Consider the following 110,817-nt stretch of genomic DNA (forward strand, 5'->3'; position numbering starts at 1 on the left):
ACTCACATGCTTGATCAGGCCGCCGACCGTCAGCTCGCTGATGGTGCTGCGGGTCGCGGCCTGCTCGTCTGTCAGCCCCTGAGCGGTGTGCCGCAGGAAGCCCCGGTGCTTGCCGAGGAACTCCAGGATGTCGGCCCGCTCACCGGTCAAGCCCTGCTCGTTTGTCGTCATGCTCCGACTCTAAGCGCCATAGCGGCCAGCTTCTGTCCTATAGAAATTCACGTCCGGCGACTAGCTTGACCTAGGGGCGGCGACTGGGCCGAGCCCATCGGACAAGGGGGTTGACGTGGGAACGATCACGACCAGCGACGGTACGGAGATCTTCTACAAGGACTGGGGTACGGGCCAGCCGATCGTCTTCAGCCACGGATGGCCGCTGTCGGCCGACGACTGGGACAACCAGCTGCTGTTCTTCCTGTCGAAGGGGTACCGCGTCGTCGCGCACGACCGCCGCGGACACGGCCGGTCGACGCAGACCGGCGACGGACACGACATGGACCACTACGCAGACGACCTGAAGGCGGTCGTCGACCACCTCGACCTGCGCGACTGCATCCACGTCGGCCACTCGACCGGCGGCGGCGAGGTCGCGCACTACCTGGCCCGGCACGGCGAGGACCGGGCCGCCAAGGCCGCGCTGCTCTGCGCGGTCCCGCCGTTGATGGTGCAGACCGACGCGAACCCGGAGGGCCTGCCGAAGGCGGTCTTCGACGACCTCCAGGCGCAGCTCGCGGCGAACCGGTCGGCCTTCTACCGCGCCCTCCCGGAAGGGCCGTTCTACGGTTTCAACCGGCCGGGCGTCGAGTCCAACGAAGCGATCATCGCGAACTGGTGGCGCCAGGGCATGATGGGCGGCGCGAAGGCGCACTACGACGGCATCGTCGCGTTCTCCCAGACCGACTTCACCGAGGACCTGCGGTCGATCACCATCCCGGTCCTGGTCGTGCACAGCGAGGACGACCAGATCGTCCCGTACGCCGACTCCGGCCCGAAGTCGGCCGCGCTACTCAAGAACGGGGTCCTGAAGACCTACAAGGACCTCCCGCACGGCCTGCCCACAACGCACGCCGACGTGGTCAACGCCGACCTCCTCGAGTTCTTCCGGTCCTAGCTCACAGCCCGGCTTCGTCACGCACCAGCGCGCCCTCCCGGCGACAGTCGCCTGACGAAAGGCATCATCGATGCACCACCGCAGAACACGCTTTCTGGCAGCCCTCGGCGCCGTACTCGGCGTCCTGATCGCGGCCGTGACACCCGCCGCCGCGTCGTACCCGAGCGGACCGCGGCCCACCGTCGTGCTGGTTCACGGCGCGTGGGCCGACGGATCCAGTTGGGCGAAGGTCACCAGCCGGCTGCTCGACGACGGCTACCAGGTCCGCGTACCGCCCAACCCGTTGCGCAGCCTCTCCACCGACGCCGCGACCATCCGCAACTTCCTCGCCACCCTGTCCGGGCCGATCGTCCTGGTCGGGCATCCGTACGGCGGCGCGGTGATCACCAATGCCGCCACCGGGAACCCGAATGTGAAGGCGCTCGTGTACGTCGGCGCGTTCGCGCCCGCGGAAGGCGAGGCCGTCTTCCCGTTGGCAGGTGCGGACTCCGCTCTCGCCGTCCCGCCGGAAACCGTTTTCGACTTCGTTCCGTACCCGAACGCACCAACCGGTGACGTCGACCTCTACCTCAAGCACGACACCTTCGTGAATTCGTTCGCCTCCGGGGTACGGCACTCGCAGACCGAGAAGCTGTACCCGGCGCAACGACCGCTCGCCCTGGGCGCCGGCTTCAACCCGTCCGGACCGCCCGCCTGGAAGACGATCCCGTCCTGGTACGTCCTTGGGACGAAGGACCTGATCATCACCCCGAAGGCCCAGAACGACATGGCCACCCGGGCCCACTCCACCATCACCCGCATCCCGACCGGTCACCTCGGCCTCATCACGGCCCCCGATCCGATCACCTCGGTGATCGAGAAAGCGATCCGCGCCACCCGATGACACTCCGCCGCAGGTCGTCCGGAAATCCGGGCGACCTGCGGTGGTGACGGGGCTACGCTGCGCGGATGGACGAAGCGTTGGAGATCCGGCCGTTGCGGGTCGAGGATCCACCGGTGATCGCGGCGGCGTTCGACGAGATCGGGTGGAACAAGCCGGAGAGCCAGTACCGGCGGTACCTGGACGAGCAGGAGGCCGGGACGCGCGACGTCCTGATCGCCACGGCCGGCGGCGAGTTCGCCGGCTATGTCACCGCGCGCTGGGTGTCGCCGTACGGGCCGTTCGACGGGATTCCGGAGATCCAGGACTTCAATGTGCTGCCGAAGTTCCGGCGGCGCGGGATCGGGAGCGCGTTGATGGACGCGGCCGAGGCGCTGGTGGGGGAACGCTCGCCGGTCGTAGGGATCGGGGTTGGGTTGTACGCCGACTACGGCACCGCGCAACGGATGTACGTTCGCCGTGGATATATTCCGGATGGCCGTGGCCTGCTCTACAAGCTCAAGCAGGTTCCGCCGGGCGAGATGGTTCGGAACGACGACGACGCTCTCCTCATGTTCACCAAGCAACTGAGGTAGCGTCGACAGTGTGCGTGCCATCCAGTATTCCGTGACCGGTGAGCCCGACGTCCTGACCCTCGTGGACAGGCCTGTGACCGAGGTCGGACCCGGAGAGGTGCGGGTGCGGATCCACCGGTCGGGCGTCAATCCGACCGACTGGAAGTCGCGCCGCGGCAGTGAGGCCGGTACGCCGGTGCACCCGGCGCAGGTGCCGAACCAGGACGGGTCCGGTGTCGTCGTTGCCGTCGGTCAGGGCGTCGACGCGGCCCTCACCGGTCGCCGGGTCTGGCTCTGGGAGGCCGCGTACCAACGGCCGTCGGGCGGTACGGCGCAGGAGTACGCCGTGGTCCCGGTGCGCCATGTGGTGCCGCTGCCCGACGACGCGTCGTACGACCTCGGCGCCGCGCTCGGCGTACCGTTCCTGACCGCTCATCGATGCCTGACCGTGACCGAGGACGGCCCTGATCGCCTCGGTCCAGGCAAGCTCTCCGGCCGCACCGTGCTGGTGGCCGGCGGCGCAGGAGCGGTCGGTAACGCGGCGATCCAGCTGGCCCGGTGGTCCGACGCGACCGTGATCACCACCGTGAGTAGCCCGGAGAAGGGCAAGCTGGCCGCGCTGGCGGGCGCCGATCACGTCATCGACTACAAGCAGCAGGACGTCGTCGCGGAGGTACGAGCGATCGCGCCTCACGGCGTGCACACGATCGTCGAGGTGTCGCCGGCGGCGAACGCAGCCATCGACGCCGCGGTGATCGCGCCGCACGGCTCGGTGTCGGTCTACGCGACCGACGGAGGCGCGACGATGGAACTCCCGGTGCGCGCGTCGATGGTGCCCAACGCCCGCTGGCAGTTCGTTCTGCTCTACACGGCCCCGGAGTCCTGGCGCCCACGCGGCCTGGCCGACGTCTCGGCCGCGGTCGAGGCCGGCGCCGTCCGCATCGGCCCCGACGCCGGCCTCCCGCTGCACCACTACCCGCTAGACCGGGCCGCAGACGCCCACGCCGCCGTAGAGGAAGCCGTCGTCGGCAAGGTCCTCATCGACGTCATCCCAGACTGAGAAGTTCCTCGAAGGACACGGGTCTGGTCACCCGGCAGAGCATGCCCTACCCGGCGAGGGCGGCCAAGCGCTGTTGGAGGGCTGCGGCGCAGCGGCAGGTTGGGTCGTCTGTGCAGAGGAGGGCGGCGGGGTCGGCTTCGATGAGCTGACGGGTTGCTGCCAGTACTGCCTGCTTGGGGATTCGGCGGATGCGGGCGTTTCCGATCTGGATTTCCTTGGTCGCTGAGCGCAGTACCGGCTCGATGGTGTCGAATTCGCGGCTGTCGCCGGGGATGTTGGGGAGCTCGACCCACAGGCCGTCGGCGGATTTCGCGTAGCGGTAGAAGCGCGAGCGGCCGAGGTGTTGCTCGGCGAGGTGGATCGTGGTGTTCGAGGTATGGGTGACGCCGAGCAGCAGGACATCGCCGTCGAGGGCCTCGATCGGACCGAGCGGCCAGTCAGGGCGCTGCGCTTCCAGCAGGCGTTCGGCCGCGGGTCCGGCGGCCTGGTAGGCAAACAGCGGATGCTCGGTGCGGAACGGCGAGCAGGTCAGGCGGAAAGTTTCCGGAATCGTTCCGAGCCAGCGGTCGATCGGAAGGTCGGCGCGGAAACTGGTTGCCTGCGACAACCGAGTGTCGAAGTCCGGCCAGTCGTCCGCGTTCCAGTAGGCGTTGTGCGGCCGCACGAGTCCGGGTGGCGCCGGGATCCCGGTGAGATCCCAGCTGCCGGCAGGCATCAGCACAGTCCCGCACACCTCGGTCAGCGCCGAACAAACCGCCTCCGCGCCACCGTCGACGTACCCGAACGAACTCAGCGAGGAGTGCACGATCACCTCGGACGCCCGGTCGAGCCCGAGCTTCCGCAGTCCGTCGGCGATATCGGCTCCGGTCACGACCTCCGTTGCGCGCATCCCGGCAATATCTCATTTGCGGACCGGCGCCGCGTGGCATTTTCGCGTCCTCTTGCGCCGACTGACGTCTGGGAGCACCGTCAGTGGTGGGGGGTGGGTGCGATGCTGCTGGTAGTCGGCGGGACCGGGGATCTAGGTGGACGCGTGGTTCGCTTGCTGACTGCCCGGCGGAACGACGTGCGGTGTCTGACGCGCACCGGTACGCACATGACCGACGCGGACGTGGTCCGGGGCGATCTGACGGATCCCGCGAGTCTGCGCGCAGCCTGCCGCGGCGTGGACACCGTGGTCGCATCCGCTACCGCGATTGGACGGCGCCTGGCCCGCCTGCCCGGACCCTCGATCCGCGCGGTGGACGAAGCGGGGATGCTGTCGTTGGTCGACGCGGCCGAGGAAGCCGGCGTACGGCGGTTCGTTTACGTCTCGTACGCCGGGGTCGACGCAGGTCTCGGGACGCCGCTCGAACGGGCCAAGGTCGCCGTCGAGGAGCGGCTCCGGCGGACGGAGCTCGAGCGGGTGATCGTCCGGCCGGACGCGTTCCAGGAGATTCATCTCGGCCCCGTCGGACGGTTCGACCTTGCCCGGGGCAAGGTTTCGGTGATCGGCAAGGGCGACGCCCGGCTGCGCTGGGTTGCCACGGACGACGCCGCCGCGCTGATCGGGGCGGTTGCCACCGAACCCGACCCGCCCGCGCTGATCGAGTTCGGCGGCCCCGAGGCGCTCAGCCGGATCGAGGCAGTCGCCGTCGCGGAGGAGTTCCTCCACCGGCGGATCAAGGTCCAACGGATGCCCGCTCCTGCCGCGCGCCTGGCGAGCCGTCTGCTTGCCCGAGCCAACGACGGCCTGGCCTCGGTCCTGGGCGGCGGCCTCCTTCAGTCCCTGCACGACGCGACCTGGACCGACGAACCGCTCCGCACCCGAGGCATCGTCCCGCGCTCCGCCACCGACTTTCTCCGCGCCCAGGCGAAGCAGTACGCCTAGCAGGCCTGGAAGAGGCCTGTCTGTTGGTAGGCCGTGTGGAGGCGCAGGACCAGCTCCGTCGGGGGATGGAGTGGGGTCGGCGGTGCGGGGAAGAAGGCGGCTTCCAGTACTTCGTTTTCGGCTGGGCGGAGCGTGCCGGTCCAGTGGCGGGTTTCGAAGCAGAGCGCGAAGCACTGGACGACGTCGCCGTTCGGGTAGGTCAGCGTGTGTACGTCGGCGCGCGAAACGCTGGCGAACGGGATCAGGTCCTCCTCCGCGACGATCAGCCCGGTCTCCTCGGCGAACTCGCGGGCCGCCGTACGACGGAAGCTGTCGCCCGGTTCCGCACCGCCCGCGGGCAGCTCCCACAGACCGGAGTCGAGACTCCTCTGGAACAGGATGCGATCCTCCGCATCGATGGCGAGGACCTGCGCACCGGGCAGCAACAGCAGGCGGGAGCCGACGTCGCGGCGGAGCTGGGCAAGGTAGGAGTCCACGGATGAGAGGGTAGGGCCGTGGAGTGGGTGAGGCGGCGCGCGGGATCCCTGCTGGGGTTGGGTTTGGTCGGCGGGCTGGTGTGGACGACGGTCGTCACATTGTCGATGCCCGGCTGGTACGACCCGAGTGCGGACTGCGCGCGCAAGGTCGGCGCGGACGATGCGTTCGCGCGCACCAGTTGGTTCCCGCCGTCGGCGAACTGCGTGTCCGGCGACGAGGTCCGCCAGTACATGTCGACCACTCGCTCCGTGGTCCTGTCCGTCGTCGGCGTACTGCTGCTGATCCTGATCGCGACCGGCCTGATCCTGACCTTACGACGACTGACCGGCGAGCCCGGCCCGATCCGGACCGGCGACGACCTCAAGCGCCGGCGCCGGTCGCACCTGACGTTCGGGGCGCTGGACATGGGCGTCGCGTTCGCGTTCGTCACGTTCCTGAACGCGTTCGCGATCGTGTTCGGCGGACTCCCCGGGACGATCTTGTTCCTCGTCACCGCACTCGTCGGCCTGAGCGCGTTCGGCACGATGCTCGACCGGCACATGGGCCCGCTCCCGAGCAGCGCACTCGACTCCCGCCGCCGCGGCACGCTCGCCGGCCTCGCAACCTTCGGCATCGTCTTCGCCGCAACCACCGTCTCAGGCCAACTCCCCTTCTTCCGCTTCTGGGCGGTCCCCCTCAGCGCCATCGCCTACGCCGCCATCACCGCCACCCAATGGTCCCGCGCCACCCACCCCGCCACTCTGGCTACGGACTGATCACCCCGACAACACAGACCGCGTCCATTACTGTGTAGTTCAACGTTGACAGGGATCTTTCCGCCGGAGATCGTGAGCAAAAAAGGGACTGGTCGTCATGGCGGGATCTGTTGCGTATCCGGTGCATGTGAACGCTGAGCTGGATCCAGGGACTTCCAGGTGGTTGTGGTTGGTGAAGTGGATCCTGGCGATCCCGCACTTCTTCGTCCTGCTGTTCCTGTGGATCGGCTTCCTGGTCGCCTCGGTGATCGCGTTCTTCGCGATCCTCTTCACCGAGCGCTACCCGCGCGGGCTCTTCGACTTCAACGTCGGCGTGATGCGGTGGTCGTGGCGCGTGAACTACTACGCCTACAGCGTGCTCGGCACCGACCAGTACCCGCCGTTCACGCTCGCCGAGGTCGAGAGCTACCCGGCGCGGCTGACGGTGGACTATCCCGAGCGCCTGTCCCGTGGCCTGGTCCTGGTGAAGTGGTGGCTGTTGGCGATCCCGCACTACATCATCGTCGGCATCTTCGTCGGCGGCGGCAGCTGGGCCGCGAACGGTTCCGACGACTGGGCGTGGAGCCTCGGCGGAGGCCTGGTCGGTGTGCTCGTCATCTTCGCGGCCATCGCTCTCCTCTTCACCGGCACCTACCCGCGCTCGCTCTACGACCTGATCCTCGGCCTGAATCGCTGGGCCTTGAGGGTCTCCGGGTACGCCTCCTTGATGACCGATGTCTATCCGCCGTTCCGCCTCGATCAAGGCGGCAGCGATCCCACCCCACCTGCTGAAGACGTCTGACTAACAGGGCCAGCCGGGCTCGATGTTCTGGTTCAGGTGGAAGGTGTTCTCCGGGTCGTACTGGCACTTGACCCGCGCCAGCCGCTGGTAGTTCTCCTCGCCGAACCCCGCGATCACCCGGTTCTGGCCCTCGTTGCCGATGAAGTTCAGGTACACGTACCCGGTCGCCCACTCGGCCAGGTCCGAGCACACGTCCCGCGCCCACCGGATGCCGCGCGCATCGTCGGCCGGATCGGACCACAGCCCGAACGGGTGCACCACCCACGCCGCCTGACGATGCGGCTGCGGCCACTTGTCCGCACCGCGTTGTACGGCGCCACCCCACGGCACGATCGCCTGTTGCGACGGTGACGGCGAGATCATGTCCGCCGACCGGCCGGCGAACGCCTCGACCGCGGGATCGGGGAACGACGCCAGATGCTCCGCGGACCAGTAGTTCCGGAACCCCGGCGGATCGTCGAGCGCCGATTGAATGTCGGCGTACGGCATCTCCGCGACCAGCTCGGCCTCCGGCGCCAGCGCGAACAGCGGCGCGAACACGTCACGCATCTCCGCCTCGCTGCCGGCGTACACCGCCGCCGCACCCACGATCAGCTGCCCCTGCAGGTGCGCGGGCACGAACTCCTCCGGCGGCCCGGTCAGATAGATGACACCGCCACCGAGCTCCTCGGGCGCACCCGACTCGATCAGGTCCCGGTACGCGCGCAAAACCGTGGGACCCGCCGACGCCGGCCACATCAGCAACGCCAACGTTGTCGACGGCAACTGCTGGAGGTGGAAGGTCAGCGACGTCGCGACGCCAAAGTTCCCGCCGCCGCCGTGGAGCGCCCAGAACAGCTCGGTGTTCTTCGTCTCGTCCGCGATCAGCAGCCGCCCGTCCGCAGTGACGAGCTCCACCGAGATCAGCGCGTCACACGCGAGCCCGAACTTCCGTTCCAGCCAGCCGGACCCGCCACCGAGCGTCAGGCCCGCGACCCCGGTCGTGGATGCCCGCCCGCCGGTCGTCGCCAGCAGGTACTTCTGGCAGGCCCTATCGAAATCACCCCAGGTCGCGCCCCCGCCGACCCGCGCGATCTTGGCGAACGGATCGACCTGAACGCTGTTCATCCGCCGCAGGTCGACCACCAGACCGCCGTCGGTGACCGCGGTTCCGGCCACCCCGTGACCGCCGCCGCGAACCGCGATCTCCAGCTCCTGGTCGGCGCCGTACCGCACCGCTGCCTGGACGTCACCCACCGATTCGCACTGGGCGATCATCGCGGGCCGCTTGTCGATCATCCCGTTGAAGACCGTGCGCGCGTCGTCGTACGCCGCGTCGGTGTCGCGCAGCAGCAGGCCTCCGAAGCCCGGTGGGCGCAGCTGTTCGGTGGTTTCGGACATGGTGGATCTCCCCCTTGCTCACTCCCCCAGGCGATTCACCGATCGTCCATCGCACCCCGCCCGCGGTCAACGCCCGGCCGATTACCGCGTCCTCACACGATTCAGCTGTCCACCAAGGGTTTCCGCCACGTCACAGCCGGGAGCCGCCCGTCGCGTCGACCGTCTGACCGGTGACCCACCGCGCGTCGCCCGAAGCGACGAACGCGACCACGTCCGCAACCTCGGCCGGCTGCCCGACCCGATCGAACACCGAGTACGCCGCAGCCGTCCGCGCTGCGGCGGGATCAGCCAGCCAGCCGTTCATCTCGGTCTCGACGATGCCCGGGGCAACGGTGTTCACCGTGATCCCGCGAGGCCCGAGCTCCTTCGCCAGCGCCAGCGTCAGCGTGCTCAACGCCCCCTTGGTCATCGAGTACGCCGCGTCCTCCGGGAACGCGATCCGGGTCACGCCGGACCCGATGTTGACGATCCGGCCGCCGTCGCGCAGCCGCGGGATCGCCTGCTGGACCAGGAAGAACGGCGCCTTCGCGTTCACCGCGAACAACCGGTCGAACCATTCCGGCGTCACCTCGGCGAGCGGCAGCTGCCGGCCGATGCCCGCGTTGTTGACCAGGATGTCCAGCCCGTCGGCGTACCGGTCGAACTCCGTCCAGACCGCATCCACCGGCTCCTCGAGCTCCGCCTTCACCAGGAACCCCTGCCCACCAGCCGCCTCGATCTCCCCGAGCGTCCGCTCGGCGGCCGCGTCGTCGCGCCCGTAGTGCACCCCGATCCGCACGCCGTCCCGCGCCAGCCGCAGCGCGATCGCCCTTCCGATCCCGCGACTGCCACCGGTCACCAACGCTGTCCGCATCCCACGACCCTTTCTCTAATGATCACTACAGAAAGGACGGTAACACATTCTCTAGCGATCGCTATAGAATGTCCGCATGACCGAGACCCGGCGTGGGCGACCACGCTCGTTCGACCGTGAGGCAGCGCTCGAGCAGGCGCTGCTGACCTTCTGGGAGCGCGGGTACGACGCGACGTCGGTGGCGGATCTGACGACGTCTCTCGGCATCGGCGCGCCGAGCCTGTACGCCGCGTTCGGCGACAAGCGGAAGCTCTTCGAAGAGGTCGTGCAGCGCTACCAGGACACGCACGGCGCCTTCACCGCCCGGGCACTCGCCGAGGAATCGACGGCCCGTGCGGCGATCGAGCGGATCCTCCGCGAGGCAGCCACGCAGTACACCGAGCCTGAGCACGCCCGCGGCTGCCTGATCATCAGTGCGGCCCAGAACACGATCCCCGCCTCGGCGGACGTGGCCGACCGACTCCGCAGGATCCGCCGGACCGGCCGCGACGTACTGCGGGACCGCATCCAGGGGGACGTGGACGCCGGACTCCTGCCCGACGACACGGATGCGGCGGCGCTCGCAACCTTCTTCGCGGCGACAATCCAGGGGATGTCACAGCAGGCGCGGGACGGGGCGAGCCGGGACGATCTCATGGCCGTCGCGACCACTGCCATGAGTGTCTGGAGGTAGGTAGGGTCTAGAGGTGACTGATGCGGCGGTGATCGGCGGTGTGGGTCAGGTCCTGACCGAGGACGAGGTGACGGCGTTCGTCGGCGGTGTCCTGGCCGGCGCGGGCCTGGAGGGACGCAGCGTCTGCGTGATCGTCCCGGACGCGACCCGCAGCTGCCCGCTGCCCTTGCTGCTGAAGGCGGTCACCGAGGCTCTGAAGGACAGCCAGGTCACGATCCTGGTTGCCCTGGGCACGCATGCGGAGATGACGCCGGACCAGCTCCGCGAGCACCTGGGCGGCGACTACCCGAACGTGATCAACCACGAGTGGTGGAAACCCGATACGTTCGCGGACCTGGGCACGATCGGCCCCGACCGGGTCGGGGAGATCTCGGACGAGATGCTCCGCGACGAGGTTCCGGTCCGGCTCAACCGCGCCGTCGTCGAGCACGACGTGGCCCTGGTCGTCGGGCCGGTCTTCCCGCACGAGGTGGTTGGTTTCTCCGGCGGCAACAAGTACTTCTTCCCGGGGGTCGCGGGCCAGGAGGTCATCGACTTCTCGCACTGGCTCGGCGCCCTGATCACCAGCGCGAACATCATCGGTACGCCGGGACTCACCCCGGTCCGCGCCCTGATCGACGAGGCCGCCGCGCTCATCCCGGCCGAGAAGCTCGCGCTGTCCGTGGTCGCCCAGTCCGGGACGGACGCGTTGCACGCGGTCGCGTTCGGCGACACGATCTCGTCCTGGCGCGCGGCCGCCGAGATCTCCGCGCAGACCCACGTCCGCTACCTGGAGCATCCCGTCCGGCGGATCGTCTCGGTGATGCCGCCGAAGTACGCCGATATCTGGACCGCGGCCAAGGGCTTCTACAAGGTCGAGCCGATCGTCGCGGACGGCGGCGAGGTGATCCTGTACGCGCCGCACGTCACCCAATTGGCCGCGATGCACCCCGAGATCGAGGAGATCGGGTACCACTGCCGCGACTACTTCGTCGGCCAATGGGACAAGTTCCGCGACGTACACTGGGGCGTCCTCGCGCACTCCACGCACCTGCGCGGCGCGGGCACCTGGGACCCGGTCAACGGCGAGCACCTCCGCGTCCGGGTCACGCTCGCGACGGGCATCCCCGAGGACGTCGTACGGCGGGCCAACCTCGGGTATCTCGACCCGGCGACGGTCGACCTGGCCGCGTACGAGGCCGACCCGGAGACCTTCGTCGTACCGAATGCCGGCGAGACCCTCTACCGGCTTCAGTGACCCGCCGGTAACCTCAGGCGGTATGGCTGAGGTCGTCATCATCGGGTCCGGGTTCGCCGGGCTGTGCATGGGAATCAAGCTCAAGCAGGCCGGGTGTGAGGACTTCGTCATCCTCGAGAAGGCGGACGACCTCGGCGGCACCTGGCGGGACAACACGTATCCCGGCTGCGCCTGCGACATCCCGTCGTACCTGTACTCGTTCTCGTTCGAGCAGAACCCGCGCTGGACGCGGATGTTCGCGCCCTGGGACGAGATCCTCGCGTACCTGCGGCACTGCGCGGACAAGTACGGCATCGCGGACAAGATCCGGTACGGCGCCGAGGTCACCGAAGCCGTCTTCGACGAGGCGACCGGCCGCTGGACCGTCACGGTCAACGGCGACGAGACGATCGAGACCCAGTCCCTCGTAGCCGGCGTCGGCAGCCTGCACCGGCCGAAGCTCCCGGACATCCCGGGCCTCGACTCTTTCGCCGGTACGACGTTCCACTCGGCCGTCTGGGATCACTCGGCGGACCTGCGCGGCCGGAACGTCGCCGTGATCGGGACCGGCGCGTCGGCGATCCAGTTCGTGCCGGAGATCGCCCCGCAGGTCGCGCAACTGGACGTGTACCAGCGGACGCCACCGTGGGTGACGCCGAAGCCCGACCGCGCGATCGGCGGCTGGGAGCGCAAGCTGCACGCACGGTTCCCGGCCGGCCAGCGGACGATCCGCAACGTCATCTACTGGGGCCTCGAGGGTCGTGGCGCAGGCTTCGCCGGGAACCCGAAGTTGATGAAAGGCCTGGAAATCCAGGCGAAACGGCACCTGCACAAGCAGGTCACCGACCCTGAGCTACGGGCGAAACTGATGCCGGACTACCAGATCGGCTGCAAGCGGATCCTGATCTCGAACGACTACTACCCCGCGCTCGGCCGGCCGAACGTCGACGTCGTCACCACCCCGATCACGCGGGTCACCCCGACCGGCGTGATCACCGCCGACGGGACCGAACGGGCCTGCGACACGATCGTGCTCGGCACCGGGTTCGACGTCTCGGCGAACCTGACCCGGATGCCGATCCTCGGCAAGGACGGCGTCGACCTCGCCGACCACTGGAAGCGCAACGGCATCGGTGCACACCTCGGCATCACGGTCTCCGGCTACCCGAACCTGTTCCTGCTGGTCGGCCCGAACACGCTCCTCGGCCACTCCTCGATGATCTTCATGATCGAGGCCCAGGTCCGGTACGTCATGCAGGCCCTGCACCTGCTCCGGCGGCGCAACGCGTCGTACGTCGAGGTCCGCGAGGAGGTCCAGGAGCGGTTCGTCGACATCGTCCAGGGCGAGCTCGGCTCCACCGTCTGGCAGTCGGGTTGCACGAGCTGGTACCTGGACGCAGCCGGGCGGAACTCCACGATCTGGCCGGAGTGGACGATGTCGTACTGGCGCCGCACCCGCCGGCTCGATCCGTCCGACTTCGCGGTAGTCCACTAGGTAGCAGACGATGACGGCGGAAGGCTCAGGGTATCGGCGCTGAGGAACCGATCCCGTCGCATGGCCATGACGGCGTCGCCCGGGCCGGTTTCGTCAGGTTTGCGCGGGCGCGCTGCCTCTGTTCGGACTGTCGCGCCCGGTCTCCGGCCTGAGCACCGCTAGCCTGAGCGCAGGTGTCGATGAGGATGGTGATCCGATGCGCCGACGCGACCTGCTAGCGACGACCGCCGCGGTCGTGACCGGCGCAGCAGTGCTGCCTCTGGGCCAGGCGGCCGCCGCCTACGGAATGGCCGACACCATCGAGGACGTGCTGTTCGGGCGGCTGACCGCCGCGCCCATTCCTGATCACCAACTGGGGGCGCAGATCGCGGCGGCGCGTGCCGACTTCCGCGCCACCCGTTACAGCCAGCTCGCCCGCCGCCTTCCCAGGCTGCTCGCGCAAGCAGTCGCCGGCCGCGACGCAGCCTCGACCAGCGAGGTCGGACCGGCGTCCACTCGGCTGGCGCAGGCCTATTGCCTGGCTACGGAATTGCTGGTCAAGCTGCATGATGACGGGATGGCCTGGGCCACAGCAGACCGCGCGGTCCAGGCCGCTCGCGCCGGCGACGACCCACTGACGTTGGCCGAGTCCCGCCGCTGGGCGGCCACCGTGATGCGGCGAACCCACCACCGCGAAGGCGCCCAGCGGCTCATGCTCGACGCGGCAAGCCAACTACAGACCGATACCGGCCTGACCGACACCAGCACCGCCGCTACGTACAGGCAATTACTTGCCACCGCCTCCTACACTGCCGCGCTACGCGACGACCGCGACAGCGCCTGGACATTGCTCGGCGAAGCCGAGGCCGCCGCACGCCGTACGCGCCTCACCAAGAACGACCGCTTCAACATGCTCGACCTGGCCGTCTACAAAATCAGCGTCTCGCGGGTTCTCGGCGACTTCGGCACAGCCGTCGACTACGCCCGCCTGGTCGACCCCGCCGGCATTACCGCCCCCGAACGTCGCGCCCGTTACTGGGAAGACACCGCCCTCGCCCTTCACGGACGTGGCAACAGGCAAGCCGCGTTCCAAGCCCTCGTCACCGCCGAGCGAGACACCCCACAGGAAGTCCGCTTCCGTCCCTGGGCACAGCAACTGACCCGCGACCTGCTCTCCGGCGACCGCAGCAACAGCTTGCACGGCGTACGGGACTTCGCCGGTCGCATCGGCACGCTCTGAACATCGAGGGTCCGCATCGCTGGAGAGCCAGCGCGAAGTGGTGACCTCTTCCTCCGCGGGAACAGCTACCCACCGCGGACACGCTCCACTCGGCGGCGGCAGCACGCCGCCGAAGGCGGCCAAAAGGCAGCCGCCGCGCAGCGGTGTCCTTTGCGGGCGGTGGCCTTCCATTAGGTGATCACCCGGACTCCTTCAGTAGGAGTCCGGGCGGCCCGGCGTACGACCTTGGGATGAAGGAAAGACCGATCCGGAGGCCGATGTTTCGCGGGCGGTGCTGAAGGACTCTTGAGATATGGAAATCCTTCAGATCGCCGGAGCGGCAGCCATCGTGATCGGCATCGTGATCACGGCGCTGATCGCCATCATCCCGTCAGTTGTAGACCGCTAATCTCAGTCGGCGGACAGGTGGACCAGTAGGTCCTGCCGGGTCAGTACGCCCACCGGCTTGCCGTCGTCCAGAACCATCAGGGCGTCCCGATCCTCGAGCAGCTCGACCGCCTTGGTGACCGGTTCGCCGGCGCCCAGGGACGGCAGTGCCGGGTCCATGTGCAGCTCGACCATGTCGGCCAGTCGCGCCTTGCCGGAGTACAGCGCGTCCATCAACGTCCGCTCCGACACCGCGCCGGCCACCTCGGCCGCCATCACCGGCGGCTCCGCACGGACGACGGGCATCTGCGAGACGCCGTACTCACGGAGGATCGCGACCGCCTCGGCGATCGTCTCGTGCGGGTGGGTGTGCACCAGCGGCGGCAGGCTGCCGTCCTTGCGGGCCAGGATGTCGCCCAGCGTCGCGCCCTGGCGCGTGTGCGCGAGGAAGCCGTACTGCGCCAGCCAGTCGTCGTTGAACACCTTGGTCAGGTAGCCGCGGCCGCCGTCCGGCAGCAGGACCACGATGACGGCTTCGGGGTCATCGAGCTCGTGCGCCAACCGGATCGCGGCCGCGGCGGCCATCCCGGCCGAGCCGCCGACCAGCATCGCCTCCTCGCGGGCGAGCCGCCGGGTGAGCGCGAACGAGTCCGCGTCCGACACCTCGATGATCCGGTCGCAGATGTTGCGGTCGTACGTCTCCGGCCAGAAGTCCTCGCCGACACCCTCGACCAGGTACGGCCGGCCGGTGCCGCCGGAGTACACCGAGCCCTCGGGGTCGGCGCCGACGATCTGCACCTTCCCGCCGGAGACCTCCTTCAGGTACCTGCCGGTGCCGGTGATCGTGCCGCCGGTGCCTACGCCCGCGACGAAGTGCGTGATCTTGCCCTCGGTCTGCTCCCAGAGCTCCGGGCCGGTGGTCTCGTAGTGCGAGCGCGGGTTGTTCTGGTTCGCGTACTGGTTCGGCTTCCAGGCGCCCTCGATCTCGCGGACCAGGCGGTCGGAGACGTTGTAGTACGAGTCCGGGTGCTCAGGGGCGACCGCGGTCGGGCAGACCACGACGTCGGCGCCGTACGCCTTGAGCACGTTGCGCTTGTCCTCGCTGACCTTGTCCGGGCAGACGAAGACGCACTTGTAGCCCTTCTGCTGGGCGACCATCGCGAGCCCGACACCGGTGTTGCCGGAGGTCGGCTCGACGATCGTGCCGCCGGGCTTGAGCTCGCCGGAGGCCTCCGCGGCCTCGATCATCCGGACCGCGATCCGGTCCTTCACCGAGCCGCCCGGGTTGAAGTACTCGACCTTGGCGAGCACAAGGGGCTTGGCACCGTCCGTGGTCTTGCCCAGCTTCACGAGCGGGGTGTTGCCGACGAGGTCCAGGAGAGAGTCTGCATAGCGCACGATCCTTACTGTAGTGATCTGCGTGTCTATCCCCTATTTTCACTTGCGTCGTCGTAACACCGTGTAATCCTTGTCAGTATGAGCAGAGCCAGGGCAGCCAAGAAGCTGGCCCAGGCCGCAGCCTTCGGGGGCGGGGGACTCGGACTCATCGGTGCCACGTTGTACGGCGTACTGACCGCTGAGGCCGAGTATGCGAAGCGCGTGATCGGACCGACGAGGTACTACCCCACTCCGGGCGACGGCCTGTACGGCCGGTATCCAGGACATCCGATCACCTTCGCCATGATCGGCGACTCGAGCGCGGCCGGTTACGGCACGGACTCGCCCGACGAGACTCCCGGGGTGCTGCTCGCCTCCGGGCTCGCCGAGCTGGCCGAGCGTCCCGTGCGCCTGGTCGACGTGTCGAAGACCGGGGCGAAGTCGACCGACCTGGCCGGCCAGGTGGACGCCGCGCTGCAGGCCGGCCCCCATGTGGCCGTCATCCTGATCGGCGTGAACGACGTGAAGGCGAAGATGCCCCCGTCGACGTCGGTCCGCTTGCTGTCCACCGCCGTACGCCGGTTGCGCGCCGCGAACTGTGAAGTGGTGGTGGGGACCTGCCCCGACCTGGGGGTGGTCCGGACGATCCAGCCGCCGTTGCGATGGGTCGCCCGGTCCTGGAGCCACCGGCTGGCCGCCGCTCAGACCATCGCAGTCGTCGAAGCAGGCGGCCGTTCCGTGTCACTCGGCACACTGCTTGGCGAGGTGTTCCGGACCAACCCGTCGATGTGGGGCCGAGACAACTTCCACCCGTCGGCCACCGGCTACGCCGCCGCGTCGGCCGCGCTGCTGCCGTCCATGGCGGCCGCGATGGGCGTGGGGACCGAGTCGTTCGTGCACCCGGAGCAGTTCCGCGGCGAGGCGATCCTCCCGATCGCGGAGGCCGCCGTACTCGCTGCTCGCCGGGCGGGCACCGAGGTCGCGGCCACCGAGGTCGGCGGGCGGGAACGCGGCCCGCGGGGTCGTTGGGCGGAACTGCGCCACCGGCGCCGGCACCCCAAGGCCGAGGTCGACCGCGTCGAGGAACCCACGGACAGCGTGCCCGTCGGTCAGTAGTTGTTCGACTTGTGCGTCCGCTGAGCGGGGACTTTCATGTCGGGAGTCTTGCCTCCGGGCGGCCACGTGGTGCACAGTCGATAACTACGCGGTACCCCGATAACGGGAGGCGAAGATGGGCTTGAACCACTCCGAGGAGACGCATCAGCGTTTGGTGGAGGCCGTGCCCAGATGCACCGGACGCGCAATGACCGAGTGGTTCCAGCTGATGAACGACGGACCGTCGTTCCTGCGCTTCGACGACAGAGTGAGATGGCTAGCCGGCGAGTACGCACTCGCGCACGGGCACGCTACCGCCATCGTCCATGAGTTCGATCTAGTCAAGGCGCATCGGCGAATGGGCTGAGCCGCAAAGGAGACGACTCGAAGACCTGCCCTTTCAGGTGGAGGGGCAGGTCTTCTACGTTCCGATGACCACCTCGTTGCCCTCCGGATCGGCAACCAGGTAAGGCTTCTCGGACAGAAGCTGCCCACCGGCTGACAACGCCGCCTGCACCCGTTGCGCCACCGCGTCCTCCGGTACGGCGAGCTCGAAGCGGATCCGGTTCCGCTGCTGCCTCGGCTCCTCCAGCTGCTGGAAGAACAGCACCGGGTTCAAGCGCCGCGGGTCGTAGATGTCCGAGAGATGCGGCCGGCTGTCCTCCGCGTAGCCGAGCAGCTCCGTCCAGAACGCCCGGACCATCTGTACGTCGACCGCATCGATCCCGAACTGCACGAACCGCAACGGCGCCGGGTCCGCGCGCAACCCGAGATCCTTGGCCGCGGCCTCGATCTGTGTGGCCAGCGCGACGAACTTCGGGTCCGCGCCGTCGGCGTCCTCCCACTGGTCCTTCCCGCTGTCGATCACGACACCTTCCGCCCGTACGTCGATCATCAGCGGAATGCCCGCGGCGTCGGCCAGCTCGGCCACTGTGGTTACCAGCTGCGCGGGTGCGGAGGTCGGGTAGAACGTCATCGCGGCGAACAGCGCCAGCCAGTCGGTCGTCCCCGGCAGCGGGTCGCCCGGCACCAGGTCGACCTCGTTCCCCTCGTCGTCGGGCAGCATCACACCGTATGCCCCGGACGGCTCCCTACCCGTTACAGCGCGCGCCTCATCCACCGCCGCCGACGGGCGGACCACGTCGACGTGGATCCGGTTCCGCAGCGGTCGCGGCTCCGCGAGGCGCCGTACCGTGAAGGTCGGGTCCCGCCGCAGCGGATCCTCGAGGCCGTCTGCTCCGGCCCGGTCGTAGCCCAGTGCGGTCTGCCAGAACGTCCGCACCGTCGCCGGATCGGCCGCCTCGATCACGACGTCGAGGTTCTGGACGGCCTGCGGATCTGCTGGGAGACCGAGTTGTCGCGCGGCGGCCGCGACCTCGTCGGCTTCAGCAGTTCGGACCCGGACGCCGGAGGACCGGACGTCGACATCCGGCATCCCGGACGGGAGTTGCGCGAGGCGCTCGACCAGTGCGGCGCCGGCGGCGTGCGAGGGCGCGTCGTACCAGGTTGTGGTCATGGGAACCACCGTAGAGCCGGAACCGGACAGCCTGCGTCCGGAAAGCCGGAAGGGCCGGCCCACCTGGACCGGCCCTTCCGTTGTCGTGCGGTGCTAGATCAGTCGCCGCCGCGGAGGATGGCGAGGATCCGCAGGATGTTCCAGTACAGCCAGACCAGGGTGACGGTCAGGCCGAACGCGGCCCGCCAGGCCTCGTTCTGCGGGGCGCCCTGGCGGACACCCTGCTCGATCATGTCGAAGTCGAGGATCAGGTTGAACACCGCGAGACCGGCGCCGATCGCGGCGAACAGCAGACCCATCGGGCCCATCCCGCTGATGCCGGTGCTGATCCCGAAGAAGCTCAGCAGCAGGTTGACCAGCAGCACGCCGGCGAAGCCCGCCGTACCGATGACCACCATCTTGGTGAACTTCGGCGTCACCTTGATCGCGAAGTACTTGTACGTCGCCAGCGTCAGGCCGGCCGTCACCATCGTGGCCAGCACGGCCTGCACGATGACGTCGTTGCCGACCCAGCTGCCGATGAACTTGCTGCCGATCCCGAGGAACACGCCCTCGGCAGCGGCGTACAGCATCACCAGGACCGGGTTCACCTTGCGGGAGAACGACAGCACCATGGCCAGCGCGAAACCGACCAGCGCGCCGGCCAGGAACGCCGGCCCGACGAACGTCGTCGGGATCGCGTACCACGCGACCGCGGCGGATGCCACGACCACGCCCAGGGTGATCGCGGTCTTGACGATCACGTCGTCCAACGTCATGGGGCGGCTCGAGGCCGGAGCCCCCTGGTACTGCTGCTGCGGCGGCATACCCGATCCGCCGTAGCCGTAGGGGCTCTGCTGCTGACCGTACGGAGCGGCCCCCGGATAGGCCTGGCCGTGGCCAGGCGCGAACGCACTCGACCGGTTCAGCACCGGGTTACTGCTCTGCATCTCTTCCTCCTGATGACCCACATCCGGGGCCGTATCGAGATACTACGGTCCCACCCTTAACAACATCTGAGAATCCATCAACCATTCCGCACCGAAAATGGGCGAATATCCATCGCTTCCCGATGTATTTGCCTTCGATACAAAGGTCAGACGTGGGGATGGACGGGGTCCTGAGTGGTGAGGGCGGCGCCTACCTGTTCGGCGAGGGCTACGGCTACCAGGCGTTGTTCCAGGTCGGGGCGGGCGATGCGGGTGGCGGCGGTGAGGAGGAAGCGGCCGCGGGGTTCGCCGGCGTGCTGGACGACGAGTTCGATCTCGGCGTTCGTCGGGAGGCCGTCGCGTTCGACCTTCAGGACGTGCGATCCGCGGGTCACGGAGCCGTCCGGGTTCAGCCGCGGGGCCTGGGTCTGTTTGCTGCCGGCAACGAACTTGGCGCCATCGATCCCCAGTACGGCGGTCAGTTCGGCACGCACCTGCTCGATGAGGTCGTCCGTCGACCCGCCGGCCGCGACCGCCTGCGAGGTGGTGATCACGCCGTCCAGGTACCCGGCGCGCCGGGACGCCTTGGCTTGTTGCCCTCGGCCCCAGATCGCGATCTGCGTGACCGCGATCCCGATCACCAGCAGCAGTACCGCCTGCTCGATGTCGTTGCTGCTGTTGATGGTGAAGCTGTCGTACGGCACGGTCAGGAAGAAGTCGAACCACACCGCGCTCGACACCGCCGCGATCACCCCGGCGAGCCGGATCCCGAACACGGCGACCGCCACGATCACGACCACCAGCAGCAACGCCGCGTTCGCGTTGTCGAAGTGCTCCCGAAACGGCGTCAGCAACGCACAGACCGCCGGCGGCGCCAGCACCGAGGCCGTCAGGACCGGAGTCCGATAGTTCTCCACCTCTCTATTGACGCGCACCGCCCGCACCGGATCAACAGTTCTCACAAAGGTCTGTCATCCGTACCGTGGTCGCATGCCCGAACGCAGCCTCGCGCAGGAGGGGAGAACCCCTCGTGTTGGGGGTTCTCCCCTCGCATACCAGCGGAGAACCCTCAACGCGCGGGGTTATCCGTTCGTGTGACCTGGCTCCGGATAATCCGTCGCCTGTGGGCATCCGTCTGCGTAGGTTGCCTCGTATGCACCGAATCCGACTGGCTACGGACGCGGACGTCACGTTCCTGGCCGATGTGACGCTGGCTGCTACCGGCGCGCAGGGCCGGCTGCCTGGCGACTTCGACGAGACTGCCTGGCGGGCCCGATTCGCCGAGTGGACTCGCGAATCGATAGAGGATCCCACCACAGAGCTGTACGTCGTCGAGGTCGACGACGTACCCGCCGGCCGGCTGCGGGTCAGCCGTACGCCGGAAGTCGTCGAAGTGAACGGCATCCAGCTCCACCCCAACGTCCAGAACCGCGGCGTCGGTACGGCGATCTTGACCGCGTTGCAGTCCGAGGCCGCGAGGTACGGCGTACCGCTGAAGCTGAACGTCGAGCGCGACAATCCGAACGCGCGCCGCCTGTACGAGCGACTCGGGTTCACCAAGACCGGTGAGGACGGAGGCGAGGACGTCATGGAATGGTCGAAGGCCGCGGAGCAGAACCGGTTGTGGAACGCGGACGTCGCGGCGCGATACGACACGCCCGGCGACGGGATGTTCGCGGCGGACGTTCTCGGGCCGACCGTGGAACGGCTCGCCGGACTCGCCGACGGTGGGCGCGCGCTCGAGTTCGCGATCGGTACCGGGCGGGTCGCCGTACCGCTGTCGGAGTACGGCGTGCCGGTGAGCGGGATCGAGTTGTCGGACGCGATGCTCGAACAGCTGCGGACGAAGGCCGACGCGGACACGATCCCGGTCGTCGCCGGCGACATGGCGACGGCGCGCGTACCGGGCGAGTTCACCCTGGTCTACCTGGTCTTCAACACGATCTCGAACCTGCTCACCCAGGAGGAGCAGGTCGCCTGCTTCCGGAACGCCGCCCGCCACCTCTCCCCCGGCGGCCGGTTCGTGATCGAACTCTGGGTCCCCGAACTGCGCCGCCTCCCGCCGGGCATCCCCGCCACCGTCGGCATCGTCGATCCCGGCTACATCCTGCTGGACACGTACGACGTATTGAAACAGCACGTCGTCTCGCACCACTTCCACTTCGGCAAAGGCACCGAGGCGCGGCTCGGCCGCAGCCCGCACCGCTACATCTGGCCCGCCGAACTCGACCTGATGGCCCAACTGGCCGGCTTCACCCTCGAATCCCGCCACGCCGACTGGACCACCACCGAATTCACCGCCGACTCCCCCTCCCACGTCTCCGTCTACCGCCTGACCTCCTGACCGCGACACTGTTCTCATGGCCACAGACCCGCTGTTCACCCGCCTGGCGCCGGTCCTGAACGTCGTCGACCTTGCCGCGGAGCGGACCTTCTACGAGAAACTCGGCCTCCCGGTGATCTACGAAGGTCCGGAGTACCCCGACTTCATCGCCTTCGGCACCGACACCGTCCACTTCGGCATCCAGCAGGCCCCTGCGCCGAACGACCCGCCGAGCGTGCTCACCTGGCAGATCGCCGTCTCCGACGTCGACGCGGCGGCGGACCGCTGCCGAGCGGCCGGGCTCGACTTCGAGCTGGAGCAGAACGCGCCCGCCGCCGACTGGATCTACCGCCGGCTGCTTCTCAGAACCCCCAGCGGCTACCGCCTCGCTCTCGAGGGTCCTACCGAGTAGCGGTTGTGTTTCGGGGGTGGTGGGTACCGCGTCGGGGACTCACCATGAGGGGATGAGGGGTCCCTCGGGCGGGGGATGTTCGGTGGGTGAGATCACTCCGGGGAGGGTTTGTGAAATCTTTCACGAGCCCTTAGCGTTGAAGTGAACGTGAAGTCTGAGAACCCACTCAGGGAGAGTGAACGCATGACAGCCCAGGTGCCGCACATCCTCGTCGTCGGAGGCGGTTACGTCGGGATGTACACCGCGTACGGCCTGCGCCGCGCCGCCCGTAAGGGCCGGATCCGGGTGACCGTGGTCGACCCGCGGTCGGTGATGACCTACCAGCCGTTCCTGCCGGAAGCCGCGGCCGGTTCGGTGGAGCCGCGGCACGTCGTGGTGCCGCTGCGCAAGACTCTCAAGGGCTGCCGGGTGGTGACCGGCCGCGTGACGGGGATCGATCACGCGCACAAGGTCGCCAAGGTGATGCCCGAGGAGGGCCCGGAGTACGAGCTCGCCTACGACCAGGTCGTGGTCGCGCTCGGCTCGATCGCCCGCACGCTGCCGATCCCCGGCCTGGCCGAGGAAGCGACCGGCTTCAAGAACGTCGAAGAGGCGATCGCACTGCGCAACAAGGTCCTGGACCGGCTCGACGTCGCGTCGTCGCAGCCCGACCCGGCACTGCGCAAGTCCGCGCTCACCTTCGTCTTCGTCGGCGGCGGGTACGCCGGTGTGGAGGCGTTCGCCGAACTCGAGGACATGGCCCGGTACGCCACCCGCTACTACGACAACATCAAGCCCGAGGACATGCACTGGGTCCTGGTCGAGGCCACAAACCGGATCCTGCCCGAGGTCGGCACGGATCTCGGCAAGTACACCGTGGACCAGCTCCGCAAGCGGAACATGGACATCCGGCTGGAGACCCGGCTGGAGTCCTGCGAGAAGGGCCACGTGATCCTCAGTGACGGCGACGAGTTCGACGCCGACACGATCGTCTGGACGGCCGGCGTGAAGGCGAACCCGGCGCTCGCCGCGACCGACTTCCCGCTGGACGAGAAGGGCCGGGTCAAGACGCTGCCGAACCTGCGGATCGAGGGTGTCGACGACGCCTGGACCGCCGGCGACAACGCCGCCGTACCGGACCTGACCAGCGAAACCGGTGCGTTCTGCGCCCCGAACGCGCAGCACGCCGTACGGCAGGCCAACCGGCTGGCCTCGAACATCCTGCGGGTCGTCGACGGGCAGCCGCCGCAGGACTACAAGCACAAGTACGTCGGCTCGGTCGCGAGCCTCGGCCTGCACAAGGGCGTCGCCCAGCTGTACGGCGTGAAGGTGAAGGGCTGGCCGGCTTGGTTCCTGCACCGGACGTACCACGTGTCCCGCGTTCCCACCTTCAACCGCAAGGCCCGCGTCATCCTCGACTGGACCCTCGCGCTGTTCTTCCGCCGCGAGGTCACCAGCCTCGGCAGTCTCCAGATGCCGAACGAGGAGTTCCGCCGGGCGACCCAGTCGTAGCCCGTCACTTGATCGGCCGGGCCTCCAACTCGCCGGGGGCCCGGCCTTTTCTTCGCAGTCCCGCTCTGCCACGCTGTGCACGAATGTCTGGAGGGGGACATGAGCAAAGCGAGGCTGCCACCGCGCTGGTTCATCCGCGCGGCCTGGAGAATCCACCGGGCGATCTACAACACCAGCGGGAGAGGGCTGTCACGACCGCGGGACAAGCGGTACGGCATGCTGCGGCTCACGGTGATGGGCCGGAAGACCGGGGAACCGCGGAGCGTGATTCTCGGGTACTTCGAGGACGGGCCGAACCTGGTCACCCTCGCGATGAACGGCTGGGGTGCACCGGAGCCCGCCTGGTGGCTGAATCTGCTGGCCAACCCGGACGCCGACGCGGTGCTCAAGGATGGGCAACTGCCGGTTCGCGGACGTGCCGCCGAGGGCGCGGAACGCCAGCGGCTCTGGGCCCGCTGGCAGGAGATCGACAAGAACCTCGACGAGTACGCCGACCGCCGCCCCAGAACAACCGCGGTGGTGGTGCTCGAACCGCGCTAGTCGTGCAGGAGCCCCGCGTCGTGGACTAGGAGGGCGATCTGGACGCGGTTGTTCAGGTCGAGTTTCGTGAGGATGCGGGAGACGTGGGTCTTCACGGTCGGGACGCTGAGGTAGAGAGTCGCGCTGATCTCTGCGTTCGACTTCCCCTCACCGACCGCGACGGCGATCTCGCGTTCGCGGTCGTTCAGGTCCGCGAGGCGGGCGACAGCCTTGGTCTTGCGGTCGTTCTGGCCGGAGTCGGCGACGCGGGTGATGAGGCGTTTGGTGACGGCCGGCGAGAGGACGGGCTGCCCGGCGGCGATCCGGCGTACGGACTCGACGATCTCGGCGGGCGGGGTGTCCTTCAGGATGAACCCGGCGGCGCCGGCGCGGAGGGCGCGCAGGACGTGCTCGTCGGCGTCGAAGGTGGTGAGGATGACGACCTCAGGCGCGCCGGAACGACGTCGTACCGCCTCCGTCGCGGTGAGTCCGTCGGTGCCGGGCATCCGGATGTCCATCAGGATCACGTCCGGCGCGAGCCGGTCGATCAGCCCCTGTACGCCGGTCCCGTCACCGGCCTCTCCGACCACGCGGATGTCCTCGGCGCCGCCCAGCATCAACTTCAGCCCGGCCCGCAACAGAGGATCGTCATCGACGATCAGCACCCGAATGGTCATGCGGGCCACGGTAACCAGGCGAACAGGCGGAAGTCGCCGTCGGGGGTGCGGCCGTGTTCGACGCGGCCTTCGACCAGGGCGGCGCGTTCGCTGAGACCCTTCAAACCTTGGCCGTCGCCGCGTCGGCGGTTCGGTGCCGGGTTGCGCAGCTCGACGGACAGTCCGTTGCCTGGGGCACCGGTCACGCTGATCGTCACCGGCTCGCCTGGCGCATGCTTGACCGCGTTCGTGAGTCCTTCCTGCACGATCCGGTACGCCGTACGCCCGACGTGCTCCGGCATCGCACCCGGCGCATCGAGCGTCAACTCGACCGGAATGCCCGCCTCACGCGAACCGTCCACGAGCGCGGGCAGGTCGGCGAACGCGGGCTGCGGGAGTTCGCCGACGGGCGCCCGCAGTACGCCGATCACCTCGCGGAGATCCTGCAGCGCCTGGTGTGCGCTCGCGCGGATGATCTCGGCGGCGCCGGCCACCTGGGCGGTGGACGCGTCCGGGCGGTACGCCAACGCGCCCGCGTGGACGCTGAGCAACGACAACCGATGCCCGAGTACGTCGTGCATCTCGCGGGCGATCTCCTCGCGTGCCCGGAGCTGCGCCTGCTCGGCCTGCAGCGTCGCCACGGTCTCGGCCCGATCCGCCCGGTCCCGCAGCGTCTGCAGGAGCTGTCGGCGGGACCGGATGTAGAACCCCCAGCCTGCCATTGCGGCGTACAGGGTGATGCCGATGATGAGCTGCGTCTTCCAGTCCTCCTTGTGCCGCACCTGGAGATAGCTGAGCGTGGCCACGCAGTTCGCCGCGAAGACCCAGATCGAGGTCCGCCACGGCTTGTGGACGGCGACGGTCATGGTCAGCACCAGCACCGGCCCAGCCGCGGCGTCGGAGTACACCGAGACCGCGGCCGCGAGAAGCGCCAACGGGACGGTCCAACGGCGCCGGAACCATAGGGTCAGGCACAGCACCATCCCCGACCAGAAGTCGATCGCGAGCAGCGTCGGCGACACCGGGTCGGACTCACCCTCGCTGTAGGCGAGCAGCGCGATCAGAACCGCCAGCACGAACGACACGCTGTCGACGACCCAGTTCATGGCCGTACGACGCGGACGCTTGCGCTCACTCATGTCTTGAATGTAGCGGTGTGTAAGCGGTCTCCGGGGCGGGTGCGGGTGTCCGGATACCGAAGTCGGTGCGATCGGGTACTTAGGTCGGAGGTAGGTTGCCGGGCATGAGTCAGCTCGCTGTCACCGTCATCGGCCCGGACCGCCCGGGGATCATCGCCGACGTCACCGAGGCCCTGGTCGGTACCGGGGTCAACCTCGAGGACTCGACCATGACGCTGCTGCGCGGCCACTTCGCGATGATGATCGTCTGCGCCGGACCGTTCGACCAGGTGAAGTCGGCGCTCGAACCGCTGCGCGGCGAACTGGTCATCACCGTCCGCAAGATGGGCCCCGAGCACGAGCACGCGCCGATCGGGGCGCCGTACATGCTGAGCGTCCACGGCGCGGACCGGCCGGGGATCGTGGCGGCCGTGACACGGATGATCGCGGCCGCCGGAGGCACGATCACGGACCTGGCGACGCGACTGAGCGGCGGGCTGTACGTGCTGACCGCCGAGGTCGAGCTGCCGCCGTCGGCGGAGCTCGAGATGCTCGACCGGGCGCTCGAGATCACCGCGGAGGAGCTCGGGGTGGGCGTCACACTGCGCCCGGCCGAGAGCGACGAACTGTGATCACTGACTGGTCCCCTGCACGTCTGGATGTCCAGGGTGCTGTTCTGGAGGTCGTCCGTGCGCCGCACCCGGTGCTCGCGACGGAGAGCGCACAGGTCGACCCGCTCGACCCGGAGATGATCCAGCTCGCCGCCGACCTCGTGGCGACCATGCGGGTCTCCCCTGGATGCGTCGGTCTCGCGGCGCCGCAGGTAGGCGTGGCGGCGCAGATGTTCTCGCTCGACGTGACCGATCACCCGAAAACGCGTGCCTGTCACGGCGTCTTCGTACTGTGCAACGCGGTCGTCGTCGAGGCCTCGCGCAACGAGAAGGCTCGCGAAGGGTGCATGTCGGTGCCGGACTTCACCGGCGACGTCAAACGCGCGACCCGGCTGACAGTCACCGGCGTCCTCCCCGGTACGACGGACGAGGTCACGATCACCACCGACGCGTTCGAAGCCCGCGCCCTCCAGCACGAGATCGACCACTGCAACGGCAAGCTGTTCCTGGACCGGGTAGCCGGTGCCCACGCCGTGTACCCCCGAAAGACCTACCAGTAACGAGTACCCTCGTCACCGAGCCCGGGTGGCGGAACGGCAGACGCAGCGAGCTTAAACCTCGCGGCCCTAACAGGCATACGGGTTCGAATCCCGTCCCGGGCACAGCTGGTCGTTGCGGGTCAGTGTTGTGGGGTCAGTTGGTTGTCGCCGGCGCGGTAGATGATCGGGACGTGGCAGGGGACTCCGCAGATGCGGTTCTGTACCGGAGCGGAGACGGGATGGCCGCAGGCGAGGCCGTCGGCGTTGGCGTCTATGGCGTGCCAGAAATCAGGGTCGTACCCCTGGTCGATGAGGTCACTCACAGACAGCAGGAGAGAGCCGGAGGGACACCCTGTCTCTGTGGGTGTGCCGGCAACCGCTGAAGTAGCGCTGAGCGCCACAAGTCCAGTGGCCATGAGGGTGCCCGCAGCACCAAGGGCTGCGATGCGGTGTAGTCGTCGGAGCATGATGAACCCCCCTGGGTCATGGCCGCCACATACTGGCGCGGCCTCTCTGTACGCGTTACTCGGGGCATGGGCACCTGTCAAGAGTGAGGCCCCTGCAGGATCAGAGCGTGCCGGTCGAAGCTACGAGTTCGCCAATGGTTGTAGGACGTCGGCCAAGGACTTGGCGAGGACGTGGGCCGTCGTGCCGTCCGGTTCGCCGTGGTCGGGGTTGAACTCGGCGAACGTCATACCGGCGAAGCCTGGGTACCGCTCCGGGCTCAGCAGCGGCTGCCGGGGCCCGAAGTCTCCCAGCTCAGGAGCGACAGATCCTGCCCGCCGTCGAAGTACAGCAACGCCACGTCATCGTCGTGGGAAACCGCGGCACTGTAGAGCGCGATCGCAAGTGTGCACTCCCCGCTAGGTACGGCCACCGGCATCGAACGGTCCGACCGGTCCGCATCCCGGCCCGGGCGCCGGTCAGCCGGTGGCGGAGCGGATGCCGCCGATGACGGCGAACACGACGAAGACGACGTTGCCGAGGAGTGCGAGCCAGGCGACCGTCTTGCCGCGCTGGCCGGTCACCTGGATGGTCCGGAGTGCTGTGACCGCCAGATAGATCGAGAGCGGCGCGCAGAACGCCGCGGTGAGGAGCGCGGCGACCGCCTGCCCGTTCACGCCGCCGCGGCGCTGCGTCTGGTAGGTCGGGGCTGTGTAGGAGTCGCGGTAGGGCGGTGCGGTGTACGAATCGCGGTAGGGCGGATCGGCGTACGGCGACTCGGTGTACGGGTCCTGATATGGCTGCTCGTACGGCGGCGCCTTGTACCTGTCCTGGCGCGGTGGGGTCGAGGTGGGGGCGGGGCCGGAAGACCAGGCGAAGGGGTCCGCTGCCGGCTCGTCGGGTTCGGGATCGGCTTGGGGCGTGGGGCGGACGAAGTCCTGGGGGCGTTCCTTGCGGTGCAGCAGGAGGGCGTAGTCGGCGCGGCGGATCGGGTCGGTCAGGATCTCGTAGGCGCGGTTGAGCTTGACCTGCTGTGTGGAGTCGCCGCCGACGTCGGTGTGGTGGCTCCGCGACAGGCGGCGGTAGCTGCGCTTGATCTCGTCGGCGCCGGCCTCCCGGCCGACCCCGAGCAGCTTCCAGGGATCGGCTCCGTCCAGGTCCCGGAAGTCCCGGCTGGAACTCATCGAGCGACGTCCGCCTGGTAGCAGGTCAGACGCCAGGAGGCGTACTGCGGATCCACACCGTTGGGCAATGTGCGGTGCCCGGTTGCGAACGTGACGGTCCTGTCGCCCGCGAGGTAGCACCACAGGTCGAGCTCTTCGTCGTTCCCGTAGTAGTACGACCGGTAGTGCGTGATGGCTTGCGACCCGAGGAACGGTGTCTGCAGGCGTTGCTGCGCCTCCAGCGGCAGGTTGCCGAGGACACCGCGCATCTCCTGCGTGAGGTTCAGTTGCGGCGGGACCGACGGCTGCGACTGCTCGTCTCGGCCGCGCGACACGAGCGAACGCAGACCGCCGCGCGGCTTCGTCGCCTGTTGCTGTACGACGGCGTGCTTGATGCTCGACGGTACGAACGGATCGATCCGCACGCTCTGCGTCTTCTGACCCTGCTTGTTGACCCGCGGTGTCGTCACCGCGAGCCCGTTCGGCCCCAGTACGACGGCGTACGGCCGGTCGCGCTCACGCTCGTGCAGGTCGGCCCACCACTCGATGGCCGGTCCTACCTTGCGCTCGAGGTACGCCTTCACGTCGTCGTGGAGCTCGCCCCACCAGTGGAACCGGTCGGGGCTGGGGACGAACCCCAACGGCGCGGCCTCGTGTGCGGCAGGCATCGACGGCGCGGCAGGTGCACGCTCCACGCCACCACTTGCGGGCCGCTGCGCGGCCGGACGTCCCCGAGACTGCTCGGGCAGGTTGTCACGAGTCATATGGGCAGCGGCGTGGGGCGGCATGCATGTCGGCAGCTTCCATCAGGTCGCCCGCCCAGGTCAACTCTCGTTTCACGGGCCTGTGGACAAGTTCTTCGCGCGGGTGAGTACGGCGTCGAGCATCTGCTCGGTGAGCTTGCCGGTGAACGTGTTCTGCTGGCTGGGGTGGAAACAGCCGAGGACGGTGACCTCGCCGTACGGCGTCGGGATCCGGTACTCGACCGCGTGGCCGAACTTTGGGCGCGGCCGGGGTACGTCGGCTCCGAGCGCGATCAGCGCTGCGAACAGAGCGTCGTACGCGAACTTGCCGAGGCAGACGATCGACCTGGTGCTGGGGAGGGTGAGTTCGAGCTCGCGGCGGTACCAAGGAGCGCAGGTGTCGCGCTCCTCCGGGGTCGGTTTGTTGGCGGGCGGGGCGCAGCGGACGGCGGCGATCATCCGCGTGTCGACCAGGTGCAGACCGTCGCCGGCGTGCTCGCTGGTGGGCTGGTTGGCGAGGCCGACGCGGTGCAGGCTCGCGAACAGCCAGTCGCCGGAGCGGTCGCCGGTGAACACGCGCCCGGTCCGGTTCCCGCCGTTCGCCGCCGGCGCCAGCCCGACGATCAGGATCCGCGGCTCGGCGGCACCCCAGCCCGGGATCGGCCGTCCCCAGTACGGCTGATCCGCGAAGGACTTTCGCTTGCCGACAGCAACGTCTTCCCGCCATTCGACGAGCCGCGGACAGGCCTTGCAGACGGATACCCGCGCTTCCAGCTCCCCCAGCGCACCGGTCGCCGCAAGTTCGACCACCTCGCCCGCATCCCGCGCCACCGGAGTACGCCGTACCGCCGGATCCTCCGGCCACCCGGCCCCGGGCGGCACCGGACTCTCGAACATCTCCCCGGTCAACGGATGCGGAAGCTTCACCCACCCAGCCTAAACGGGAGGTTGGGGAGGATTTGCTGCCCGATTCGGCACAAGATCCTCCCCAACCCCGACGGGTCAGGCGGCGAGCTGCTCCTCGGACGGTTGGGTGATGGGAGATGCCGACGTACGGCGTGCGCTCGGGATGGCCAGCGCGAGTACGACGGCTGCGGCGGCGAAGGCGGACAGGAGGAGGAAGGTGTCCGTGAAGCCGGCCTCCGCGGGGAGTCCTGAGGGCTGGATGTGGCCCGTGATGATCGAACTCGCGAGGGCGGTGCCGATGGAGCCGCCGATGGTGCGGATGTTGGCGTTCATGCCGGTGGCCGCGCCGGTCTGTTCGCGCGGAACGTTCTGCACGATCAGGCTGGTCATGGCCGCGTAGGCGAGGCCGAGCCCGACACCGAACAGGGCCGTCGAGAGCGCCACCTGCCACTGCGCGTCGTGGAACTCGGCGAACATCAGCCCCGCGACCAGGCTCAACGCCGACCCGGAAACGACCTGCGCCTTGGCGCCGAACCGCGGCGCGAGCGGGCCGCTCAACGACCCGACGACCGCCATCGTCACCAGCATCGGCAGCATCAGCAGCCCGGCCTTCGTGACGCTCGCACCGAAGCCGAACCCGGCAGCCGTCGGGATCTGCAGGAACTGCGGGACGAACGCGTACACCGCGAACATCGCCGCCCCGAACAGCAGCGCTACGAGGTTCGTCGTCCACACCGCCGGGCGGCGCATCATCCGCATGTCGATCAGCGGGTTCCGCGACCGCAGTTCGACCGTGATCCAGCCCGCGAACAGTACGACGGCCAGCCCGAAGAGTCCCGTCGTACGCAACGAGCCCCAGCCCCAGGACCGGCCCGTGCTCAGCGGGAGCAGCAGCGCGATCAGCCAGCCGGACAGGAACGCGGCGGCCAGCCAGTCGATCCGGCCGGGGACACGGTTCGGGGACTCCGGGACGTAGCGCCGTACCATCACCGTCGACACCGCGACGACCGCCATCGGGATCCAGAACAGCCAACGCCAGCCGAGCCACTCCACGATCGGGCCGGCCAGCACGATCCCCAGGCCGCCGCCGGCCGCGATGATGGCCGACACCACGCCGACCACGGACGGCACGCGCTCGGCCGGGAACTCGTCCCGGATGATCCCGAACGCCAACGGGAACACGGCTCCGCCGACACCCTGGAAGATGCGGGCGGCGATCAGTACGCCGATGTTCGGCGCGATCGCGGCGATCAGGCAGCCGACGGCCAGGGCGGCCAGCGCGATGAACAGCGTGCGCTCCTTGCCGACCATGTCGCCGATCCGGCCGAGCAGCGGGGTCGCGACGGACACGGAGAGCAGGAGTGCGGTGAACACCCAGGTGACCGTGCCGGGGGTGGTGTGCAGGTCGTGCTGGATGACGGGCAGCGCCGGGGTGACCAGCGACTGCAACATAGAGAAGGAGGCGACGACCGTGGCGAGGACCGCCAGGGTCACGCGGGGGTTTCCAGACCTGATGACAGGCATGCAGAAGTCCTTCGAAAGGAGTGTGAACGCGCCAGAACGTGGGGCGCGGGATTCTCGGCCTGGTAAAGTCGAGGTATGCCTCCACTATAGCGGAGGATGGCCTCCGCTATCAACTGGCTAAGGTGAGCGAATGGTGACCGGTGAGAGCAGGCCCGCGTTGCGGGTCGACGTACGGCGGCCGCAGCGGGCGGACGCGCGGCGGAACTTCGACGCCCTGCTCGGCGCCGCCCGGGATGCGTTCGCGAGCAAGGGGGTCGACGCGTCGCTGGAGGACATCGCGCGCCAGGCCGGCGTCGGGATCGGCACGCTGTACCGAAACTTCCCGCACCGTCAGGACCTGCTCAACGCGGTCTACTTCGGCGAGATCGAGGAGCTCTGCATCGCGGCGGAGGAGGCGGCCGGCCTGCCGCCGTGGGAGGCACTGACCACGTGGCTGCACCGCTTCGTCGGGTACGCCGCGACGAAGCGCGCGATCTGGGAGTCGCTGAACCGGGAGACCGAGAGCTTCAAGGCGGCCCGTGCGGCGATGTACGCCGCCGGTACGCCGCTGTTCGAACGCGCCCAGGCCGCGGGCGAGGCACGCAAGGACGTCTCCTTCGACGACCTGCTCCGCATGGTCAGCGGCCTCACCGCCGCCGGCTTCGTCGACCAGGCCCAACGCGACCGAGTCCTCACCATCGCCCTCGACGGCGTCCGCGCGCACTAGCCGAGGGAGAGTGCGACCCCGTCGAGGATGTCGTGTTCGGAGACTGTCAGTTCGGTGACGGGTAGGCGGTCGTAGAGGCGTTGGAGGATGAGGGCGCCGGCTCCGATCACGTCTACTCGGCCGGGGTGGATCGACGGTACGGCGGAGCGTTCTGCGCGGGTGGTGGTTGTCAGCCAGGTCGTGGCGGAGCGCAGCTGGTCGGTGGTGAGGCGGGCGTGGTGGACGGCGGTGCGGTCGTACTCGGCGAGGTTCAGCGCCACCGCGGCGACGGTGGTGCAAGTGCCGGCGACTCCGATGAACGCGCGGGCCTCTGTGAGCGGGACCGTGGTGGCGTCCAGTAGGGCGTCGATGTCCTTGGCGATCGCCGCTAGTTCTGTTGCGGACGTGGGGTCGGTGGTGACGTGGCGTTCGGTGAGGCGGACGGAGCCGATGTCGAGGGATTCGGCCGCGACGACACCGGTTGCGTCGCCGAGGACCAGCTCGGTGGAGCCGCCGCCGATGTCGGCCACGAGGTACGGCGCCGGCAGGTCGAGCGAGGTGGTGGCGCCGCGGAAGCTCAGCTCGGCTTCCTCGGCGCCGGAGATGATTTCCGGACGTACGCCGAGGCGCTGCTCGATACCCGCCGCGAACGCGTCGCGGTTGCTGACATCGCGGGCGGCTGAGGTCGCGACGAAGCGGATCCTGCGAGTGCCCCTGGAATGGATGGCAGTTGCGTAGTCCTCGGCAGCTGCGAATACGCGATCCAGAGCCTCCGGGGCGAACGCGCCGGTGGCATCCACGCCCTGCCCCAGGCGGACGATCGTCATCCGGCGATCGACCTCGACGAGCCGACCGTCGACAAGATCCGCGATCAGCAGCCGAATCGAGTTGGTTCCGCAGTCGACCGCGGCAACCCGCGTCGTACCCTCAGGCACCCGGCCTTCAGACACACGGACCTCTGCGGCCCCAGTCTTCCAGGGCTTCCAGCGTCTCGTCGCCTAGTGGGTTGACGCCGGGGCCTGCTGCCAGTGAGTGGCCTGCCAGGACGTGGAGGCACTTGACACGGTTCGGCATGCCGCCGGCGGTGATGCCGGCGATCTCCTCGACGTGTTCGATGGACTCGCGGTGCTCGAGGTACGACTCGTGCGCGGCGCGATACCGGGCAGCCAGGTCCTCGTCATCCGCCAGGCGGTCGGTCATTTCCTTCATCAGACCAGAGGCCTCGAGCGTGCCGATCGCGGACGCGAGCCGCGGACACGTCACGTAGTACGTCGTGGGAAACGGCGTACCGTCCGGCAGTCGCGGCTCGGTCTCGACCACGTCGGGGAGGCCGCAGCTGCAGCGGTGCGCGATCGACCGGATGCCGCGGGCCGTCCGGCCGAGCTGCTTGCTGACTGCTTCTTGGTCCGAAGGGCTGACGCTCACCCGGTCACCTTAGGTGACGGCGTGAGGATCGTCTTCGGGGCGGGTTTGGCGGGGGTCGGCGTCGCGGCCGGCGCCGGCGGCGTACCCGCGCCTTCGACACTCCCCCACAGCTTCGTGTACCAGGTCGGTTTCTGCGTGTCCGTCGTACCGTCCGCCGGCGCCGACGGCTCCGGCGGGGCGCCCAGTGGCTTCCCGTCCGCGCCGATCACGCGGTACCCGACCTCACCGGGCATCACCCAGCCGAGCCGCTGCCGCGCCTGCGCCTTCACGTACGCGTCGTCGTCCCAGCGGGTGATCTCGTCGTTCAGCTCCGCGACCCGCTTCTCCCGGTCGCGGATCTCCTGCTGCAGCGCGCTGACCTGCTGGTGCTGGTCGAACCAGACCCGCAGGCTCTGCGCGTAGGACACGATCAGCGCGCCCAGCACCAGCAGTACGACGGCCGCCCGCCCGGTCAGGTTGCGGGACCCGCGGGTCCGCGCCGGGTCCGTCTGGGTTCCCGTCGTACGCCGTTTCGGCTGGTCGCCCCGCCGGGCCGGTGGACGCGACTGGGTCCGGCTCGACGGACGCGAGCCAGGGCGTGCACCGGAATCCCGACGGGACGGCATACCTGAACCTCCGAAAACGTCAGCCCTGGAAGCGCGGGAAGGCCGAGCGACCGGCGTACGTCGCCGCGTCGTCGAGCTCCTCCTCGATCCGGAGCAACTGGTTGTACTTGGCGGTGCGGTCGGACCGGGCCGGGGCGCCGGACTTGATCTGGCCGCAGTTGGTCGCCACCGCGAGGTCGGCGATCGTGGTGTCCTCGGTCTCGCCGGAACGGTGGCTCATCATGCAGGTGAAGCCGCTGCGGTGCGCCAGGTCGACGGCGTCCAGGGTCTCGGTCAGCGAGCCGATCTGGTTCACCTTCACCAGCAGGCTGTTCGCCGACTTCTCGTCGATACCGCGCTGCAGCCGCTCGACGTTGGTGACGAACAGGTCGTCGCCGACCAGCTGGATCTTGCCGCCGAGCTCGCCGGTGATGGCCTTCCAGCCGTCCCAGTCCTCCTCGTTCAGCGGGTCCTCGATCGACACGATCGGGTACGACGCCACCAGGTCGGCGTAGTAGGCGATCATCTCGTCGGCCGACTTCTTGCCGCCCTCGAACGCGTACACGCCGTCGGTGAAGAACTCGCTCGCGGCCACGTCCATCGCCAGCGCGATGTCCTTGCCGAGCTGCAGGCCGGCCTTCTCGACCGCGACCGCGATCAGGTCCAGGGCGGCCCGGTTGCTGTCCAGGTTCGGCGCGAAGCCGCCCTCGTCACCGAGACCGGTGGACAGGCCGCGCTCCTTCAGCACCGCCTTCAGCGCGTGGTAGACGCCCGCGCCCTGCATGACGGCCTCGGCGTACGTCGCCGCGCCGATCGGGGCGATCATGAACTCCTGGACGTCGACGTTGCTGTCCGCGTGCGCGCCGCCGTTGAGGATGTTCATCATCGGCACCGGCAGGACGTGCGCGTTCGGGCCGCCGACGTACCGGAACAGCGGCAGGCCGGAGCTCTCCGCCGCCGCCTTCGCGACCGCGAGGCTGACGCCGAGGATCGCGTTCGCGCCCAGCTTGGCCTTGTTCGGAGTGCCGTCCAGGTCGAGGAGCGCGTGGTCGATCAGGCGCTGCTCGTGGACGTCGTACCCGACGATCTCCTTGTCGATGTCCTCGAGGATCGCGGTGACGGCCTTCTGCACGCCCTTGCCGCCGTACCGGTCCTTGTCGCCGTCACGCAGCTCCACGGCCTCGAACTGGCCGGTGGAGGCACCAGACGGGACGGCCGCGCGGGCGATGGTGTCGTCGTCGAGCAGAACCTCGACCTCGACAGTGGGGTTGCCGCGCGAGTCGAGGATCTCGCGCGCGCCGACGGCCTCGATGGTGGCCACATTGACTCCCAAGTTCTCGATGACGAATCGCTGCTGAGCCTAGTCCCCAGACCACCGAGCTCAGTGGACCGCGTCGACCCTAACGATCGCATCAGCGGGTACCTCGCGCGTCAGTAACACTCCGTTGGGCGCCCGATAGACCGCCAAATCCGCGCAATCCACACCCAGCAAGACTTCTACGGCGGTCCGGCGCCCCACGTGACTGTCCTTCGCCGGCGCCAGATGGACGTGCGTACGCCGTCCCGCGTGCAAACCTTCCCGTTGAATCGCGAGCAGCGCCACCCGATTCGTCCCGTGCCACAGCAGATCCTCGGGGTAGAAGCGTTCCCAACTGTTCTCCAACGCTTCACGCGTCACGGGCATCCCCTGGAGGGAATGCCCCTGACACGCCCGGATCCGCTCTCCGTCGACCTGCAGCCGCTGCTTGTCGTTCTCCCGCACCGCGACGTCCAACCGCTCGCGGGTCAGCCCGAGAACCCGCAGTACGTCGGTGATCGGCGCCCACCCGTCCGCACTCATCGTGAGGCCGCGTTCACCCGCCGTATGGCGCAGCAGTCTGGAGACCGCCCTGCTGTCGCGGCTCATGTCAGCGCCCTCCTCAGCCCGTCCACCCGGTCGTCGCGGCCCGGTCGCTTGACGACGTAGTACCGCACCGGCGGCAGATCCTTGACCGGGATCTTCCGTACGGCGCTCGTCGTCCGGACCGAACCGTTGACGACCGCCGGCCCAATACCGAGACGCACGAAGTGGACCAGCAGTTCCCACCCTTCCGCCTCCACCGCGACGGACCACCGCAGGCCCTGGTCGAGCATGCTCCGCTCCAACTGCTGCCGGTGCGGACGATCCTTCGGCGGTACGACGAGCGCCTCGTCCTGCAGATCCTTCAATCGGACGGTACGACGCCCCGCCAGGCGGTGATCGCTGCGCACGATGAGTGTTTGCGGGAACTGCGCGAGGAGTTCGCAGTCGAGGTCGTCGGGTGGGATGCCCAGTGCGGTCACGCCGACGTCCGCCGTACCTCCACGGACGGCTGTCAGGGTCTCGGTGGCGTCGCCGGTGAGCAGGCGGAGTTCGCGACCGCGGGTCAGGTAGCGGCGGAGTGGGTCGGCCAGCAGGTACAGGTACGAACCGGAGCCGGCGATCAGCACGAGCGGTCGCGGCGGGGCGGCAGCCAGCGTGCGGAGGAAGTCGGACGTGCGGTCGCGGGTGTCGTTGGCGAACGCAGCCAGGCGCTCGCCCGCGTCGGTCAGGTGCAGCTGTCGTCCGTGCTTGACGTAAAGCTGCGTGCCGAGGCGGGCTTCCAGCTTGCGGATCCGGGTATGGAGAGCGGGCTGACTGACATGCAGCTGCTCGGCCGCACGCGTGAAGTTGCGATGCCCCGCGAACACCGCGAACGCCTGCAGATCCTCCGCCACCAGCTCCATCACCAGAAACTATAGCTATGTCGATAAGAACTAGTTCTGATGGATTGCCGGTCGTGTCGACGATGGAGGTATGAACAGATTGGGAATCGATATCGGACGCGTGATCATCGCCGGAGGGTCCGGTGCGGGCGACACGTCGTTCTTCTCCGGCGACACCGCGGCCATGCTGCGAACTCCCGCCGTACCGGGCGCTTTCGAGGCGATCGCGCGGTTGATGCCGTTGTTCGGGGAGGCGTGGCTGGTGTCGAAGTGCGGGCCGCGGGTGCAGGAGCGGTCGCTGGAATGGTTGCGTCATCACCGCTTCTTCGAGCGGACCGGGATTCCAGCGGGGAACGTGCGCTTCTGCCTTCGGCGGCCGGAGAAGGCGATCCACTGCGCGGACCTCGGCATCACGCACTTCGTCGACGACAAGGCAGATGTGATCACCGCGATCACGCCGGTGGTGCCGTATCGCTACCTCTTCAAGGACTGGGATACGACCGAGGTCGCCGTACGGCGTGATCTACAGGCCGAACGAATTGCGAGCGTCGGTTAGGCCCTTGAGGTTTTCGGCTGGGGTGGTGATGCCGGTCAGGATGTTGTTGGTGATTCGCCAGGCGAAGTAGCCGGCCTGGACGGCGTAGCGCACTCGCTGGAAGGTGGGTAGGCCGCGCTGGAGTTCGTCGGTCAGGTCGGGTCGTTGGCGCAGGTACGCCTGGACCACCGGGGCGCCGTTGTACATGACGGCGGATGCGACGTCGTACAGGATCGGGCCCTGCATCGCGCTGCCCCAATCGATGAGGGCGACCTCGCCGTCAGCCTGCCGTCGGAACGCTTCCGCGGCTGGATCTCCATGCAACCAGGCCCAGGACACCGGCCCGAGCGCGACCGCGTCGGCGACTGCACCTTCGACCGCCGGGCGGATCCACGGCTCGAGGTCCAGAGAATCCTCGAACGGCAGCAGGAACTGCAGCCACTCGGTCAGCTCACCGGCCTCGAGCGCAGCGGCCGAGTGCACGCGTCCCAACAGATCCCCGATCGCCGCCTGATCCGCGGGCCCCAACTCAACGCCGTCGACGTACTCGAGCACGGCAACCTGCCGCCCGTCGACGCGCTCGACGACGCGACCGTGCTTACCGACCCGCGGACGACCGGTGCAGATGCCGGCGTCGTCGAGCCGGGCCGCCAACTCCAGACCGGGCTCGAACGCCGTGTCACCCGACCCCACCGCCTTGACGACAACCCGCCACTCCCCCGCGGAGGCCAGCCAAGCCGCCGAGTTCATCCCGCCGGTCAGCACTTCCAGCTCCAACGGCTTCAGATCCCAGCGCTCCCGCAGTACCTCGGCAACATCCACCCACCCACCTTCTCAGCCACCCATCACCCCAAGCAGCCGATTTTCTGGCGTACTTAAGAACAGGTAGTGCACCACCGAGACACCGTACGCGGAGCGACACCTACGCTCAGGTGCACTACCCAACCACCCGACACCTCCTGTCTTTAGGTACACCGACGTCTACTTGCCGAAGTGGAAAGTTATCTGTTAGCTTTCCGGTATGGAAAGTGATGCGGAAGAGCAGCTGCGGATCATCGAGCGGGCCGAGGCGGCGCCGTATGTGAGTTATCCGGCGACCCCGTGGTGGTATCCGCCGGTCGTCGGGCTCTGGGCGGCTGCGTTGGTCGGGGCGTTCGGCTGGTGGCGGGACAACAGCGCGCTGTTCTTCACGGCGCTGGCGGTGCTGATCGGGCTGGAGGTCGCGTTCATCACCTGGATGCAGCGGCGGCACGGAGCGATGCCGTTTCCGGGGCGCGGGCGGCCGCCGCGGGAGATCGGGCGGCTCTGGAAGTGGTACTTCGTGGCCGTCGGGGTGTTCGTGGTGATCGTCGCGGTGGTCTGGTGGCTGGTCGGCGTACCGGCGGCCGCGCCGACCGCGTTCGTCCTGGTGACCGTAGGCCTCTGGTACTACGAGCGCCGGTACGCGGTCATCGCGGCGCAGGTACGGGAACGTCTCGCATGATCGACGGACTCGATCCGGTCATCCACGCACCGAAACGCCTGGCCGCGATGGCAGTACTGGCGAACGCCACCACGGTGACGTTCCGCTTCCTGAAGGACTACCTGGAGGTCACCGACTCCGACCTCTCGAAGCACATGTCCGCCCTGGAGAACGCCGGCTACGTCACCACCACAAAGACCGGCCACGGCCGAGGCGCCACCACCACCTACCGAATGACCAAAGCCGGCGAACACGCCTACACCACCCACCGCGACGCCCTCCGCACCCTCCTGGACGGCCCGAAGTAGTCGCCTGCGAAACCCATTCCGTCGCGAATCCCACCAGCGGTAGGATTGGCCTATGGGTGAGCCCGCACATACGGACAAGCTGAGTGTGACCATCCCGACCGACCTGGCCGATGAGCTGCGGTCGCGGGCCGGGCGCGGGAATGTGTCTGCCTATGTGACCCAGGCCTTGGTCCGGCAACTGGAGCACGACCGGCTCGGTGATCTCCTGGCCGAGCTGGCCGAGGTGCACGGGCCGGTGACCGACGATGAACTCGCTCGCGCCCGCGCTGAGTGGCCCGAGCGGTGAGCCCGCGGAAGCGCGTCCCTTCGGCGCCCCAGGGATCGCTCGTCCTCGACAACGAAGGTCTGTCCCGGGCCGCGACCGACCGGGCGATGTACGTCAGGCTGTGTGCCGCGCACGCCGACGGCCGCCGCGTCGTCACGTCGGCGGCGATCCTGGCCGAGGCCCTTCGCGGCGGCCGTCGCGATGCAGCCGTCTACCGGGTGCTCAGCGGGATCGTCGTCGAGCCCGTCAGCCGAGCTCTCGGCGAACGCGCAGGTCAGTTGATCGGAGCAGCCCGGCTCGGTTCCGGGCAGGCTGTTGACGCCATCTTGGTGGCCACCGCCTTGGGCGAGGCGGGACCTGTAGTGATCGCGACGTCGGACGCAGGCGATCTGAAGGCACTGGTCGGCGACGAGCACCGCGTCGCAGCGGTAGCGGCAGACCGTTTCTGATCTAGCTGTTGGTTTCGGCGTCGCGGATTTCGGTGCTGAGTTGCCGGATGGCGGTGCGGAGGGCTTGTTCGGCGTCGATGCCTAGGGTGCGGGACTCGCGGACGATGGCCAGGAGTTGGTGGCCGATTCGGTCGAGGTCCGTGTCGCCGGCGGGCGGGAGTTCGGCGGGGAGTACCTTCGCGGCCCGGCTCAGGACCTTGTCGGCCAGGGCGAGGGCGGGCAGGGCGAGCGGGATGCCTTCGAGGACCGAGGAGCGCCGCTTCTCGGTGGCCTTGATGGCTTCCCAATTGGCCTCGACGGCCGCTACATCAGTGGCGTCGACGGTGCCGAAGACGTGCGGATGGCGGCGAATCAGCTTCTCGACGATGCCGCCGGCCACGTCGTCGATCGTGAAGCCTTCGTCCGGGTCCTCCTCGGCGATCCGCGAGTTCAGCGCGACCTGAAGGAGAAGGTCGCCCAGCTCCTCACGGAGATGGCTGCGATCGCCGGTGTCGAGCGCCTCGAGGGTCTCGTACGTCTCTTCAAGCAGGTACTTCGCCAGGCTCTCGTGCGTCTCCTGCTGCGTCCACGGGCAGTCGCGCCGGATCCGGTCCATCACCCGGACCAGGTCGATCAGCCTGGCCCCGGGTACGTCGTACGAGCCGTGCTGGATCTCCACGTCGTACGCCGGTCGCGGGTCACGCGCCACCTGGTCGGCGACGACCCGCAGCAGGCCCGGCTCCCCGTCGTCGCCGACGAGCCACGCGACATCGCGGCCGGCCTCGGCGGCGGACGACAACCAGCTCCAGTGCTCGCCGATGCCGCCCTCGACCTGCGTGACAGCAAGCCCGGACCCGACCACGGCCTGTACGTCGGAGCGCAGCACGTGACCGTCGCCGCCCGACGCGGCGCCGATCTCGTCGGCGTCGGTCAGGGACTGCCAGGCCGCACGTGTCAGCAGGCCCGGCGCCACCCGTGGGCTGGTCAGCAGGACAGTGATGCGGCCGGAGCCCTCACGTACGTCGGTCACCGGCTCGGCTGTCTCAGCCCTGGCCCTGCTGCTGGGCGGCGTCCTCGGCTGCCTTGCGCTTGGCGGCGGTCTGGTCGGACTCCTTGGACAGCGACCCGGAGACCGCGGTGTCGAGCCGGCCGTCGCTCCACTGGCCGAAGCGCGGCGCGACCGTGACCTTGATGTCCTTCGCGGCGGCGTTCAGCGCCTGCAGGCCTTCCTGCGCCTTCTGCTGACCGTCCGTGTCGTGGATGCCCTTACCGCCGGCGAGCTTGATCGAGACGATCAGCGCCGCGGCGAGCTTGTCGAGGAAGGCGCGGGACGCCGGATCGGCCTGCAGCTTCTGGTACGCCTCGGCGCTCGGCGCCACGGCGTTCTTGGCCGCGTCGGCGATCTCCGCGTCGCTGACCTGGATCGCCTTCTGCTTCCCGACCTGCGCCGCCAGCTCGTTGCTGACCATCCCGTTGAGCGCGGCCTGGTCGGGGTAGGACTCACCGAGCGCCGCGCCGACGGCGCGCGAGGTCTTGTCGACGTCGCCGATGCTGATCTCGGTGTCACCGATCATCGCTGCCGCGCCGGGGTGGGTTCCCGCCGCACAACCGCCGGTCAGCAGCACCGTCGCCAGCACCACACCGAGAGCCCGAAGCCGTGTGCTCACCGAATCTCCTCGCAAATCCCTGTCAGTTTCACGCCGGAACCACAATAGGTTCGGCGATCACGTCGTCGATCAACCGGGTGCACCATTGCAGCAGCTCCTGGTCGCGGAGCGGCTGACCGCCGACCGGCCTGGTGGCAGGTCTCGGCACCAGAATGGTATGCAGTTGCGGCTTCACCAGACTCTTCGGGTACAGCCTGTTCAGCCGGAGCACCTTCGAGTCGGGCAGTTCGACCGGCCCGAACCGGATCAGGTTGCCCTGCAGGGTGACGTCGTGCAGCCCCGCCCGGCGGGCGTGGTTGCGGAACTTCGCCACCTCGATCAGGTTCAGCACCGGCTGCGGAATGTCGCCGTACCGGTCGTGCAACTCCTCGACCAGTTCAGCGATGCCGTCGGCATCCCGGACGGCGGCCAGCCGCTGGTACATCTCCAGGCGCAACCGCTGGGACGGGATGTAGTCGTGCGGCAGGTGCGCGTCGATCGGCAGCTCGATCTTGACCTCGGGCTCCTCGGCCTGGGTGTCGCCGCGGTACTCCGCGACCGCCTCGCCGACGAGCCGGACGTACAGGTCGAAACCGACGTCCGCGATGTGCCCGGACTGCTCGCCGCCGAGCAGGTTGCCGGCGCCGCGGATCTCCAGGTCCTTCATCGCGACCGCCATACCGCCGCCGAGGTCGGCGTGCTGGGCGATCGTCGCCAGCCGGTCGTGCGCCGTCTCGGTGAGCGGCTTCTCCGGCGGGAAGAAGAAGTACGCGTACGCACGCTCCCGGCCACGACCGACCCGGCCGCGGAGCTGGTGCAGCTGGGACAGGCCGAGCAGGTCGGAGCGCTCGACGATCATCGTGTTCGCGTTCGAGATGTCGATGCCGGACTCGACGATCGTCGTACACACGATCACGTCGGACTGCTTCTCCCAGAAGCCCTGGATCACGTTCTCCAGCGTGTGCTCGTTCATCTGGCCGTGCGCGACCGACACCCGCGCCTCGGGCACCAGCTGGCGGATCCGGGCGGCCGCCTTCTCGATCGTGTTCACCCGGTTGTGGACGACGAAGACCTGGCCCTCGCGGAGCAGTTCGCGCCGGATCGCGGCGGTCACCTGACCTTCGTCGTACGCGCCGACGAAGGTCAGCACCGGGTGCCGCTCCTCCGGCGGGGTGGCGATCGTGGACATCTCGCGGATGCCGGTGATCGACATCTCCAGCGTCCGCGGGATCGGGGTCGCGGACATCGTGAGTACGTCGACCGCGGTCCGCAGCCGCTTCAGCTGCTCCTTGTGCTCGACGCCGAACCGCTGCTCCTCGTCGACGATCACCAGGCCGAGGTCCTTGAACGCCACCTCGCCGCTGAACAGCCGGTGCGTCCCGATCACCACGTCGACCGACCCGTCGGCCAGGCCGTCGATCGTCGCCTTGGCCTCCTTGTCGGTCTGGAACCGCGACAGCGGGGCGACATTGACCGGGAAGGCTGCGTACCGCTCGGCGAAGGTCGCGTAGTGCTGCTGCACCAGGAGTGTCGTCGGCACGAGTACGGCGACCTGCTTGCCGTCCTGCACCGCCTTGAAGGCCGCCCGTACGGCGATCTCCGTCTTGCCGTAGCCGACATCGCCGCAGACGATCCGGTCCATCGGCATGACACGTTCCATGTCGTGCTTCACGTCGTCGATCGTGGCGAGCTGGTCCGGCGTCTCCACGAACGGGAACGCGTCCTCCAGCTCCCGCTGCCACGGGGTGTCCTTGGCGAACGCGTGGCCCTTGGTCGCCTGGCGCGCGGCGTACAGCTTGATCAGCTCGCCGGCGATCTGCCGGACCGCCTTGCGGGCGCGGCCCTTGCGCTTGGCCCAGTCGCCGCCGCCCATCTTGTCCAGGGTCGGCTGCTCGCCGCCGACGTACCGGGTGACCTGGTCGAGCTGGTCGGTCGGCACGTACAGCCGGTCGCCCGGTTGCCCACGCTTGCTCGGCGCGAACTCGATCACGACGTACTCGCGGGTGGCCTTCTGGGACCCGGTGCCGACGGTCCGCTGCATCATCTCGACGTACCGGCCGACGCCGTGCTGCTCGTGGACGACGAAGTCGCCGGGCTGCAGCTCGAGCGGGTCGATCGTCTTCTTGCGGCGCGACGGCATCCGTTGCTGGGAACGGCGTTCGGCCGCCGACCGCTGGCCGGCCAGGTCGTTCTCGGTGAGCACCGCGAACTTGATGCCGTCGGCAATGAAACCCTGTTCGAGCTGACCCTGTGAGATCAGTACGACGCCGGGCTCGGGGATCTCCTCAATGCCTTCGACCACCCGGGCCGGCAGCTCGGCCTCGGAGAACACCTCGGCCAGGCGCTGAGCGGGACCGTGGCCTTCGGTGACACAGACGATCCGCCAGCCGTCGCGCAGCCAGCCGCGGATGTCCTCGGCCGCCGCCGCGGTCTCGCCACGGTACGGGTCGACCTCGTGGACGGCGAGGATCTTGCTGGTGACCGCACCGGCCTCGGTGTCGATGTCGAACGCGACCCGCGCTCCCATCGAATCCCGCAGCTCGGGCTCGTCGGTCGGCGCCGCCGCGAACGGCGACAGGCTCCACCAGGCCAGGCCCCTGCCCAGGGCCTGCGACCGGACGTCGCCGAGCGACATGTACGCCGCCGCACCCAAGTCGATCGGGGCCTCGCCGCCACCTGCGGCCGCGGCCCAGGACGCCTCCAGGAACTCCTGACTGGTCGCCACCAGGTCGTGCGCCCGCGCGCGAACCCGCTCGGGGTCGCTCACGACCACGTGCGTACCGGCCGGCATCAGGTCGACCAGCAGTTCCATGTCGTCGACGAGCACCGGCGCCAGCGACTCCATGCCCTCGACGGCGTGCCCTTCGGCGAGCTTCTCGAACAGCTCGGCCAGCTCGGGGTGTTCCTTCGCCAGTACGGCGGCCCGCGCGCGGACCTCGTCGGTCAGCAGCAGCTCGCGGCACGGAGGGGCCCACAGACCGTGCTCGGCGATCTCCAAGGAGCGCTGGTCGGCAACCGCGAAGTACCTGATCTCCTCGACGTCGTCGCCGAAGAAGTCCACCCGCAGCGGGTGCTCCTCGGTCGGCGGGAAGACGTCGATGATGCCGCCGCGGACCGCGAACTCGCCGCGCCGCTCGACCAGGTCCACCCGGTGGTACGCCGCGCCGGCGAGCCGCTCGACGACGTCCTCGAGCTCGACCGTGTCGCCGACGTGCAGCTGCACCGGCCGCAGGTCCGCGAGTCCGGCGACCTGCGGCTGCAGCACGGACCGCACCGGCGCGACCAGGATCCGGATCGGACCGGTCGTCTCGTCGGACGGATCCGGATGCACAAGACGACGCAGTACGGCGAGACGCCGGCCGACCGTGTCGGAGCGGGGCGACAGGCGCTCGTGCGGGAGCGTCTCCCAGGCCGGGTAGTAGGCGACGGTGCCGGGCTCCTCGACGAGGCACTGGAGGGCCTCGGTGAGCTCCTCGGCCTCGCGGAAGGTGGCGGTGACGGCGAGCACCGGGCGGGCGGCGCCGTTCTGGGCCGCGGCCAGCGCGGCGAGCAGGACCGGGCGCACCGGCTTCGGCGCGCTCAGGTCGAGGGTCGTGACACTGTCGCCGCGGGCGTCACGAACGGCCTCGGCCACCACCGGATCGGTGATCAGGGTGTCGACCAGACCGCTGAGCTTCACGAGTTGTACTTCCCTTGGGTTGCCTCTAAGCCGTCGGTGAGCAGGGATTCGACGGCGTCCGCGGTCCGGTCGACGGCGAACGGAAGGTCCTTGCGTTCGGTCGAGGAGAACTCGTTCAGGACGAAGTCGGCGGGTGCCTGCCGGCCCGGCGGACGACCCACACCGAACCGAACTCGATAGTACTCACCGGTGCCAAGCGATTTGCGCAGCGATTTCAGCCCGTTGTGGCCGTTGTCGCCGCCGCCGAACTTGCACCGCAGGACCCCGAAGTCGATGTCCAGCTCGTCGTGCACCACGACCAGGTTGGCCGGGTCCAGCTTGAAGAACTTCAGCAACCCGGACACCGGTCCGCCGGACTCGTTCATGTACGAGCGGGGCTTGGCCAGCACCGTCCGCAGGCCGCTGATCCGGGTCTCGATCACCTCGGACTTGACCTGCTTGCTCTGCTTCCACTTCGCACCGGTCCGGGCCGCCAGCTCGTCGGCGACCAGGTGCCCGATGTTGTGCCGGGTGCGGGCATACGAAGGTCCGGGATTCCCCAGTCCGACGACCAACCACACGTCGTCCGCCACGGATCCCGGCCCTCCCGAAGATATCTGGTGCTGCAGACTACTCGGCCGCGGCGGCCACCGGCTCCTCGGACGGAGCGGCCTCGGCGCCCTCAGCGGCCTCGGTGTCGCCCTCGAGCTGCTCGGCGGTCGGCTGCTGGGTGACGTTCACGACCAGGGTGTCCGGCTCGACGGCCAGCGTCGTACCGGTCGGGAGCTTCAGGTCGGAGGCGTGGATCTGGGCGCCGATCTCGAGGCCCTCGATCGAGACGGTGACACCGTCGGGGATGTGCGTCGCCTCGGCCTCGACCAGGATGCTCTGCGCCTCCAGGACGACCAGGGCGTCGCTGACGGCCTCGCCCTCGAGGTGCACCGCGATGTCGACCTGGACCTTCTCGCCACGGCGGACGATGACCAGGTCCACGTGCTCGATGAAGCCCTTGATCGGGTCGCGCTGGACCTGCTTCGGCAGCGCCAGGTGGGACTCGCCGTCCTCGACCTCGATCAGCAGCAGGGCGTTGGCGGTCTTCAGGGCCAGCATGGTGTCGTGACCGGGCAGCGTGATGTGCACCGGGTCACTGCCGTGGCCGTAGAGGACGGCGGGAACCTTGTTGTCCCGGCGGATTCGGCGGGCAGCTCCCTTGCCGAACTCCGTACGCGATTCGGCGTGGATCTTGACCTCGGCCACGAGATGAACTCCTCAAAAGCGTTGCGGTGATCTGTTGTCTGGTTGGAACTCGGCTGCGGCCTCAGCGGGCGCCTGCTGACCCCGAGAAGGCGTCAGGCAACGAACCACCGCGTCGATCACGGAGCCGCGCCCAACAGTTCTCGGGGGGCGTCCCTCGCCGAGGCAACCAAAACAGTCTACCCACGAGCGCGGCCAGACGGGAAATCCGGCCCCGGGGTTCGATAGTTTGCCCGGGTGATCTCGCCGTACGTCGCACTCAGCACGCTGATTCCAGTGGTTTTCATCGCTGCGATGACGTGGCTGATCGCCGGGAGGGCGAGCCGGGTGAGACGTACGCCGGCGTGTACCAAGGTCGCGGCCTGTGCGTACTCGACTACACGTACGTCACCAGCAACGGAAGACCCAGCAGACGCACACCGTCAACCTGGTCGGTCGACGGGTTCGCCGTACCGGACGTGCTGGCCCGGCTGGACGCGATGACGCGGCTGATCGACCTGATCCCGCCGTTCGTCCTGCGCGACTACGGGCAGCCGACGTTCAGCTGAGTTTGGTCCAGACCTGACGGAGGGCCCGGGCCGCGTCGCCTTCGAGTCCGGCTTCGTCCAAGGTCGCGGCCAGCTCGTCGAACTCCGGGCCCCAGCGCCACGCGACGTTGCGGAGCTGGTCCGGGAGGCCCGGATCCTTCAGCGAGCCGCCGTCCGCGCGGGTCTGCTGCGCGATCAGCGCCTCGGTGACACCGTGCTTCTCGGCCAGCTGGAAAGCGAGCACCGCCAGCGCCGCCTTGCCCTTGTTATAGAGGGCGTACGACGATTTCGCCGCGCTGGCCGCACCTGGTTCGGCGCCGACCACCATCGGGGTGACCGCGGTACCGGCCCACAGCGTGGCGACCTGGTCGGCCGCCGTACCGGACAGCATCAGATGCGTCGGGCTAGGGCCACCGGTCGGCGGCGGCCCGACCACACCGGCGTCGACGAACGTCGCATCGGGTACGGCGGACTGGGCCTCCCGCAACGACGCCGGGGACAGCGGATTCGCCTCGACGTACAAGCCGGCGAAGCCCGCGGCGCCGACCTGCTTGGCGATGTCGACGGCGCCCTGCGGTGCACAGGAACACAGCACCGCCTCGGCGCCGCCCACCGCGTCGGCGAACGACGCACCGATCAGCCCGGCCTCGTCGGCCCGCGCCTTGGAGGCGTCACTGCGACCGTCCGGCACCCAGCGCACCTCATGGCCGGCGGCGACCAGTTGCGCCGCGAGCTTCGAGCCCATCGCACCGGGATGGAAGACAGCAATACGCATGGCGCCAGTCCTTCGGGAGAGCGGTCAATGGCCTCCAAGATAGGCGAGGACCGCGAGCACCCGGCGGTGCTGTTCGTCGTTGGTGAGCAGGCCGAGCTTCGCCAGGATGCTGCCGACGTGCGTCTCGACGGTCCGCTCGGTCAGGAACAGCCGCCGGCCGATGCCGACGTTCGTGCAGCCCTCGGCCATCAGCGCGAGTACTTCGCGTTCGCGCGGGGTCAGCGGCGCGAGGCGGTCGTCGGCCTGCCGCCGGCCGATCAACCGGCTGACGACCTCCGGATCGAGCGCCGATCCACCGGCAGCGACCCGGTCCAGGGCGTCCAGGAACTCGTCCACCGCCAGCACGCGGTCCTTGAGCAGGTAGCCGAAGCGACCGGTCGCGACCAGTTCGACGGAGTGCCGCGTCTCGACATGCTGGGAAAGCAGGACAATCCCGAGCCCAGGGTGCAGCACCCGAAGCTGGCGGGCGGCCCGGGCACCGTCGTCGGTCCCGTCGGGCGGCATCCGGATGTCGATCACGGCGAGGTCCGGCCGGGTCTCCTCGACTACGGTCAGCAGGCTCGTGGCGTCCGCGGCCAGGCCGGCGATCTCGTGTCCCGCGTCGGCGAGCAGACGTGCCAGGCCTTCGCGGAACAGCGCCGAGTCCTCGCCGATCACGATTCGCACGGCAGCACCGCCTCCACCGTCGTACCGCGGCCGGCCGGACTCCGCAGCTCCAGCGCACCGCCGACCGCCGCAACCCGATCGAGCAGCCCGCTCAGCCCCGAGCCGGGCCGCGGTACGGCTCCCCCACACCCGTCGTCCTCGATCCGGACCCGCATCACGTCGGCCGACCGCGCCACCCGGACCACGATCGACGTGGCGTTCGCATACTTCGCCGCGTTCGTCACCGCCTCGGCGGCCACGAAGTACGCCGTCGTGGCGAGTTCCTCGGGCAGATCGGGCGGGATCTGCAATCGGACCGGTATCGGCAGCGACTGGGTGATCGCGCTCAACGCCGCGTGCAGACCGTCGTCCAGGCTGGTCGGGCGCAGGCCGTGGGCGATCTGCCGCAGCTCGGCGACCGCGGTACCGAGCTCGGCGACACCCTGATCGAGTAGGCCGTTCACATCGACCGTCCCGTCGTCCAGGTGCCGCTGGGCCAACCGCATCGCCATCCCCAACGCGACCAGCCGCTGCTGCGCGCCATCGTGCAGATCACGCTCCAACCGACGCCGCTCCTCGTCACCGGCCTGCACCAGCCGCGCGCGGCTCGCGGCCACCTCACGCAAGGCGCCGGCCAGCTCCGCCCGCAGCCGCGTCACCTCCACCAGACTGGCCGCCGCAGCCGCCACCGCTTTCAGTACGGCGGGGGACGTCGCACCGGATGCGAGTACGCCGATCTGCTCACCACCCAGCAGCACCGGGACCAGCCGCGGCTCGGCCACCGGCGTACCTGCGGCGTCGACGAAGCCGGACGCTCCCGGGATCAGCAGGCCGACGCGAAGAGCAGGATCGCGGAGTGCGGTCCGCAGCGCGGACTCGAGGTCCTCGGGCTGCGCCTGCTCGGTGTGGATGCGATGCTGCAGATCCTCGATCGCCAGCAGTGCGGCACGTCGCGGTGGGTAGAGACGGCGATCGACGGCGCGCTGCAGCCGGGTTCGCAACGGTGCCAGGATCAACGCGCACACGGCCGTTGCAGCGGCGGCGACAACAGCCGAGTCACGTCCCAGTACCAGTCCGAGTGAGACGGCTGCGACGGCGTACGTGCCCAGCAGGACGACCATCACGATGCTGTAGCTGACCGTGTCGGCCAGCACCCGGTCGACGTCGTACAGGTCGTGCCGGAGCATCGCCACCGCTACGGAGGCCGGGAGAGCCACCAGCGTGACGATTCCGAAGACGGTCGCCACGATGCCGCTGTGACCGGTGACCAGGATCTCGGCCAGGCACACGAGCGGGTAGACAACGGCGGCCAGGCCCGCCAGGAGCAGCCACTTCAGCTGCGCGCGGACTGTGCCGGTCGAGCCGCGGTACCGGATCGCCACCGGAACGACCGCGGTCAGACAGAGCGCCAGGAACCCGAAGAACACGACCTCGCTGACCACACCAGGGACTCCGGACAGCGGCGAGTACGGCCGAGGCAGGTTTTGGAGCGGCGACAGGAACGGTTCCGAGGCGAACGCGCCGAAAGCCTGCTGGCCTATTCCGAGCATCAGCAACGCCAGGGGAACCGGTCGCCACCGACTGCTCACCAGCTGACCGGTCGGGAAGTAGAGCAGCAGGAAGGCGACCGCGGCCAGCAGCCACCAGCCGCTCTCGTCGAGCCAGGCGACCACCCGGTTGTCCAGTGGCAACTGCCCCGGATCCTGTACGACGGCGTTGTAGTAGACGTCGCGTGCGGTCAGGAACACGGCGATCGCGCCGATCCAGCCGAGGATCGCCCCGACCGGGTTGGCCGGCTGCCGTCGGGCGACCGCGAGCCCGAGTGCCGCGATCGCGGTTCCGATCGCTGCCAGACCGATGAAGTTCCGCAGCGTGTGCGGGCCGGTGCGGTACGCGATCAACAGCCAGGAGCTTCCCGCCACGAGCGTCAGAACGAGCAGGAAGGTACCGAGCGCGACCCACCGTGGCCACCGCATGTCGTCAGAGTAAGGCCGGTTTCGGCCGGATGGCTCCGAGCCAGCACGGAGAACCGGGTCCGTGCTCGCTGCGATGTGCCGACCGGCCGTGCGGGCGTTCGCTGGACCTGTCCGAATTACTCGCGGGAGGGGTCCCGATGTCCACCACAACTGTCCGGCCGAACGTCGTACCGGCCGATCCTGTCACCCGCCGGCGCATAGGCGCGATCGGCATCGTACTCATCATCAGCAACGTCATCGCGACGCCCGGCGGCGTCCTCTGGCCCGAACCGTCAGGCGGCGGCGAGACCTACTCGTACGCCGACATTCAGCCGCTGCGGGACCGCTGGTGGGGACTGCTCGTCGTCCTGAGCATCAGCGGGATCCTCGGCGTGGCGGCTCAGGCCTTCCTCACCGGCTACCTCGTGCGCGGTCGCGGTGCGGGCTGGGCCACGACCGGCGGATTTCTGATGTGGATCGGGATCGCGTTCCAGGCGGTCGGTGTCGGCGGGCTCGCGGCGACGTACTACGTCGCCACCGGGGTCGACGCCACGACGGGCGGCGTGGTGATCGGCACCGCGAACGACGACCTGCTCCACCTGTTCGGCCCGATGCTCGCCGGCGCGTTGATGGTCGCCGTCGGAACGGTGCTCCAGGTGGTCGGGTTGTGGCGGTCGCACGCCGTACCGCGTTGGGTGCCGCTGCTCGTGCTGTTCATCGTGATCAGCTTCGTGGTCCCGGGCAACGGGTGGATCGGGCTGGCCGTGCAGATCCCGATGGCGGCCGGCGCGATCGCCGTCGCGTACTACGCGTGGCGCCGGGCCGCCGTCGGCAGTCAGGGCCGGTCGGCAGTCAGGGCCTAGGCGCGGCCGTCGAACAGGCTGGTCACCGAGCCGTCCTCGAAGACCTCGCGGATGGCTCGGCTGATCAGCGGCGCGATCGACAGCTCGGTGAGCTTGTCGAAGCGGCGCTCCTCGGCGATCGGCAGCGTGTTGGTGACGATCACCTCGCTGGCCTGGCAGTTCTTCAGCCGGTCCACCGCGGGGCCGGACAGGATCGCGTGCGTCGCGGCGATCACCACACCCGCCGCGCCCTCGGCGTACAGCGCGTCGGCGGCTTTGGTGATGGTGCCGGCGGTGTCGATCATGTCGTCGACCAGGATGCAGACCCGGCCCTTGACCTCACCGACGACCCGGTTCGCGACCGTCTCGTTCGGGCGGTCGATGTCGCGGGTCTTGTGGATGAAGGCCAGCGGCGCGTTGTTCAGCCGCGCCGACCACTGCTCGGCCACCTTGATCCGGCCGGCGTCCGGCGAGACCACGGCCAACTGCTGGTCGCCGTACTTCTCCCGCACGTAGTCGCTCAGGATCGGCAGCGCCATCAGATGGTCCACCGGGCCGTCGAAGAAGCCCTGGATCTGCGAGGTGTGCAGGTCCACGCAGATCAGCCGGTTGGCGCCCGCGGTCTTGAACAGGTCGGCCATCAGCCGGGCCGAGATCGGCTCCCGGCCGCGGTGCTTCTTGTCCTGCCGCGCGTACCCGTAGAACGGGAGCACCACGGTGATCCGCTTGGCCGACGCCCGCTTCAGCGCGTCGACCATGATCAGCTGCTCCATGATCCACTCGTTGATCGGCGAGGTGTGGCTCTGGATCACGAACGCGTCGCTGCCCCGGACCGACTCCTCGAACCGGACGTAGATCTCGCCGTTGGCGAAGTCGTACGCCTGGGTCGGGACCAGGCCGGACCCGAGCTCCGTGGCCACCTCCTCGGCGAGACCGGGATGCGCCCGGCCGGAGAAAACCATCAGGTTCTTCTCGGTGGTTCGTTTCATCCCGCTCATCGCCCGCGCCTCCCGTTGTGCTTTCTGCCGCTCAGGCCTGCTGCTCGTCCGGCTTCGCAGCATCGGCCGGCTGGTCGGCCAGTGCTGCCTCGGCCGCCGCGGCGGTCTTGGTGCCGGCCCGCTTCCGCGCGACCCAGCCCTTGATGTTGCGCTGCCGGCCGCGTGCGACCGCGATCTCGCCCGGGCCGACGTCCTCGGTGAGCGCCGTACCGGCCGCCAGGTAGGCGCCGTCCGCGATGGTCCGCGGCGCGACGATGACCGAGTTGCTGCCGATGAACGAGTGCTTGCCGACATGCGTCGGGTGCTTCGCGACACCGTCGTAGTTCGCGAAGATCGTGCCGGCGCCGATGTTCGCGCCCTCGCCGATCGTCGCGTCGCCGGCGTACGTCAGGTGCGGGACCTTGGCGCCGTCGCCGATGGTGGAGTTCTTGGTCTCCACGAAGGTGCCGATCTTGCCCTTCACGCCGAGCTTGGTGCCCGGGCGCAGGTACGCGAACGGGCCGACGCTCGCACCGTCGCCGATGATCGCCAGCGAGCCGTGCGTCCGGATGATCGTGGCGTTCTCGCCGATCTCGACATCCGTGAGCGTGGTGTCCGGGCCGATCGTCGTACCGCTGCCGACCACGGTGGCGCCGTGCAGCTGCGTGTTCGGCAGCAGGGTGACGTCGCGGGCGACGTCGACGGTCTGGTCGACCCAGGTCGTGTTCGGGTCGACGATCGTGACGCCGGCGCGCATCAGCTTGGTGAGCGTACGGCGGTTCAGCTCGGCGCGGAGCGTGGCGAGCTGGACCCGGTCGTTGACGCCCTCGGTCTGCATCTCGTCGTCGGTGACGTGCGAGCCGACCCGCTTGCCGTCGGTCCGGGCGATGCCGATCACGTCGGTGAGGTAGAGCTCGCCCTGGGCGTTGTCGGTGGTGAGCCGGCTGAGACCGTCCCGCAGGGTGACCGCGTCGAAGACGTAGATCCCGGCGTTGATCTCGTCGATCGCCCGCTGCTCCGCGGTGGCGTCCTTGTGCTCGACGATCGCCGCGACGGTGCCGTCCGCGCCCTGCACGATCCGTCCGTACCCGGTCGGGTCGGGGACCCGCGCGGTCAGGACGGTGACCGCGTTGCCGTGCTTGTCGTGCTCGGCGATCAGGTCGTGGAGGGTCTCCGCCTCGAGCAGCGGGACGTCACCGGACGTCACGATCACCGAGCCGTCGAAGTCCTTGGGTACGGCGGTGAGCCCGGCGCGGACGGCGTCACCGGTGCCGAGCTGCTGCTCCTGGACCGCGGTGCGGGCCTCTGGGTCGACGAGCTTGAGATGTTCCTCGACCAGTTCACGGCCGTTACCGACCACGACCACGAGGTGTTCGGGACTGAGCGCCCGGGCGGTCAGCACGGCATGGCCGACGAGACTTCGCCCGCCGATCTCGTGCAACACCTTCGGGGTCGCCGATTTCATCCGGGTACCGAGCCCGGCGGCCATGATCACGACCGCCGCGGGGCGATGGGAAGTCACGCGGTCTTCTCCTCGAGTTCCCTGCGAGTTCTTTCAACAAGTATCAGCATGGGCACCCGAAACAGCGCCCGCGCAAGCCTACTTGCTTCCCGGATGCCCCCTCGCACGGGGACGGCGAGACCGATGTCACCCCCGCCGCGACACCAGCCGACCAGACCGGTAACTCTCAGTGATCTTCGCGGTCCGCTTCGCCGCGTTTCCAGTAATCACGGATACGACGTCGGACTCGGGCATCCCACCCCTCGGGATCGAAGTTAGGCTAGCCTCACTCAATTGCTCCTGATAGCGCACAGCGGACCGGACGGGTTGAGGGCAGGTCAGCGACTGAACGCGGCCAGCGCGGCGAACGGGGACTGCGCCGACGCTGCGGACATCCCGACCGTCCAGACGCGGTCCTTCGCGGTCGTGACGCCGGTGAGGGTGCCGGTCGCGGCCTTGGGCGCCGGGCCCGCGACGAGCTTCGAGCCGCTCAACTGGAGGACGTACGGCGCCGCGGTCTGGCCGTCTGCAAAGCGTTCACCGACCACGACCGGGAGGTTGTTGCGCAGGGCAACGTCGTACAGCTGGGCCATGCCGGCCGGTACGGCGATCTTGGTCCACTTGGTGCCGTTGTAGTGCAGAGCCAGGGGAGCGATTCCGGACGTGTACTGGACGCCGACGAGCCAGATGTTCTTCGGGCCGGCGGCCGCCATACCGGTCGGGATCTGGGAGCCGTCGGTGGGCAGGTCCTTGACCAGCGTCCAGCGTTTTCCGTCGAAGTGCGCGAGGCCGGCGTTGAGGCCGAGCCAGGCGTTCTTCGCGGAAAGAACAGCCAGAACGTTTCCGTTGATCGATCCTTCCAGACCGGTATTGAGCGCCTGCCACTTTCCGGCGGCGTACCGGTAGACGACGGCGCGTTCCTTGCCGCCGAGGCTCTCCAGGCTCGCGTTGGTCTTCACCGGTTGGGTTGTGGCCTTCCAGGCCTTGCCGTCCCAGCGCATCGCCAGCGGGCGTTGGACGGCGAAGTCGTAGACCTGGTCGCCGCCGACGTCCCGCCTGCTCCGGAGGCCACGTCGTTGAAGGTGGCCGGCTGCCGATGGGTCGCGGTTGTTGTCCATTGCAACGATCCTTGGGCAGCCGTTTCCTTGGCCGTCTCGTTGGCCGGGCGAGCGGCCGCGGTCCCCGCCGTGACCGCGGTCGCCAGGGCCCCGGTCATCACGACCAGCATGCTTTTCTTCAGTCTCACAACGATCCCCTCCGAGTCAGCGTCTCCTACACCCCTCCCGACGCTGCGGACCACCGCCTGCGTTACAGCCCGTTTTCTGCAACCCTGGAAGGTATGGCCCTCACACTCGGAGCAGTCGTCCTGAACGTCCCGGACACCGGCCCTGCCGCCGACTTCTGGCGCGAGGCTCTCGGCATGACCGCCGACCCCCACAACGGAGACTTCCTCGCCCCACCACCCGGGACCCCAGCCACCCGCCTCCACCTCGACAGCACCGACCGTACCCACCTAGACCTCTGGGTCGACAAGGAAACCTCAACCCCGGAAGCCGAAGTGGACCGCCTCATCGCCCTCGGCGCCGAACGAGTAGAAGACTGGACCTACCCACCCAACGCCGACTTCGTGGTCCTGAAAGCCCCCGACGGCACCATCTTCTGCATCATCGGCTGAGCAGCGCTGCGACCTGCGGGGTGTTGAAGAGGTTTGCGGTGAGGGGGACGTGGGTGTCGCGGTTGTAGGGGTCTTGGTCGTGGGCGTTGGCGATGATGAGGGAGTAGGCGCAGCGGTAGATGAGGAGATGTTCGGGGTCGTAGCCGAGGCGGGCGGCGAACTCCGTGTCGAAGGCAGCTTCGATCTCGCGGGCCCGTGGGGACCAGAGGTCGATGACGGTTGCGGTGGCGGCCGCTTCGAAGACCGGATCGCCCGGCATGGTCAGCAGACCGAAGTCGAGGAGCGTTACGGGGCGGAGGTTCTCGTCCACGAGGATGTTGCCGGCGGTGACGTCGCCGTGGACCAGGCGCGTCTCCGGCTCCTTCAACTCGGACAGCAGCACGAAGAGGTTCTCGATCTTCGTCTCGAAGTTGTCGATGACCGGACTCAGTTGATCGCCGAAGCGCGCCACCCGTCGACGGACGAGACCCGACAGCGCCTCGATCCACGACACGCCCTCCGGCCGGAACGGATCCGGTTCGTCGAGCACCGTCGTACGGCGAAGAACGGCCGGCGCCTCGACCTGCGCGAGCGCCTCGACCACCTCCACAACGCAGTCCCGCATCCGCTCCCAGCCCGCATCGCCGAACTGCGGCGCCACAGTGTGCAGCGGGACTCCCGGCAGCTCTTCCTCGATCGTCACCCAATAGGACCCCGGGCGGTGCAGGTCCAGCAGGCGCGGCGTGCGGTAGGGCAAGCGGCCGTCGACAGCGGCGTACAACTCCTCCAGCGTTCGCAGCTCACTCTCGCCCGCGTGGAACCAGATCTTCGCGATCTTCTCCCCACCGAGCCGAAACACAGCGCCCTGCATCCCGATCGCAACCTGCTCGGGCTCCCGGTACCCCAGACTGTGAAGCTGTTCCCGCAGAAATGCGTCCGACAACGACATGCCGACAGACCCTAGCCGTACTCCTCGCAGGCTGTCTGTCGATTTTGCCCCAGGCTCAGTCGTACGAGCGTTCGGCGAAGCTGAGGCCGCCGCGTTCGGGGTGAGTCAGGTACTGGCCCTTGCTGTGTACGGGCCGTGTGCGGACGTACTGGGTGAAGCCGGGTGCGCGGAGGCGGAGGTCGAAGTTGTGGCCCTCGATGTGCCACAGCGGGTCCGGGCGGTCGTCGGGCGGGTCGAGCCGATGCAGGTCGGCGATCTCGAGCAGGTCGTTCATCGGCTCCAGCTTGCCCGAGACGTCCCACGCCTCGTCGAACACCAACGTCGACGGCGCGATCCAGAACGTGAAGTGCCGCCGCGCGAACGCCGGATCCACCCACCGGACGATGTAGTCGAGATCGAGCAGTACGCGTTGCCAGGGAAACCCGTCCTCGCGGACGCCGATGCTCACCGCGTGCACCCGGCAGTCGTGCCAGCCCATCACCTCGAAGTCGGCCGCCGTCCAGGTCGCCTTCTCCAGTTCCGTCATCGCACCAGTATTGTCGGAAGGGCCTGGAATCCTTGCAGTATGGGTGATTCGCTGGTGGATGTCGGGGGCGTCACGCTGTTCGTCCGGGAGCTCGGACGGCGGAGTGATCGGCCTTCGGTCGTGGTGCTGCACGGCGGGCCTGATGTCGGGCACGGGTACCTGGTGCCCGGGTTCGAGCCGTTGGCCCGGGATCATCACGTGGTCCTGTTCGACTTCCGCGGGTGCGGGCGGAGCAGTCGGGGGTTACCTGACGACGACCTGCAGCCGGAGTACGTCGTACAGGACACGCATCGGTTGATCGAGAGACTCGGGCTCGGGGCGGTTGACCTGGTCGGGTTCTCGACGGGTGGGCGGGCGGCGATGGAGTTCGTGCACCAGCATCCGGAGCAGGTACGGCGGTTGGTGCTCGCGTCGACGTCGGCGTACTCGTCCGCGGAGGGTGCGGTCTACCTCGCGGACTGGGACGAGTACCAGCGCCGCCAACGGGTCGAGGACGAGGCGAACGGTGCCCTTCGCAACTCGACGATCTTCGTGTGGGACCTCGCCCGTGCGCCGGCGTACCTGCAGCTGCTTGAGTCACTGGACACCGACCTCGGTGACTGGTCGTATGAACGCGCGATGAACGGCCTCATGCACCCGTGGATCACTGGCGATCCTGAACAGATTCTCCGCGACTTCGCGAAACCCGTTCTCATCCTGCATGGGGAGAAGGACATGGGGTTCCCCGTTCAGCTGGCTCAGCGCCTCCATGAAGCTGTCCCCAGCCGGCTGGCCGTCATCCCCGACACTGCCCACATGTGCCACTTCGAACAACCTGAGGTCTGGGCACAGCACATCCGGGAGTTCCTTGATGGGTGAAGTTCGGGGTGCACCGGCTGGGGGCGGTGAACAAGGTATTGCCTGTGGCCAAACCCGTGGGGTGTGCACAGGACAAGCACCGCGCACGATTGCGTAGGATGCGGTGTTGTGCAGGGGACGCGGCTCGACATGGATCGGATTCGGGCGGCGCGCGAGGTCATCGATCCGGTGTTTCTGGACAGTCCCTTGTATCGCTGCGAAGCGCTGGAACCGCTGCTCGGCTGTGCGATCAGCATCAAGCTCGAGACGGCGAACCCGGTCCGCAGCTTCAAAGGCCGAGGCACCGAAGTCGTCGCGAGTCAACTCGCCGGCAGCGACTCGCGCGCCGTGGTGTGCGCGAGTGCGGGCAACCTCGGCCAGGCCCTCGCTTGGTCGAGCCGGGACCGTGGTCTCGACGTCACGGTCGTCGCCTCGCGGTTCGCGACCACGACCAAGCTCGACCGGATCCGCGCACTCGGCGCCAAACTCGAACTCGTCGACGGCGACCACGAACTCGCCCGCGAACGAGCTGCCGCAATCGCGCAGTACGACGGGATTCGCCTGCTCGAGGACAGCCTGGACCTCGAAACCTGCGAAGGCGCAGCAACCATCGCCCTCGAACTCGCGCCACACATCGACCAGCCACGGATCGACCGGCCCGTGGTGCTGATTGCGCTTGGTGGGGGTGCGCTGGCGACGGGTGTGGGGTACGTGCTGAAGTCGCTCGCGCCCGCGGTCGAGGTGATCTGTGTGCAGCCGCTCGGTGCGCCGGCGTTAACGCATTCCTGGCATCAGCGCCGGGTCGTGACCACCGACGCGATCAACACCATCGCCGACGGTGTCGCGGGCCGCATCCCTATCCCGGAGGTCCTCGACGACCTCCTCGTCGTCGCCGATGACGCCGTACTCGTCCCGGAGTCCTCGATCGTCACCGGTCTGCGCATGCTGCTCGACCACGCCGGCCTCGTCGTCGAACCATCGGCCGCGCTCGGTATCGCCGCGATCCTCGAAGACCGCGACCGCTTCGCCGGACGACAGGTGTTCACGATCGTGTGCGGCAGCAACGTCGACCTGGACAAGTACCGGCGCTGGGTCAGCCTCTGATGGCGAGGCTCGCGGTGAAACTCCTGCTGCTGGACGAGGACGACCGCGTGCTCCTCATCCACGCCAAGGACCCGAAGACCCAGGCCGAATGCTGGTATCCGGTCGGCGGCGGCGTCGAACCCGACGAGTCCCTGCAGGCCGCGGCCGCGCGCGAGGCGTACGAGGAGACCGGTCTGCGCGATCTGCCGACGGGGATCCACGTGTGGACCCGGGACCACACGTACGAGTTCAACGGCGAGACAGTCGACGTACACGAGGAATGGCTGCTGCACCACGTCGAACACTTCGCGCCCGCGCCGGCGCAGCTGAGCGAGTACGAAACCACCACCATCCTCGGCTTCCGCTGGTGGACCGCGCAGGAGCTGATCGAGACCGCCGAAACCGTCTTCCCACCACAACTCGGAGACCTGCTCACCCGCGAGAAATCCGCTCGCTAGTCCGGCGGATCCGAACGAGACTCGGTGCCATGGATGTGCGGTACGCCGAATACGCGCCCGGGGACCTGCCTCCGTTGCTGAAGGCGCAGGTCCTGTCGTTCCTGCGGATCGTCTGGCCGGAAGGATTTACCGGCGAGCTCAGGTATCGCGACTGGATCACCAACCCGGCGTACGAACCGCACCATTTGCTGTACGTCGCCGGTGACCTGGTCGTCAGCCACCTCGAGATCGTCCACGTCGACCTGTCCCACGAAGGCACGACGTACAAGGTCGCCGCTCCGACCAGCGTCCTCACCTTCCCGCAGTTCCGTAACGAAGGATGGGCCGGGCACTTGGTCGCGGCCGCCTGTCGCCGGATCGAGTCCGGCGACGCCGACCTCGGCCTGATCTGCTGCGAACCGCACAACCAGCCGTTCTACGCCAAGGCCACGGGTTGGCCCTCCGTGCCCGAGGCAACAGTCGTCGTCGACGACACCCCCACGGGCCAATCAATCCTGATGCGACTCCTGAGCTCCAAAGCACAGCAACACCAGGAAGACTTCCTCCGCTCCCCCATCCGCCTCGAAGACGAGTTGTGACCCGCAGGAGAATGAGTTCGTGATCGTCATCCGTCCAGCCCGTCTCGAAGACCGCGAGCACGTCTGGCCGCTCGCGCGGGCCTTCGCCACGTCGTTCACTCCCGAACGGTCCGCATTCGACGCGACCTGGAAGCAACTGGTCGACGTACCCGACACCCTGCTGCTGGTCGCCGAGACCGCCGACGGTGAAATCGTCGGCTACCTGCTCGGCAACCGTCATCTCACGTTCCTTGCCAACGGCCCCGTCGCCTGGGTCGAGGAGGTCATGGTCGACGAAAGCCAGCGGCAGTCCGGAATCGGCCGCCTGCTGATGGAACACGCCGAGCGATGGGCCGAATCCACAGGCGCCGCCTACCTCGCCCTCGCCAGCCGCCGAGCAGGCGCGTTCTACCTGGCTCTCGGCTACGAGGACTCGGCCGTCTTCTTCAAGAAGACACTGACCTGAACCGCGGTCAGGTGTCGTATTCGAGGCCGTCCCAGGGTTCGTAGTAGGCGATGAAGTCGCCTGGTTCGATGTGGATCGAGTAGATGCCTTCGAACTCGGTGCCTACCCAGCCGAAGGTCACGCCGTTCCTTTCGACGGCGAACGGCGCGACGTCGATCGGCTCGAGGACGTACTTGCCGAGCTCAGCCAACCGCGCGGCGCGCAGCTGATCCGCACCGGCCGAAGCAGCCTGTCCAGGAGGAACGCCCGCAGGCCGGCCGACCTCGTCGACCTTCACCTCGTCGAACGTCCCGTCCGCGTTCCACAGGAACAAGCCGACGTACGCCGACGCGGGACCGAACAACTCGTCGCTGAGAAAGAACTTCCGCCCGTCCTCGGCCGTTCCGGCGTACGGGACGTGATAGTCGTCCGGAACGATCCGGAACCGCGCAGGCATCCGATCCACATCCGCCTCCTCCGCACGCTCCGCCGACCCGCCCCCACACCCGGCCAACGCAACCACCAACCACAACGCCAGCACCCCGCACCGCAGCCCCCTCGCCCGCCCCATGCCGCACAATCTAGCCACCGTTGCCGGCTTATGTGACCACTGCCGGGTTACAAACACGCCACCGGTAAAGCAACCCGCCAGTGCGTTGATCTGCACACTGGGGTGGTGGGAACCGTTCCGTTGGTGCTTGGGCTGGTGGTCGCAGTGGTGATCAGCGCGCAGATCGTGCTGCTGACGGGAGGGCGCCGTCCGCTCGACAAGCGGTTGCGCGACCTCGGCGCGGGTGGCGACGCGTTCGGACTGCTGTGGGCGGCGGTGCTGACGATGGGCGCCGTGGGCGCCGTCATCGGGAGCCTTCTCGATGGAGCGGGAGCCGGTGGTGCTGTCGGCGTCGTACTGGCGCTGCTGGCCTGGATCGCCGCAGTTATCTGGGCCCACCGCCGGCCACAACCGCCCGCACGACACCAGGCATCGCACGACAAGTAGACGTCGGGTCTCGCGCTCGGGTCGTGGCAGGTGGCACATTGAGCGGATGTTGACGCAGGTGGGTGACGGGGTTTGGGTGCGGCAGAGTGAGTGGGTTTGGAGCAATGCCGTTGTCGTGCAGGGGGAGGGTGGGTTGGTGCTGGTCGATCCCGGGATCGACGGGGCCGATCTGAACGAGCTCGCCGATGATGTGGATCGGCTGGGGGTTCCGGTGATTGCCGGGTTCTCGACTCATCCGCACTGGGATCACCTGCTCTGGCATTCCCGGTACGGCGACGTGCCGCGGTATGCCACGCTCGGGTGCGCGACGGTTGCCGGGGAAGTGCGAGAGCGGGCCCAGGCGATGGCGGCGGAGAGCGCGGAGGGCGTTCCACTTGAGCTGATCGGGCTCCTGAGCCCGCTGCCTGCGGATGGGGGACCCATTCCGGGAGAGGTCGTCGAGCATCAGGCACACGCGATCGGGCACGCCGCCGTACTCCTCGCCGACCGCGGCGTCCTGATCGCCGGCGACATGCTCTCCGACGTCCTGATCCCCCTCCTCGACGCCCGCCGCCCCGACCAGGTGTGCGCCTACGAAACAGCACTCGACCGACTCACCGACGCCGCCCAGCACGCAAACATCCTGATCCCCGGCCACGGTGCAGTCGCCAAGGGTCCCGAAGTAGCAGCCCGCCTGACCGCCGACCGCGCCTACATAGACGCCCTACGCCGAGGAGAAGACCCACCCGACCCCCGCCTAACCCAAGACTGGCTCACAGTCCCCCACCAGTCGAACCTGAACCAGGCCAGACCCGCGTCCGAATGAAGACCAAATGAACAGAACCCCGGCTCGGAGACACCCGAGCCGGGGTTCATGCTGCTCCCCCGCCAGGTTTCGATCCTGGTCTTCGAGATTCAAAGTCTCGCGGGCTGCCGATTACCCCACGGGGGATCGTGGTTGCCGGGACAGTTTGCCATGAGTGGGGTGGACGACACGCTCCAGGGGTTCCTTACCTACGGTGCCGTAGGTTACGGTGGCGTAGGTAAGGACACGCTGAGCTGAGGGATTGACCGCTATGACTCCACCCGCCGTTGCCGCTCCGGATGCGCCCACCCGTACCGCGCCGGTCGACGAGGACGTAGACACCGGAACGCTCGGCGGTGAGCAGAAGAAGCCGTGGGAGCAGGTCGCGCTGGCGCTGTTCATCGGTATCCCGTTCCTGGCGGTGCTGGCGGCGGTGCCGATCGCGTGGGGCGGGTTCCTCGGCTGGCGGGACGTCGTACTCGCGGTGGTGTTCTACACGGTCGCGGGTCACGGGATCTCGATCGGTTTCCACCGGCTGTTCACGCACAAGTCCTTCAAGCCGAACCGCCCGCTCAAGTACGCGCTCGCCATCGCCGGCTCGCTGGCGATCGAGGGCCCGGTGATCCGCTGGGTGGCCGATCACCGCAAGCACCACAAGTTCTCCGACCGCGACGGCGACCCGCACAGCCCGTGGAAGTACGGCAACACGCTGGGCGCGCTCACCAAGGGTTTCTTCCACGCGCACGTCGGCTGGCTGTTCGACACCGAGCAGACCCCGCAGCGGCAGTACGCGCCGGATCTGCTGAAGGACAAGGACGTCGTCAAGGTGTCCCGGATGTTCCCGCTCCTGGTCGCCGTAAGCCTCCTTGCGCCGGCGGTGATCGGCGGCCTCTGGTCCTGGTCGTGGACCGGTGCGTTGACCGCGTTCTTCTGGGCCAGCCTGGTCCGGATCGCGCTGCTGCACCACGTCACCTGGTCGATCAACTCGATCTGCCACACGATCGGCGACCGGCCGTTCAAGAGCCGCGACAAGTCCGGCAACGTGTGGTGGCTGGCGATCCTGAGCCAGGGCGAGTCGTGGCACAACCTGCACCACTCCGACCCGACCTGCGCGCGGCACGGCGTACTGAAGGGGCAGCTCGACACGTCCGCCCGCTGCATCTGGATCTTCGAGAAGCGCGGCTGGGTCTCGGACGTCCGCTGGCCGGTCAAGGAGCGGCTGGAGGCCCGACGTGTGGACTCTTCGCCCCGTACGCTCAAGGCTGCCTGACCTTAAACTCCCACCGGCAATACCCGAAGTGCGGCATGATGCTGACGTGATCACGACGTGACGGAACCCAAACCGCGGCGATCCGGCCGGATCCGGATGACCAGTGCCGAACGTCGCGAGCAGCTCATCACCATCGCCCGGGGCCTGTTCGCCCAGAAGGGCTTCGAGGCGACCTCGGTCGAGGAGATCGCCCACCGTGCCGAGGTCTCGAAGCCGGTCGTCTACGAACACTTCGGCGGCAAGGAAGGCCTGTACGCCGTCGTTGTCGACCGTGAGGTACGGGCGTTGCTCGACGGCGTCACCGGCGCGCTGACGGCCGGCCGGGCACACGAGCTCGTCGAGCAGGCGGCGCTTGCGCTGCTCGACTACATCGAGAACAACTCCGACGGGTTCCGGATCCTGGTCCGCGACTCGCCGGTCGGGTCGTCGACCGGCTCGTTCATCTCGATCCTCAGCGACGTCGCGACCCGGGTCGAGCACATCCTGGCCGAGGAGTTCAAGCGCCGCGGGCTGGAGCCGAAGAACGCCCCGATGTACGCCCAGATGCTGGTCGGCATGGTCGCCCTCACCGGCCAGTGGTGGCTGGACGCCCGCAAACCGAAGAAGCAGGACGTCGCCGCACACCTCGTCAACCTCGCCTGGAACGGCCTCTCCGGCCTCGAGGTCAAGCCGGTTCTCGCGACCCGGCCACACAAGTAACAGCACAAGTAACAGCCTCTGGTCGTACGCCGACATCCGACCGTGGAATGACCCCCGCCAAGAGCGGGCCCCGTACCCTGGCCAGCATGACGGGGATGCTGACCGCGAGGCCGCTGCCTGCCCGGAGCAAGGCGTTCGACCTGTTCCTGGCCGGCGGCCTGTGCATGATGTTCGGCTTCCTGTCACTGGCCCAAGCACACTGGGGCGGCATCCTAGCGTTCGGCATGCTGGTCCCGCTGATCTGGCGCCGCACCCACCCCGAACTCGTCTTCGTCGCGGTCTGCTCGGTCGCGGCCCTGCAGTGGCTCGGCGGCATCGAGCTGATGCCCGGCAACGTCGGCCTGCTGGTCGCGCTGTACGCGATCTCCGTGTACGGCGACGTACGGCTGAGCCGGATCGCGTTGGGAATCGGTGGTCTCGGCGTCCTGATGGCGACCTCGCGGTACTGGTCGAACTCGGACTGGAAGCAGCAGGTCACGATGATGGTCGCGCTCGGCGCGGTCGTCTTCGGCGTCTGGGCGTTCGGCGAGCGCCGCCGTACCCGCGGCCTGTACGTCGCTCAGCTCGAGGAGCGGGCCGCCCAGCTCGAAAGGGACCGCGACCGCGAGGCCAAACTGGCCGTCAGCAACGAGCGGACCCGGATCGCCCGCGAGATCCACGACGTGGTGGCGCACGGCCTGTCGATCATGATCGTCCAGGCCGACGGCGGTCTGTACGCCGCGGACCAGTCTCCCGAGGCGGCGAAGAAGGCGCTGGCCACGATCGGCGACACCGGTCGCGCGAGCCTGACCGAGATGCGCAAGATGCTCGGGCTGCTCAAGCAGGACGAGCAGAACGAGCTCGACCCGAACCAGCCCCGCCCCCAGCCCGGCGTCTCCAGCCTGCCCGAGCTGATCGAGAACGTCCGGGAGGCCGGGCTCAGCGTCAGCTACGAGGTCACCGGGGAACCCCGCGATCTCCCGGCGCTGCTCGGGCTGACGGCGTACCGGATCGTGCAGGAGGGTCTGACGAACACGCTGAAACACGCCGGGCCGGGGGCGCGCACCTCCGTCAGCCTGGACTTCGGGCGCGAGATGCTGACCGTGGTGGTCACCGACGACGGCCGCGGCGCCGGCGTCGCGCCGAGTACGGACCCGGGTCACGGCCTGGTCGGGATGCGGCAGCGCGCCTCGGTCTCGGGCGGTACGGTGAACGCCGGACCGAAGGCGGGCGGTGGTTACGAGGTGATCGCCAGACTGCCGTACAACCTGCCGACTGGAGAGTAAGTGAACGACGACGTGATCCGGGTGTTCCTTGTCGATGATCAGGAACTCGTCCGGGCCGGGTTCACGATGCTGGTGGACTCGCAAGCCGATATGCGGGTGGTCGGCCAGGCGGGCGACGGCGGCGAGGCGCTCGAGAAGATCCAGGTGACCGCGTGCGACGTGGTGCTGATGGACGTCCGGATGCCGCGGCTGGACGGCGTCGAGGCGACCCGCCGGCTGCAGTCGTTGCCGGACGCACCTAAAGTCATCGTGCTGACGACGTTCGACCTGGACGAGTACGCGTTCGCCGCGATCAAGGCCGGTGCGGCCGGCTTCCTGCTCAAGAACACGCCGCCGGCCGACCTGCTGAGCGCGATCCGTCAGGTGCACTCCGGGGACGCCGTGGTGTCTCCCAGTACGACGAAACGCCTGCTGGAGCACTTCGCCGGGGCACTGCCCGACGCCGATATCGAGCGCCCCGACCTCAAAGACCTCACCGCCCGCGAGCGCGAGGTGCTGGTCGAGGTCGCCCGCGGCCTGTCCAACACCGAGATCGCCAGGCTCTTCACGTTGTCCGAGGCAACGGTCAAGACGCATATCGGCCGGATCCTGGCCAAGACCGGCCTGCGGGACCGGGTCGCCCTCGTCGTCCTGGGGTACGAGACGGGCCTCGTCCGGCCTACCAAGTAATACCCAGGTAGTACGCACACTGCAGTCTCCGGTCCGACGAGATCCCTCCGCGTTCTCACTAACTTCTTCACCAACGTTCAGTTGAGTTGAGGAGTGACATGAGCTTGCAGACCGGAGAGCTTGCGGCCGGGCGGTTGCCGCAGGACGGGGAGCCGCGGACCGCGATCCGGGCGCACGAACTGCGCAAGGTGTACGGACAGGGCGACACCGCGGTCGCCGCGCTCGACGGGGTCTCGGTCGACTTCGGGGTCGGCCAGTTCACCGCGATCATGGGTCCGTCGGGGTCCGGCAAGTCGACGCTGATGCACTGCCTGGCCGGGCTGGACACCCCGACCGAGGGCCAGGTGCTGCTCGGCGAGACCGAGCTGACCCGACTGCCGGACGCGGAGCTGACCAAGATCCGCCGGGACCGGGTCGGCTTCGTCTTCCAGTCGTTCAACCTGCTCCCGATGCTGACCGCGAACGACAACATCCTGCTCCCGCTCGAGCTCGGCAACCGAAAGCCCGATCAGGAGTGGCTGAACACGCTGATCGAGGTTCTCGGGCTGGGCGACCGGCTCACGCACCGCCCGTCGGAGCTGTCCGGCGGCCAGCAGCAGCGGGTCGCGGTGGCGCGGGCCCTCGTGGGCCGCCCGGAGGTCGTGTTCGCCGACGAGCCGACCGGCAACCTGGACTCGCGGTCCGGCGCCGAGGTGCTCGGCTTCCTGCGCCGCTCGGTCCGCGAGTTCGGCCAGACCGTGGTGATGGTGACGCACGACCCGCTCGCGGCGTCGTACGCCGACCGCGTCGTGATGCTTGCCGACGGCAAGCTGGCCGGCGAGCTGCGGCAGCCGACCCCGGAGAGCGTTCTCGACGCGCTGCGCCGGCTGGGGGCCTGACGTGCGACGCTCGCTCCTCTCCTCGCTGCGCGCCCACATGGGCCGCTTGGTCGCCGCCTGCCTGGCGATCGTCCTCGGGGTCGGTTTCGGCTCGCTCGCGATGATCGTGCATGCGTCCGCGTCGCACGGCGTCGACGAGACGATCGGCGCGCAGTACAAGGGCGTCGACGCCGTCGTCTACCCGGATCGGGCGACCATCTCCCCCGCCGACATCGCCAAGGTCCAGAAGCTGCCGCAGGCCGCGGCGGTCGTGACGCTGACGACCGCGTACATGGACGTCGCGTTCCCCGATCTGGTCCGTGGAACCACGGTTCCGATCGACGCGCTCTACAGCGCGCCGCAGATCGCCGGCCCCAGCACCTCGTCCGGACGGTTGCCAACCGCAACGAACGAGATCGCCCTCCCGGCCCGTACCGCGACCAAGCACAAGATCGGCGTCGGCCAGACATTGCGGATCAGCTCGTACGACGACAAGTCGTGGACCGTCACCGTCGTCGGGTTGCTGGACGACTCGAAGTACGTCGGAACCGCCTCCGCGGTCGCGACTCCGGCCGCGGTGAAGATCTTCGACCCGGGCGCGTTCACCCGCGGGATCGCACTGGCCGCCAAGCCCGGCGTCACCCAGCAGCAACTGGCCGACGCCGCGCAGGCTGTGGTGGCGAGCGGTCTGACTGCCTACACCGGTGAGGCCTTCATTCAGCACGAGGTGCAGGACCTCACCAACGGCATCGACGTACTCGGTGGTGTGTTCGGCATGTTCGCGGTGATCGCGCTGTTCGTCGCCTGTCTGGTGATCGGCAACACCTTCACGATCGTGATCGCTCAGCGCACCCGTGAGATGGCGCTGCTGCGCTGCGTCGGCGCGTCCCGCCGGCAGGTGTTCTCCTCCGTGCTCGCGGAGGCCACCGTGGTCGGCGTGATCGCGTCCGCGATCGGTGTCGTCTTCGGCGTCGCGCTGTCCGCGCTGGGCCTGGCGCTGTCCCGCGAGTTCGACTGGGGTATCCCGCCCGTACCACTGCACCTCGACCTGGTGTCGCTGTTCCTGCCGCTGCTCCTAGGTGTCGCAGTCACGGTAGTGGCCGCCGTCGTACCCGCTCGGCGGGCAACCAAGGTGGCGCCGCTGGCGGCGCTTCGTCCTGAAGCGGCTCCGACGGCCGCGACCAAGGCCGGCGTACTGCGGTTGATCCTGGGCTTCCTGCTCCTTGCCGGCGGCGGCCTACTCCTCGCCGTCGGGGCGATGCAGCACGGGGTACTGATCGGTGTCGCAGGCGGCGCGATCTCGTTCCTCGGCATCCTCGCGATCGGCGCGCTGCTCGTCCCGGCGCTGATCCGCGTGATCGGCGCACTGCCCGCCAAGACCGGCGGCGTACCGGCCCGGATCGCCGTCGCGAACGCGGTCCGCAACCCCCGGCGTACGGCGGCCACCACGTCGGCGCTGCTGATCGGCGTGACGTTGATCAGCCTCACCTGCGTCGGGATCGCCTCGGTACGGAAAACGTTTGACGTGTCGATGGACGGCCAGTATCCGGTCGATCTGATGGTGACGACGTACAACGAGAAGATGCCCGCGAGCGCCGAGCAGCAGCTCCGTGACATCAAGGGCATCACCCAGGTCGTCCCGATCAGCAAGGTGATGGTGAAGTCCGGCGGTCAGGAGCTCGAGGTCACGGGAATCGACGCGGCCGCGGCCGGATCGGTGATCCACAACCCGTCGCTGGCCGCGCAGGTCAAGCCCGGTACGGCGTTGCTCGACTACCCGACGATGCAGATGCTGAAGCTCGAGAACGGGAGCCCGATGACGATCGTGTCGGGGCAGCACAAGCTGACCCTGACCGCCCAGCGCGGGAACGGACTCGACCCGTTCACGGTCACGTCGGCCGATCTCGCAAAGCTGGCGCCGAGCGCGCCGGTGACCGGGTTCTGGCTGGCGTCGGACCCGAAGGCGGACGGCGGGGATGTGATCGACGCCGTGGAGCAGTCGATCCCGACCGTCAAGGATCTGTCGGTGCAGGGCGGGTTGGCCGAGCGGACCAGCTACACGAAGGTCTTCGACGTACTGCTGATCGTCGGGATCGGTCTGCTCGGGGTCTCGGTGCTGATCGCGCTGGTCGGCGTCGGCAACACGCTCAGCCTGTCCGTGCTGGAGCGGACGCGGGAGAACGCGTTGCTCCGGGCGATGGGTCTGTCCCGCCGCCAGCTGCGCCGGATGCTCGCGGTCGAATCGTTGCTGATGGCACTGGTCGCGGCCGGTCTCGGGATCGTGCTCGGCCTGATCTACGGCTGGACCGGGACGAGCGCGCTGATGGGCGGCCAGACGGCCGAAGGCGGCGTCGAGTACGCCGTACCCGGGACCTTGCTGATCGCGATCGCCGCCATCGCCGCGGTCGCGGGCCTGCTCGCCTCGGTGCTACCTGCCCGCCGCGCGGCCAAGGTCGCACCGGCCGGCGCACTGGCAACCGAATGAGCCAGCGGCTCGCCCGGCTTGAGGGGGCCGGGCGAGCCGCTTCGTCACACGATCTCCACCCGATTCCCGTGGCCGTCGGCGGTATGAAACCGCCGGCGCCCCGGGATCGTTTCGTTGTCCCATGTCACCGGGAAACCCAGATCCGCCAGTCTTGAAGCCAACGCGTCCAAATCCTCCACCGCCAACGCCGGATGCGCCTTCTTCGCCGGCGTGAAGTCCTGCTCCACCCCGACGTGGATCTCCGCCGCCCCGGCCCTGAACCAGCACCCGCCGCGCGCCTTCAGCAGCTCCGGCTTCTCCACCTCGGTCATCCCGAGCGCCTCGCCGTAGAACGCCCGCGCCACGTCCTCCCCACCAGGCGGGCATGACACCTGCGCGTGATCAAGTCGCATCGATCAGCCCTTCTTCTGCGCAACCGCGAAGATCCGCCGGAACGGCAACAGCGTCCCGTACTCCTTCTGCGGATACGCCTCCGCCAGCCGCGCGCCGTACTCCGCTTCAAAAGCAGGCCGTACGTCGTCCGGCAGCGACTGCAGCACCGGCCGCGCGCCGGTCCCCTTCACCCACTCCAGTACGGCGTTGTCGCCGGACAGCAGGTGGAAGTACGTCGTCTCCCACGCGTCCACCACGCAACCTTCCGCACTGAGCGCGTCGACGTACTCGGCCGGACCAGGTACGTCGGGACGCAGCGACCTATCCTTCGCGTACTCGGCGTACGGCTCGGTCCCTGCGAGCTCCCGCAGGATCGCGTGCGACGGTGCATCGCCGTTACCCGGGATCTGGATCGCCAGCCACCCGCCCGGCCGCAGCGCCCGGACGAACCCGGGCAGCAGGTCGAGCTGCTCCGGCACCCACTGCAGCGTCGCGTTCGTGACGATCACATCCAGCGAACTCGGCTCGACTCTCCACTCGCGGACGTCACCGAGCTCGAAGCTCAGGTGGTCGTCGGCGTACTGCGCTGCCGCCTGGAGCATCTGCGGCGAGCTGTCGATCCCGCGGATCACGGCCTCCGGCCAGACCTGACGCAGAGTCGCGGTCAACGCGCCCGGCCCGCAGCCGAGGTCGACCACGGTCCGTACGTCGGTCGCCCGGACCCGCTCGACCAGGTCCCGGAACGGCCGGGCGCGCTCGTCGGCGTACGTGCCGTACTGCTCTGGACTCCACACCGGTGACGTGCGCATCGGGCCACACCCTCTCAGACTGATTTATCTTGACGTCGAGATACTCTAGACCCGTGACTTGTCTTGATGTCAAGAGTCTTGATGAGTACTCTCGACGCATGGAGGACGAGGTCGATCGGCTGATTCAGGCCTGGCGCCGCGAGCGCCCCGATCTCGACGTGGCGCCGATGGAGGTGCTGTCCCGGGTCAGCCGGCTGGCGCGGCATCTCGATCGCGCCCGCAGTCAGGCCTTCGACACCCACGGCCTGGAGTCCTGGGAGTTCGACGTCCTCGCGGCGCTGCGCCGAGCGGGTACGCCGTACCAACTGTCCCCCGGCAAGCTGCTCAAGGAAACCCTGGTCACGTCCGGCACGATGACGAACCGGGTCGACCGGCTGGCCGCGCGCGGCCTGGTCGAGCGCCTGCCGGATCCGCACGACCGGCGCGGCGTCCTCGTCCAGCTGACACCCGCGGGCCGGGACAAGGTCGACGCCGCGATGGCCGACCTGCTCACGCACGAGCGCACGCTGCTCGGCGGCCTCAGCGACGGCGACCAGCAGAAGATCGCCCGGGCGTTACGGGAACTGGTCCGCCCGTTCGACGTAGGGGGTGTCTGATGGTTCCACGCCGTAGCGAGGAGGTGCTCGGTGCGGTGCATCGGCGCGCGGGGGCGAAGGTCTCGATGCGGAGCATCGTGGCCTTTGCACCCGTGCGGCGAGGTGCCGCGCCGAGTGCCCCGCAGTAGGCGTGGAACCATCAGACACCCCCTAGAAAAGCACTGAGTAAAACAAACGTACGGGACAAAGCGCGGCCGGAATAACCCCGGAATTATCCGAAAAGACGACCCGTCACTTCTGCCCTGGTCCGATCGTTGCTAGTTGCAACGAGATCGAGAGACTGCTGTAGCCGACGACTATCGACACCGGACGGGCCCACTACTAGGGTCATCACCGTCGGTGGTTGATCGACTACAAGATGTCAGAACACGGTGACTTCGGCGGCAAGAGGTGGTCCGCCGAAAGTGGCCGCGCGGTGTCCGGGGCTCGGGGCCCGAACAACGCCGGCCGGCTCGGGGCCCGCTCACCCAGAAGCTCGGCGCACCCCTCCGAATCACAGGGGATCGGAGGGGGCGCCGCGGCTCGAACCCCTGCTACTCGGCGCGTTCCGCCGCTTCGAACCAGGCCGTTTCCAGCTCGCCGCGCTCGTCGGCCAGCTTGCGGAGCTCGGCGTCCAGCTCGGAGAGCCGCTCGTAGTCGCTCGCACTCGCGGCCAGCTGGTCGTGCAGTTTCGTCTCGGCCTCGGTGAGCTTCGCGAGCTGCCGCTCGATCCGGTTCAGCTCCTTCTTCGCCGCCCGGGCCGCTGCCGCGTCAGCGATCGGATTTTCAACAACCTGGCCATTTTCCGCGGGTGCCGAATTGCTGGACATCCCACCGGTAGGTGTCAACGCATTCGACGCCGGCCGCCGCGGAATTCCGGCCGCGAGTTCGTCGAGATACTGATCGACACCGCGCGGCAGATGCCGGACCCGGGCGTCACCCATGATCGCGTAAACCATGTCGCTGACCCGCTCCAGGAAGTACCGGTCGTGGGTGACGGTGACGACGACGCCCGGCCAGCTGTCCAGGAAATCCTCGAGCACGGTCAGCGTCTCGACGTCCAGGTCGTTGGTCGGCTCGTCGAGGATCAGCACGTTCGGCTCGTCGAGCAGGATGCGCAGCAGCTGCAGGCGGCGGCGTTCACCACCGGACAGGTCCGAGATCCGCGTCGTCAGCTTGTCGCCGGTGAACCCGAACCGCTCGAGCAGTTGCGACGACGTCAGCTCACCGCCCCGCCCGGCGAGCGCCGCCGTACGACGGATCGCGGTGATGTGATCGAGGACGGTGACCGTGTCGTCGAGATCCTCGAGGGTCTGCGACAGGTTGGCGATCCGGACCGTCTTGCCCTGCTTGACCAGGCCGTGGTCCGGAGCGAGCTGCCCGGTGAGGACCTTGAGGAACGTGGTCTTGCCGGCGCCGTTCGGGCCGAGCAGCCCGATCCGGTCGGCCGGACCGAGCCGGAACGTGACGTGATCGAGCATCTTCCGGTCACCGAAGCTCAGGCTGACGTCCTCGACGTCGAACACGTCCTTCCCGAGCCGGGCGGTCGCCAGCTGCGACAGCGCGAGCTTGTCCCGCGGCGGCGGCACGTCCTCGATCAGCGCGTTGGCCGCCTCGATCCGGAACTTCGGCTTGGTGCTGCGGGCGGGCGCGCCGCGACGCAGCCAGGCGAGCTCCTTCTGCAGGAGGTTCTGCCGCTTGGCCTCGGTGACCTGCGCGCTGCGGGCCCGCTCGGCCTTGGCGAGGACGTACGCCGCATACCCGCCGTCGTACGACGTGACGCGGCCGCCCTGCACCTCCCACGTGTTCGTGCAGACCGCGTCCAGGAACCAGCGGTCGTGGGTGACGACGATCAGCGCGCCGGCCCGGTCGACGACGTGCTCGGCGAGCCAGCTGACCGCCTCGATGTCGAGGTGGTTGGTCGGCTCGTCGAGGATCAGCAGGTCGACCTCGGTGAGCAGCAGCCTGGCCAGGGATGCCCGGCGCCGCTCACCACCGCTCAGGCTGCCGACCGGCGCCTGGTGGTCGACTTCGCCGAGCAGGTGCTCCATCACCGAGCGCGCCCGCGGATCGGCCGCCCAGGTGTACGTCTCGACGTCGCCGAGCACCGCGTGCAGCACGGTCTGGCCCGGGTCGAGGTCGTCGCTCTGACCGAGGTACCCGAGCCGTAGCTCGCGGTTGTGGGTGATCCGGCCGCTGTCGGGCTCCTCACGCCGGGCCAGGACCTGCAGGAGCGTCGACTTGCCGTCGCCGTTGCGCCCGACCACGCCGATGCGCTCACCACGGCCTACGCCGAGACTGACCGAGTCGAGCAGTGTGCGGGTCCCGAAGCCTTTCGAAACAGCTTCCAGATTAACCAAGTTAGGTGCAGCCATATCGCGCCCAAGGGTAGCTGACCGCCGAACCCGTGCCAGGATCGTCCAGGTGTTGACTACCGCCTGGCTCGAAGGCCTGTCTCTCGGCGACCCGATCGCCGCCGATCCGCTGGAAGGCGGCTACGCCAGCAAGACGTTCCGCGTGCGGACGACGCTCGGCGAATCGGTGGTCGTGAAGACGCAGGACGACCTGCCCGCGGACCTGTACGCGTTGGAGGCCGACGGTCTCGACGCGCTGCGTGCACCCGGCGGGTTCGCCGTACCAGAGGTCCTTCGGGTGACGCCGGAGTTCATCGTTCTGACCGACCTCGGTACGTCGGAACCGTCGCCGACGTACTGGGAGGACGCCGGGCGGGCGCTGGCGTTGCAGCATCAGCAGACTGCGGACAAGTTCGGGTACCACCAGGACAACTACCTGGGCACGCTCCCGCAGCGGAACCCCTGGACGAGCGACGGCCACGCGTTCTTCGCCGAACACCGTCTGCTCCGCTACCTGGAGGAGCCGAACTGCCACAACCAGCTCCCTTCGGACGATCGCCGCCGCTTGGAACGCATCGCCGACCGCCTACCCGAGCTGATCCCGCCGCAGCTCCCGTCCCTCCTCCACGGCGACCTGTGGCACGGCAACCTCCTCCCGGCCCCGAACGGCGGCCCGGCCATGATCGATCCCGCCGTCCACTACGGCTGGCCCGAGGCCGACCTGGCCACTCTCCTCATCTACGGCCAACTGTCGGAGACCTTCTTCGACGCCTATGAGGAGCTCCACCCGCTCGCCCCGGGTTGGCGTGATCGACTCCCCCTCCTTCACCTCCGAGAACTCCTCTGCATCACCGCCCACTGGCCCGACCGCGCCGAAACCGTCACCGAAATCAGCGCGATCCTCAAACAACTCGACTGAGGTTCAGGACGTACTGCTTCTCGTTGAGGGGGTTGCCGTCTGTGCGGGCTCGGCTGGGGGCTGGGCCTGGCACCGGGCTGTAGCTGTGGAAGGTGGTGGCTAGGAGAGCCTCGCCTCGGCCGAGGGTGGGGAGCATGGACTCGAAGGGGTGTGTGGTGGCGGCCGGGATGGTGCCTTCGATGTGGGCCTGGGTCTCGGTGAGCGTGGTTTGGGTGACGATGCCGCGGTGTTCGGCGACGTGAGCCAGGACCCGGGAGACGGTGTCGGACGGGACGTCCAGCTCGAAGTGGTTCAGCGGCTCGAGGACCGTCGTACCGGCCTCGGCGATCGCCTGCAGGAGAACGAGCGGCACGAGCCGACGGAAGTCGGCGGCCACGGTGCCCGCACTGTCGTACGCCGTGTGCGTCAGATCGACCCGGATGTCCGGGATGTCCCACCCGAACAATCCCTGGTGCAGCGTCTGCCGGACCGTCTCCTCGATCGCCGTGTGGAACGCCCGCGGCAACCCGCCTAGCTCCACCTCCAGGTTGTACTCGATGCCATCGGCAACCGGTGAGGCCCGGAAGCCGACACCCGCCGCCCACGGCCCCTCGGTGATCTCACGGGTTGCCGTACCGACACCGGTCAACCGCTCGACATGGATCGGCGTCGTCTCGCTGAAGGTGACGTCGACGCCGTACTCCGACTCGAGCAACGACGCGATCACCTCCTTCTGCACCTCGCCGTACAGGCTCACGGTGATCTCGTCGGCCTTCCGGACCCGGATCAGCGGATCCTGCTCGGCGAGCTGCGTCAACGCCTGGAACAACTTCACCCGATCCCGCGCGCTCACCACGGTCTCGAGCGTCGGCGGCGCGAACAGCCTTTGGGCGTACGACGTCCGGACGCCGAGCTGATCGCCGATCCGGATGCTCTTGAGTCCCCGCAACGCCACGATCTGACCGGCCTCGGCCCGATCCACCGGGTGCCGCCCGCCGTCGCCGAACACGTCGATCCCGCTCGGCCGCACCTGGTACGCCGGACCGTCCACGGGATGCACCGGGACCGTCGTACGCGCGGCCAGCGTCCCGCTGACGATCCGCGCGGACGCGATCTTCTGCCCGGCCGCACCCCGCTCGACCTTGAACACCCGCGCCCGCAGCTCGTCCTCCGGCGCCGCGATTGCCCGCGGCAACCACGTACGGATCCCCTCGATCACCTCGACGATCCCGACGCCGGTCATGGCGGATCCGAAGTACACCGGATACATCTCGGCCTTCGCGACCTGACGCCGCAGCTCGGCCGCCTGGTCGACCTCAGCGCCCTCGAGGTACAGCTCCAGGAACGAATCATTGCACTCGGCAAGCATCTCGCCGACCTCGCCGCGTTGCACCGGCAGCGGTACGACGGACGCCGTCCGCAGGCCGAGGTCCGCCACCGACTCCATCGGTACGGCGGCCGGCGTCAGCAACCGCCGGATGTCGGCGAGCAACTCGTCGTACCGCGCGCCCACCCGGTCGATCTTGTTCACGAACAGCAGCGTCGGAATCCGCAGCCGGTCCAGCGTGCGCATCAGCAACCGCGTCTGCGGCTGCACGCCCTCGACCGCGGAGATCACCAGCACCGCGCCGTCCAGCACGGACAACGCGCGCTCGACCTCAGCGATGAAGTCGGAGTGCCCGGGGGTGTCGATCAGGTTGACCGGCAGGTCGCCGAGCGCGAACGACACGACCGCCGAGCGGATCGTGATGCCGCGTTTCCGCTCGAGGTCCATCGAGTCGGTCTGCGTGTTCCCGTCGTCGACCCGGCCGACCCGGTCGATGACGCCGGCGGCGTACAGCAGCCGCTCGGTCAGGCTGGTCTTACCGGCGTCGACATGCGCCACAATGCCCATCGTCAGAGAGTTCAAGAGTCCTCGCGAATGCGTCGAAGCGATCAGTACCCATGGGGTGGATCGATCCGCGGCGCATCCCGGTCTCCTGTCAGTCGATAAGGGGTCTTGCTGCGAAGCTAGCACCGGCCATCGCCGGTGACGAACGAATTTCAGGCTTCGAGGACCGGTACGTCGTACTTCTGGATGAACCGATCCCGCGTCGGCTCCACACGCTCCAGGATCCGCGACAACTGCGTCTTGGCCTCGTCGATGTTGTACTGCGCTGGCGGCTCGCTCATCAGACTTCGTTAAGTCCACTTAGCTAAGTGGACTAACGGCTCACGATCGCCGGAAGGATTCGGGCGCCCGGGACGGGCCCCTCGGCCTGGCGGACCATGCGGCAGCGGCCGGACTCGGCGAGCTCCACGGCCAGGTCGACGGCACTGCGGCTGTCGGCGGCGAGGAAGAGGCAGGTGGGCCCGGAGCCGGAGATCTGCGCGGCCAACGCACCTTGGTCGAGGCCGAACTGGAGCGTCTCGCCCAGCTCGGGGCGCAGCGACAACGCCGCGGCCTGCAGGTCGTTGCTGAGCGCAACGGCGAGTGCGCCGGGCTGGCCAGACAGCAGGGCGGACATCAGCTCCGGACGAACCTGCGGCGCCTCGACGCGGCGCAGCGGACGCATCCGGTCCAGCTCGCGGTAGACGTCCGGCGTCGACAGCCCGCCGTCGGCGATCGCGAACACCCAATGGAACGTACCGCGGGACATCACCTCGGTGACCTGTTCGCCCCGTCCCTGCCCGAGCGCCGTGTGGCCGACCAGGCAGAACGGCACGTCGCTGCCGAGCTCGGCCGCATGGTGCTGCAGCTCGGTCTGGGTCAGCTGCAGGCCCCACAGCCGGTTGCACGCCACCAGGGTCGCTGCCGCGTCAGTCGATCCGCCGGCCATCCCGCCGGCCACCGGAATCGTCTTGCGGATCGTCAGGTCGACGCCCTCGTCGACGTCGTACTCCGCCTGCAGCAACTGCGCCGCCCGCACCGCGAGGTTCGTCTCGTCGGTCGGTACGTCGTCCGCGAAGTCGCCGGAGATCTCCACCGAGACCTGGCCGTCCTCGTCCCGCAGTACGGCGGTCACGTCGTCGTACAAGGCAACGGCCTGGTACACCGTAGCGACCGGGTGGAACCCGTCCGGGCGCGGCGGACCGACCGACAGACCGAGATTGATCTTGGCCGGCGCCCGCACCGTGACCTCAGCAGAAGGTGGCACGTCGCACAGGCTAGTGCCTTACACAGTCCGACCTGCACCTGCGAGTGCGGCGAACTCTGTGATCCCCAGCATCTCGCCGCGCACTCTCGGGTCGATCCCGGTGGCGCTGAGTACCTCGTCGAGCCGCGCACGGTCCGGCATCCAGCGGGCCAGCGCGGACCGGATCGTCTTACGGCGCTGCGAGAACGCGGCCTCGATCACCGCGAACACCTCCTCGCGGCTCGCCTCCGTCGCGGGCGGTTCGCGGCGCTCGAACGCGACGAGCCCGGAGTCCACGTTCGGCGCCGGCCAGAAGACGTTCCGTCCGATCGGCCCGGCGCGCCGCACGTCGGCGTACCACGCGGCTTTCGCCGAAGGTACGCCGTACGTCCGCGAACCCGGTCCGGCCGCCAGCCGGTCCGCGACCTCGGACTGCACCATCACGAGACCGTGCCGCAGCGAGTCCGAGACCTGGAGCAGGTGCAGCAGCACGGGGACGGCGACGTTGTACGGCAGGTTCGCCACGCAGGCGGTCGGCTCGCCGATCTCCGCGGGCGTCACGTCCATCGCGTCCGCCTCGACCACGGTCAGCCTGTCGGCCTGGTGCGGTGCGTACGACGCGATCGTCGACGGCAGCGCCTGCGCGAGCAGCGGGTCGATCTCGACCGCGGTGACCCGGTGGCCGTCCGCGAGCAGCGCGAGCGTCAGCGACCCGAGGCCCGGGCCGATCTCGAGGACCGTCTCGCCCTCCGACAGCTCGGCGGCGCGCACGATCCGGCGCACCGTGTTCGGGTCGATGACGAAGTTCTGGCCGCGCTGCTTGGTCGGGCGGACCCCGAGGGACGCGGCCAGCGAACGCACGTCCGCCGGACCGAGAAGTCTCGGTCCGGCGGACGTGGATGAATCAGACGAGGTCACCTCGTCAGTCTGTCACTACGCACGCTTCCCGCAGACGGGCCATGCGCCGTAGCCGCCGCGGTCGGCCTTGACCTTCTCCGCGATCGCGATCTGCTGCGCCTTCGACGCACCGTTCGCGTTGGTGGCGTACGCCGTACCGCCGTAGGCAGCCCAGGTGCCGTGGTCGAACTGCAGACCGCCGTAGTACCCGTTGCCGCTGTTGATCGACCAGTTGCCGCCCGACTCGCACTCGGCGATCCGGTCCCACGCACCGACGTTGCTGCTCGCCGGCGTGTCGGTCTCGGTGGTCTCGGTGGTCGGCTCCGCCGGCTTCGGCTTGGTGCCGACAACGACCTGCTCGTCGACCACCTTGGTCACCAGCTTCGACCCGACCACCTTGGTGGCCGACAGTTTGCCGTCCAGGTAGGTGTACAGGTACGTGACGGTCTTGGAGCCGTCGGTGCCCTTGGTCGTGGTCTTCTTGGTGCCCACTTCCAGCGTCGCCGACTTGGTCTCGTCGGTGCCGTGCGCAACCGCCTCGGTCTTGGTGACGGTCTTTTGCAGGACCTGCACGAAACCGATCTTGTTCACGCCGAGCTTCAGCGGGGTCGCGGCGGCCGGCGTGATCCGGTCGTCGGAGTCCCAGCGGACCTTCGCCTCGGTCAGGGCCTGACCGACGGTGCCGGCCAGCGACTTGATCGTCACGATCTTGCCGAGGTGCACGATCTGCACGGTCTTCGGCGTCGTGATGGTCAGCTCCAGCCCTTGGCGGCCGAGCGGCGCGCTCCGGCTGGTGGACAGCTGGGCGCCGTCGTAGCGGAGACCCAGATCGGCCAGCGCCTCGTTCACGCTGTCGGCGGTGGTCCAGTAGGCCTTCTTGGCGCCGTCCGCGTTCACAGTCAGCTGCCGCCCGTACTGCACGGCGATCTCCTGGCCGTCCTGCAGCTTCGAGTCCATGCCGGGCGCGACGACGTCGTGCTCGCCGACCTGAACTTTCTCGGCCTTGAGGGCGTCTGCCACGGTGGAGCCGAAGGTATGCACCTTCCGCACCTGGCCGTCGACGGAGACGCTGACCGTCTTGCTCTTCGCGGCATACGCCACGGAGCCGCCTGCGACGGCGAACGCAGCCGTCGCACCGACGGCCACGATGATGGACTTACGCACTAACGCTCCCAGGTAGGGCTACCCGGGCACGGGGTGGGCCAGCACAGGCACCGGCCGCGAGCGCCAGGCTGGAGGCCTGGAACCTGTGGTCGACGCCGAGGGGCGTGCTGTGCCCGGAACCTTCCCCGATCCCGGCCAACATCACGGGACCATAACGAAGAAGTCGCGGAAGCGCCAATCCCCTGGTCGGCGAGTCGTAAAAAGGTGTAACGGCGCCCTTACACGGTGTGATTGCCCCACTGCCCCCGATGCACCACTTCGGCGGTCGTCCGGCGGCCCCGTTTCAGCGACGGCGAGCGCTTGTCCGGGGCCCGGTGACCGACCGACAGCACCCCCACCAGATCGAACCCCTGCGGTACACCGAACTCCTTGAGCAACCGGCCCACCTTGTCCGCAGGAGGCCCGAAAAAGCAGGCTCCCAGGCCTTCGTCGACGACCGTCTGCAACATCAGCAGGACCGCCATCCCGGTGTCGACGTACCAGTACGGCGCGGTCCAGCGACCCTCGTCGCGATCGGTCCAGCCCTTGTCCGGCTCGGTGTACCGATCGAGGTACGCGTCCTTGTGCGCGAAGGCCAGAATCAGCAACGGCGCCCGGCGCAGCCCTGTGACCCATTCAACATACTTGGGATCCGGATCTTCGGCCGCGATCCGCCAGTACCGCTCCCGCTCGTCGCCCTCCAACGTCAGGAACGCCCACCCCTGACTGAACCCACCCGAAGGAGCCCGCAACCCGTTCCCGAGAATCCGCTCCCGAACCTCCTCCGGCACGGCCCGATCCGGATCAAAATTCCGCACCATCCGCCGCCGCCGCACAACCTCACTGAACTCCATGGCGCCTGTCTATCAGGTGCAGCTCAGCCGAGGCCGGGCGTGTGCGGGCCAGCCGGCCGCCGCGGGTGCTGTTGCCCGCGGGAGCTGTTGTCCGGCGCCGCCGGTGCCCGATCCGTCCCACTCACCGACCGTCCCGTGGCACCAACCGCGGGCGCCTGCCCACCCGTAACCTCCTGCACCCGCTTCAACTCCGGCGAAAGCTCCGTCCGCTGCACAAGCTTGCTGCTGTAGTCGTCCTCGATTCGCTCGAGTTCCTCGTCGAGCCCGGCAATCGCCGCCCAAGCGGCCTTGGTGGATGCCTCGGACTTCTCGTCCTCCCCCAGCAAGTCATCCGACTGGATCGCCTCCAAGCCGGACAGGGCATCGCGCAACGGAGCGATCAACTGTTTCCGCACTTCGGCACGATGTGCCTCGGGCATCAGGCCCGGCTTGGCGAGCCGGGCGTCGATCACCAGGTCGACCGCGACGTTCCAGCGTTGGGCGTCGTGGGCCAGCATCAGCTTCTTGGCGACCACTGCGCTGGTCAGCCCGCTCCGTTCCGCCAAGGCCTGATCGAGCAGGCGGGCGGCAGGAGTGTAGGCCGGGTAGGAATCGAGGCTCGGCTGGGACAGCACGTCCGCTTCCACGCGGTCCAGGCCGGCGATCGGCAAGACCTCGCGGATGATGCCGTCGAGGTTGTCATGGGTCCAGTACTCGGTGCGGCCTTCGTTGTCGGCCTCTGCCGCGGAGTCGTACGGGTAGGCGTCGGGCGCAGTCTCGTCGCCGAACTCGGAGAGCAGGTGCGCAGCTTCGTGGGCCAGCGTCCCGATCGCGTCGCGAAGCTCCATGGCCTCGCCACCGGTCAGCGGCCGATCGAGATCCCGTGCCTTGCGCAACGGCTCGAGAACGTTGTCGATGGACACCGACATGCTGCCGTCATCACCTGCGGTCCCCAGAAGGTCCGGATCGGTCTCGGCAAGCAGCAGCCCGGTCCAACGGGTACGCGGCGCGGCCGCGGTACCAGCTGCTCGCCGATCGACTGCGAACACCACCGCGGCCACCAGCCGGTACTCCCAGGACTCCGGCGAGATCTCGACGTCGGTCACGCTCCGCTGTCCGGGCCTTCACGTCGGCGACGCTCGATCAGACGCTTCAGGGTCGAGTTCATCCGCAGGATCGTGCGGAACTCGCGGCGCGGAGCCTGCCTGGCCAGGACGCCGATCTCCCTGATCGCGCGCTCGGCGTGGTCGATCTGCTCGGCGCGCGTTCCCTTGTCGTTGACCACCTGCGTGACCAGCCTGGCCGCACTCCAGTACTCCGGGCTTGTGCCAGGCCGGGGCCCCCTGATCAGCTCGGGAAGCTTCTCCGCTCTGATCAGTGCCAGGCGGCGATCGCGCTCGTCCGCGATCTGCTCGGCCAAGGCCTTCAAGCGCGCGACCTCGGCGGCGACTGTTGCCTCGTCGGCCTCATGCAGCGAATCGGCGAGATCCAGCACCTGCGCGTCGACATCGTCGTACTGGACCACTACCAAGGCCCTCCGAAGGCGTGGTTGGCGTTTTCGTTCAGGGCTGTGCAGAGTTCGGGGACCGAGATGTTGAGTACGTCGGCCATTTTGCGGACTGTGTGCGGGATCAGGTACGACGCGTTCGGTTTGCCGCGGTACGGCGAGGGCGTCAGGTACGGGGCGTCGGTTTCGACGAGGATGCGGTCGAGGGGGGTGACGGCCAGGGCGTCGCGGAGGGACTGGGCGTTCTTGAACGTGACGACACCGGCGAAGCTCAGGTACGCGCCGCGGTTCACGCATTCGCGGGCGAACTCGGTGTCGCCGGAGAAGCAGTGCATCACCACCCGGTCCGGTACGCCTTCGCGATCGAGGATCCGCAGGATGTCGTCGTGCGCGTCGCGGTCGTGGATCATCAGCGTCTTGCCCAGCCGCTTCGCCAGCTCGATGTGCGCGGCGAACGACTCGTGCTGCGCGGCCTGCCCGTCCGCACCGGTACGGAAGTAGTCGAGCCCGGTCTCACCGATCACCCGGACCTTGTCGCTGCTCGCCGCGAGCCGTTCGATCTCGGCCAGTGCGCTCTCTAGCTCACCGGCCGCCTTCAGCTTCGGCGCCTCGTTCGGGTGCAGGGCGACGCCGGCGATCAGATTCGGGTACTGCTCAGCGGCCTCGACCGCCCACACCGCGCCCGGCAGATCGCAACCCACCTGGACGATCCGGGTCACACCAACCGACTTGGCGAGCCGAATCGCGTCCGCCGGACTCAGCCAGTTCCCGTCCTCCCCGTCGGCGATATCAAGGTGACAGTGCGCATCGACCACACTCATCGGCAACGGATCAGGCACCGCCGGCCGCGACCGATCCCGCGACCGCCCGTCCTCCCCCACCGCAGCCCGCTCCCGAGTCGGCCGACCCACCTCCACACCATCACCCATGCGCCCCAGATTACTGAGTCGCCAGCGGGCTCTCCGGCCCGAGGTGCGGGTGACGGCGGCCGACGGATCCGGCAAAGGAACGGTTATCCCCTCGTGTTAGGGGTTCTCTGCTGGTGTGCGAGGGGAGAACCCCCAACACGAGGGGATAACCTTGCCCGCTATTCGGATGCTTCGGCGGCTTGTTTGACCTTCGTCACCAGTTGCTCCCACATGTCCTGCGAGTGTTTGGCTTCCTCCTCGGAGGCGTTGTTGTCCTGTTCGAGTTCGAGGTGGGTGTTGGCGGTGAGGGTGTAGGTGAGGGTGTGGTAGTTCTCCGGTACGTCGGGTTGGCCGGTGAGGGCGCTGAAGTGGGTGAACTTCAGTAACCGGCTGGGTTCTACGGCGAGGATCTCGCCCTTGTCCTGGTAGGGCTTGCCTTCCCATTCGCCGGTCCAGGTGATGGGGCTGCCTACCTGCCAGTCGGTCTCCACCTCGGCGCCGAACCACAGCTGCTTCAGCTGGTCCGGGCTCGTCAGTACGTTCCATACTCGCGCGGCCGGCGCGTCGATATCGATCGCGGCCACGGCCAGATACCCAGTCATCGTGTAGCTCCTCTCTCCCCCTGACCGTACGGTTCCCATCCGCCATGCGCTTGTAGAAAAGCGTCAGCCGGATCGTGCAGGAAGTCAGCACTCGAGGCCATGTCCTCAGCCGTACGGCGCCCAGTACGTTGCAGCGAGGTTCCGCCCGACCCTCAGGAGCAGCCGATGTCCCGGATCAGCTCAGTTCTCGCCCTTCTCGGCCTCGTGCTGGGATCCACCGCGCTACCGGCCGAGGCCGCGGCACCGATCCCGGTGCAGATCCTCAGCCTGACCGATCTGCACGGCTACCTGTCCGAGACCGAGAACCTGACGATCGCCGGCCCGTCCGGCACCCAGCAGGTCGGTGGCGCCGGGTATCTGAAGGCCCACCTGGACCGGCTCCGGAAGCCGAACAGTTTCCTGATCGGCTCGGGTGACCAGTTCAGCGGCTGGCCCGACTACACGCAGGCGTTCGCGAACGAGCCGACCATCGAGGTGCTGAACGCACTAGGGATGGACTTCGATGTCGCGGGCAACCACGAGTTCGACCGCGAGTTCCCGTTCCTGCGCCGGATGACCACCGGCGCCTGCTACGGCAAGCCCGGCTTCGACAGCTGCTTCAAGGACTCGACGGGCCGGAGCTTCCACGGCACCGACTACGCGTACCACGCGGCGAACATCGTCGATCCGCGGACGAAACGCCAGGTGTTCCCGCCGTACTGGATCGCGAAGGCCGGATCGCAGCGGATCGGGTTCATCGGGCTCGGCTTCCCGGGGACGCCGACCGAGACGCTGTCGATCAAGGGATCGGGGTTCGAATTCCAGGGCATCGTCGACGCAGCGAACCGGGCCGCTGCCGAGCTGAAGGCCCAAGGCGTGAACGCGATCGTCGTCAGCATGCACGAGGGCGGTCAGCAGGGCGGCCTGTACGACGAGTGCAAGAACCCGACCGGTCCGATCTTCGACGCCGCGCGGGCGATGTCTCCCGAGATCGACGTGATCCTCGGCGGCCACTGGCACACCGCGTTCAACTGCATGATCCCGGACCCGAACGGCGTACAGCGGCCGGTCCTGGAAGCGAGCAACCACGGGCGGATCCTCGGCGAGGTGAACCTGGAGCTCGACCCGGCAACCGGCGAAGTGATCCGCGACGCGACCACGGCCGCCAACCACGCGGTCACCAAGGACGTCACGCCGGACGCCGGGGTCCAGAAGATCGTGAAGTACTGGATGGACAAGTGGACGGCCCGGCAGCAGGAGCCGCTCACGAAGCTCGATCGAGACCTCGACTTCGCGCGAACCGCGGAGAGCCGCACCGGCAACCTGGTCGCGGACCTCTACAAGGCGGAGGCCGACGGCGACTTCGCGCTGGTCCCTGCCGACCTCGGCATTGATGTGATCGCCGCCGGTCTGGAGGCCGGCACGGTGACGTACGGCGAGGCGTGGCCGGTCGCCGGGATCTCGCCGATCACCACGCTCGCCATGAAGGGCTCGACGGTCGAGGGCGTCCTGGAGCAGCAGTGGATCCCGCCGGCGTACGGCTGCAGCAGACTGTCCGCGCTCGCGACCTCGGCCAACTTCCGCTACACCTACGACCTCGGGCGTCCCATCGGCGACCGCGTCGATCCGGCCGCCATCCTCATCGACGGCAAGCCACTGCAACGAGACAAGACCTATCGCGTGACGACCAGCGCCGCGATGCCGTTGCACGGAACGCAGTACGGCTATCCAGGGTTCCAGGACTCCTCCGCCCTCACTAGGGCGCCGCGGATGGGCCAGGAGGTCTTCCTCAACTATCTGCGAACCCATCCGTTGCTCAAGGCACCCAATCTCGGACGGGTGACCGCGATCCCGGGTACGCCGCCACCGGCCGACGGACCGTTCGGCCGGCTGACCCTCCTGCCGCAGAACGAGATGACGGCGACCGCCACCAGCCAGGGCTCGTCCGCGTACAGCGCGTCCGCCGCGATCGACGGCAGCTGCACAACCATGTGGCACTCGAACTGGAGCCCGCATGCTCCGCTCCCGCAATACATCACCCTCGACCTGAAGACACCTCACGCGATCGAAGCCCTCATCTACACGCCGCGCCAGGACGCCGACGTACCCAACGGCCGCATCTCGTCGTACGACGTCCAGACCAGCACCGACGGCACCACGTTCACGTCGGTGACGCAGGGATCCTGGGACGGCACGGTCGACGCGAAGATCGCCCGCTTCCCGGCGGGTACGACGGCACGCTACGTGCGGCTCGTCGGACTGGCCGGCGGGGCCGACTACGCGGCGGCGACCGAGCTCAATATAGCTCTAGCTCCGGCTTCCTGACCGCGGCGCGATGGGCCGTCGGGGACATGCCGTACCGGCGGCCGAACTGACGGCTCAAGTAGTGCGGGGAGTCGAATCCGACCGCCGCCGCGATCTGTGCGACGGACATGTCGGTGGCGCCGAGCAGTTCGGCCGCGCGCTGCAGCCGTAACGCCAGCACGACGTTCATGATCGAGTCGCCGACCTGCTCCTTGAACAGGTGCGCGAGACGCGACACCGACACCTGCGCGAGCCCGGCCAGTGACGTCAGAGTGTGCGGCCGGGCCGGGTCGGCAGTGATTGCCTCGAGCACCAGGTGCACACGCGCGTCCAGGTGCTGCGTCTCCCGGCGCAGGCTCGCAACTGCGGTCAGCAGCACCTCCTCGATGCCGTTCATCGTCAGCTCGGTGGCGACGCTCTTCTCCAGCAGATGCAGCTCGGTGTCGCCGGTCGGGGACAGCCCGGCGCGCTGCGCGTCGCGATGCAGCCGATCGAACGCGGACACCACGCGGTCCGTCTCCGACGACCTGGTCAGCCGCACGTAGGACAGCCCGGGCATTGCCTGTGGCAACGACAACCAGGAGTGCCACTCACGCCGCGGCTGGAAGTGCGCCCACCAGGACTCCCAGTACGTCCCGACGGTCCCGTAGTCGTGCGGCGTCCCGGGGCTGACCAGTACGACGTCCCCGTGCCGCAGCATCAGCTTGTTCTGGCCGATCAGATACCGCCCCGTGCCCGACGCCGTGTAGAGCAGATACCAGCTGCCCACACCGTCCGGCCGTACGACGCGATAGTCGCCGCCGCTGTGGAAGTGGCCGGTCACCAACTTGCTCGGCGGCGGGATCTCGCTGTACAGCTCGATGAGCACCTGGGTAGCAAGATCGTGCTCGAAGTCAGCAGGCTGCGTCATGGTGGATCTCCTCGTAGGCAGCCCAAGATTAGCAAGATCCTGCACCCGAAGAATCGAGTGAATCCGTGCCCTTCGCCCCCGTCGCCGAGCTCGAGTACGACGCCTCCACGCTGGTCTTCGAGCATGGCTGGCAGTCGTGGAGCCCGAGCGGCTGGTACCGGCTCGACGCGCATCCACCGCGCCCGACGGCGCCGAATCATCACGTGATGGCGTACCGCCCCGGCGTCGACGCGGGCCGCTTCCAGGGCGAGGGCCTCCTGGCGGTCGCGACGGCCGGTGAGGTCACGATCATCGCGGCGACCGGTCCCGACGAGATCCCGTCGATCTGCGCCGACATCCGCGGCGACCGGCTGGTGATCTCGGCCGATGGCGCCGTACAGCAGACATCGACGACGCAGGCCAATCCCAATCAGGCGCTCGCCGACTGGGCCGACGCCTTCGCGGCGGGCGCCCCGCCGGTGCGTGTGTTCGGACCGTCCTGGTGCAGTTGGTACGCGTACTGGGGCAAGGTCACCGAGCGCGACGTGATGACCGACGTACGCCAGTTCGACCAGCACGACCTGAGCGTCGACCTGGTCCTTCTCGACGAGGGGTACCAGGCCGAGATCGGCGACTGGCTGACGCCGCGTGACGACTTCGGGTCGACCGTCCGTCTCGCCGCCGACATCCGCTCGAGCGGTCGCCGCGCAGGTATCTGGGTCGCACCGTTCCTGGTCGCAAGCGGCAGCGAGACCGCGCGGAAACACCCGGAATGGCTGATTCCGGGCATTTCCGCCGGCACCAACTGGGGCCAGGAGCAACTGGTTCTGGACGTGACGCACCCGGGTGCCGCACACCACCTCCAGGACGTCTTCACCGAGCTCTGCCGCCAGGGGTACGACCACTTCAAACTCGACTTCGTGTACGCCGGCGCGATCGACGGACCGCGCCACGAGCAGCTCGACGGCGTCGCGGCGTACCGGCACGGAATGCGGCTGCTGCGCGAGGCCGTCGGACCCAACCGAATCCTGCACGGCTGCGGCGCTCCGATCCTCCCGAGCCTCGGACTCGTCGACTGCATGCGGATCTCGCCCGACACCGATCCGTTGGTCGACCCGCCGTCCGGCGACATCAGTCAGCCCGGTCAGCGCGGCGCGCGGTCTACTTCGGTGGCGCGCGAGTTCCTGCACGGCCGCTGGTGGGCGAACGACTCCGACTGCCTGATCGTGCGGCCCGACGTCCAGGAGCGCGAGCTCTGGGCCCAACACATCTCTCAAGGTCCGGGTTTGCGGATGTCGAGCGACCCGATCGGCGAGCTCGACCGGTGGGGTCTCGATCGCACCCGCGAACTGCTCGTCCCGAGCTCGCCGCGCCCGCATCCGCTGAAGGATCCCGATGCTTAGGCCCGCGCCGCGTCGTACCCGCCAGATCGGCAAAGCACAGCAGGCGGCCGTGGCCTACGCCCTGCTGGCACCGAGCCTGGTCGGCGTCCTCGGCTTCCTGCTCGCGCCGGTCGTGATCGTCCTGGTGCTCAGCCTGTTCGACTGGAAGTTGCTCTCGACACCCGAGTTCGTTGGACTCGCCAACTACCAGAAGCTGTTCACCGACTCCGACGTCTGGCACTCGCTGCTGGTCACCCTGTACTACGTGGTGATCTGCGTCCCCGGTACGACGATCCTCTCGCTCCTCCTCGCACTCCTGGTCGACCGGAAACTGCGCGGAATGAAGTATTTCCGTGCGCTACTGGTGATCCCGTGGATGGCGACGCCGGTCGCACTCGGCCTGGTCTGGAGCTGGATCTTCGACCCGGGCCGCGGCGCGCTGAACCAGTTCCTCGGCGTGTTCGGGATCGACGGTCCGGCGTGGCTGTCGTCGCCGGTGCTGGCGATGCCGAGCGTCGCGGCGGTGCACATCTGGCAGTTTGCCGGGTACAACATGCTGTTCTTCCTGGCCGGCCTGCAGAACATCCCGCGGTCGTTGCGCGAGGCATCGTCGCTGGACGGCGCGTCCCCGGTCGCGCACTTCTTCACGATCACGCTGCCGCTACTGCGTCCGACGATGCTGTTCGTACTGATCACCAACGTGATCGGCTCGTTCCAGGCGTTCGACACGATCTTCGTGATGACCGAGGGCGGGCCCGGTGACAGCACCGAGGTGGCGACGTACCTGATCTACGACGAGGCGTTCCGCAAGTTCGACTTCGGGTACGCGTCGACGATCTCGGTGCTGCTGTTCGCGGTGGTGCTGATCGCGACGATCTCCCAGTTCGTCTACTTCGAACGCCGTACGACCTACGAGGTGTCCGGATGAGACTGCGCATCTTCACGTACGCCGTTCTGGTGGCCGGCTGCCTGCTCGCGATCTTCCCGTACTTCCTGACCGTGCTCACCGCCTTCAAGGGCCCCGGGCAACTGTCGGAGACGATGCCGTGGGAGCCCGGCCTGCCACCGAGTACGGCGGCCTTCGGGAGGCTGTTCGACTCGGGCTTCGGCGGCTACCTGGTCAACACCGCACTGGTCACGGCCGGGATCACCCTCGGGCATGTGGTGTTCGCGATCCTGGCGGCGTACGCCTTCGCACGCCTCTCGTTCCCCGGCCGGGACGCGTTGTTCTGGGTGTATTTGTCGACACTGATGGTGCCGCCGGTGGTCACGATGATCCCGCTGTACCTGATGATGCAGAAGCTCGGCCTGGTCGACACCTGGGCCGGTCTGATGCTGCCGACGATGCTCGGTACGCCGTACGCGATCTTCCTGCTCCGCCAGTTCTTCCGCGGTATCCCCGCGGATCTCGAGGACGCGGCCCGGATCGACGGCGCCGGGCGGGTCCGGACGCTGGTGTCGATCGTGCTGCCGTTGTCGAAACCGATCCTGGTCACCGTCACCACCCTCGCCGTGGTGGCGAACTGGAACAGCTTCCTGTGGCCGCTGATCATCACCAGCAGCGAGGACAAGCGGCTGCTGTCGGTCGGGATCGCCTTGTTCAAGGGGGAAATCGGCGTCGACTACAACGCCGTGATGGCCGGCAGCCTGATCGCGCTGGCGCCGCTGCTCGTGCTGTTCATCGTCTTCCAGCGCTTCATCGTCCGCTCGGTCGCTGTTACCGGGCTCAAGTAGTACGGAGGCTCTCATGTCGTTGTCCAGGAGGACTTTTCTGATCGGCGCCGGCAGTGTGCTCGCGCTGGCCGGCTGCGGCTCGTCTCAAGACAAGGCTCAGAACAAGGCGGGCGGCGGCAAGGTCGAGCTCGTCTATCGCCTGTGGGACGAGCAGCAGGAGGTCGGCTACAAGGCGGTGTTCGCGGAGTTCACCACGCAGAACCCGGACATCACCGTCCGGATGGAGGTCCTTCCGTGGGACCAGTACTGGACCAAGCTGACCACCGAACTGGCCAGCGGCAAGGCGCCGGACGTGTTCTGGCTGACCGTCGACTACTTCCCGGACTTCGCGAGCAAGGGCGTCCTCGCACCACTCGACGACCTGATCTCGAAGGCGGGCCTGAAACTCGACTCGTACCACCCGAACGTCGTGCAGTCGTACAAGTTCGAGGACAAGCAGCTCGGGATGCCGAAGGACATGGGCATCGTCGGACTGCTCTACAACAAGGACCTGGTCGCGAAGGCCGGAGTCACGATGCCGGCCGAGCTGACCTGGGCGCCGGACGGTTCGGGCAGCTTCCTCGAGGTGGCGCGCAAGCTGACCGTCGGCAGCAAGCAGTGGGGCTTCTGCTCCTGGAACCACAGCCAGACACAGTGGCTGAACTGGATCGCATCGAACGGCGGCCACGCGATGGACAAGCCGTACGGCGCCTTCGACTTCGCGAGCCCGAAGTCCGTCGAGGCGCTGCAGTTCGCGCGGGACCTGGTGTTCAAGTGGAAGGTGTCGCCGGACGGCACCCGGACCAACCCGCCGACCGGGCAGGCGACCGAGATGTTCTACCGCGGCGAAGTCGCGATGTTCCCGGCGAACAACGCGCTGCTGCCGTTCGCGCTGCCTGAGGTGAAGTTCCCGATCGGGGTCGCGGCGATGCCTGCTGGCCCGGCGGGGCGGACGGTGGTGATCAATGGGCTCTCCGAGGCGATGTTCGCGAAGACGAAGCACCCCGACGAGGCCGGCAAGCTCGTCGCCTTCCTCGGGTCGGAGAAGGCGCAGCGGCTGATGGGCGACGCGGGCTACATCATCCCTGCCCTCAACAACGCCGGCGCCGGCTACCAGGCGTTCTGGAAGAAGAAGGGCATCGACGTCCAGCCGTTCCTCGACTCCGCCGCCGGCAGCACCGTCAACCTCCCGATCGCCGAAGGCTGGACCGCCAAGTCCCCCGAGATCAACAAAACCGTCAACGACCTGTACCTCGACAAGATCGCCGTCCCCGACATCGCAGCGTCCATGGACAAGATCGGAAACAACAAGTGAAGGAACTGACGGACTCGTACGACGACTTCCAGGACCCCGGCGTACTGCGGGAGCGGCTGGCGGGTGATGGTTATCTGTTCTTTCGAGGGCTGCTGCCGCGGGATGTGGTTGCGGACGTTCACGAGAAGTTGGCGCGGATTCTGTACGACAGTGACTGGTTGGCGCGGGATGCTGATCCGCGGGAGTTGGTTGCGTCGGGGCGGGCCGTGGAGGAAGGGTCGGCGGGGTTCTTCGGGGCCTATACGGCGATTCAGAGCACCGAGGCGTTTCACAAGCTCGCCGTACGGCCGGAGCTGTTGACGTTGAGCGCGCGGTTGCTGGGTGAGGAGGCGTTCGCGCATCCGGCGCATATCTGCCGGATCGCGCCGCCGTCGCCGGGCGCGAATCCGACGCCGATCCATCAGGACTACCGGTTCATCCAGGGGTCGGTGGACACGCTCACCACCTGGCTGCCGTTGAGTGCGGCGCCGCCGGAGATCGGTGGGTTGCGGGTGCTGGCCGGGTCACCGCGGCTCGGCGTACTGCCGGTGAAGGCGTCCGACGGGCCGGGCATGATGCGCGCCGAGGCGGACGAGAACCATCCGGAGTGGCGTACGACGTCGTACCAGCCGGGCGATGTGCTGCTGTTCGGGAGTCTGACCGTGCACGGTGCGATGCCGAACCGGACGAAGCAGCTGCGCTTGTCGGCCGACTTCCGGTACCAGGCGCTGAGTGCGCCGATGGCCCGCGACCTGCTCGGCACCGGGAAGCCGCATTACCACCCGGAGGTGCCGGACTTCCCGACCCTCACCCGCGGCTGGACCTCGACAGAGTGCGTCGAGGTCCCGGCCGGGGTCCGCATCGTGGATCGCTGGGACCCGCGCGTGGACGACGTACCGACACCGCCGTCCCGCTTCGCTTACATCTAAGGCTTCAGTACGATCTTGCCGCGGGCGTGGCCGGACTCGCTCAGTTCCTGAGCCTTGGCTGCGTCCGCGAGCTCGAAGGTCTGCGCGATCCGGGGCGTGAGCTTGCCGTCAGTCGCCGCCTGCAGGTGGGCCTCGAGACCGGACCGGATGGACTCCGTGGTCCCGCCGCCGCCGGACATCGTGACGCCGAGCTCTCCCGCCGCTGCGTAGTCCGCGATGGTGACGATCCGCTCGGTGCCGCCGCGCAGTTCGACCGACTCCTTCAGCCCGCCTTTTCCAGCGGTGTCGAATACCGCGTCCACTCCGTCGGGAGCCGCAGCACGCACCCGCTCCAGCAGGCCCTCGCCGTACTCGACCGGGACCGCGCCGAGCGACCGCAGGTACTCGTGGTTCGCGGGCGACGCCGTACCGACGACCGTCAGACCGGCTGCCTTGGCGAGCTGTACGGCGACCGAGCCGACCGCGCCTGCAGCACCGTGGATCAGGATCGTCTCGCCGGACTTCACGCCGAGCAGATCGAGTACGCGCTGCGCGGTCTCGCCGGCCACCGGTACGCCGACCGCCTGCTCCCAGCTCACGCCCGCGGGCTTGCGCGCCACGTTCCCGCCGATCGCGTACTCGGCGTACGCGCCGCCGTCCGACCAGCCGACCACCTCGTCGCCGACCGCGAACTCGGCGCCGTCACCGGCCTCGTCGACCACGCCGGCCACCTCGAGCCCCGGAACGGCCGGGAACACCGGGTCGATGAACCCCTTCGTCCAGCCGCGGCGCACCTTGAAGTCGATCGGGTTCACCCCGGCCGCGCGCACCTTGATCCGCACCTGCCCGGGACCCGCGTGCGGCTCCTCGACGACCTGCACCTTCAGTACCTCGGGACCGCCGAACTCCTCGAACACAACCGCTCGCATACCACTGCCTCCATGAATTGGTTGTCGCTTCAATAAATGCTGCGGGACACCCGCGCATTCCCGACTGGCCGATCGGACAGTTGTCCACCGTCCGAAAGACGGGGCCGGGTGGATGCGTCAACCGACGTACTCTCAAAGGCATGGCAGACGTACTGGCGGCGACGGCGCAGATCATCGACGGGCCGCCCGAGGAGCTGCTCCAGCGACTGTCCCTCGCGACCGCGGACCTGGTCCCGCACCGCGCGGTCGCGCAGCTCGCCTCGCAGTGCGCGTCCACACCGGTGACGGCGTACGGCGATCCGGCCGTGAGCGGCGCGATTACCGGAGCGGACCTGGCCGGCCTCCTGGGTACCGTGACTGCCGGCCAGCCGTGGCAGGGCGTCATCCCGATCGCCGGCGCTCAGCATCCCGTGCTCGCGGTCTCGAGCGACCGGGCGCCGCGTGGCTCGGTGGTCGTCTACATCCTGGCCGACAGCGACCCGGTCCCGACGGATCAGCTGCAGGCGTTGTGGGACGTCGTCACCGCGCACATGTACCGCTTGACCCTCGAACGCGAACCGGGTGCCGTGGCGCAGCACCGTGCCGTCGCGGAGGCTCGCAACGATCTGGCGGCCGAGCTCGGGGAAGCTCATGCGGCAACGCTCGCGACGATTCTCGGCGTACTGCGCAACCAGCGGATCGACGACGCCGCGGCACGGACGATGGCCGTCGAGCTGGCGCTCAACGGCCTCGCCGAGCTGCGGACCGACACGCAGCGGGACCGGGTGTGCAGCGGCGAGGAACCGGCGGGCCGTGCCTTCGACCGGCTCGCGGACTCGCTCCGGGCGCTGCTCCGGCACGGCCCGGTCGAGCTCGAACTGGATGCCCCGGGCAACGATCAGCTGATCCCGGCGGGCGTCGCGCACGCCGCCCGGGTCGCCGTCCGCTCGGTAGTGCTGGCGATGCTGACCCAGGACGAGGTACGCCGGATCCGCGTGGGCTGGCGCTGGGACGGGAAGGAACTGCTGTCCACGGTCCGCGACGACGGCCCCGGCCTGCTGGCGAACGTCCTCGATCTAGGACAGCTGTCCGAACGCCTCCGCCTCCACGAGGGCGATCTGGACCTGGACGCCGTACCCGGCTGGGGCCTGACGGCCCGGATCACCCTCCGCACCTCACAAGCCCCGCAAACCGTCAGATCCGACCCCCTGGCCGCCCTAGGCGCCCGCGAACTCGAAGTCCTCGAGTGCCTCTCCCAGGGCCACCGCAACCGCTCAATCGCCGACGACCTCCACATCAGCGAATCAACAGTCAAGTTCCACGTAGCCAACATCCTCACCAAACTGGACGTAACCACCCGAACCCAAGCCGCCGCCCTCTACCACGCGACAGCCGTCGGATGAACCTGAGCCGTCAGTATCACCGGCGATACTTTCGCCGGTGATACCAACCTCAGCTCTCTTCGAGGCGGGGGAACAGGGGGGCGCCCTTGGTGAGGGTGGCGCCTGGGGGGAGTTGGCCCCAGGTGCCGGCGTCCTGGACTCGCTGGTCGGGCAGGGCGCCGAGCTTCTCCTCCGCGCCGAGGAGTTCCCAGAGCTTCGCGGACGACTTCGGCATCGTGGGGTTGTGGAGTACGGCGACGGCGCGTAGGACCTCGGCGGCGGAGTAGAGGATTGTTGCCAGGCGGGCCTGCTGGGACTCGTCCTTGGCGACCTTCCACGGCTCCTGTTCGGTGACGTAGCCGTTCACGGCGCCGACCAGGTCGTTGATCGCGGCCAGGGCGTCCTGGAACGCGAGCGTGTCCAGGGCCTTGTCCGCGGTCGCGACAGTCTGCGCGAGCTTGTCCGCCAGTGCCTGCTCGGCGGGGCCGTGGTCGGTCGGCTCCGGCAGGGCGCCGTCGAAGTACTTGCCGACCATGGCCGCGATCCGGCTGGCCAGGTTGCCGAGGCCGTTGGCGAGTTCGGACGTGTAGACCGCGCTCAGGTGCTCCCACGAGAACGAGCCGTCCGAGCCGAACTGGATCGTGCGCAGGAAGTAGTACCGGAACGCGTCCGAGCCGAAGTGGTCGGTGATCTCGTGCGGCGCGATCGCGGTCAGCTTCGACTTGCTCATCTTCTCGCCGCCGACCAGCAGCCACCCGTGGGCGAACACCTGGCGAGGTACGGCGACCTCGGCGGCCATCAGCATCGCCGGCCAGATCACCGCGTGGAACCGGAGGATGTCCTTACCCACCAGGTGTACGTCGGCCGGCCACAGCTCCTCGAACCGCTCCGGGTCGGTGCCGTAGCCCGCGGCCGTCACGTAGTTCAGCAGGGCGTCGATCCACACGTACAGGACGTGGTCCTCGTCCCAGGGCACCGGGATGCCCCAGTCGAACGTCGACCGCGTGATCGACAGGTCCTGCAGACCCTGCTTGACGAACGCGATCACCTCGTTGCGGGCGCTGGACGGCGCCACGAAGTCCGGCTGCGACTCGTACAGCTCCAGGAGCTTGTCGCCGTACGCCGAGAGCCGGAAGAAGTAGTTGGTCTCGGAGACCGTCTCCAGCTCGGTGCCGTGGATGATGCACCGCTGCGTGCCGTCCTCGTCGGTGCGGATGTCCGCGGGGAGCTTGAACTCCTCGCACCCGACGCAGTACAGGCCCTCGTACTCACCCTTGTAGACGTCGCCCTTGTCGTAGAGCTTCTGCCAGAACTCGCGGACCCGCTCGGTGTGACGCTGGTCGGTGGTCCGGATGAAGTCGTCGTACGCGATGTCGACGTCCACCCAGGCCGGCTTCCAGGACTCCTCGACCAGCTTGTCGGTCCACTCCTGCGGGCTCATGCCCTGGGCCTGCGCGCTGCGCATCACCTTTTCGCCGTGCTCGTCGGTACCCGTCAGGTACCACTTGCGCTCGCCGCGCTGGGCGTGCCAGCGGGTCAGGACGTCCCCGGCCACCGTCGTGTAGGCGCTGCCGATGTGCGGCGGGGCCGTGACGTAGTAGATCGGGGTGGTGACGTAATAGGCCTTCTCGGACATGTCAACAAGGGTAGTGGCGTGCGCCAGTGCTATTTACCGGGGTCCCGAGCAGCGAGTACGGCGTCGTACACGGTCCGTTTCGGGACGTTGAAGCGCTTCGCGACGTCGGAGATCGCCTGTTTGCGCGGCGTACCCGCCTCCTCGTCCTTGGCCACCTCCCGCGCCAGGTCCTCCGGGGTCAGCACCTTGTGCGGGTCCGCGCCGGCCACCACCAGGGTGATCTCGCCCCGGACGCCCTCCTTCGACCAGGTCACGAGTTCGTCGAGCGGGCCGCGTTTCACCTCTTCGTACGTCTTCGTGAGCTCCCGGCACACCGCCGTACGCCGGTCCGCGCCGAACGCCTCGGCCATCGCCTCCAAGGACTGCGTGAGCCGGTGCGGCGCCTCGAAGAACACCATCGTCCGCGGCTCGTCCTTGAGCTCGCCGAGCCGTCGCGCGCGCTCCCCCGGCTTGCGCGGCAGGAACCCCTCGAACGTGAACCGATCCACCGGCAGCCCGCTCAACGCGAGCGCCGTCAGCACCGCCGACGGCCCCGGTACGGCGGTCACGTCGACATCGGCCTCGATCGCCGCCGCCACCAGCCGGTACCCAGGGTCCGACACGCTCGGCATCCCCGCGTCCGTCACCACAACCACGGTCTGCCCATCCAGGAGCGCCTGTAGCAACTCCGGCGTACGCTCCCGCTCGTTCCCCTCGAAGTAGCTGACCACCCGCCCACCCAGCTGGATCCCCAATTCGGACGTCAGCCGCCGCAAGCGCCGCGTGTCCTCCGCGGCCACCACGTCCGCCTCCGCCAGCACCCGCCCCAACCGCGGCGAGCCATCCGACACGTCCCCGATAGGAGTCCCCGCCAACACCAGCCGCCCGCTCATCAGGTCATCATCCCAGCCGCGCGCACCGACGCGGGGAGGCGGTGGTACCAGGGCGTCCGTACGATGGCGGGCGTGGCTGCTGTGATCGAGGACGAAACGGTACGGCGGAGTGATGCCGACGCGGAGCGGGAGACGCTCGGGCGGGACGTGCTCGGGAGACGGCTGCCGCCGCTCAAGGAGCGGTTGTACCCGGCGATGCCGCGGGACTTCGACGGCGGCTGGATCGCCACGCTGGCGATCACCGTGCTGGCCGGCGTACTGCGGTTCTGGCACCTGAGCAACCCGGTGAAGTTCGTCTTCGACGAGACGTACTACGCCAAGGACGCCTACAGCCTGCTCAAGTTCGGCTACGCACGGCAGTTCATCGACCAGCCGGAGGGCGCCGCGGACAAGGCGATCCTGGCGGGCAACCTGGACGTCTTCAAGGACACCCCGAGCCTGACCGTGCACCCCGAGGTCGGCAAGTGGATGATCGCCGCCGGTGAGCAGCTGTTCGGGATGACCCCGTTCGGCTGGCGGTTCATGCCGGCGCTGTTCGGCACGCTGACCGTGCTGCTGCTGATCCGGACGGTACGCCGGATGACCCGGTCGACCCTGATCGGCTGCATCGCGGGCCTGCTGCTCGCGGTAGACGGCCTGCATTTCGTGATGTCCCGGGTCGCGCTGCTCGACATCTTCCTCGCGTTCTGGCTGGTCGCGGCGGTCTCCTGCCTGGTCGCCGACCGCGACTGGACCCGCCGCCGGCACGCCGAGACCCTCGACAAGCCGGTCCCCGACGGCGAGCGCCGTCCGGTCGGCCGCTGGCTGCTGGTCCGGCCGTGGCGGATCGCCGCCGGCATCTGCTTCGGCCTGGCGCTCGGCACCAAGTGGTCGGCGGTCTGGGTGCTCGCCGCGTTCGGCGTGATGGTGTTCGCCTGGGACTTCGGGGCCCGGCGGGCGCTCGGCGTCCGGTTCGCGTTCGTGAAGTCGGCCCTGGTCGACGGCATCCCGGCGTTCGTCAGCCTGGTGCTGGTCGCGGTCGTCACGTACGTCGCGACCTGGACCGGCTGGCTGCTGCACGACAACGCCTACGACCACAACTGGGCCGCGAGCAATCCGGCGCACGGCGTGATGAAGGTCGTGCCGGACGACTTCCGGTCGCTGCTGGAGTACCACAAGGAAGTACTCGCGTTCCACACCGGCGACTACATCAAGCACGCCACCCACCCGTACGCCTCGAACCCGGCCGGCTGGCCGATCATCGCCCGCCCGATCGGCTTCGACGCGGTCAACGACATCAAACCCGGTACGCCGGGCTGCAACGCACCGACCGGGACCAACTGTCTGCAGGTGATCTCTGCCCTCGGTACGCCGCTGTTGTGGTGGGGAGGCGCGCTCGCGCTGATCGCGGCGCTGGTGCTGTGGATAGGCACGCGCGACTGGCGGCTCGGCATACCGATCGTCGGGTACGTGACGTGCTGGGTGCCGTGGTTCGCGTTCGACGACCGGCCGATCTTCTTCTTCTACGCCGTCACGATGATCCCGTTCACGGTGATGGCGCTGGCGCTGATCCTCGGCAAGGTCCTCGGCCCGGCCCGTGAGGCGACGAGGACAGCGACTCCACGCCGGCTGATCGGCACCGCGGTGGTCGGCGCGTTCGTCGTCCTCGTGGTGCTGAACTTCGCCTACATCTGGCCGATCCTGACCGACGAGGTGCTCCCGCACCCGGACTGGCTCAGCCGCATGTGGTTCAAGACCTGGATCTGACCCGACAAGCTAGTGCAGCTCGTGGTGGCCTTTGCCCTTGAGTTTCTTGCCGTGGCGCTTGGCTGAGGACTGACCGCCGACGCCGCCGAACAGGGCGAGGCCCTTCACCACGACGACAGGTGCGTTCGGGTCCGGGTCGTCGCTGCCGCGGGCGCCGAAGCCGCCGAAGATGCCGACGCCCTCGTTGCGGACCGTCACGCCTTCCGGGACGGTGATGTCGATGCCGCCGAACACCGCGAACGCCCAGATCGTCACCTCGCGGCCCTCGAAGACCGCGTTGGTCATGTCGAGGTCGTGCCCGCCGAACACCGCGAACGCGTTGGTACGGCGCTTCACCCGCCAGCGGCCCTTCCGCTCGCCGCCGCCGAAGATCGCGACCATCGTGTCGAAGCTCGAGTCCGGGTCGGCCGGTTCCTCGATCGGCACCAGGCTGGTCGACGCGGCCGCGGCCGGTTGCGCCACCGGTGCCGGCTGACCGGGGACGACGAGGTCGCGGGTGATCGGTTCGAGCTCGCCGAGGGTCTTCGCCTCGAGGGTCTTCTCGAGGCGCTCGGCGTGTTCCTCCTGCGTCAACCGGCCCGACATCAGGGCCTCCCGCAGTACGTCGACCACCTGGTCACGATCGATGTCGGACGCCCGCAGATGCGCGTGCGGATGCGGGCGATCAGGCAGGTTCTCCATAAGACGGAACGATATATCGCAACCGGCTCCGTGAGGACCCCGATTGATCCCGGAACCGACCCTTACCCGGCGATTTTCCGGCGCTGGACCCGAAGTGCGCAGCCGACTGCGATCAGTGTGATCGCGGCGAAGGTGATCGCCGTACCGAGGTAGCCGCCGAGGCCCAGGCCGAGGCCGCCGATCGCGGCGCCGAGGAACGTGCCAAGGCTCATGCCGGCCGCGTTGACGCTGAGCGCCGATCCCCGGAGGTCACCGCTGCGACGGACCAGCAGCGTGGTGACACAGGCCGCGACCGTTGCGTGGCTGGCACCCATGAGAGCGGTGAGGAGCAGCGCGAGCGGGAGCGTCGGCGAGAAGTAGAACGCGGAGACCGCGAGCAGGGCGACCGTGATGCCGGCGACGAGCAGCCGCTCGGGGGTGATCCACGGACGATCGGTGGCGAGGTACCGGCCGGAGAGGAGGTTGCCGAGGAAGAACGACGCGCCGCTGAGCGACCAGACCAGCGCGAACCAGCCCGGCGCGAGGTCGAACTTCTCGTCGTAGAACGCCGCGAGATAAGCGAGGTAGCCCATGAAGGCCGCGGTCCGCAGCATCGCGACGGCCAGCAGCGGGAGCGCACCGGGGATCCGAGCAAGCTCGCGGTACGTCGCCAGGTAGCTCATCCGCTCCCGGTTGGTGATCGGCGCCTTCCGCCCGCGCCCGCGCCAGAAGAAGGCCGCCGCCAGGACGAGCGAGATCGCGGCCGCGGCCAGCAGGTTGCCCCGCCAGCCCCAGATCAGACCCGGCCCGGCAAGCACCGGAGCCGCAAGCATCGCCATCGCCGACGTCGTCGCGGACACCAGCGTCGCCGCGCGGCCAGCCGCTGCCGGGGACCTGAACCGGTCCGCGGCCGCGGCGCCGATCGACGGCGCCAAGATCGACGTCGACGCCCCGATCAGCAGGCAGAACACGGCCAGCGCAAAGACGTTGCCCACGGCCCCCAATGCCGCCGAGACGCCCAGCAGTGCGAGCCCGCCCGCGGCGACCAGTTCCCGCGGTGCGCGGTCCATCAGCGGCGCGAGCACTACACCGACCGCTAGCGCTGCTAGCCCGCCGAGCCCTCGCAGTCCACCGATCTCCGCAACGCTCCCGCCGGCGGCTTCGGAGATCGGCACCAGATACATCCCGAACACCGTGAACGGGATCAGGCTCACCGTCGAGGCCAGCAGGAACGGCCACAGCCGTCGGGCCATCCGGAGATCGCCCGGGACTGCCGCCGCGGGCGCGGTGAGGTTCTGCTGCGTGGTCATGTATCCGTCCTGTAGCGATAGAGGCTGCTCGGGCGGGAGCTGAACTGGGAAAAGGGAAAGGGTTCCGCTGACAGCGCGGTGACGCCGGCGCCGAGGAAGGCGCGGGCGACCGCACTGCCGGTCTGAGCGTAGACGGCGAGCGGCTTCGATTGCTCACGGCAACGAGTAAGGAGTACGTCGAAGCTGCCGTTGGACAGCGTCATACCAGTGGCGACTACCGCGTCGGCGGCGTCGATCACCTCGGTCATGTCGCGGGAGACGGACAAGCCGGAGGCCGTCTCACGGAGGTTGAAGTCGCACGGGAGACAGACACCGCCGCGGGCCGTGATCGCGTCGACGAGCGGGTTCACGACGCCGATCAGCGCGACTTTGGTGCCTTCGGCAACATCGAGCAGTCCGACGACGGCTGCGTCACGGGCGCGGGCGCGAACGTCCGGCGTACCGGCCGGGAGGACGACTTCCTCGGCGTACGGCGCGGTGTGGTGCGGCTCGACCGCGGCCAGGTAGGCGTCGAGTGCGGCGATCCGGACGGGGAGCGGGTCGTTGGAGGAGAGCACGTCGGCGAGCGTGCGGCCGGAGGTGTCGGCGCAGTACGCCGGGTCTAGCTCACCCGACTCGAAGGAGCATGCGCCGAACACTTCTCCTACTCGCAACAGCACGTAGTAGTTCCGGTACGTGACGTCGGCGCCCGGCAGGCGCGTCGTGTGGTGCAGCCAGAACGCGCTGGTGATGTCGAGGTCCGCAGGTGACGGACCACGCGATCCGGCGAGTACCTCTGCGGTCAGATCAGCCACGGTGACGGTCATGGGAGATCGGCCAGCCTTTCTTGGTTGAAGTGCAGGGCGGACAACTCGGGGCGGCCGGTGGGCTGGAAGCAGTACAGGAGGGAGCGACGATCCGTGGCCGTCCGGTTCGGGGCGGAGCGGTGCACCATCAGGCCGGGGAACATCAGGACCGACCCGGCCGGGGCCTCCACCGTCACCGCGCGGGTCTCGTCGACGACCGTTGGATCCACCAGCAATCCGGTCGGGTCCTGCGGATCACGACGTACCGGACCCTCCGAGGGACTGCCCGGGATCAGGGTCATCGCGCCGTTCGCGGCGGTGTTGTCGTCGAGCATCACGATCGCGGTCGCGATGTCGTACGCCGCCGCACCGCAGCACCCGTACCAGTACGGAAAGTCCTGGTGCCACGCGAATTCCGACCCGACTCCGGCGCGCTTGAAGTTCAGTTTCGCCACGAATCGCCCCGCCATTGCCCCGATCAACGAACTCATAGGCTCGGCCAACCGCGGCTCGCCCCACAGTGCCTCCAGCGCCGGATGCAGATGCGCCACCGGCGACAGACTGCGCACCGCCTTTCGCTCCGCACCCGGCTCCCAGTGGATGGTTGTCCCGTGCACCGTTTCCAGCCGGTGCCCGTCCGGCCAGACGTTCGCCGTTGCCTCGCCGGCTTCGGCCGCGGAGACGACGTCCGCATGCACCTGTTCGACCACGTCGCGCAGCCGATCCACCTCGGTTGCCGTGAACAACTCCGGAAGCAGCACATACCCACTCACGGGACCACATTAATGCGACGGAGTCGCAGATGGAAACTCCTCGCGCCGGACCTGGGCGGATTCTCGCCGGTCCCACGACATCGCCGACCACGGCACCGCGAGCTCGTCCAGCGAATCGATCTCCCGCGGCCGCATCGACGCCATCGGCCGCGCCTCGGCGTGCCGGGCGAACGCGGACTCGACGTACCGCGTCCCGGTGTCCGCGGCCAGGAAAACGTGTTTCCGCCCACGGTCGCAGTGGTGCTCCCACAACGCCGACAGGTACGCCGCCCCGGCCGACAGCCCCGCGAAAACGCCGGACGTGCGGAGCAGATCCACCGCCGCCGACATCGCGTAGTCGAACGAGACCCAGTGCAACCGGTCGTACAACTCGTGCCGCACGTTCCGGAACTCGATCGAGCTGCCGATTCCGGCGATGATCATCTCCGGGTCCTGCGTGTGCCCGGCCCCGAACGTGATGCTCCCGAACGGCTGCACGCCGACCAGGTTCACGTCCCGGCCGCGTTCCCGCAGGTACGCCGCGATCGCGCCGGTCGAGGCGCCCGTACCGACGCCGCCGACCAGACACAGCGGACCGGTCGGCACCAGCTTCGCCACGAGCTCCGCGATCGCGCCGTACCCGAGGTAATGGATGTCGTCGTGGTACTGCTGCATCCAGTGGTACGTCGGGTTGTCGCGGAGGATCTCACCGATCCGGCGGACCCGGAGGTTCTGGTCGAGCTGCAGGTTGTTCGACGACGGCACCTGCTCGACGGTCGCACCGAGGATCTCGAGCTGGATCTTGAGCGTCCGGTCGACCGTGGTCGAGCCGACGATGTGGCACTTCATCCCGTATCGGTGGCAAGCGAGCGCGAGGGCGTGTGCGTAGATCCCGCTCGAGCTGTCGATCAGCGTGTCACCGGGCCGGACCTGCCCGGTCTCCAGCAGGTGGCGTACGGCGCCGAGCGCGGAGTACACCTTCATGGTCTCGAACCGCAGGCAGATCAGATCGTCCCCGCTGCCGGAACTGACGCGGATCGGGTCCGGGTCCTTGATGGCCTCCGCCAGGTGGTCGTGCAGTCGCGTCATCGGCGCGGTTCGCTCCTTGAGTCGGTGGTCAGCACGGGCGGAGTTTGTGGGTCGTCGCCGATCCGGGCGGCTGCTACCAGCCGCCGGGTCAGCTCGTGGTGCGGCTCGGTCGTGATCGTCGCGGGCGGGCCCTGCTCGACCACCCGGCCGGCGTCGAGGACCAGGACCCGGTCCGCGACGGCTGCGACCAGGCGCAGGTCGTGACCGATCCAGATCAGCGCCGTACCGCGGTCCTTGAGTTCAGTCAGGAGGTCGAGGACGAGCGCCGTACCGTGGTCGTCGAGGGCGGTGGTGATCTCGTCGCAGATCAGTACGTCGGGGTTCGCCAGAACTGCTCGCGCGAGGGCGGCTCGTTGCAGTTCACCGCCGGACAGGCGGCTCGGCGGGCGGGCGGCGGTGATCGCGGCGACGCCGAGACGGGCGAGCGTGGCGACGGCCTCGGCGTGCGCCTGGTCCGGTGTGAGTCCGCGGAGGCGTTGCGCCGTACGGGCGACCTGCTGGTCGACGGGACGGCGTTCGTCGAAGGAGCCGCGGACCTCCTGCCAGACGTACTGCACGCGGCGGTGCTGGTCGCGGGTGCGTTTCCGGAGGACCGGGAGCGGTTCGTCGTCGAGCAGGATGGTGCCGGTGTAGCGCTCGTGCAGGCCGGCCAGGCAGCGGGCCAAGGTGGTCTTGCCGCTGCCGGAGCGGCCGACGACCCCGAGGCAGGCGCCGGCGCGGACGGCGAGGTCGGCCTCGTGCAGGACGACATCGCGCCCGCGGGGACGCAGCGAGGCAGACAGGTTCATTGCCGTTAGCAACGGTTGCCCGGCGGCAGAGGTTCCCGCGACCTCCAGGTCCGGTGCGGATGGGAGTACGTCGGTGGCGATCACCTGACCTGCGTCGAGCACGACTACACGGAATGCGAGAGCGCGGACCAGGTCGAGATCGTGACTGAGCAGCAAGATGCCGAGACCGGTGGCGGCGAGATCTCTGAGTTCGTGGACGAGTTGCAGCCGGGTGATCGAGTCGAGGCCGGTGCTCGGCTCGTCGAGCACGAGTACCTTCGGCCGGCAGGTGAGCGTCTGCGCGAGCGCCACTCGTTGCCGCTGGCCACCGGAGAACTGATGCGGAAAACGTTTGAGGGTTGCGCGATCTCCGGGCAACTGCGCCGCGCGGACGGCCTCGTGGGGGTCGCCGTCGTGCAGCTTCGCGAGCTCCTGCAGCGTCGTACCAATGCGCCGGGCCGGGTTCAGCGCGCTGCCGGGATGTTGTGGCATGTAGGCGACGACGCGACCGCGTACCGACGGCGCGGCGGTAGTCACTCCGTTGCTGTCGACAACCAGTTGGCCGGCGACCTCGACCCGGCCGGCCAGTCGTACGCCGTCACCGTGTTCGCCTAGCAGCGCTAGCGCCGAGGTCGTCTTACCCGACCCGGACGCACCGACCAGCGCCGTCACCTCCCCCGCGACAACCTCGAAGGACACCCCGTCCACCAGCACCGCATCCCCAGCGGTCGCAGACAGCCCGGTCACACGCACCACCGGTGTCATCTTGTGCTCTCCACCAGACGGCGTGATCGGTGGACGAGGCGGTCGGCGAGGAGGTTGAAACCCAAGGTGAAGGAGACGAGCAGGAGAGCGGGCGCCAGCACCGACCACGGTTGGAGGAGCAGGCCCTCGCGGTTGCGGGACACGCTGACCGCCCAGTCCGGCGCGGTCGGGCTCAGCCCGAGCCCGAGGAAGTTGACCGAGGCGACGAGGAACACCGCGAGCGTGATCCGGGTGCCGAGATCCGCCGCAACCGGCCCGAGGACCGAGCGTCCGACGTACCCGAGCTGGATCGTGAACCACGACTCCCGTTGCATCCGGAGCGCCTCGACCACCGGTCCACTCGCCGCGTCCAGGGCAGCCGCTCGGACGAGTCGGGCGACGGTCGGGACGTTCACCATCGCGACGGCGACGGTGATTGCCAGCGCGGAGGCGCGCCAGCCGACGGCGACCACGCTGATGACGAGGAGGGACGGGAGTGGCAGCAGTACGTCGAGCGGTCGCATCATGCCTTCGTCCAGCCACCGATGCCGGGTCGACGCGGCCGTCAGCCCGATCAGCCCGCCCACCAAGTACGCCAGCACCACCGCCCCGATCGCCATCCCGAGCGCCGTCCGCCCACCCACCAGCAACAGCCCCAGAACGTCCCGCCCCAACCCATCCGTCCCCAACACGCCTTCGGACGAGTAGGGCAGGCCTGGCCGAGCGTCGTACGGCAGGAACGGGCCGACCACGGCGACAACCAGCGGCACCGCAACAAGCCCCAGCGACACACCCACCGCCGCCACCCCACCCACCCGCGAGCCGCCATCTTCGTGCGGGTTCATCGGAGGACTTCCGATCGTGGGACCAGCCGATTGCAGATGAGGTCGGCGCCGAGGTTGATGAGGAGCGCGGCGACAGCCAGGACCAGCGTGAGGCCTTGCACGGTGGGGACATCGCGGGTTTCCACGCCGTCCACGAGTGCGGTCGCGAAGCCGGGAATGGCGAAGATGGCTTCGACAACCAGGACGCCGCCCAGAAGCGTGTCGCCGGTGCGGGCCAGTTCTTGTACGCCGGGAACCGCCGCGTTCGGGAGGACGTGACGGAGCAGGAGTTGCCGGCGCGGGATGCCGAGCCGTCGGGCCTGTGTCACGTACTCGGCGTTCAGAGCAGCAACCGTCCCGGCGCGGACCTGACGCGACAGCAGGCAGACGGTCCGGCCGAAGAGTACGGCGATGGGGAGGATCAACAGGGCCGGCGAGGAGAGGAGATTGCCGCCGATCCACGTCGCCGGCAACCAGCCGAGTTTCAGCGAGAACACGGCCACCAGAACCACCGCGATCACGAAGTCCGGGATCGCCGACAACGCCAGCGTGATCGACGTGATCGCACGGTCGACGCGCCCGTTCTCACGGGTGCCCATCACGATGCCGAGGGCAACGGCCAGCGGTACGACGATCGCTAGCGTTGCTAGCGTGAGTACGAGCGTCGCGCCGATCGAGTGCCGCACGATCTCGGCAACAGGTCCCCCGCTGATCAACGACGTACCCAGATCGCCTGTCACCACATTGCCGAGCCAGTGCACGAACCGTTCAACAGGAGGCTGGTCGAGACCGAGCTCCGCCCGTAGCGCAGCGACCTGCGTCGGCGTCAGCGTCTCGGTGAACCGCAAGTCCGCCGCGTCCCCCGGCAGCAACGACGTCAGCACGAACACCAGCACCGAGAGCACAGCCAACTGAACGACCGCGAGCCCCGCCCGTTGAGCGGCGTACGACCGCATTCAGGCCAGCCACACCTTGTCGAACCGGCCCTGGTCCACCGTGTTCGGCGGCACCGCCTGCACTCCTTGCACCTTCGACGACACCGCGATCAGGTAGTCCGGCAGACCCCACGCGAGGATCCCGCCCTCGTCCCGCACGGTCTTCTGCAGTACGCCGTACCGCCTGGAACGCTCGGTTTCGTCCGTCACCGCCCGCGCCGCCGCGAACGCGGTGTCGAACGCCGGCCGCCGCCAATGCGTCACGTTGAACGGCGAATGCGACAGCAACCGATCGGTGACGTACTGCGGAATCGGCATCGCGCCCGACCGATGGTTGCCGATGGCTCCCTTCGTCAGCAGGTCCTTCGCATACGTCTGCGGGCTTCCGGTCGTCACCTTCAACCGCACTCCCGCCTCCGCGACCTGCTCCGCGAACAACGTCGCCGCCTCGACGAACCCGGCCGACGCGTCCGCGGTGAAGATCTCCACCTCCTTGCCCGCCAGCCCCGCCTTCTTCAGCAGGCTCCGCGCCTGGTCGACGTCACGCTCCCGGGCCGGCAGATCGGCCGGATAGTACTGATACCCCTTGCCGAACAGGTCGTTCCCCACCTCACCCCGCCCGGCCAGTACGACGTCCACCAGCCGCTGCCGGTCCGCCACCAGCTTGAACGCGAGCCGTACGTCGGGATTGTCGAACGGCGGCCGGTCGACCTTCATCACGAACGCCTGCATCGTGCTGGCCTTCGCCGCCACGATCCGCACCGTCTTCCCGGCCTCCGCGGTCCGCGCGAACGTGGCCGTCATGTCGTTGGCGTACTCCGCCTGACCACCCTGTACGGCGTTCGCCCGCGCCTCGGAATCGGCCGACAGGATGTGCAGCTCCTCGATCCGCGCGGGCTCGTCCCAGTAGTCGTCGTACCGCGAAGCGACCATCGAGCGGCCGGCCTCGAACGACACGTACCGGAACGCGCCGGTGCCGACGGGCTTGGTGGGATCCTTGAACCCGTTCCGCACGATCTGCGTGCCGATTCCGGCCAGCAGTGCGGGGAACTCCGCGTTCGGCTGGGTCAGCACCAGCTCGACCGTCGCGGGCCCGATCGCCTTGCTGCGCTTGAGATCCAGCGTCGCGAGCGACGACTGCGCGACCCGCTCCGGTACGGCGGGATCGACGATCCGGGCGATGCTGTACAGCACGTCCTCGGCGACCAGTTTCGCGCCGTCATGGAAGGTCGCGTCGCGCAGGCTGAACCGCCAGGTGGTCGCGGTCCCGTCGTGTTCCCACTTCGACGCGAGCCGCGGCACCGGCTTCAGATCCGGGCCGAGTTCGACGAGTTTCTCGTAGATCGCCTTGTGCCGTGCGATGTCCACGAAGAGGCTCTGCACGTGCGGGTCGAGCACCTCCTTCGCCCCGCCACCGGCGTACACGGCACGCAGCCGCCCGCCCTGCTTGGGTTGCGCGGCCGCACCCCCGTCCGCCCCACATCCGGTGATCGCCGCCAATCCGGCCACCCCGGCCATCCCCAGGAACCCACGCCTACCCAAAGCCTCGGACACGCGCCACATCCTCACCTTTAGTGAAAACGATTGTCAAATCCAGCGCGCATCCGAACCCGACGCGATCATTCTTCCGAGGACATCGGCCGATCGCTCTCCGTGACGGCGTGTCACCGCCACACCGCACCCCGCCACCTCACCTGCCCCGTCGAGGCACCGCACGCACCGCACCACACGCACCCGGTGTGCACCGCCCAGTCCGTCGCACCGGCCGGCCCCGACCGATCACGACCAGAGCCCCGCACACACGAGGGGATATCCGACGGCGTTGTGCCTTCTCTGTTGGTACACGAGGGGAGAACCCACGACACCAGGGGATATCCCCTCGTGTGCCGGAGTGTGGGTGTTGTGTGGCCGGCTGGATGATCGGACTGGTGGCGGCACGACCACTCGCGGCCGGGTGATGTGCAAGCTCGACAGGTAGAGCACCGGTGAGACGCTGTACACACGGGCCCGTTCACGCTCAGGTGCACTACCCGGCCACCCGACACCTCCTGTCGAGCTGCCGATCACACCAGGCCCGGCGCCCGCCCCTGGAACCCGTCGACCACCCACACGCCAGTCACAAGAGCCGGTTGACCCCGGACATGGCGGGGAGGGGGCGCCTTGCCGGGGTGCTGGGGCGAGTGGGCAGGCTACTCGTCGCAGTCGGGGGTGGTGCAGGTGTTGGGGAGGTTGGCGGCGATGCGGTTCAGGAGGGTGGTGAGCTGGGTCTGCTCGTCCGCGGTCAGGTGGTCGAAGAAGTACGTGCGGACGGCGGCGACATGGTCGGGGGCGGCGGATTCGATCGCCTTGCGGCCGAGTGGAGTGAGGCGGACCATCGAGCCGCGCGCGTCGGCGGTGCATTCCTCGCGAGTGACCAGGCCGCGCTTCTCCATCCGGCTGACCTGATGCGACAGGCGGCTGCGCTCCCAGCCGACCGAGCGGCCGAGATCGCGGGTGCGGAGCAGGCCGTCCTCGGCCTCGGACAGCGGGTGCAGCAGCGCATAGTCGGCGCCGGACAGGCCCGAGTTCGTGATCATCCGGGCCTCTAGGGCACGCATCAGTTCGCGATGCGTGTCACGGTACGACTGCCAGAGCCCCGCCTCCTGCGCCCCGAGCCACTCCGGTTCCTTCATCCATCCATTGTACGGACGAACGTTGACATGTCACCGACTCGCGTCAAGGGGTGCGCGAGAGGGCAACCGCGAGCCCGATGGTGCCGGCCATCACCGCGAGTTCTAGCACTGCTAGCTGCCGGAACGCCCCCGGGTCGCCGGTCGCCACCCGCGGGATCGTGCTCCGCCGATGCAGCCAGCCGATGAAGACGAGCAGCGCGAACGCGAGCGTCTTCCCGAGCACAAGAACGCCGTACCCGCTTGTCACCCATTGCGTGATCAGTCCCCAGCCGTCCTCGCGCCCACCGAGGTGGATCTCGGCGGTGACGAGTCCGGTGATGCCCATCGTCACGGCGCAGACGAAGGCGAGCGTGCTGAACAACTCGACGGCCTCGTGGGAGCGGGTGTAGCGCAGTACCGCGCCCAATCCGCCGATCCACGCGGTCGCAGCGACGACGTGGACGACGAGAGATGCCGTGGCGAGGACCGACCACAGGCTGGTGCGGTCGATCGCCCCGTGGCCGGTGAGGAGCGGTCCGGTGAGGGCCGCGATCGTGAGTACGGCGGCCAGGCGAGCCGTGCGCAATGTCTTGGTGCCACTGAGGATTACGGCGAGTACGGCGGTGAGCACGACAGCAACTGCCAGCGCGCGAACCTGGCTCAGCTGGCCGGCCGGTTCGGCATGCTCGGCGAGATGAGACAGCGGGATGCCGAGGATCACGGTCGCGGTCGCGATCAGGCCGCCGATGCTCGCGACCGCCCAGATCCCGGCAGCCAACGCGGCATCCTGACAGGCACGGATCGCTTTGTTTCCGAGCATTCCGTCCTTCGCGGGCAGGAACAGGACGACCGCCAACACGGCTCCGCCGGTCGCCACCGCGGCCGCATCCGCGAGAATCCGCAGTACCGGAACCGCCCAGGAGACAGCCAGTCCGGCGCCGAGCAGGCCGTCCGCCGCCCGCTTCGGCGCACCGCCGGCGGCGAACAGCGCGACCACCATCACAACGATGCCGGTAGCAACTATCCCCAGCGCACGTTTCATGAGGCCGGACGGCGGCGGACGATCACCACGGCCAGCGCCACGACCACGAGCATCACCAGGCACATCGCGACGATCGTCACCGTGTTGGAGTTGCCCTCGGGCTGCGCCGGAGCATCGGGGGGTTGGGTCGCCGGATGGCCGGCGTGGGTGACGGTGAAGGCGCCGCTTACCGTGATCGGGTGGCCGTCTGCCGAGACCACCCGGGCCTCGACCGTGTACTTGCCGGCCTCGATCATCGCGCCGACCGGCTGGGTGACCGTGTTGTCAACCACCTGGACGTCACCGTTCGCGACGTTCGTACCGCTTGGCGACTTCACCTGCACCTGCGTCCCGTTGGACCCGACCGGCTCGTTGAAGGTCAGGACGACCTTCGTCGGCGGAGCGGCCATCGACGAACCGTCGGTCGGCGTCATCGACTCGAGCTTGGCGTGTGCCGCCGCCACGCCGGCGGAAACCACCAGCGTG

General features: G+C 68.5%; 117 protein-coding genes and 2 tRNA genes (2 of these 119 cut by a window edge). 52 read left to right on the forward strand and 67 right to left on the reverse strand.

Annotation, left to right across the window (positions count from 1 at the left end; translation table 11 throughout):
- Window positions 1–171, reverse strand: partial view of a DinB family protein gene (locus ACLJOO_RS03125; protein ID WP_410785251.1) — the 5' end (the start) only. 357 nt of this gene lie to the left of the window's left edge; the window shows 171 of its 528 coding nt (coding positions 1–171); its start codon is at window positions 169–171; the stop codon falls past the left edge of the window.
- A gap of 115 nt (window positions 172–286) precedes the next feature.
- Here ACLJOO_RS03125 and ACLJOO_RS03130 point away from each other — a divergent pair, with 115 nt between their 5' ends.
- From ACLJOO_RS03130 to ACLJOO_RS03145, 4 genes are all read left to right on the forward strand, one after another.
- Window positions 287–1,111: an alpha/beta fold hydrolase gene (locus ACLJOO_RS03130; RefSeq protein WP_410785252.1), complete on the forward strand. Its 825-nt coding sequence runs from the start codon at window positions 287–289 to the stop codon at window positions 1,109–1,111.
- Window positions 1,112–1,181: 70 nt separating this feature from the next.
- Window positions 1,182–1,994: an alpha/beta fold hydrolase gene (locus ACLJOO_RS03135; protein WP_410785253.1), complete on the forward strand. Its 813-nt coding sequence runs from the start codon at window positions 1,182–1,184 to the stop codon at window positions 1,992–1,994.
- Between the two features lie 65 nt (window positions 1,995–2,059).
- Window positions 2,060–2,566, forward strand: coding sequence for a GNAT family N-acetyltransferase (locus ACLJOO_RS03140; protein WP_410785254.1), 507 nt, complete (start codon window positions 2,060–2,062; stop codon window positions 2,564–2,566).
- 10 nt (window positions 2,567–2,576) lie between these two features.
- Complete coding sequence (locus tag ACLJOO_RS03145) at window positions 2,577–3,605, forward strand: NADPH:quinone reductase (RefSeq protein WP_410785255.1); 1,029 nt, start codon at window positions 2,577–2,579, stop codon at window positions 3,603–3,605.
- A 46-nt stretch (window positions 3,606–3,651) separates the two neighbouring features.
- Here the strand turns inward: ACLJOO_RS03145 and ACLJOO_RS03150 are convergent, their stop codons facing one another.
- Complete coding sequence (locus tag ACLJOO_RS03150) at window positions 3,652–4,494, reverse strand: AAC(3) family N-acetyltransferase (protein WP_410785256.1); 843 nt, start codon at window positions 4,492–4,494, stop codon at window positions 3,652–3,654.
- A 102-nt stretch (window positions 4,495–4,596) separates the two neighbouring features.
- Here ACLJOO_RS03150 and ACLJOO_RS03155 point away from each other — a divergent pair, with 102 nt between their 5' ends.
- Window positions 4,597–5,475 carry an SDR family oxidoreductase gene (locus tag ACLJOO_RS03155; RefSeq protein ID WP_410785257.1) on the forward strand — a complete coding sequence of 293 codons (879 nt, stop codon included), beginning with the start codon at window positions 4,597–4,599 and terminating at the stop codon, window positions 5,473–5,475.
- On the opposite strand, the gene ACLJOO_RS03160 is transcribed toward ACLJOO_RS03155, so the two are convergent.
- Window positions 5,472–5,951: an NUDIX domain-containing protein gene (locus tag ACLJOO_RS03160; protein ID WP_410785258.1), complete on the reverse strand. Its 480-nt coding sequence runs from the start codon at window positions 5,949–5,951 to the stop codon at window positions 5,472–5,474. The two genes, ACLJOO_RS03155 and ACLJOO_RS03160, sit on opposite strands and share 4 nt — an antisense overlap.
- 18 nt (window positions 5,952–5,969) lie before the next feature.
- Between ACLJOO_RS03160 and ACLJOO_RS03165 the strand changes: the two genes are divergently transcribed.
- Both ACLJOO_RS03165 and ACLJOO_RS03170 read left to right on the forward strand, forming a co-directional pair.
- Window positions 5,970–6,707: a hypothetical protein gene (locus tag ACLJOO_RS03165; protein ID WP_410785259.1), complete on the forward strand. Its 738-nt coding sequence runs from the start codon at window positions 5,970–5,972 to the stop codon at window positions 6,705–6,707.
- 172 nt (window positions 6,708–6,879) lie between these two features.
- The gene (locus ACLJOO_RS03170) at window positions 6,880–7,488 is read left to right on the forward strand and encodes a DUF4389 domain-containing protein (RefSeq protein WP_410787113.1); all 609 of its coding nucleotides are present in this window, start codon (window positions 6,880–6,882) and stop codon (window positions 7,486–7,488) included.
- On the opposite strand, the gene ACLJOO_RS03175 is transcribed toward ACLJOO_RS03170, so the two are convergent.
- Entirely contained in the window at window positions 7,489–8,868 is a 1,380-nt protein-coding gene (locus tag ACLJOO_RS03175) for an FAD-binding oxidoreductase (protein ID WP_410785260.1), read from the reverse strand. It lies immediately after the preceding gene.
- 130 nt (window positions 8,869–8,998) lie between these two features.
- Entirely contained in the window at window positions 8,999–9,721 is a 723-nt protein-coding gene (locus ACLJOO_RS03180) for an SDR family oxidoreductase (protein WP_410785261.1), read from the reverse strand.
- Window positions 9,722–9,797: 76 nt separating this feature from the next.
- Between ACLJOO_RS03180 and ACLJOO_RS03185 the strand changes: the two genes are divergently transcribed.
- The 4 genes from ACLJOO_RS03185 (at window position 9,798) to ACLJOO_RS03200 (ending at window position 14,324) form a co-directional block, all read left to right on the forward strand.
- Window positions 9,798–10,394, forward strand: coding sequence for a TetR/AcrR family transcriptional regulator (locus ACLJOO_RS03185; protein ID WP_410785262.1), 597 nt, complete (start codon window positions 9,798–9,800; stop codon window positions 10,392–10,394).
- A gap of 13 nt (window positions 10,395–10,407) precedes the next feature.
- Window positions 10,408–11,631 (forward strand): lactate racemase domain-containing protein, encoded by a 1,224-nt coding sequence (locus ACLJOO_RS03190; RefSeq protein WP_410785263.1) that lies wholly within the window; start codon window positions 10,408–10,410, stop codon window positions 11,629–11,631.
- A 22-nt stretch (window positions 11,632–11,653) separates the two neighbouring features.
- Complete coding sequence (locus ACLJOO_RS03195; protein WP_410785264.1) at window positions 11,654–13,105, forward strand: flavin-containing monooxygenase; 1,452 nt, start codon at window positions 11,654–11,656, stop codon at window positions 13,103–13,105.
- Window positions 13,106–13,301: 196 nt separating this feature from the next.
- Window positions 13,302–14,324 (forward strand): hypothetical protein, encoded by a 1,023-nt coding sequence (locus tag ACLJOO_RS03200; RefSeq protein ID WP_410785265.1) that lies wholly within the window; start codon window positions 13,302–13,304, stop codon window positions 14,322–14,324.
- Between the two features lie 390 nt (window positions 14,325–14,714).
- On the opposite strand, the gene ACLJOO_RS03205 is transcribed toward ACLJOO_RS03200, so the two are convergent.
- Window positions 14,715–16,088 (reverse strand): cystathionine beta-synthase, encoded by a 1,374-nt coding sequence (locus tag ACLJOO_RS03205; RefSeq protein ID WP_410785266.1) that lies wholly within the window; start codon window positions 16,086–16,088, stop codon window positions 14,715–14,717.
- A gap of 78 nt (window positions 16,089–16,166) precedes the next feature.
- Between ACLJOO_RS03205 and ACLJOO_RS03210 the strand changes: the two genes are divergently transcribed.
- Window positions 16,167–17,183: an SGNH/GDSL hydrolase family protein gene (locus ACLJOO_RS03210; protein WP_410785267.1), complete on the forward strand. Its 1,017-nt coding sequence runs from the start codon at window positions 16,167–16,169 to the stop codon at window positions 17,181–17,183.
- 115 nt (window positions 17,184–17,298) lie between these two features.
- The gene (locus ACLJOO_RS03215; protein WP_130384213.1) at window positions 17,299–17,529 is read left to right on the forward strand and encodes a DUF4287 domain-containing protein; all 231 of its coding nucleotides are present in this window, start codon (window positions 17,299–17,301) and stop codon (window positions 17,527–17,529) included.
- A 54-nt stretch (window positions 17,530–17,583) separates the two neighbouring features.
- Here the strand turns inward: ACLJOO_RS03215 and ACLJOO_RS03220 are convergent, their stop codons facing one another.
- The 3 genes from ACLJOO_RS03220 to ACLJOO_RS03230 all read right to left on the reverse strand — a co-directional run bounded on the left by ACLJOO_RS03220 (window position 17,584) and on the right by ACLJOO_RS03230 (window position 20,503).
- A complete protein-coding gene (locus ACLJOO_RS03220) occupies window positions 17,584–18,678 on the reverse strand; it encodes a VOC family protein (protein WP_410785268.1) in 1,095 nt (364 codons plus the stop codon).
- Window positions 18,679–18,776: 98 nt separating this feature from the next.
- Window positions 18,777–19,607 carry a Bax inhibitor-1/YccA family protein gene (locus tag ACLJOO_RS03225; RefSeq protein ID WP_410785269.1) on the reverse strand — a complete coding sequence of 277 codons (831 nt, stop codon included), beginning with the start codon at window positions 19,605–19,607 and terminating at the stop codon, window positions 18,777–18,779.
- A gap of 146 nt (window positions 19,608–19,753) precedes the next feature.
- The gene (locus tag ACLJOO_RS03230; RefSeq protein ID WP_410785270.1) at window positions 19,754–20,503 is read right to left on the reverse strand and encodes a DUF4118 domain-containing protein; all 750 of its coding nucleotides are present in this window, start codon (window positions 20,501–20,503) and stop codon (window positions 19,754–19,756) included.
- A 236-nt stretch (window positions 20,504–20,739) separates the two neighbouring features.
- Between ACLJOO_RS03230 and ACLJOO_RS03235 the strand changes: the two genes are divergently transcribed.
- The 4 genes from ACLJOO_RS03235 to ACLJOO_RS03250 all read left to right on the forward strand — a co-directional run bounded on the left by ACLJOO_RS03235 (window position 20,740) and on the right by ACLJOO_RS03250 (window position 24,352).
- On the forward strand, window positions 20,740–21,930 hold the full coding sequence (locus tag ACLJOO_RS03235; protein WP_410785271.1) for a GNAT family N-acetyltransferase: 1,191 nt from the start codon (window positions 20,740–20,742) through the stop codon (window positions 21,928–21,930).
- 16 nt (window positions 21,931–21,946) lie between these two features.
- On the forward strand, window positions 21,947–22,321 hold the full coding sequence (locus ACLJOO_RS03240) for a VOC family protein (RefSeq protein WP_410785272.1): 375 nt from the start codon (window positions 21,947–21,949) through the stop codon (window positions 22,319–22,321).
- Between the two features lie 183 nt (window positions 22,322–22,504).
- On the forward strand, window positions 22,505–23,812 hold the full coding sequence (locus ACLJOO_RS03245; protein ID WP_410785273.1) for an NAD(P)/FAD-dependent oxidoreductase: 1,308 nt from the start codon (window positions 22,505–22,507) through the stop codon (window positions 23,810–23,812).
- Between the two features lie 99 nt (window positions 23,813–23,911).
- Window positions 23,912–24,352: a nitroreductase/quinone reductase family protein gene (locus ACLJOO_RS03250; RefSeq protein ID WP_410785274.1), complete on the forward strand. Its 441-nt coding sequence runs from the start codon at window positions 23,912–23,914 to the stop codon at window positions 24,350–24,352.
- On the opposite strand, the gene ACLJOO_RS03255 is transcribed toward ACLJOO_RS03250, so the two are convergent.
- Together ACLJOO_RS03255 and ACLJOO_RS03260 are read right to left on the reverse strand one after the other, a co-directional pair.
- Window positions 24,349–25,008: a response regulator gene (locus tag ACLJOO_RS03255; RefSeq protein ID WP_410785275.1), complete on the reverse strand. Its 660-nt coding sequence runs from the start codon at window positions 25,006–25,008 to the stop codon at window positions 24,349–24,351. The two genes, ACLJOO_RS03250 and ACLJOO_RS03255, sit on opposite strands and share 4 nt — an antisense overlap.
- Window positions 25,005–26,126 (reverse strand): sensor histidine kinase, encoded by a 1,122-nt coding sequence (locus ACLJOO_RS03260; RefSeq protein WP_410785276.1) that lies wholly within the window; start codon window positions 26,124–26,126, stop codon window positions 25,005–25,007. The genes ACLJOO_RS03255 and ACLJOO_RS03260 overlap by 4 nt, the downstream gene beginning before the upstream one ends.
- Before the next feature lie 104 nt (window positions 26,127–26,230).
- On the opposite strand from ACLJOO_RS03260, the gene ACLJOO_RS03265 reads away from it, so the two are divergent.
- From ACLJOO_RS03265 to ACLJOO_RS03275, 3 genes are all read left to right on the forward strand, one after another.
- Window positions 26,231–26,737, forward strand: coding sequence for a glycine cleavage system protein R (locus ACLJOO_RS03265; protein WP_410785277.1), 507 nt, complete (start codon window positions 26,231–26,233; stop codon window positions 26,735–26,737).
- Window positions 26,734–27,276, forward strand: coding sequence for a peptide deformylase (gene def / locus ACLJOO_RS03270; RefSeq protein ID WP_410785278.1), 543 nt, complete (start codon window positions 26,734–26,736; stop codon window positions 27,274–27,276). Before ACLJOO_RS03265 ends, def begins: the two co-directional genes overlap by 4 nt.
- Before the next feature lie 19 nt (window positions 27,277–27,295).
- Window positions 27,296–27,378: transfer RNA gene (locus ACLJOO_RS03275), tRNA-Leu, on the forward strand.
- Between the two features lie 17 nt (window positions 27,379–27,395).
- Here ACLJOO_RS03275 and ACLJOO_RS03280 read toward each other — a convergent pair.
- The 5 genes from ACLJOO_RS03280 to ACLJOO_RS03300 form a co-directional block, all read right to left on the reverse strand.
- Window positions 27,396–27,578 carry a hypothetical protein gene (locus ACLJOO_RS03280; RefSeq protein ID WP_410785280.1) on the reverse strand — a complete coding sequence of 61 codons (183 nt, stop codon included), beginning with the start codon at window positions 27,576–27,578 and terminating at the stop codon, window positions 27,396–27,398.
- Window positions 27,579–28,178: 600 nt separating this feature from the next.
- Window positions 28,179–28,883 carry a DnaJ domain-containing protein gene (locus ACLJOO_RS03285; protein WP_410785282.1) on the reverse strand — a complete coding sequence of 235 codons (705 nt, stop codon included), beginning with the start codon at window positions 28,881–28,883 and terminating at the stop codon, window positions 28,179–28,181.
- Window positions 28,880–29,557, reverse strand: a complete 678-nt coding sequence (locus ACLJOO_RS03290) for a hypothetical protein (protein ID WP_410785284.1) — start codon at window positions 29,555–29,557, stop codon at window positions 28,880–28,882. Before ACLJOO_RS03290 ends, ACLJOO_RS03285 begins: the two co-directional genes overlap by 4 nt.
- 141 nt (window positions 29,558–29,698) lie before the next feature.
- Window positions 29,699–30,532: a uracil-DNA glycosylase gene (locus tag ACLJOO_RS03295; protein ID WP_410785285.1), complete on the reverse strand. Its 834-nt coding sequence runs from the start codon at window positions 30,530–30,532 to the stop codon at window positions 29,699–29,701.
- 75 nt (window positions 30,533–30,607) lie between these two features.
- Entirely contained in the window at window positions 30,608–32,035 is a 1,428-nt protein-coding gene (locus ACLJOO_RS03300) for an MFS transporter (protein ID WP_410785286.1), read from the reverse strand.
- A gap of 130 nt (window positions 32,036–32,165) precedes the next feature.
- On the opposite strand from ACLJOO_RS03300, the gene ACLJOO_RS03305 reads away from it, so the two are divergent.
- The gene (locus tag ACLJOO_RS03305; RefSeq protein ID WP_410785287.1) at window positions 32,166–32,741 is read left to right on the forward strand and encodes a TetR/AcrR family transcriptional regulator; all 576 of its coding nucleotides are present in this window, start codon (window positions 32,166–32,168) and stop codon (window positions 32,739–32,741) included.
- On the opposite strand, the gene ACLJOO_RS03310 is transcribed toward ACLJOO_RS03305, so the two are convergent.
- Genes ACLJOO_RS03310 through ACLJOO_RS03335 form a run of 6 tightly spaced genes read right to left on the reverse strand, consistent with a single transcriptional unit; the run spans window position 32,738 to window position 37,474 of the window.
- Window positions 32,738–33,670 (reverse strand): exopolyphosphatase, encoded by a 933-nt coding sequence (locus tag ACLJOO_RS03310; RefSeq protein WP_410785288.1) that lies wholly within the window; start codon window positions 33,668–33,670, stop codon window positions 32,738–32,740. The genes ACLJOO_RS03305 and ACLJOO_RS03310 overlap by 4 nt on opposite strands.
- Window positions 33,663–34,145, reverse strand: a complete 483-nt coding sequence (locus ACLJOO_RS03315; protein ID WP_410785289.1) for a DUF501 domain-containing protein — start codon at window positions 34,143–34,145, stop codon at window positions 33,663–33,665. Before ACLJOO_RS03315 ends, ACLJOO_RS03310 begins: the two co-directional genes overlap by 8 nt.
- On the reverse strand, window positions 34,142–34,750 hold the full coding sequence (locus ACLJOO_RS03320) for an FtsB family cell division protein (protein WP_410785290.1): 609 nt from the start codon (window positions 34,748–34,750) through the stop codon (window positions 34,142–34,144). The genes ACLJOO_RS03315 and ACLJOO_RS03320 overlap by 4 nt, the downstream gene beginning before the upstream one ends.
- Before the next feature lie 19 nt (window positions 34,751–34,769).
- On the reverse strand, window positions 34,770–36,050 hold the full coding sequence (eno, locus tag ACLJOO_RS03325) for a phosphopyruvate hydratase (RefSeq protein ID WP_410785291.1): 1,281 nt from the start codon (window positions 36,048–36,050) through the stop codon (window positions 34,770–34,772).
- 60 nt (window positions 36,051–36,110) lie between these two features.
- Window positions 36,111–36,635 carry an RNA 2'-phosphotransferase gene (locus ACLJOO_RS03330; protein WP_410785292.1) on the reverse strand — a complete coding sequence of 175 codons (525 nt, stop codon included), beginning with the start codon at window positions 36,633–36,635 and terminating at the stop codon, window positions 36,111–36,113.
- Window positions 36,632–37,474, reverse strand: coding sequence for a LysR substrate-binding domain-containing protein (locus tag ACLJOO_RS03335; RefSeq protein WP_410785293.1), 843 nt, complete (start codon window positions 37,472–37,474; stop codon window positions 36,632–36,634). The genes ACLJOO_RS03330 and ACLJOO_RS03335 overlap by 4 nt, the downstream gene beginning before the upstream one ends.
- Before the next feature lie 70 nt (window positions 37,475–37,544).
- Between ACLJOO_RS03335 and ACLJOO_RS03340 the strand changes: the two genes are divergently transcribed.
- Window positions 37,545–38,009 carry a hypothetical protein gene (locus tag ACLJOO_RS03340; protein WP_410785294.1) on the forward strand — a complete coding sequence of 155 codons (465 nt, stop codon included), beginning with the start codon at window positions 37,545–37,547 and terminating at the stop codon, window positions 38,007–38,009.
- On the opposite strand, the gene ACLJOO_RS03345 is transcribed toward ACLJOO_RS03340, so the two are convergent.
- Entirely contained in the window at window positions 37,977–38,810 is an 834-nt protein-coding gene (locus ACLJOO_RS03345; RefSeq protein ID WP_410785295.1) for a phosphotransferase enzyme family protein, read from the reverse strand. The two genes, ACLJOO_RS03340 and ACLJOO_RS03345, sit on opposite strands and share 33 nt — an antisense overlap.
- A gap of 199 nt (window positions 38,811–39,009) precedes the next feature.
- Here ACLJOO_RS03345 and ACLJOO_RS03350 point away from each other — a divergent pair, with 199 nt between their 5' ends.
- The 4 genes from ACLJOO_RS03350 to ACLJOO_RS03365 are packed head-to-tail and all read left to right on the forward strand — an operon-like array spanning window position 39,010 to window position 40,472.
- Window positions 39,010–39,471: a hypothetical protein gene (locus ACLJOO_RS03350; RefSeq protein WP_410785296.1), complete on the forward strand. Its 462-nt coding sequence runs from the start codon at window positions 39,010–39,012 to the stop codon at window positions 39,469–39,471.
- A complete protein-coding gene (locus tag ACLJOO_RS03355) occupies window positions 39,468–39,758 on the forward strand; it encodes a transcriptional regulator (protein ID WP_410785297.1) in 291 nt (96 codons plus the stop codon). Before ACLJOO_RS03350 ends, ACLJOO_RS03355 begins: the two co-directional genes overlap by 4 nt.
- Window positions 39,759–39,810: 52 nt before the next feature.
- Window positions 39,811–40,044, forward strand: coding sequence for a hypothetical protein (locus ACLJOO_RS03360; RefSeq protein WP_410785298.1), 234 nt, complete (start codon window positions 39,811–39,813; stop codon window positions 40,042–40,044).
- The gene (locus ACLJOO_RS03365) at window positions 40,041–40,472 is read left to right on the forward strand and encodes a type II toxin-antitoxin system VapC family toxin (RefSeq protein WP_410785299.1); all 432 of its coding nucleotides are present in this window, start codon (window positions 40,041–40,043) and stop codon (window positions 40,470–40,472) included. Before ACLJOO_RS03360 ends, ACLJOO_RS03365 begins: the two co-directional genes overlap by 4 nt.
- A 1-nt stretch (window position 40,473) precedes the next feature.
- On the opposite strand, the gene ACLJOO_RS03370 is transcribed toward ACLJOO_RS03365, so the two are convergent.
- Genes ACLJOO_RS03370 through ACLJOO_RS03390 form a run of 5 tightly spaced genes read right to left on the reverse strand, consistent with a single transcriptional unit; the run spans window position 40,474 to window position 47,012 of the window.
- Entirely contained in the window at window positions 40,474–41,481 is a 1,008-nt protein-coding gene (locus ACLJOO_RS03370; RefSeq protein WP_410785300.1) for a MazG family protein, read from the reverse strand.
- Window positions 41,482–41,494: 13 nt separating this feature from the next.
- Entirely contained in the window at window positions 41,495–42,118 is a 624-nt protein-coding gene (locus ACLJOO_RS03375) for a hypothetical protein (protein WP_410785301.1), read from the reverse strand.
- Between the two features lie 28 nt (window positions 42,119–42,146).
- Window positions 42,147–45,776: a transcription-repair coupling factor gene (mfd, locus tag ACLJOO_RS03380; protein ID WP_410785302.1), complete on the reverse strand. Its 3,630-nt coding sequence runs from the start codon at window positions 45,774–45,776 to the stop codon at window positions 42,147–42,149.
- Window positions 45,773–46,348, reverse strand: a complete 576-nt coding sequence (pth, locus tag ACLJOO_RS03385) for an aminoacyl-tRNA hydrolase (protein ID WP_410785303.1) — start codon at window positions 46,346–46,348, stop codon at window positions 45,773–45,775. The genes mfd and pth overlap by 4 nt, the downstream gene beginning before the upstream one ends.
- Window positions 46,349–46,385: 37 nt before the next feature.
- Window positions 46,386–47,012 (reverse strand): 50S ribosomal protein L25/general stress protein Ctc, encoded by a 627-nt coding sequence (locus ACLJOO_RS03390; RefSeq protein ID WP_410785304.1) that lies wholly within the window; start codon window positions 47,010–47,012, stop codon window positions 46,386–46,388.
- A 296-nt stretch (window positions 47,013–47,308) separates the two neighbouring features.
- On the opposite strand from ACLJOO_RS03390, the gene ACLJOO_RS03395 reads away from it, so the two are divergent.
- The gene (locus ACLJOO_RS03395) at window positions 47,309–47,557 is read left to right on the forward strand and encodes a hypothetical protein (RefSeq protein WP_410785305.1); all 249 of its coding nucleotides are present in this window, start codon (window positions 47,309–47,311) and stop codon (window positions 47,555–47,557) included.
- Here the strand turns inward: ACLJOO_RS03395 and ACLJOO_RS03400 are convergent.
- The 3 genes from ACLJOO_RS03400 to ACLJOO_RS03410 are packed head-to-tail and all read right to left on the reverse strand — an operon-like array spanning window position 47,550 to window position 50,932.
- On the reverse strand, window positions 47,550–48,311 hold the full coding sequence (locus tag ACLJOO_RS03400; RefSeq protein ID WP_410785306.1) for a DUF1932 domain-containing protein: 762 nt from the start codon (window positions 48,309–48,311) through the stop codon (window positions 47,550–47,552). The two genes, ACLJOO_RS03395 and ACLJOO_RS03400, sit on opposite strands and share 8 nt — an antisense overlap.
- Window positions 48,312–48,335: 24 nt before the next feature.
- Complete coding sequence (locus tag ACLJOO_RS03405; RefSeq protein ID WP_410785307.1) at window positions 48,336–48,977, reverse strand: response regulator transcription factor; 642 nt, start codon at window positions 48,975–48,977, stop codon at window positions 48,336–48,338.
- Window positions 48,965–50,932, reverse strand: coding sequence for a histidine kinase (locus ACLJOO_RS03410; RefSeq protein ID WP_410785308.1), 1,968 nt, complete (start codon window positions 50,930–50,932; stop codon window positions 48,965–48,967). The genes ACLJOO_RS03405 and ACLJOO_RS03410 overlap by 13 nt, the downstream gene beginning before the upstream one ends.
- A 137-nt stretch (window positions 50,933–51,069) precedes the next feature.
- Between ACLJOO_RS03410 and ACLJOO_RS03415 the strand changes: the two genes are divergently transcribed.
- Window positions 51,070–51,774, forward strand: a complete 705-nt coding sequence (locus tag ACLJOO_RS03415; protein ID WP_410785309.1) for a hypothetical protein — start codon at window positions 51,070–51,072, stop codon at window positions 51,772–51,774.
- Here ACLJOO_RS03415 and ACLJOO_RS03420 read toward each other — a convergent pair.
- From ACLJOO_RS03420 to ACLJOO_RS03430, 3 genes are all read right to left on the reverse strand, one after another.
- Window positions 51,771–52,751: a ribose-phosphate diphosphokinase gene (locus tag ACLJOO_RS03420; protein WP_410785310.1), complete on the reverse strand. Its 981-nt coding sequence runs from the start codon at window positions 52,749–52,751 to the stop codon at window positions 51,771–51,773. The two genes, ACLJOO_RS03415 and ACLJOO_RS03420, sit on opposite strands and share 4 nt — an antisense overlap.
- A 31-nt stretch (window positions 52,752–52,782) precedes the next feature.
- Complete coding sequence (gene glmU / locus ACLJOO_RS03425) at window positions 52,783–54,252, reverse strand: bifunctional UDP-N-acetylglucosamine diphosphorylase/glucosamine-1-phosphate N-acetyltransferase GlmU (RefSeq protein WP_410785311.1); 1,470 nt, start codon at window positions 54,250–54,252, stop codon at window positions 52,783–52,785.
- 317 nt (window positions 54,253–54,569) lie between these two features.
- A complete protein-coding gene (locus tag ACLJOO_RS03430; protein ID WP_410785312.1) occupies window positions 54,570–55,349 on the reverse strand; it encodes a hypothetical protein in 780 nt (259 codons plus the stop codon).
- 221 nt (window positions 55,350–55,570) lie between these two features.
- Between ACLJOO_RS03430 and ACLJOO_RS03435 the strand changes: the two genes are divergently transcribed.
- Window positions 55,571–55,906 carry a VOC family protein gene (locus ACLJOO_RS03435; RefSeq protein WP_410785314.1) on the forward strand — a complete coding sequence of 112 codons (336 nt, stop codon included), beginning with the start codon at window positions 55,571–55,573 and terminating at the stop codon, window positions 55,904–55,906.
- Here ACLJOO_RS03435 and ACLJOO_RS03440 read toward each other — a convergent pair.
- Together ACLJOO_RS03440 and ACLJOO_RS03445 are read right to left on the reverse strand one after the other, a co-directional pair.
- Window positions 55,896–56,834, reverse strand: coding sequence for a phosphotransferase family protein (locus ACLJOO_RS03440; RefSeq protein WP_410785315.1), 939 nt, complete (start codon window positions 56,832–56,834; stop codon window positions 55,896–55,898). The genes ACLJOO_RS03435 and ACLJOO_RS03440 overlap by 11 nt on opposite strands.
- A 55-nt stretch (window positions 56,835–56,889) precedes the next feature.
- Window positions 56,890–57,360, reverse strand: a complete 471-nt coding sequence (locus tag ACLJOO_RS03445) for a hypothetical protein (protein WP_410785316.1) — start codon at window positions 57,358–57,360, stop codon at window positions 56,890–56,892.
- Window positions 57,361–57,399: 39 nt separating this feature from the next.
- Here ACLJOO_RS03445 and ACLJOO_RS03450 point away from each other — a divergent pair, with 39 nt between their 5' ends.
- The 5 genes from ACLJOO_RS03450 (at window position 57,400) to ACLJOO_RS03470 (ending at window position 60,761) form a co-directional block, all read left to right on the forward strand.
- Complete coding sequence (locus ACLJOO_RS03450; RefSeq protein ID WP_410785317.1) at window positions 57,400–58,218, forward strand: alpha/beta fold hydrolase; 819 nt, start codon at window positions 57,400–57,402, stop codon at window positions 58,216–58,218.
- Between the two features lie 129 nt (window positions 58,219–58,347).
- Complete coding sequence (locus tag ACLJOO_RS03455) at window positions 58,348–59,301, forward strand: threonine/serine dehydratase (protein ID WP_410785318.1); 954 nt, start codon at window positions 58,348–58,350, stop codon at window positions 59,299–59,301.
- Entirely contained in the window at window positions 59,301–59,738 is a 438-nt protein-coding gene (locus ACLJOO_RS03460; RefSeq protein WP_410785319.1) for an NUDIX hydrolase, read from the forward strand. Before ACLJOO_RS03455 ends, ACLJOO_RS03460 begins: the two co-directional genes overlap by 1 nt.
- 29 nt (window positions 59,739–59,767) lie before the next feature.
- A complete protein-coding gene (locus ACLJOO_RS03465) occupies window positions 59,768–60,316 on the forward strand; it encodes a GNAT family N-acetyltransferase (protein ID WP_410785321.1) in 549 nt (182 codons plus the stop codon).
- A gap of 19 nt (window positions 60,317–60,335) precedes the next feature.
- Window positions 60,336–60,761, forward strand: coding sequence for a GNAT family N-acetyltransferase (locus ACLJOO_RS03470; protein ID WP_410785322.1), 426 nt, complete (start codon window positions 60,336–60,338; stop codon window positions 60,759–60,761).
- A gap of 7 nt (window positions 60,762–60,768) precedes the next feature.
- On the opposite strand, the gene ACLJOO_RS03475 is transcribed toward ACLJOO_RS03470, so the two are convergent.
- Window positions 60,769–61,311, reverse strand: coding sequence for a hypothetical protein (locus ACLJOO_RS03475; protein WP_410785324.1), 543 nt, complete (start codon window positions 61,309–61,311; stop codon window positions 60,769–60,771).
- A 105-nt stretch (window positions 61,312–61,416) separates the two neighbouring features.
- On the opposite strand from ACLJOO_RS03475, the gene ACLJOO_RS03480 reads away from it, so the two are divergent.
- Entirely contained in the window at window positions 61,417–61,737 is a 321-nt protein-coding gene (locus ACLJOO_RS03480; protein ID WP_410785325.1) for a hypothetical protein, read from the forward strand.
- Between the two features lie 46 nt (window positions 61,738–61,783).
- Window positions 61,784–62,542 (forward strand): MBL fold metallo-hydrolase, encoded by a 759-nt coding sequence (locus ACLJOO_RS03485; RefSeq protein ID WP_410785326.1) that lies wholly within the window; start codon window positions 61,784–61,786, stop codon window positions 62,540–62,542.
- A gap of 54 nt (window positions 62,543–62,596) precedes the next feature.
- On the opposite strand, the gene ACLJOO_RS03490 is transcribed toward ACLJOO_RS03485, so the two are convergent.
- A tRNA-Gln gene (locus ACLJOO_RS03490) sits at window positions 62,597–62,668 on the reverse strand.
- Between the two features lie 124 nt (window positions 62,669–62,792).
- On the opposite strand from ACLJOO_RS03490, the gene ACLJOO_RS03495 reads away from it, so the two are divergent.
- The 6 genes from ACLJOO_RS03495 (at window position 62,793) to ACLJOO_RS03520 (ending at window position 69,766) form a co-directional block, all read left to right on the forward strand.
- Window positions 62,793–63,791: an acyl-CoA desaturase gene (locus ACLJOO_RS03495; protein WP_410785327.1), complete on the forward strand. Its 999-nt coding sequence runs from the start codon at window positions 62,793–62,795 to the stop codon at window positions 63,789–63,791.
- Window positions 63,792–63,848: 57 nt separating this feature from the next.
- Window positions 63,849–64,490, forward strand: coding sequence for a TetR/AcrR family transcriptional regulator (locus ACLJOO_RS03500; RefSeq protein WP_410785328.1), 642 nt, complete (start codon window positions 63,849–63,851; stop codon window positions 64,488–64,490).
- Between the two features lie 86 nt (window positions 64,491–64,576).
- Window positions 64,577–65,755, forward strand: coding sequence for a sensor histidine kinase (locus ACLJOO_RS03505; RefSeq protein WP_410785330.1), 1,179 nt, complete (start codon window positions 64,577–64,579; stop codon window positions 65,753–65,755).
- A complete protein-coding gene (locus tag ACLJOO_RS03510; RefSeq protein WP_410785332.1) occupies window positions 65,756–66,424 on the forward strand; it encodes a response regulator transcription factor in 669 nt (222 codons plus the stop codon). It abuts the gene before it with no gap.
- A 98-nt stretch (window positions 66,425–66,522) separates the two neighbouring features.
- Window positions 66,523–67,302, forward strand: a complete 780-nt coding sequence (locus tag ACLJOO_RS03515; protein WP_410785334.1) for an ABC transporter ATP-binding protein — start codon at window positions 66,523–66,525, stop codon at window positions 67,300–67,302.
- 1 nt (window position 67,303) lies between these two features.
- Window positions 67,304–69,766, forward strand: a complete 2,463-nt coding sequence (locus tag ACLJOO_RS03520; RefSeq protein ID WP_410785335.1) for an ABC transporter permease — start codon at window positions 67,304–67,306, stop codon at window positions 69,764–69,766.
- Between the two features lie 44 nt (window positions 69,767–69,810).
- Here ACLJOO_RS03520 and ACLJOO_RS03525 read toward each other — a convergent pair whose 3' ends face one another.
- On the reverse strand, window positions 69,811–70,158 hold the full coding sequence (locus tag ACLJOO_RS03525; RefSeq protein ID WP_410785336.1) for a VOC family protein: 348 nt from the start codon (window positions 70,156–70,158) through the stop codon (window positions 69,811–69,813).
- 3 nt (window positions 70,159–70,161) lie between these two features.
- Window positions 70,162–70,947: a methyltransferase domain-containing protein gene (locus ACLJOO_RS03530; protein ID WP_410785338.1), complete on the reverse strand. Its 786-nt coding sequence runs from the start codon at window positions 70,945–70,947 to the stop codon at window positions 70,162–70,164.
- Window positions 70,948–71,045: 98 nt separating this feature from the next.
- On the opposite strand from ACLJOO_RS03530, the gene ACLJOO_RS03535 reads away from it, so the two are divergent.
- Window positions 71,046–71,543 carry a MarR family winged helix-turn-helix transcriptional regulator gene (locus tag ACLJOO_RS03535; RefSeq protein ID WP_410785339.1) on the forward strand — a complete coding sequence of 166 codons (498 nt, stop codon included), beginning with the start codon at window positions 71,046–71,048 and terminating at the stop codon, window positions 71,541–71,543.
- A gap of 533 nt (window positions 71,544–72,076) precedes the next feature.
- Here the strand turns inward: ACLJOO_RS03535 and ACLJOO_RS03540 are convergent.
- On the reverse strand, window positions 72,077–73,897 hold the full coding sequence (locus ACLJOO_RS03540) for an ABC-F family ATP-binding cassette domain-containing protein (protein WP_410785340.1): 1,821 nt from the start codon (window positions 73,895–73,897) through the stop codon (window positions 72,077–72,079).
- 49 nt (window positions 73,898–73,946) lie between these two features.
- On the opposite strand from ACLJOO_RS03540, the gene ACLJOO_RS03545 reads away from it, so the two are divergent.
- On the forward strand, window positions 73,947–74,795 hold the full coding sequence (locus ACLJOO_RS03545; protein ID WP_410785341.1) for a fructosamine kinase family protein: 849 nt from the start codon (window positions 73,947–73,949) through the stop codon (window positions 74,793–74,795).
- Here the strand turns inward: ACLJOO_RS03545 and ACLJOO_RS03550 are convergent.
- The 10 genes from ACLJOO_RS03550 to ACLJOO_RS03595 form a co-directional block, all read right to left on the reverse strand.
- Window positions 74,779–76,668, reverse strand: coding sequence for a GTP-binding protein (locus tag ACLJOO_RS03550; RefSeq protein ID WP_410785343.1), 1,890 nt, complete (start codon window positions 76,666–76,668; stop codon window positions 74,779–74,781). The genes ACLJOO_RS03545 and ACLJOO_RS03550 overlap by 17 nt on opposite strands.
- A 149-nt stretch (window positions 76,669–76,817) precedes the next feature.
- Window positions 76,818–76,946, reverse strand: coding sequence for a hypothetical protein (locus tag ACLJOO_RS03555; RefSeq protein ID WP_410785344.1), 129 nt, complete (start codon window positions 76,944–76,946; stop codon window positions 76,818–76,820).
- 32 nt (window positions 76,947–76,978) lie between these two features.
- Complete coding sequence (locus tag ACLJOO_RS03560) at window positions 76,979–77,911, reverse strand: 4-(cytidine 5'-diphospho)-2-C-methyl-D-erythritol kinase (protein ID WP_410785345.1); 933 nt, start codon at window positions 77,909–77,911, stop codon at window positions 76,979–76,981.
- An 18-nt stretch (window positions 77,912–77,929) separates the two neighbouring features.
- Window positions 77,930–78,808, reverse strand: coding sequence for a 16S rRNA (adenine(1518)-N(6)/adenine(1519)-N(6))-dimethyltransferase RsmA (gene rsmA, locus ACLJOO_RS03565; protein WP_410785346.1), 879 nt, complete (start codon window positions 78,806–78,808; stop codon window positions 77,930–77,932).
- 15 nt (window positions 78,809–78,823) lie between these two features.
- Complete coding sequence (locus ACLJOO_RS03570; RefSeq protein WP_410785347.1) at window positions 78,824–79,951, reverse strand: ubiquitin-like domain-containing protein; 1,128 nt, start codon at window positions 79,949–79,951, stop codon at window positions 78,824–78,826.
- Between the two features lie 218 nt (window positions 79,952–80,169).
- A complete protein-coding gene (locus tag ACLJOO_RS03575) occupies window positions 80,170–80,784 on the reverse strand; it encodes a nitroreductase family protein (RefSeq protein WP_410785348.1) in 615 nt (204 codons plus the stop codon).
- A 23-nt stretch (window positions 80,785–80,807) separates the two neighbouring features.
- Window positions 80,808–81,869 (reverse strand): hypothetical protein, encoded by a 1,062-nt coding sequence (locus tag ACLJOO_RS03580; RefSeq protein WP_410785350.1) that lies wholly within the window; start codon window positions 81,867–81,869, stop codon window positions 80,808–80,810.
- Window positions 81,866–82,294 (reverse strand): hypothetical protein, encoded by a 429-nt coding sequence (locus tag ACLJOO_RS03585; protein WP_410785352.1) that lies wholly within the window; start codon window positions 82,292–82,294, stop codon window positions 81,866–81,868. The genes ACLJOO_RS03580 and ACLJOO_RS03585 overlap by 4 nt, the downstream gene beginning before the upstream one ends.
- A complete protein-coding gene (locus ACLJOO_RS03590) occupies window positions 82,288–83,199 on the reverse strand; it encodes a TatD family hydrolase (RefSeq protein WP_410785354.1) in 912 nt (303 codons plus the stop codon). The genes ACLJOO_RS03585 and ACLJOO_RS03590 overlap by 7 nt, the downstream gene beginning before the upstream one ends.
- Window positions 83,200–83,357: 158 nt before the next feature.
- Window positions 83,358–83,780, reverse strand: a complete 423-nt coding sequence (locus tag ACLJOO_RS03595; RefSeq protein ID WP_410785356.1) for an SRPBCC family protein — start codon at window positions 83,778–83,780, stop codon at window positions 83,358–83,360.
- 165 nt (window positions 83,781–83,945) lie between these two features.
- Between ACLJOO_RS03595 and ACLJOO_RS03600 the strand changes: the two genes are divergently transcribed.
- Complete coding sequence (locus ACLJOO_RS03600) at window positions 83,946–86,084, forward strand: discoidin domain-containing protein (RefSeq protein WP_410785357.1); 2,139 nt, start codon at window positions 83,946–83,948, stop codon at window positions 86,082–86,084.
- On the opposite strand, the gene ACLJOO_RS03605 is transcribed toward ACLJOO_RS03600, so the two are convergent.
- Window positions 86,056–86,973 carry a helix-turn-helix domain-containing protein gene (locus ACLJOO_RS03605; RefSeq protein ID WP_410785358.1) on the reverse strand — a complete coding sequence of 306 codons (918 nt, stop codon included), beginning with the start codon at window positions 86,971–86,973 and terminating at the stop codon, window positions 86,056–86,058. The genes ACLJOO_RS03600 and ACLJOO_RS03605 overlap by 29 nt on opposite strands.
- Before the next feature lie 65 nt (window positions 86,974–87,038).
- Here ACLJOO_RS03605 and ACLJOO_RS03610 point away from each other — a divergent pair, with 65 nt between their 5' ends.
- Genes ACLJOO_RS03610 through ACLJOO_RS03630 form a run of 5 tightly spaced genes read left to right on the forward strand, consistent with a single transcriptional unit; the run spans window position 87,039 to window position 92,270 of the window.
- Window positions 87,039–88,355 (forward strand): glycoside hydrolase family 36 protein, encoded by a 1,317-nt coding sequence (locus ACLJOO_RS03610; protein ID WP_410785360.1) that lies wholly within the window; start codon window positions 87,039–87,041, stop codon window positions 88,353–88,355.
- Entirely contained in the window at window positions 88,348–89,262 is a 915-nt protein-coding gene (locus tag ACLJOO_RS03615; RefSeq protein ID WP_410785361.1) for a carbohydrate ABC transporter permease, read from the forward strand. Before ACLJOO_RS03610 ends, ACLJOO_RS03615 begins: the two co-directional genes overlap by 8 nt.
- Entirely contained in the window at window positions 89,259–90,068 is an 810-nt protein-coding gene (locus ACLJOO_RS03620; RefSeq protein ID WP_410785362.1) for a carbohydrate ABC transporter permease, read from the forward strand. The genes ACLJOO_RS03615 and ACLJOO_RS03620 overlap by 4 nt, the downstream gene beginning before the upstream one ends.
- Window positions 90,069–90,081: 13 nt before the next feature.
- Entirely contained in the window at window positions 90,082–91,362 is a 1,281-nt protein-coding gene (locus tag ACLJOO_RS03625) for an ABC transporter substrate-binding protein (protein ID WP_410785364.1), read from the forward strand.
- Window positions 91,359–92,270, forward strand: coding sequence for a phytanoyl-CoA dioxygenase family protein (locus ACLJOO_RS03630; RefSeq protein ID WP_410785365.1), 912 nt, complete (start codon window positions 91,359–91,361; stop codon window positions 92,268–92,270). Before ACLJOO_RS03625 ends, ACLJOO_RS03630 begins: the two co-directional genes overlap by 4 nt.
- On the opposite strand, the gene ACLJOO_RS03635 is transcribed toward ACLJOO_RS03630, so the two are convergent.
- The gene (locus tag ACLJOO_RS03635) at window positions 92,267–93,178 is read right to left on the reverse strand and encodes an NADP-dependent oxidoreductase (RefSeq protein WP_410785367.1); all 912 of its coding nucleotides are present in this window, start codon (window positions 93,176–93,178) and stop codon (window positions 92,267–92,269) included. The genes ACLJOO_RS03630 and ACLJOO_RS03635 overlap by 4 nt on opposite strands.
- A gap of 140 nt (window positions 93,179–93,318) precedes the next feature.
- Here ACLJOO_RS03635 and ACLJOO_RS03640 point away from each other — a divergent pair, with 140 nt between their 5' ends.
- The gene (locus tag ACLJOO_RS03640) at window positions 93,319–94,560 is read left to right on the forward strand and encodes a helix-turn-helix transcriptional regulator (protein WP_410785368.1); all 1,242 of its coding nucleotides are present in this window, start codon (window positions 93,319–93,321) and stop codon (window positions 94,558–94,560) included.
- Window positions 94,561–94,609: 49 nt separating this feature from the next.
- Here the strand turns inward: ACLJOO_RS03640 and metG are convergent, their stop codons facing one another.
- Both metG and rsmI read right to left on the reverse strand, forming a co-directional pair.
- Window positions 94,610–96,175 (reverse strand): methionine--tRNA ligase, encoded by a 1,566-nt coding sequence (metG, locus tag ACLJOO_RS03645; protein WP_410785369.1) that lies wholly within the window; start codon window positions 96,173–96,175, stop codon window positions 94,610–94,612.
- 29 nt (window positions 96,176–96,204) lie between these two features.
- On the reverse strand, window positions 96,205–97,047 hold the full coding sequence (rsmI, locus tag ACLJOO_RS03650) for a 16S rRNA (cytidine(1402)-2'-O)-methyltransferase (protein ID WP_410785370.1): 843 nt from the start codon (window positions 97,045–97,047) through the stop codon (window positions 96,205–96,207).
- A 195-nt stretch (window positions 97,048–97,242) separates the two neighbouring features.
- Here rsmI and ACLJOO_RS03655 point away from each other — a divergent pair, with 195 nt between their 5' ends.
- On the forward strand, window positions 97,243–98,793 hold the full coding sequence (locus ACLJOO_RS03655; RefSeq protein WP_410787114.1) for a dolichyl-phosphate-mannose--protein mannosyltransferase: 1,551 nt from the start codon (window positions 97,243–97,245) through the stop codon (window positions 98,791–98,793).
- Window positions 98,794–98,802: 9 nt separating this feature from the next.
- On the opposite strand, the gene ACLJOO_RS03660 is transcribed toward ACLJOO_RS03655, so the two are convergent.
- From ACLJOO_RS03660 to ACLJOO_RS03715, 12 genes are all read right to left on the reverse strand, one after another.
- Window positions 98,803–99,474, reverse strand: a complete 672-nt coding sequence (locus ACLJOO_RS03660) for a DUF1707 domain-containing protein (RefSeq protein WP_410785371.1) — start codon at window positions 99,472–99,474, stop codon at window positions 98,803–98,805.
- A gap of 62 nt (window positions 99,475–99,536) precedes the next feature.
- Window positions 99,537–100,763 carry an MFS transporter gene (locus tag ACLJOO_RS03665; RefSeq protein ID WP_410785372.1) on the reverse strand — a complete coding sequence of 409 codons (1,227 nt, stop codon included), beginning with the start codon at window positions 100,761–100,763 and terminating at the stop codon, window positions 99,537–99,539.
- On the reverse strand, window positions 100,760–101,569 hold the full coding sequence (locus ACLJOO_RS03670; RefSeq protein ID WP_410785374.1) for a Rossmann-like domain-containing protein: 810 nt from the start codon (window positions 101,567–101,569) through the stop codon (window positions 100,760–100,762). Before ACLJOO_RS03670 ends, ACLJOO_RS03665 begins: the two co-directional genes overlap by 4 nt.
- Entirely contained in the window at window positions 101,566–102,321 is a 756-nt protein-coding gene (locus tag ACLJOO_RS03675; protein ID WP_410785375.1) for a phytanoyl-CoA dioxygenase family protein, read from the reverse strand. The genes ACLJOO_RS03670 and ACLJOO_RS03675 overlap by 4 nt, the downstream gene beginning before the upstream one ends.
- Window positions 102,322–102,330: 9 nt before the next feature.
- Complete coding sequence (locus tag ACLJOO_RS03680; protein WP_410785377.1) at window positions 102,331–103,389, reverse strand: pyridoxal-phosphate dependent enzyme; 1,059 nt, start codon at window positions 103,387–103,389, stop codon at window positions 102,331–102,333.
- Window positions 103,386–104,921: an ABC transporter ATP-binding protein gene (locus tag ACLJOO_RS03685; RefSeq protein WP_410785378.1), complete on the reverse strand. Its 1,536-nt coding sequence runs from the start codon at window positions 104,919–104,921 to the stop codon at window positions 103,386–103,388. The genes ACLJOO_RS03680 and ACLJOO_RS03685 overlap by 4 nt, the downstream gene beginning before the upstream one ends.
- Entirely contained in the window at window positions 104,918–105,745 is an 828-nt protein-coding gene (locus tag ACLJOO_RS03690; RefSeq protein ID WP_410785380.1) for an ABC transporter permease, read from the reverse strand. Before ACLJOO_RS03690 ends, ACLJOO_RS03685 begins: the two co-directional genes overlap by 4 nt.
- Window positions 105,742–106,680, reverse strand: coding sequence for an ABC transporter permease (locus ACLJOO_RS03695; protein ID WP_410785381.1), 939 nt, complete (start codon window positions 106,678–106,680; stop codon window positions 105,742–105,744). Before ACLJOO_RS03695 ends, ACLJOO_RS03690 begins: the two co-directional genes overlap by 4 nt.
- Complete coding sequence (locus ACLJOO_RS03700) at window positions 106,681–108,213, reverse strand: ABC transporter substrate-binding protein (RefSeq protein ID WP_410785382.1); 1,533 nt, start codon at window positions 108,211–108,213, stop codon at window positions 106,681–106,683. It abuts the gene before it with no gap.
- A 635-nt stretch (window positions 108,214–108,848) separates the two neighbouring features.
- A complete protein-coding gene (locus ACLJOO_RS03705; protein ID WP_410785383.1) occupies window positions 108,849–109,331 on the reverse strand; it encodes a MarR family winged helix-turn-helix transcriptional regulator in 483 nt (160 codons plus the stop codon).
- A gap of 43 nt (window positions 109,332–109,374) precedes the next feature.
- Entirely contained in the window at window positions 109,375–110,352 is a 978-nt protein-coding gene (locus ACLJOO_RS03710; protein WP_410785385.1) for a copper resistance D family protein, read from the reverse strand.
- On the reverse strand, window positions 110,349–110,817 hold the 3' portion of the coding sequence (locus ACLJOO_RS03715; RefSeq protein ID WP_410785386.1) for a copper resistance protein CopC. 38 nt of this gene lie beyond the right edge of the window; the window shows 469 of its 507 coding nt (coding positions 39–507); its start codon lies off the right edge, out of view; its stop codon occupies window positions 110,349–110,351. Before ACLJOO_RS03715 ends, ACLJOO_RS03710 begins: the two co-directional genes overlap by 4 nt.

This window comes from Kribbella sp. C-35 (assembly GCF_046549195.1).
Classification (GTDB): domain Bacteria; phylum Actinomycetota; class Actinomycetes; order Propionibacteriales; family Kribbellaceae; genus Kribbella.

Bases quoted from the DNA above. Each gene is read 5' to 3' on its own strand.
- ACLJOO_RS03460 (WP_410785319.1), top strand. From the start codon at position 59,301: ATGGCGAGGCTCGCGGTGAAACTCCTGCTGCTGGACGAGGACGACCGC.
- ACLJOO_RS03670 (WP_410785374.1), bottom strand. From the start codon at position 101,569: ATGACCGTCACCGTGGCTGATCTGACCGCAGAGGTACTCGCCGGATCG.
- ACLJOO_RS03415 (WP_410785309.1), top strand. From the start codon at position 51,070: ATGTCCACCACAACTGTCCGGCCGAACGTCGTACCGGCCGATCCTGTC.
- metG (WP_410785369.1), bottom strand. From the start codon at position 96,175: ATGTCCGAGAAGGCCTATTACGTCACCACCCCGATCTACTACGTCACG.
- ACLJOO_RS03255 (WP_410785275.1), bottom strand. From the start codon at position 25,008: ATGACCATTCGGGTGCTGATCGTCGATGACGATCCTCTGTTGCGGGCC.
- ACLJOO_RS03225 (WP_410785269.1), bottom strand. From the start codon at position 19,607: ATGCAGAGCAGTAACCCGGTGCTGAACCGGTCGAGTGCGTTCGCGCCT.
- ACLJOO_RS03155 (WP_410785257.1), top strand. From the start codon at position 4,597: ATGCTGCTGGTAGTCGGCGGGACCGGGGATCTAGGTGGACGCGTGGTT.
- ACLJOO_RS03445 (WP_410785316.1), bottom strand. From the start codon at position 57,360: ATGACGGAACTGGAGAAGGCGACCTGGACGGCGGCCGACTTCGAGGTG.
- ACLJOO_RS03430 (WP_410785312.1), bottom strand. From the start codon at position 55,349: ATGGACAACAACCGCGACCCATCGGCAGCCGGCCACCTTCAACGACGT.
- ACLJOO_RS03305 (WP_410785287.1), top strand. From the start codon at position 32,166: ATGGTGACCGGTGAGAGCAGGCCCGCGTTGCGGGTCGACGTACGGCGG.
- ACLJOO_RS03135 (WP_410785253.1), top strand. From the start codon at position 1,182: ATGCACCACCGCAGAACACGCTTTCTGGCAGCCCTCGGCGCCGTACTC.
- ACLJOO_RS03175 (WP_410785260.1), bottom strand. From the start codon at position 8,868: ATGTCCGAAACCACCGAACAGCTGCGCCCACCGGGCTTCGGAGGCCTG.
- ACLJOO_RS03655 (WP_410787114.1), top strand. From the start codon at position 97,243: ATGCCGCGGGACTTCGACGGCGGCTGGATCGCCACGCTGGCGATCACC.
- ACLJOO_RS03680 (WP_410785377.1), bottom strand. From the start codon at position 103,389: ATGACGCGACTGCACGACCACCTGGCGGAGGCCATCAAGGACCCGGAC.
- ACLJOO_RS03690 (WP_410785380.1), bottom strand. From the start codon at position 105,745: ATGAACCCGCACGAAGATGGCGGCTCGCGGGTGGGTGGGGTGGCGGCG.
- ACLJOO_RS03180 (WP_410785261.1), bottom strand. From the start codon at position 9,721: ATGCGGACAGCGTTGGTGACCGGTGGCAGTCGCGGGATCGGAAGGGCG.
- ACLJOO_RS03210 (WP_410785267.1), top strand. From the start codon at position 16,167: ATGAGCAGAGCCAGGGCAGCCAAGAAGCTGGCCCAGGCCGCAGCCTTC.
- ACLJOO_RS03455 (WP_410785318.1), top strand. From the start codon at position 58,348: ATGGATCGGATTCGGGCGGCGCGCGAGGTCATCGATCCGGTGTTTCTG.
- ACLJOO_RS03260 (WP_410785276.1), bottom strand. From the start codon at position 26,126: ATGAGTGAGCGCAAGCGTCCGCGTCGTACGGCCATGAACTGGGTCGTC.
- ACLJOO_RS03695 (WP_410785381.1), bottom strand. From the start codon at position 106,680: ATGCGGTCGTACGCCGCTCAACGGGCGGGGCTCGCGGTCGTTCAGTTG.
- ACLJOO_RS03200 (WP_410785265.1), top strand. From the start codon at position 13,302: ATGCGCCGACGCGACCTGCTAGCGACGACCGCCGCGGTCGTGACCGGC.
- ACLJOO_RS03710 (WP_410785385.1), bottom strand. From the start codon at position 110,352: ATGAAACGTGCGCTGGGGATAGTTGCTACCGGCATCGTTGTGATGGTG.
- ACLJOO_RS03400 (WP_410785306.1), bottom strand. From the start codon at position 48,311: ATGCGTATTGCTGTCTTCCATCCCGGTGCGATGGGCTCGAAGCTCGCG.
- ACLJOO_RS03320 (WP_410785290.1), bottom strand. From the start codon at position 34,750: ATGCCGTCCCGTCGGGATTCCGGTGCACGCCCTGGCTCGCGTCCGTCG.
- ACLJOO_RS03265 (WP_410785277.1), top strand. From the start codon at position 26,231: ATGAGTCAGCTCGCTGTCACCGTCATCGGCCCGGACCGCCCGGGGATC.
- ACLJOO_RS03285 (WP_410785282.1), bottom strand. From the start codon at position 28,883: ATGAGTTCCAGCCGGGACTTCCGGGACCTGGACGGAGCCGATCCCTGG.
- ACLJOO_RS03575 (WP_410785348.1), bottom strand. From the start codon at position 80,784: ATGGAGTTCAGTGAGGTTGTGCGGCGGCGGCGGATGGTGCGGAATTTT.
- ACLJOO_RS03705 (WP_410785383.1), bottom strand. From the start codon at position 109,331: ATGAAGGAACCGGAGTGGCTCGGGGCGCAGGAGGCGGGGCTCTGGCAG.
- ACLJOO_RS03525 (WP_410785336.1), bottom strand. From the start codon at position 70,158: ATGCGACTTGATCACGCGCAGGTGTCATGCCCGCCTGGTGGGGAGGAC.
- ACLJOO_RS03450 (WP_410785317.1), top strand. From the start codon at position 57,400: ATGGGTGATTCGCTGGTGGATGTCGGGGGCGTCACGCTGTTCGTCCGG.
- ACLJOO_RS03330 (WP_410785292.1), bottom strand. From the start codon at position 36,635: ATGAGCCGCGACAGCAGGGCGGTCTCCAGACTGCTGCGCCATACGGCG.
- ACLJOO_RS03335 (WP_410785293.1), bottom strand. From the start codon at position 37,474: ATGGAGCTGGTGGCGGAGGATCTGCAGGCGTTCGCGGTGTTCGCGGGG.
- ACLJOO_RS03665 (WP_410785372.1), bottom strand. From the start codon at position 100,763: ATGACCACGCAGCAGAACCTCACCGCGCCCGCGGCGGCAGTCCCGGGC.
- ACLJOO_RS03555 (WP_410785344.1), bottom strand. From the start codon at position 76,946: ATGAGCGAGCCGCCAGCGCAGTACAACATCGACGAGGCCAAGACGCAG.
- ACLJOO_RS03235 (WP_410785271.1), top strand. From the start codon at position 20,740: ATGCACCGAATCCGACTGGCTACGGACGCGGACGTCACGTTCCTGGCC.
- ACLJOO_RS03600 (WP_410785357.1), top strand. From the start codon at position 83,946: ATGTCCCGGATCAGCTCAGTTCTCGCCCTTCTCGGCCTCGTGCTGGGA.
- ACLJOO_RS03625 (WP_410785364.1), top strand. From the start codon at position 90,082: ATGTCGTTGTCCAGGAGGACTTTTCTGATCGGCGCCGGCAGTGTGCTC.
- ACLJOO_RS03640 (WP_410785368.1), top strand. From the start codon at position 93,319: ATGGCAGACGTACTGGCGGCGACGGCGCAGATCATCGACGGGCCGCCC.
- ACLJOO_RS03475 (WP_410785324.1), bottom strand. From the start codon at position 61,311: ATGGGGCGGGCGAGGGGGCTGCGGTGCGGGGTGCTGGCGTTGTGGTTG.
- ACLJOO_RS03530 (WP_410785338.1), bottom strand. From the start codon at position 70,947: ATGCGCACGTCACCGGTGTGGAGTCCAGAGCAGTACGGCACGTACGCC.
- ACLJOO_RS03340 (WP_410785294.1), top strand. From the start codon at position 37,545: ATGAACAGATTGGGAATCGATATCGGACGCGTGATCATCGCCGGAGGG.
- ACLJOO_RS03140 (WP_410785254.1), top strand. From the start codon at position 2,060: ATGGACGAAGCGTTGGAGATCCGGCCGTTGCGGGTCGAGGATCCACCG.
- ACLJOO_RS03195 (WP_410785264.1), top strand. From the start codon at position 11,654: ATGGCTGAGGTCGTCATCATCGGGTCCGGGTTCGCCGGGCTGTGCATG.
- ACLJOO_RS03300 (WP_410785286.1), bottom strand. From the start codon at position 32,035: ATGCCTGTCATCAGGTCTGGAAACCCCCGCGTGACCCTGGCGGTCCTC.
- ACLJOO_RS03435 (WP_410785314.1), top strand. From the start codon at position 55,571: ATGGCCCTCACACTCGGAGCAGTCGTCCTGAACGTCCCGGACACCGGC.
- ACLJOO_RS03505 (WP_410785330.1), top strand. From the start codon at position 64,577: ATGACGGGGATGCTGACCGCGAGGCCGCTGCCTGCCCGGAGCAAGGCG.
- rsmI (WP_410785370.1), bottom strand. From the start codon at position 97,047: ATGAGCGGGCGGCTGGTGTTGGCGGGGACTCCTATCGGGGACGTGTCG.
- ACLJOO_RS03355 (WP_410785297.1), top strand. From the start codon at position 39,468: ATGATCGACGGACTCGATCCGGTCATCCACGCACCGAAACGCCTGGCC.
- ACLJOO_RS03595 (WP_410785356.1), bottom strand. From the start codon at position 83,780: ATGACTGGGTATCTGGCCGTGGCCGCGATCGATATCGACGCGCCGGCC.
- ACLJOO_RS03350 (WP_410785296.1), top strand. From the start codon at position 39,010: ATGGAAAGTGATGCGGAAGAGCAGCTGCGGATCATCGAGCGGGCCGAG.
- ACLJOO_RS03240 (WP_410785272.1), top strand. From the start codon at position 21,947: ATGGCCACAGACCCGCTGTTCACCCGCCTGGCGCCGGTCCTGAACGTC.
- ACLJOO_RS03485 (WP_410785326.1), top strand. From the start codon at position 61,784: ATGTTGACGCAGGTGGGTGACGGGGTTTGGGTGCGGCAGAGTGAGTGG.
- ACLJOO_RS03440 (WP_410785315.1), bottom strand. From the start codon at position 56,834: ATGTCGTTGTCGGACGCATTTCTGCGGGAACAGCTTCACAGTCTGGGG.
- ACLJOO_RS03185 (WP_410785262.1), top strand. From the start codon at position 9,798: ATGACCGAGACCCGGCGTGGGCGACCACGCTCGTTCGACCGTGAGGCA.
- ACLJOO_RS03685 (WP_410785378.1), bottom strand. From the start codon at position 104,921: ATGACACCGGTGGTGCGTGTGACCGGGCTGTCTGCGACCGCTGGGGAT.
- ACLJOO_RS03550 (WP_410785343.1), bottom strand. From the start codon at position 76,668: ATGGGCATTGTGGCGCATGTCGACGCCGGTAAGACCAGCCTGACCGAG.
- ACLJOO_RS03465 (WP_410785321.1), top strand. From the start codon at position 59,768: ATGGATGTGCGGTACGCCGAATACGCGCCCGGGGACCTGCCTCCGTTG.
- ACLJOO_RS03615 (WP_410785361.1), top strand. From the start codon at position 88,348: ATGCTTAGGCCCGCGCCGCGTCGTACCCGCCAGATCGGCAAAGCACAG.
- ACLJOO_RS03220 (WP_410785268.1), bottom strand. From the start codon at position 18,678: ATGACCACAACCTGGTACGACGCGCCCTCGCACGCCGCCGGCGCCGCA.
- ACLJOO_RS03605 (WP_410785358.1), bottom strand. From the start codon at position 86,973: ATGACGCAGCCTGCTGACTTCGAGCACGATCTTGCTACCCAGGTGCTC.
- ACLJOO_RS03245 (WP_410785273.1), top strand. From the start codon at position 22,505: ATGACAGCCCAGGTGCCGCACATCCTCGTCGTCGGAGGCGGTTACGTC.
- ACLJOO_RS03420 (WP_410785310.1), bottom strand. From the start codon at position 52,751: ATGAGCGGGATGAAACGAACCACCGAGAAGAACCTGATGGTTTTCTCC.
- ACLJOO_RS03620 (WP_410785362.1), top strand. From the start codon at position 89,259: ATGAGACTGCGCATCTTCACGTACGCCGTTCTGGTGGCCGGCTGCCTG.
- ACLJOO_RS03515 (WP_410785334.1), top strand. From the start codon at position 66,523: ATGAGCTTGCAGACCGGAGAGCTTGCGGCCGGGCGGTTGCCGCAGGAC.
- ACLJOO_RS03150 (WP_410785256.1), bottom strand. From the start codon at position 4,494: ATGCGCGCAACGGAGGTCGTGACCGGAGCCGATATCGCCGACGGACTG.
- ACLJOO_RS03660 (WP_410785371.1), bottom strand. From the start codon at position 99,474: ATGGAGAACCTGCCTGATCGCCCGCATCCGCACGCGCATCTGCGGGCG.
- ACLJOO_RS03250 (WP_410785274.1), top strand. From the start codon at position 23,912: ATGAGCAAAGCGAGGCTGCCACCGCGCTGGTTCATCCGCGCGGCCTGG.
- ACLJOO_RS03495 (WP_410785327.1), top strand. From the start codon at position 62,793: ATGACTCCACCCGCCGTTGCCGCTCCGGATGCGCCCACCCGTACCGCG.
- ACLJOO_RS03215 (WP_130384213.1), top strand. From the start codon at position 17,299: ATGGGCTTGAACCACTCCGAGGAGACGCATCAGCGTTTGGTGGAGGCC.
- ACLJOO_RS03410 (WP_410785308.1), bottom strand. From the start codon at position 50,932: ATGCGGTGGCCACGGTGGGTCGCGCTCGGTACCTTCCTGCTCGTTCTG.
- ACLJOO_RS03590 (WP_410785354.1), bottom strand. From the start codon at position 83,199: ATGGGTGATGGTGTGGAGGTGGGTCGGCCGACTCGGGAGCGGGCTGCG.
- ACLJOO_RS03360 (WP_410785298.1), top strand. From the start codon at position 39,811: ATGGGTGAGCCCGCACATACGGACAAGCTGAGTGTGACCATCCCGACC.
- ACLJOO_RS03535 (WP_410785339.1), top strand. From the start codon at position 71,046: ATGGAGGACGAGGTCGATCGGCTGATTCAGGCCTGGCGCCGCGAGCGC.
- ACLJOO_RS03635 (WP_410785367.1), bottom strand. From the start codon at position 93,178: ATGCGAGCGGTTGTGTTCGAGGAGTTCGGCGGTCCCGAGGTACTGAAG.
- ACLJOO_RS03540 (WP_410785340.1), bottom strand. From the start codon at position 73,897: ATGGCTGCACCTAACTTGGTTAATCTGGAAGCTGTTTCGAAAGGCTTC.